At 34.0% G+C, this 83,334-nt stretch carries 47 protein-coding genes and 1 pseudogene; 42 read left to right on the top strand and 6 right to left on the bottom strand.

What is annotated here, in order from left to right; genetic code table 11:
- The 7 genes from P8H68_RS04705 to P8H68_RS04675 form a co-directional block, all read left to right on the top strand.
- Window positions 1-565: T9SS type A sorting domain-containing protein (locus tag P8H68_RS04705; RefSeq protein WP_300322227.1), on the top strand; the 565-nt coding region annotated here is incomplete at its 5' end.
- 61 nt (window positions 566-626) lie between these two features.
- Entirely contained in the window at window positions 627-1,892 is a 1,266-nt protein-coding gene (locus P8H68_RS04700) for a family 16 glycosylhydrolase (RefSeq protein WP_300322225.1), read from the top strand.
- Window positions 1,893-2,076: 184 nt separating this feature from the next.
- A complete protein-coding gene (locus tag P8H68_RS04695) occupies window positions 2,077-3,060 on the top strand; it encodes a T9SS type A sorting domain-containing protein (protein ID WP_300322223.1) in 984 nt (327 codons plus the stop codon).
- 351 nt (window positions 3,061-3,411) lie between these two features.
- The gene (locus tag P8H68_RS04690; protein ID WP_300322221.1) at window positions 3,412-6,408 is read left to right on the top strand and encodes a glycoside hydrolase family 2 TIM barrel-domain containing protein; all 2,997 of its coding nucleotides are present in this window, start codon (window positions 3,412-3,414) and stop codon (window positions 6,406-6,408) included.
- A gap of 297 nt (window positions 6,409-6,705) precedes the next feature.
- On the top strand, window positions 6,706-7,782 hold the full coding sequence (locus P8H68_RS04685) for a glycoside hydrolase family protein (RefSeq protein WP_300322219.1): 1,077 nt from the start codon (window positions 6,706-6,708) through the stop codon (window positions 7,780-7,782).
- 53 nt (window positions 7,783-7,835) lie between these two features.
- Complete coding sequence (locus P8H68_RS04680) at window positions 7,836-9,431, top strand: T9SS type A sorting domain-containing protein (protein WP_300322217.1); 1,596 nt, start codon at window positions 7,836-7,838, stop codon at window positions 9,429-9,431.
- Between the two features lie 639 nt (window positions 9,432-10,070).
- A complete protein-coding gene (locus P8H68_RS04675; RefSeq protein ID WP_300322216.1) occupies window positions 10,071-12,731 on the top strand; it encodes a T9SS type A sorting domain-containing protein in 2,661 nt (886 codons plus the stop codon).
- A gap of 203 nt (window positions 12,732-12,934) precedes the next feature.
- Here the strand turns inward: P8H68_RS04675 and P8H68_RS04670 are convergent, their stop codons facing one another.
- The 6 genes and pseudogenes from P8H68_RS04670 to rhaD form a co-directional block, all read right to left on the bottom strand.
- Entirely contained in the window at window positions 12,935-13,108 is a 174-nt protein-coding gene (locus P8H68_RS04670) for a hypothetical protein (protein ID WP_300322214.1), read from the bottom strand.
- A gap of 5 nt (window positions 13,109-13,113) precedes the next feature.
- Window positions 13,114-13,239, bottom strand: a complete 126-nt coding sequence (locus P8H68_RS04665; RefSeq protein WP_300322212.1) for a hypothetical protein — start codon at window positions 13,237-13,239, stop codon at window positions 13,114-13,116.
- Between the two features lie 396 nt (window positions 13,240-13,635).
- Window positions 13,636-13,764, bottom strand: a pseudogene (locus P8H68_RS04660) (fructose-bisphosphatase class I); the annotation flags it as partial.
- 166 nt (window positions 13,765-13,930) lie between these two features.
- Complete coding sequence (locus P8H68_RS04655) at window positions 13,931-15,247, bottom strand: FGGY family carbohydrate kinase (protein WP_300322211.1); 1,317 nt, start codon at window positions 15,245-15,247, stop codon at window positions 13,931-13,933.
- 130 nt (window positions 15,248-15,377) lie between these two features.
- Window positions 15,378-17,165: an L-fucose isomerase gene (locus P8H68_RS04650; RefSeq protein ID WP_300322209.1), complete on the bottom strand. Its 1,788-nt coding sequence runs from the start codon at window positions 17,163-17,165 to the stop codon at window positions 15,378-15,380.
- Between the two features lie 20 nt (window positions 17,166-17,185).
- Window positions 17,186-17,980 carry a rhamnulose-1-phosphate aldolase gene (gene rhaD, locus P8H68_RS04645; protein WP_300322207.1) on the bottom strand — a complete coding sequence of 265 codons (795 nt, stop codon included), beginning with the start codon at window positions 17,978-17,980 and terminating at the stop codon, window positions 17,186-17,188.
- 101 nt (window positions 17,981-18,081) lie between these two features.
- On the opposite strand from rhaD, the gene P8H68_RS04640 reads away from it, so the two are divergent.
- The 35 genes from P8H68_RS04640 (at window position 18,082) to P8H68_RS04470 (ending at window position 83,189) form a co-directional block, all read left to right on the top strand.
- Window positions 18,082-18,978, top strand: a complete 897-nt coding sequence (locus tag P8H68_RS04640; RefSeq protein ID WP_300322205.1) for an AraC family transcriptional regulator — start codon at window positions 18,082-18,084, stop codon at window positions 18,976-18,978.
- A gap of 468 nt (window positions 18,979-19,446) precedes the next feature.
- Complete coding sequence (gene aldA / locus P8H68_RS04635; RefSeq protein ID WP_300322203.1) at window positions 19,447-20,886, top strand: aldehyde dehydrogenase; 1,440 nt, start codon at window positions 19,447-19,449, stop codon at window positions 20,884-20,886.
- A gap of 108 nt (window positions 20,887-20,994) precedes the next feature.
- Entirely contained in the window at window positions 20,995-22,293 is a 1,299-nt protein-coding gene (gene fucP / locus P8H68_RS04630) for an L-fucose:H+ symporter permease (RefSeq protein WP_300322201.1), read from the top strand.
- 769 nt (window positions 22,294-23,062) lie between these two features.
- Complete coding sequence (locus P8H68_RS04625) at window positions 23,063-24,088, top strand: HEPN domain-containing protein (RefSeq protein WP_300322199.1); 1,026 nt, start codon at window positions 23,063-23,065, stop codon at window positions 24,086-24,088.
- A 524-nt stretch (window positions 24,089-24,612) separates the two neighbouring features.
- Entirely contained in the window at window positions 24,613-25,788 is a 1,176-nt protein-coding gene (locus P8H68_RS04620; protein WP_300322197.1) for a Gfo/Idh/MocA family oxidoreductase, read from the top strand.
- Between the two features lie 75 nt (window positions 25,789-25,863).
- Window positions 25,864-27,786: a right-handed parallel beta-helix repeat-containing protein gene (locus tag P8H68_RS04615; RefSeq protein WP_300322195.1), complete on the top strand. Its 1,923-nt coding sequence runs from the start codon at window positions 25,864-25,866 to the stop codon at window positions 27,784-27,786.
- Window positions 27,787-28,114: 328 nt separating this feature from the next.
- Window positions 28,115-32,206, top strand: a complete 4,092-nt coding sequence (locus P8H68_RS04610; protein WP_300322193.1) for a two-component regulator propeller domain-containing protein — start codon at window positions 28,115-28,117, stop codon at window positions 32,204-32,206.
- A gap of 155 nt (window positions 32,207-32,361) precedes the next feature.
- Window positions 32,362-35,451: a TonB-dependent receptor gene (locus tag P8H68_RS04605; RefSeq protein ID WP_300322191.1), complete on the top strand. Its 3,090-nt coding sequence runs from the start codon at window positions 32,362-32,364 to the stop codon at window positions 35,449-35,451.
- Window positions 35,452-35,461: 10 nt separating this feature from the next.
- Entirely contained in the window at window positions 35,462-37,075 is a 1,614-nt protein-coding gene (locus P8H68_RS04600; protein ID WP_300322189.1) for a RagB/SusD family nutrient uptake outer membrane protein, read from the top strand.
- A 290-nt stretch (window positions 37,076-37,365) separates the two neighbouring features.
- Window positions 37,366-39,648, top strand: a complete 2,283-nt coding sequence (locus P8H68_RS04595; protein WP_300322187.1) for an alpha-L-rhamnosidase C-terminal domain-containing protein — start codon at window positions 37,366-37,368, stop codon at window positions 39,646-39,648.
- A 76-nt stretch (window positions 39,649-39,724) separates the two neighbouring features.
- Entirely contained in the window at window positions 39,725-40,186 is a 462-nt protein-coding gene (locus P8H68_RS04590) for a (2Fe-2S)-binding protein (RefSeq protein ID WP_300322185.1), read from the top strand.
- Between the two features lie 13 nt (window positions 40,187-40,199).
- A complete protein-coding gene (locus P8H68_RS04585) occupies window positions 40,200-42,350 on the top strand; it encodes a molybdopterin cofactor-binding domain-containing protein (protein ID WP_300322183.1) in 2,151 nt (716 codons plus the stop codon).
- Between the two features lie 150 nt (window positions 42,351-42,500).
- A complete protein-coding gene (locus tag P8H68_RS04580) occupies window positions 42,501-43,448 on the top strand; it encodes a DUF6807 family protein (RefSeq protein WP_300322181.1) in 948 nt (315 codons plus the stop codon).
- 1 nt (window position 43,449) lies between these two features.
- Entirely contained in the window at window positions 43,450-45,474 is a 2,025-nt protein-coding gene (locus tag P8H68_RS04575) for a T9SS type A sorting domain-containing protein (protein ID WP_300322179.1), read from the top strand.
- Between the two features lie 123 nt (window positions 45,475-45,597).
- The gene (locus tag P8H68_RS04570; protein WP_300322177.1) at window positions 45,598-48,885 is read left to right on the top strand and encodes a glycosyl hydrolase; all 3,288 of its coding nucleotides are present in this window, start codon (window positions 45,598-45,600) and stop codon (window positions 48,883-48,885) included.
- A 6-nt stretch (window positions 48,886-48,891) separates the two neighbouring features.
- Window positions 48,892-50,322 (top strand): sulfatase-like hydrolase/transferase, encoded by a 1,431-nt coding sequence (locus tag P8H68_RS04565; protein WP_300322175.1) that lies wholly within the window; start codon window positions 48,892-48,894, stop codon window positions 50,320-50,322.
- A 291-nt stretch (window positions 50,323-50,613) separates the two neighbouring features.
- Entirely contained in the window at window positions 50,614-52,161 is a 1,548-nt protein-coding gene (locus tag P8H68_RS04560) for a sulfatase (protein WP_300322173.1), read from the top strand.
- Between the two features lie 141 nt (window positions 52,162-52,302).
- Window positions 52,303-54,204: a glycosyl hydrolase family 28-related protein gene (locus tag P8H68_RS04555; RefSeq protein WP_300322171.1), complete on the top strand. Its 1,902-nt coding sequence runs from the start codon at window positions 52,303-52,305 to the stop codon at window positions 54,202-54,204.
- A gap of 340 nt (window positions 54,205-54,544) precedes the next feature.
- Window positions 54,545-56,038 (top strand): sulfatase-like hydrolase/transferase, encoded by a 1,494-nt coding sequence (locus tag P8H68_RS04550; RefSeq protein ID WP_300322169.1) that lies wholly within the window; start codon window positions 54,545-54,547, stop codon window positions 56,036-56,038.
- Window positions 56,039-56,099: 61 nt separating this feature from the next.
- Window positions 56,100-57,650, top strand: a complete 1,551-nt coding sequence (locus tag P8H68_RS04545; protein WP_300322167.1) for a sulfatase-like hydrolase/transferase — start codon at window positions 56,100-56,102, stop codon at window positions 57,648-57,650.
- Between the two features lie 39 nt (window positions 57,651-57,689).
- The gene (locus tag P8H68_RS04540) at window positions 57,690-59,147 is read left to right on the top strand and encodes a glycosyl hydrolase family 28 protein (protein WP_300322165.1); all 1,458 of its coding nucleotides are present in this window, start codon (window positions 57,690-57,692) and stop codon (window positions 59,145-59,147) included.
- Window positions 59,148-59,220: 73 nt separating this feature from the next.
- Window positions 59,221-60,732 (top strand): sulfatase, encoded by a 1,512-nt coding sequence (locus tag P8H68_RS04535; protein ID WP_300322163.1) that lies wholly within the window; start codon window positions 59,221-59,223, stop codon window positions 60,730-60,732.
- Between the two features lie 113 nt (window positions 60,733-60,845).
- The gene (locus P8H68_RS04530) at window positions 60,846-62,654 is read left to right on the top strand and encodes a sulfatase-like hydrolase/transferase (RefSeq protein WP_300322161.1); all 1,809 of its coding nucleotides are present in this window, start codon (window positions 60,846-60,848) and stop codon (window positions 62,652-62,654) included.
- Window positions 62,655-62,794: 140 nt separating this feature from the next.
- Window positions 62,795-64,597, top strand: coding sequence for a sulfatase-like hydrolase/transferase (locus P8H68_RS04525; RefSeq protein WP_300322159.1), 1,803 nt, complete (start codon window positions 62,795-62,797; stop codon window positions 64,595-64,597).
- A gap of 95 nt (window positions 64,598-64,692) precedes the next feature.
- Window positions 64,693-66,645, top strand: coding sequence for a T9SS type A sorting domain-containing protein (locus P8H68_RS04520; RefSeq protein ID WP_300322157.1), 1,953 nt, complete (start codon window positions 64,693-64,695; stop codon window positions 66,643-66,645).
- Between the two features lie 315 nt (window positions 66,646-66,960).
- Complete coding sequence (locus tag P8H68_RS04515; protein ID WP_300322155.1) at window positions 66,961-69,003, top strand: T9SS type A sorting domain-containing protein; 2,043 nt, start codon at window positions 66,961-66,963, stop codon at window positions 69,001-69,003.
- Window positions 69,004-69,251: 248 nt separating this feature from the next.
- A complete protein-coding gene (gene uxaC / locus P8H68_RS04510; protein WP_300322153.1) occupies window positions 69,252-70,664 on the top strand; it encodes a glucuronate isomerase in 1,413 nt (470 codons plus the stop codon).
- A gap of 190 nt (window positions 70,665-70,854) precedes the next feature.
- On the top strand, window positions 70,855-72,777 hold the full coding sequence (locus tag P8H68_RS04505) for a right-handed parallel beta-helix repeat-containing protein (protein WP_300322151.1): 1,923 nt from the start codon (window positions 70,855-70,857) through the stop codon (window positions 72,775-72,777).
- Between the two features lie 68 nt (window positions 72,778-72,845).
- The gene (locus P8H68_RS04500) at window positions 72,846-74,324 is read left to right on the top strand and encodes a sulfatase (protein WP_300322149.1); all 1,479 of its coding nucleotides are present in this window, start codon (window positions 72,846-72,848) and stop codon (window positions 74,322-74,324) included.
- Between the two features lie 125 nt (window positions 74,325-74,449).
- The gene (locus tag P8H68_RS04495; RefSeq protein WP_300322147.1) at window positions 74,450-75,853 is read left to right on the top strand and encodes a sulfatase-like hydrolase/transferase; all 1,404 of its coding nucleotides are present in this window, start codon (window positions 74,450-74,452) and stop codon (window positions 75,851-75,853) included.
- A gap of 193 nt (window positions 75,854-76,046) precedes the next feature.
- Window positions 76,047-76,826 (top strand): hypothetical protein, encoded by a 780-nt coding sequence (locus P8H68_RS04490; protein WP_300322145.1) that lies wholly within the window; start codon window positions 76,047-76,049, stop codon window positions 76,824-76,826.
- Between the two features lie 92 nt (window positions 76,827-76,918).
- Window positions 76,919-78,511: a sulfatase gene (locus P8H68_RS04485; protein ID WP_300322143.1), complete on the top strand. Its 1,593-nt coding sequence runs from the start codon at window positions 76,919-76,921 to the stop codon at window positions 78,509-78,511.
- A 62-nt stretch (window positions 78,512-78,573) separates the two neighbouring features.
- A complete protein-coding gene (gene mgrA, locus P8H68_RS04480) occupies window positions 78,574-79,554 on the top strand; it encodes an L-glyceraldehyde 3-phosphate reductase (protein ID WP_300322142.1) in 981 nt (326 codons plus the stop codon).
- Window positions 79,555-79,761: 207 nt separating this feature from the next.
- Window positions 79,762-81,570: a glycosyl hydrolase family 28-related protein gene (locus tag P8H68_RS04475; RefSeq protein WP_300322140.1), complete on the top strand. Its 1,809-nt coding sequence runs from the start codon at window positions 79,762-79,764 to the stop codon at window positions 81,568-81,570.
- Window positions 81,571-81,680: 110 nt separating this feature from the next.
- Window positions 81,681-83,189: a sulfatase-like hydrolase/transferase gene (locus tag P8H68_RS04470; RefSeq protein ID WP_300322138.1), complete on the top strand. Its 1,509-nt coding sequence runs from the start codon at window positions 81,681-81,683 to the stop codon at window positions 83,187-83,189.
- The last annotated feature ends 145 nt before the right edge of the window (window positions 83,190-83,334 follow it).

Genomic DNA, 83,334 nt, shown 5'->3' with positions numbered 1-83,334 from the left:
TCCTGTTGATGCTAGTAATTTTACCTCTGCAGATGGGGTTTTTGAAAATGACACAACTTATTTAGTTGTTCTTAGAAAAACATCAGGTCATGTTTTAGTTGGTATTTATAAAGAAGGAGATGCAGTACCCTCAAGTTATTTTTCAGAGGATGCAAATTGGATATCAAGAACAAATTCAACTACTTCAGTCGATATAGATACTTTTGTTTTTCACTGTACGTCGGGTAATGTATATATAGATGAGTTTATTATGGGAGATACATTTAATGATGTGGTAACTGCATCTGGGGTGCTAGGGCTTTCTTCAAAAGAGTATATACAAGATTTTCAAATGTATCCAAATCCAGCAACAGATATAGTGACAATCAACACATCAAAAATTTCATCAAAAAACCTAACTATCAAAATCTGTGATTTAAGAGGTAAAAATATTTATACGAAAAGAGTTGAGGATAGAAATGATGATGTTGTAAGTCTAGCAGTGTCTTCTTTTTCAAAAGGGGTATATATTGTGCAAATAGAAGGAGAGAATGTTATTCAAACTAGTAAGTTATTAGTAAAATAAAATTGTTTTATAAAAAAACTATTACACAAAATATTTCTTAATAAAAACTAAAAATTTAAAAATGAATTATAAATTTCTATTACTAATATCCATCACTTCAGTCGTGTTATCAAATGGGTATTCTCAAGTGAAAAAAGTAGGTGATTCTATTGATCTTTCCAATTGGAAACTAGTATGGAATGATGAATTTGACTATGATGATGATGAATTAGATGCTAATTGGGTTTCTCAAAATGGTCCGAGTTGGCATATTGCATCTAGTAGGTGGAGAGAAAATGCAGTTGTAAAAGATGATGTTTTAGCTTTAGTGAATAGAAAAGAAGAACGTGGCGGGCAATCTTGGACATCAGGAAATATTTGGACAAAAAAGAAATTCAAATACGGTTATTTTGAATGTCGTTATAAATATGCAGCTGCTAGCGCAACAAATAATTCTTTTTGGTTGATGACTCAAGGTGTAGATCCTAAAGTAGGTAAACGTTTTGAAATAGATATAAATGAAGGACATTTTCCAAATGAAGTCAATACCAATATCCATAACTGGGGAGATGTAGTCGTTGGTGCAGATGGGAAAAAAAAACATGATTCATTTAGTAAAAGTTTTTCTTATGGAATCGAACCTTATTACTCGTTACCACTTGAGATTCCAATTAATACACGTAAACTACGTTTAAAATCAAAGAACAAGAGTCATTTTCATCTTCGTGAATTTAGGGTTTATAATGATACAAATGGAAATTACCCAGATCCACTTTCAAGTACAGCCGATAAAGACGTTCCTGGTTTGATTAATTACGTTAGAAATAAAGATGTGTCAATAACTTCGAGTGGTAATTATAATAATTCTACGAGACCTCAGTATGTTGCTGATGGATCTATAAATTCTAGTTGGATTACCCAAAAGAGTGGTGAAAAATGGATTGAGTTTGAATGGGATGATGAGATTACGGTAGGTTGTATTCAATTTGTGAATGGTTGGAAATCAAAAGGGCATTGGAATGATTTAATGACTGATTATATTGTTCAATACTTTGATGGGGTAAGTTGGGTTGATATTTCTACTATGAATGTAGAAGAAGATACTAATTTTTCAGAAGATTATCATACTTATGGATTAGAGTGGGATGAGAATCAAATTACATTCTTTTTTGATGGAAAAGTAATTAGAACAACTAAAAATGAATTTAGTTTTAGTGAAAGTCCAATTTGGTTGAGTTTGGCAATTATTTCTTGGTCGGGTGATATTACAGAAGAAATAGATGGTACAAGTATGAAAGTAGATTATGTTCGCTATTACAAACCTAGAAAGAATAATATTATTAATTGAAAAAGATGGTAACTGTAAAATTCCTTAATTTTCAGTAGTCATTTGATTTTAAAAGGTTTATTGTTTTCTGTAAGTTGAATAATTGGCTTTTGAAATTCTATGAAAAATAATTCATCTTTTTTAAATTGTTGGGATAAGACAGTTTAGCAAATATTAAAATTAAAAATTATTAAGATCAAAAATTATGAAACAGACATTGCTATTATTCTTTATGATAATTTCTAAATTTTCAAATGCACAACCACCTTACTATGGAACTATTTTTATAGACCCGGACATTATTACTTCTTCAGATCCTTCTTCAATTCAAAGCACTACCTATAGTGGTCAGGGTATGGTTGAAATGTTTGACCGAAGAGTTAATAACTGGGTAACTGTTAATGCATATTTATTTGATGTAATTTGGGATGATGGTCTTACAAGCATAGCTCAAATAAATCCCGAATTTGGCTCAGTTGCAAATGCAACAATTGAAGCTGAAAAGTATGCATTTCTTATAGGTCAACTACCAAAAATACTAAGAGAAAATGTTAATGAAATATGGGTTCATCAAGGTGTTGAGCTCTTTGGTGGTGCAAGTAACGCTATTTTAATTCATACAGGTCAAACTATTAATTATGAGAATAGTGGAATCCTCGAAGAAACATTAGTACATGAGGCAAGCCATACTTCTCTTGATGCTATATATAGTGCTTCAGAAGGTTGGTTAAGTGCTCAAAATGAAGATGATAAATTTATCTCTACTTATGCACTAGATAATCCGACAAGAGAAGATATTGCTGAAAGTTTTTTATCATGGTTGATGGTACGATATCGCCAAAATAATATATCAACATTAGACTTTAACAATATAACTCAAACCATACCAAACAGATTGAACTATTTTGACTTGCAAAATTTCGATTTATCTCCTTTTCAAAGTGCAGTTCTAAGCAGAGATAATGTTGAGTTAGAAAAGATGATAATTTATCCAAATCCAGCATCTGAAATAATAGAAATTAAACTAAATGACTTAAGAGAAGAAGACATAAAAATTTATACTGTTTTAGGTCAAGATTTAACCCATTTTACTTCTTACAATAGTAATAGATTGAATATATCTAAATTACCTAAAGGACATTACATTCTAAAAGTTAAAACTTTTTCTAAAAAAGTATATAAAAATTAGCAGTTTTGGTGCTGAAACTAAAGTATAATCATAAAATAAAGTTCTTGTTAAACTGAAAAATTAGTGTTTGTAATTCGCTGTTTTTTATATGTAATACCGTTATTGTATAAAATGTTATAACAAATCTTAATGATATTTATTGTGAGTACACTCACAAATACATCTTTTTACTTGCTTAAGTAGTAAATGATGAGAATAAAAACACTTATGGTATAATTTGGAAGTTTTAAGTCTATTTTTTTTAGTATAAATATTAATATGCCTTAAAAGAAATAAAGTTTAATTGTAAAACTTAAGTGTTAATAATAAGACAATTTTTTTTCATCCTATTATCAAACTAAAATATAATTAATGAAATATATATATATAATTATTACTTGTTTATCCATGATGGCTTGTGATTTTGAAAAAAAATCTATGGAGCTATTAGGTGAAGAAAACATTCTATTAAAAAATAATTGGAAGTTTAATGTCTTAAAAGGTGATGGTTCAAATTACTTAAATGTGCATAAAGAAATAAGTGATGTAATTATTGATAACAGTAATAAGGAGAAAGTAATAATAAACGGAAAATGGAGTACAAGCGTTGAAAAAAGAGATGGTGTCCAATATTTTGGGGATGATTATTTGGTTTTTCCAAAAGATAAGGATACGACTTCTTTTGTTCGATTTAAACCAGGTATAGAAACTTTAGGGTACCGTGAAGTGTTTGTATACTATCCTTTTGGAATGTATTCTCAGGTATCAGTATGTGTAAAGCATTCGAAAGGAATTGATTATAGAACACTAAATCAAAGAGTGAAAAGTGGAGAGTGGTTGAGTTTAGGTATTTTTAAATTTGATAATATTTCAGATTCATATATAGAAATAAAATCTAATTTAGGCGTTGTAGTTGATGCAGTTATGTTACGTCCAATCATAATTTCAGAAAACGAAGAGCTAGCTAGAAAACAGGTTTATTTGAAAGATTTTAATGATTCAAGCTGGGAGAACATTCAGGTACCTGGACATTGGGGAATGATTAATAAATATAGTAATTATACAGGTAAAGGTTGGTATAGGAATACCTTTAACGTACCTCTTGATTGGAAAAAGGATTCAAAAGAAAAATTCAGTCTTAAATTCGATGGTGTTTATCACATTGCAAGAGTATTCCTTAACGGTGAATACATTGGAATGAATAGAGGAGGTTTTGTCCCTTTTGAGTTTGATGTAACTAAAAAGATTAATTTTAATGAAGAAAATACTTTAGCTATCGAAGTTGATAATAATATTCAGGTGGGAGCTACTTGGAATTGGGGAGGTATTATCAGAGATGTGAATTTAGTTAGAAATAATGATATTCGAATTATTAATCAGTATATACATGCTGAGCCAAATTTAGATTCTGGGGATGCTAGTATTACGTTAAAAATTATATTGGAAAACAAATCCGATAAATCTAGATTAGTAAATATCTCTTCTGAAGTAATTGATTACACAAGTTTATTATCACTTAGTAAACAGGTGGTGATTGAGCCTTATTCTAATAAAGTGGTTAATTTACAAGCAAAATTAGCGTCAAAAAATGTTAAATTATGGCATTTTGATACACCAAATTTATATAAAATAGAAACAAGTATTTATCATGATGATAATCTATTACATAAATTGACTGATCAATTTGGAATTCGAAAAGTTGAGGTCAATAAATCCCAATTATTACTGAATGGTGAGCCTGTTAGGTTGGCTGGATTAAATAGAGTAAGTGATCATCGGTATTGGGGTACTTCAGAACCAATTGATTTAATAATCAAGGATGTTGAATTAATGAAGAATGCTGGTGTCAATTTTACAAGAATAATGCATGGAACACAGAACAAAAAGCTAATTGAAGAGTGTGACAAAAAAGGAATATTAATATTTGAAGAGATAAATGTTAGAGACCTAGAAAATCCTGAATTTACCGCGCCAGATTATCCATTAGTTAAAGAATGGCTACGTAAGATGATTAAACGTGATCATAATCATCCCTCTATAGTCGGTTGGAGTGTTGGAAATGAGTTAAGTAATCATTTCGAGTATACTAAAGATATAATTAGTTATGTGAAAGAAGAATTAGACCCTCATCGTTTAGTTACTTGTGTAAGCAACACTGGTCATTTAAAAAATGTTAATGCAGAGAATGATCCAATTACATTTTGTGATATTATAATGCAAAATTGCTATCATAAAACACCTGAAATGATGATAGAAAAGATCAGTAAACGTTGGCCAAATAAACCTATTTTTTTTTCTGAGTTTGGTATAAAAAAGTTTAATTCTACTTCTTTAGATGAGGATCTTCCAGAGTTAAATGAGTGGTATAATTTTATTAGAGAGAAGAATTCACATGTAATCGGGGCTTCTTTGTGGACATTTAATGATTATCGCAGTGCTTACATTGAAACTAATGCTGAAGAAAATCGTACATGGGGTATTGTAAATACATGGCGACAAAAAAGACGGTTGTATAGTCGTATGCAAAAAGAAAATAGTCCAATTAAAGAATTGGTGATTAATGAACTGGATACAGTTTCAAACTCTGCGATAATAAATATTGTAACAAAACGATTAACTGATTATCCAGCATATAAATTGAGTAAACATAATTTAAGATGGAAGCTTTATAACAAAAATGAAGAAACTATAGAAAAAGGAAGATTGGAATTGCCAACATTATTTCCTGGTGATAAATGGTCGGGAAGTTTACTAGGAAAAATGACATTTGAAAATGTTTCGTTTATAGAGGTTAAGATCTTTTCCCCAGGTGGGTATGTTAGAGCGTCTAACATAATTTATTTAAAAAAACCTAAGTCCCCTAGGATAAAAGAAATAATATCTGGAGATAACAAGGTAAGAGTTCATTTTGATAAAGTATATGACGCTGAAGAGTATTTTGTAAGATGTTTTTATAATAGTGTTAAATTATTTGACTCCAAAAAAACAATTATGGATTACATTGACATAGGAAATTTAGAAAATTATAAAAAATACAAGTTTCAAGTTTTGTCCAGTAATAAAAGTGGAGAAAGTATTCCTTCTGAGGAGATGTCAGCAATTCCTAGTGGTCAAAATTTACCTCCAGTTATTTGGGAGTCATTTATCGATAAAAAGAAACTTGTAATTGGCTATTCTTCCGAAACTAATGACAATTATTATATAGTTAAATATGGTGAAAGTAAAGAAAAATTAGATAAAGTATTTAAATCAAATGTAAAAGGAATGATGACAATTGATTTAGAAAATTTTTCAACTTGTTTTTTTAAAATGAAAGCTGTAAAAGGTGAATTAGAAACGGGATGGTCTGAAGTGATAGATTTAAAATAAATTTATTTTAAATGGAAAAAACAATAATAACTCATCACATGATAAATTGTTTTGGTATCATAATAATTCTGGTGCCCTTAGATTTGGTAAATGGAAATTATATAAGTATAAAATAATCTTAGACTTTTTAATCTTGATGTAGATATAGCTGAGAAAAAAGATTTGGCAAAAATACATCCTGAAATTAAGGAGAAACTATTAACAGATTTTAACGCTTTCAAAAATAAAATGCCTCCTGTTTTAAATCAAGATGCAAGAAATAAACGAGCTAAAAATTAAAATTAAATCATTTTTAACATGAAAAAAAATATATTTTTTATTGGAATTATAGTATTGATAATCTTTGCTTGTTCAAATTATAAGGATAGTAACAGTTATGTCTTTAACTTAGATAAAGTTCCACTTAATGCTAAGTTTATTGATAATGATTGGTATATATGGGGAGGTAGTGTCGTTGAAAAAGATGGTAAATATCATATGTTCTATAGTAGATGGCCAAAAAAATTCCATTTTAATGCTTGGTTAACTTATTCAGAAGTTGCTCATGCGGTCTCGGATTCACCTTTTGGACCTTTTAGACATAAAGACATAGCATTACCATCTCGAGATCCTAAATTATGGGATGGGTATAACACACATAACCCAACTGTTAAAGAGTTTGATGGGAAGTATTATATTTATTATACAGGGAACACAGGAAATCGAAAAGTAAAAGAAAAAAGTTACAATTGGGAGCATAGAAATAATCAAAGAATTGGTGTTGCTGTAGCAAATCATCCGAATGGTCCTTGGAAAAGGTTTGACCAACCGCTTATAGATGTATCGAATGATTCAACCGCACATGATGCATTAATGTTGGCTAATCCTTCAGTGACAAGACATCCTGATGGGAGGTATGTATTAGTTTATAAATGCGTTGGTAAAAAAAGAAAACTACCTAATGGTGGTCCGGTTGTTCATATGGTAGCATTTTCTGACTCTCCAACTGGTCCCTTTACTAAACATCCGGACCCTATCTTTACTGCAAAGGGTAATGAATTTCCTGCTGAAGATCCGTATATATGGACACAGGATGGTAAAATGTTTGCTATAGTAAAAGACTTTAAGGGAACATTTACAAAAAAGGGACAATCGTTAGCTTTATTCGAGTCTAAAAATGGTATAGAATGGGATCTTAGTCAAAATCCATTGGTATCAACTGTAAAAATTGAATGGGAGAATAGAACGCAAAAAGTAAAACATCTTGAAAGACCTCAACTTTTTTTTAAAAATGGTAAGCCATATTCTTTGATGTGTGCTTCAGATACCTTAGATGTTAATGGTGTTTTGCAATCTTTTAATGTACAAATACCTGTGTCCTTTGAAAAAAAATAGAGGCGCTTTTATTAAGATAATTTTAATTTTTTATGAGAATTAATATGTATAAAATGAATATAGAAAATATTAAAAAACTAATTTGTAATCCGTTATTTTTAAGTCTGTATTTCTTTGTGATTATTAATGGATATAGTCAAGTTCCTGCTAATTATGTTTTAATGTATGAAGAGGAGTTTAATAATAATATTTTAAATGAAAATGAATGGTATTACAGAGATCAAGACGAATTAGTTCATGGTGGTTATAATCAAATGGAAAATGTTTCTGTTGAAACTACTGATGGTATAGGGTATTTAAAAATACAATATAATCAATGGGATGTCAATGAAGACGGAGTTGATGATATTGTTGGTGGAGGGATTATGACCAAAAAAGCGTTTGGTTATGGTTACTATGAGGCGAAAATTAAATTTTATGATGATTCTAAAGGGTTTCATCAATCTTTTTGGTCTCTAGGTTTAGGAACATGGCTTAGTTACTCTGATAAATATACTTATAATGAAGATGGAAAGAATGATTTGGTCCCTCGGGTTAATTCAACACTGGAAATTGACGGGATTGAATTAGACTCTGATCATAATACAGCTGGATCAAATTTTCATTGGCATCGACCTGTACTAGATACTCCTATTGGTAGCCATGGTAGCTATGACTTTAGTTATTTAGATACGTCTTCGTGGATTGTAGTATCTTACGAATGGAAACCTGGTACTATTATTTATTATATTAATGGTATTGAACGTCATCGTTTTAATTATAACGATGACCGTTATGCTCCACAAGAAGTATGGTTAACAGGTTTAGCTAATAATACTAGTTATTTTGGAGGTGGTGGTATTCCTTTACCTGGAGCGAATATGAAAGTTGATTATTTTAGGTACTATAATAGACCTGTAAATACAAATTTAATAGGTAATAATAGCTTTGAATTGAATAATGCTAATAGTAGATTCCCTTATAATTGGGTTGAAGATGATGGTGTTTATGACAATTCTTATTTTGATCCTAGTAAAGTTGTTTATGATGAAACTGCATATCAAGGTAATGGATATCTTATGCATGAAAGTCAAACCTCTTCAAACGGTATAACAACAAAGAGTATTTTAGAAGGGATTCCCAATGGAAAATACAAATTAAGTGCTTGGGTTCAAAGTTCAGGAGGGTTACAAACTGCTAAAATGGATGTTTTTTCCCCTGGAGGTATTGGAATGAGTATTGAGATTCCAAATACTAATGTGTGGACACAAATTATAATTGATGATATTCTAATTGTTTCAAACAAAGCTGAAATACACTTTACTTCGAATGGTAGCAATGGACAATGGGTAAAGATTGATAATGTGAGTTTTGTTGAATCAGCTGCTCTTAATACTCAAGATTTTGATAGGGTCATTAATAGTTTTAAGCTTTATCCTAATCCTGTAAAAGATGTTTTAAATTTTGAAATTTCTCTAAACAATAAAGAAAAAATAGATGTTTCCATATTTAGTATTGAAGGAAATTGTGTTTTAAAAAAAATGATAAATGGGGATTTAGGTGTTAATTTGTTAGGCATTAATACGGACAATTTTTCTCCTGGAGTATATATTATAAGAATAAAATTCAAATCAGAATCAATATCCCGTAAAATAATAATCAAACCCTAATAAGTGTAATAATTTATATATTATTAGGTTTTAGATATTTGGTATTAATTGTTTTCTGAAACTAATTGTTCAAAAAAGGTAAAAATGTAAGCTAGTTGTGTAGTTAGTTACATTGATAAATAATTTAAATATACTAGGTGTCAACTTACTGTTGAATTTTGTAAAATATAACTTAAATAATATTCAATGAATAAAATACTGACAATTTCACTATTCGCAAGCATCCCCCTTCCCGCCGGTGGCATCGGCTTTTTATACTTTTAGCAAAATAGCATTTAAAAAAACACACCAAACAAAAATGATAATCCGGCTTTCTAAAAGGCATACTAGTTTGTTTGGCTTTGATTTTTTTAAAATGAAGTGAAAGCTCTAAAACCATAAAAAGCATGGTATTTTCTTTTTTGAAAAAAATAAAAAACAAAAAAATATTCTCTCAATAATATGATAGAACACAGGAAGTAATCACCACATTTTTTTACAATGTAAAATATAATAAAATCACCTAAATAGTGTCGTTTACAATTGTTTTTCATCCATAAACGATACCTTTTGTATTAATATAACCAGTTGAAGTAGCTGTAAAGTACAGAACTTCATGAAAATAACTCTTTAATTTGAATTTTAACTGCCCACTTTATTATGAAAAATAACCACCTCTTTTTAGTAATTTTAGCAATATTTATATCTTTTTATTATTTAAACAAAATCGATATAGATAACTTAGATAATAATTACCCAATCACTAATCATGATCATGAGGAAGAAAATCCTGATAAGGATGCAGAATGGACTCCCGAACAAGCAAGTAGACATCAAAGAATTTTAGAGAAACTATCTGTAAAATCCAAAAACTTCAAAAAAGCTCAAAAACTCAATAGAGATAACTCTAACTATACTTATGCCAATGGAACTTTAAATGGGGATTGGATTCATAGAGGTCCGAAAAATATGCCAGGAGCATTTAAATTTGCTGAAATGCTAGATAATACAGATGTTATTTATGGTGTTACGCACAATCATTATGCAGGAGAATACAATTCTAAATCCTATATTTTTAAAGGAACTGTATATAATCCCACGACAGGAACTGGAGGTGATGATTTTGTGTTATTGACAGCAAACTGGCCTAATCGATATAAGAACCTTCATGCTCTTGATGTCAATGGAACAATTCGTTTGGTTGCTCACATAGAAAATGGTCCTTTATACTATTCAGATGATGATGGAAGCACATGGACACTCTCTTCTGGCTTGCCTTCCTCAAATACTAGTACAATAATGAATAGACAAGATAGTAACAGTCTTTATGCTACAGACGGAATAGCTGTTTATAAGTCTATTGATTATGGTGTTAGTTTTACAGAAATTCAAAACTTCGGGAGTTCGGAAAATTCTTCGTTGTACACACCTAGACACACCAACCAACCTAATGCTAATGTAGTTTATTTAGCTAGAAATGGATCTTTTTATACGTTTAATGGTACAACATTCACTTTAACTGGAACATATAGTACAACGCATGGCAATAAAGCCTTTAGTATTGGAGGAGATTCAAGAAAACTATACGTAACCGAAAATAGTAAATATTGGGTGTCTAGTGATCAAGGAAATAGTTGGACTGAAAAATTTCCACACGGAAATTATTACGGAAAGATAGATGGTAAAATGTCTGCAGGAAGATTCCTGGCTGTTAATCCAGAAAATGAAGAAATCGTTTTAGGAGGCTATGCCATTCCAATTGTTTCAATTGATGGTCTTGATAATGTAATAACTGATCATTCTGGTTGGTGGGGTTATCAAAACGGAACAAGTTTGTCCGCAGATGATTATTATAATAGAATTCGCTTTAATTATCATCCAGACTTCCAATCTTCTCATTTTTTTTATAACAGTAGCGGAAATCTTTTATCAGTTAGATGCTCAGATGGAGGACTATTTGTATCTTATAAAGAATGGTTTGATTTCCCTAATCAAGGTGATGGTCCCGATAATTCTGGAAATGCAAATGCACATTATATTAATATCAATGTCCTTAATACTATAAATCCTTTAATTTATAGAGGGAATTTGTTCACAGGAATTAATAATCCTAATCACATTATATACAGTACACAAGACCAGGGTTCAGGATCTGTTATCCTAGAAACAGAAGGAGATGGTTTACTTGACTTTTATCAGAGTATAGGTGGTGATGGCCCGCCTTTAGATAGTTATGATGGAGAATCTGTTTGGAGATGGCAAAGACAAGGTTCTATTGTGTATGCTCCTGTCTCTATGTATGATGGAAGTACATTAAGAACAGCTGCTCAGATAAAAAACAAATCAAATTCTAGCCCTACTGTTAATTTTACTCAATCTACAAATATGGGATGGGTACAAACAGTAATAGACCACAATCAACCAGATAAAAATGTTTGGATCTTATCTAAAAACTTAAACAGAGCTTCATGGGATGGAACTTCTATAACTGGACATACCATTAATGTTGGTACAAATCAAGTAGCTGCTCTCGCTCAAGGTTGGTCAAATCCAGATAAATTATTTATGCTGCAAGATGGTAAAATATTCATATCTAATGATAGAGGAGATAATTTTGGGACTGGAATATCTACTCCTTTTAGCATGGTTTCAAATTATGGTGGAATGGGCGATATTGGAAGTGGAGTTGTTTTGCCAAATGATGATGATTGGGTTTTGTTTTGTGGTCCAAGTACTAATAATGTTGGGTCTATATTATCTAAAGATGGAGGAACTTCTTGGGTAGATGTAACAGGGGATTTTCCTGCGGATAGTGACGCCCAGACTGGAGGAATGATTGTTACTCCTGACAGTAAGTTTGTTTTTTCAGGAACGGATATTGGCCCTTATGTATTTGATGTAGCAGCAGAAACATGGTATTCAATAGCAGACGGAATTGGTTTCTTTAACGCCATGGATGTTGATTACATTTCTTCTATAAATACTGTTCGTTTTGGATCTTGGGGTTCAGGTATATTAGACTTTAAAATAGAAGATACCCACCTTTCTACAAGCCCAGATGTTATTGATGATACTATGATAACAATCTTTCCAAACCCAGCGGAAGATTACTTATATATTAAATCTAATATTCCTGGTGTTCAAAATGTAAAAATAACTCTTTTTAATATAAATGGAAAAGAAGTATATAACAATGAAAACACTTTAACCCAAAGTACAAAACATGGAATAAACATATCTAATTTATCTCCTGGGGTGTATACTGCAAAAATTGTTCTTAACAGGAATCATATAATTACAAAGAAAATACTTAAAAAATAAACTTCTTTTAGTTGTTTTTTTTAAAATTGAAGGAATAACTATTGACAACAAAGTGTATAATTTATTAAGTCATTGGCTTGTGATTATTTACCAACTTGTTTATAGAATCACTCGTAACAATCATATACAAACACGTTGAGTATTAAGTTAAACTGGAGAAAACAGAAAAGAGATTCTAAATAATTAGGATCTCTTTTCTTTGTTTAGTTTTTAAATTTCTTCACTATGTATTTCATCAAGCAAGAAACTACAAAACTAACTACAACACCAATAATTGCCGTCACAACCGTAAAGGCAATATCATGAAGGCTAATATTGAATACTGCAGCGAATATGATACCTCCTAAGATTTCAGATTTTAAGTGAAGATTTTCCATTTTTTTTAGATTTTATTTGACACAACTTCTTGGCTAACTACCGTAGTTATAGTTTCTGAAATTGCTAAATAAATAGCCGCACTAATAATGGCAGCACTTGCAGTCGCCAATGCAATTCCTATATTTCTCAATCTTCTAAAAATCGTGGTGTAGTACTGGAAATCCTTTCTTGTAGTTTCATAATAAATATATTTTTAGTTTTTTTATTGTCCTAGCATTAGCAGTCGAGCGTCGATACTTTGAAGTTGTTGTAAAAACAAAATCTGTTTGAACGAAGTGAGTTATTTTGTTTTAGACTTCAAGAAGTAATCAGACCGTCGAAAATGCGAGACTTGATCTTTTGTTATAAGCCTGTGCTGAACTCGTTTCAGTATTTTGTATCAAGACAAAATGAAAAGAACAACATAAAGAGTTAAAAATACCAGCACATTACAGCTTGCTCTATTCGTACCTCATTCCACAACTCCAAAGAGATTTCATTCTCCGTCTTTATTTTTAGGTCGCTGAGCCTGTCGAAGTGCAGAACCTCCAAACAAATCAATAAGTCCTGCTTTATTCACTTCATGATTTACCATTTTTGCAGCTAATCTCAAAGCATTTAATAAACTCGATAATTCACCACTTGAGTATGGGAATGAAGACTGGTTTTCTATAATAAATTCACCTAAAGTTGAAGTATTATGTTATTCATTTTAATAAGTATTAAGTTGGATTGACTATTGTTTGAATAGTCTAAGGAAAAAAGGTTCTATATTAAATTCACATTAATAAAAAATAATTTATCAATGTGAATTTTATGAGACGGGAAAATAATTAACCCATTTATTTCTTGAAATATTTCTTCATTAACAATGCTGCTCCAAGAGCACTTTCATTTTTACAATCGGAAATTTTTATTGTAATATTTTCTTTAAGCAATGTTAGGAAGTTAATAAACATTTCATTTTTATTAAACCCTCCAGAAATGAATACATTTGAAAAAGTAGCATTTTCATCAGAAATCAAATCTAAACCAGCAACGACCTTTTTTGAAATTTCATAAACTAATTGATAATATGCAGTTTCATAAGAAAGGAATTTTTGTAAATATTCATTATGTGCTTCAAAATCTGTATCAATGCCTTCTGAAAGAAAAACTTGAGCATTTTGATCTATCATCTCTAAGCATAAAGTCTTATTTAACTCTAAATCTAGATGTCTGTCAATACTAACGTTAAAATAATCACTTAGACTCTTTAAGTATACCTCATGAATTCTACCTAAAAACTGCATAGAAGATTTCACTTGTTGTTTTTCAGGAGTCATAAAACATAAACAATTATGTTTTAGTTGATGCTGTGTTAATGTTTCTTTGCTAAAAGGGTTCATCGCAATAATCCAAGTTCCAGTAGAAAGCAACACAAAATCTTTGTTTTTTTCTTGTTCTAGAATTGGTATTATAGAAGATGAGCTGTCGTGAAGACCAGTTCCAATGGCTATCTCTTCTCCGTTTACGTCAACAATTGTTGCCTCATTCCCTTTGCATGGTTCAGGTAAATTAATATTCTCTTCACTCAACCATTTATGGTATTGCATTGTATCAAAATCCCAGGTAGCTGTATGTGCTCCTACAGAAGTAAAATCTGCAGTTATTTTATTTGAAAACAAATAACTTAAGTACTGCGGGTAATGAAGTATGGAAGCAACTTGTTTCCATAATTTAGGCTTACTCTTTTTGATAGAGAGCATCTGTAATCCTGTATTTAACATCCCGTAAGCTGGAGAAGCCGTTTTTCTAGAAAACTCATCTACTCCTTCGTTTGAATTATAGAGACCATCGAATTCCTTTAAATCTAATGGTTTCAAGTAATTGTACAAAGGCATTATTCTTTCTCCTTCTTTATTCAAATAGACTAAAGAGGCCCCATGAGTAGAAAAATTGATTGCTTTAATTCTAAACTTACCTATAGTTTGAATCTCTTCAATTTGATTTTTTATCCAGTTCTCAATAGAATTTATATCATCACATGGAAATCCATCTTCATCTGTTATTTCTTTAAACTGAATAGAGTTTTGAGAAACCACATTAAAACCTTCATCAAATAAAAATATTTTTTTATTCGTTTTTCCTATATCTATAACTGCGATTACATTTATCATAGTTTTGTATTGGTTTTTCATTGAGAGACACTTCTTTTAACTAATGCTAGTTAAAAGAAGTATATACTCAATATTAAAAAATGATAGTAATTAATTTGCTAGGTCAAAATTTAACCAAGCACAATTATTTTTATTCTTTGAAACCGTATAACGGTCCGTAAGTTTTACAAGCTCTATAATCAGCTCCTTCAAGGCTTTCACCAAAAGCAGACCAAGCACTAGGTCTAAATACATCTTCCTCGGCAACATTATGCATGTTTACTGGAATACGTAATTGAGCAGCTAAAGAAATTAAATCTGCACCAATATGACCATGAGAAATAGCACCGTGATTAGCACCCCATTTCGCCATTACTGTATATGTGTCTTTAAAGCATCCTGATCCTGTAAGTCTTGGAACAAACCAAGTTGTTGGCCAAGTTGGATTCGTTCTCTCATCTAATACTGTATGAATATCTTCAGGTAATTCTACACTCCACCCTTCAACAATTTGAAGTACTGGGCCGATACCTTTAACTAAATTTAAGCGACACATTGTAAGTGGCATAGTTCCTTTAGTTTTAAACTGAGAAGAGAAACCTCCTCCTCTAAAGTATTCGCCTATGGCAGCTGGCCATTTTGTGTTGTCTAAACATTTTTGAGCTTCTTCTTCAGATATATCCCAGAAAGGTTTCATTGTTGGATTACCATCTGCATCAGATTGTTGAGCTGTTGCATCTAAACTAGTAGAACCAGAATTGATCAAATGAATGATTCCATTTTCTGCAATTCCTGATAATTTTTTACCTGTTACTCTTTCAACAGAATCTGGACTCCAATATGTACGTACATCTGAGAACAACTGTGCTTTACCAGTTAATAAATGTCCGAACAACATAGAAATTGCATTCAAACAATCGTTTTCTGTTGCAAACATGTATGCCTGACGAATTCCATTCCAGTCAAATGATGAGTTTAAGATAGATTCAGTATAATCTGCATTTGGTTGGTAGTCTGTCCATTGACGTTGTCCTTGGAAACCTCCCATAATTGCATTTCTACCTTTTGCCTCTTCACCGAATCCCATTTCTTTTAGCTTAGGGTTTCCGATCATTAAATCTCTACAGATCAAAGTCATTTTCACAACTTTTTCCCATTCTGCTTCTTTTACTTCAGCAGATTTTTGAGCCTCAGGACTGTTATAGTCTTTCCCTTCGATACAGTTTTCTTTCGTCCAAGCTAATGCTTTTACATATTCTTCTTTATCGTAAATTCCTTCATCGATACGTCTTAATATTTCAACAGACTCTACAAATTCAGCTCTTACACCTAAAAAGTCTTGTAAAAAGTTTACATCAACCATAGAACCTGCGATTCCCATTGAGCTATATCCGATAGAAAGGTAAGATTTACCATTCATTTGAGCTACAGCTAATGCCGATTTTGTAAAACGTAATAATTTTTCTTCAACATCTGCAGGTATAGATAAATCTCCCGCATCTTGAACTTCTTTACCATAGATACCAAATGCTGGCAATCCTTTTTGAGAATATCCTGCAAGCGCAGCAGCTAAATATACAGCTCCTGGTCGCTCAGTTCCATTGAATCCCCAAACTGCTTTAGGAATTGTTGGATCTGTATCCATAACTTCAGTACCGTAACACCAACATGGAGTAACTGTTAAAGAAACTTCAACACCTTCTCTTTTGAATTTATCAGCACAAGCAGCAGCATCTGCTACTCCTCCAATAGTTGTATCAGCAATAACACATTCCACTTTTTCTCCACTAGGGAAGCGTAAAGTTTCTTCAATTAATTTTGCTGCGGCTTTCGCCATATCCATACATTGCTCTTCCAATGATTCTCTTACTCCAGCTTCACGACCATCGATCACTGGGCGAATTCCTACTTTCGGTAATCTACCTATAAGTCTATTCATGATGATTTATTTTTTTTGGTTTATGTAAATTGCTCTAGCTCTACCAATTGTTCGTTAGACAAACCAGCTGGTTTAAAACCTGCTGCCCAACACATCATTAGTAACTTGGCACCTTTATTTGCTACATCTAAGAAATCCCATGCTTTTTCAACATCAGGAGCCGTTGCAGTTGCACCGTGCTTTTCCCATAATGATACGTTTCTGGTCTTGAAAGCTTCAATAGTTACTTTTGCTAAATCAGCAGTACTAGATAAAGCGTATGGAGTACAGTGAATTCCTTTAGGTACAAATACTTTTACCTCAGGACACATCATCCAAATTTGTCTATTTAATTCTTCTTCGTTATCAAACAATTCGTGATGACTCATGCAAATCAATTCTAGTGGATGTGTATGAACGACCGCTAAATTCTCTGGATGATGAATTGAATTAAATAAATGAATACTAGCATGTGAAATTAACTCACAAGTAGGTCCAAAGTTTTCACGCTTTCCACCCCATACAATTGAGTACGCAGTAGCAGCTTCGTTTATGTAAAGAATACAAGAAACTCCTTCTAAGTTATCTACTAAATCTCTTAAATAGCATCCTGTACCTGTTATGTATATAATAAACCCACCTGCTTCTTTTGGAAAGTCAAAAGGAATCTCTTCACCAATACCTTCAACATCTTCTTTTTTGAAAAACGATGTTAAATTCATTGAAATGTTACCTGCATTTCTTTCGGCCCATTCTCTTTGCCATAAGTATCCAGCTACTTTAGATACTTTTTCTAATTCTGTTTGTACCTCTAATGGAAGTTTTAAAGTTTTCATATATCTTGTATAAAATTGATAGTACAAATTTACACTCGTTTTGTGTATTTATAAATATTTAAAATTTGTATTTTTGTATCTAATTTAAACATCCTTGAAAAATGAAATTTGTAAAAGACATTGAACTAGGAGATCCTTCTTCAAATAAACAGAACTTTGTAGATATAAAATTAAAGTTACTTTGTTGTAGATATTGGTTGATAGATATATGGGATTGTCATGATATGGTTTTTCCATTTTGGAGGATATACTGGAATAGAAATGAAGGGGGGCAGTTGATTCATCAAGATAATGTTTTTGATATGGATCCTAATTGCATATATATAATTCCACCTTTTACCTCTTTTTCTTCCCGCTTCAAAAAAAATCACATTTATAGTAAAGGTATACATGTATCAGGTAAACATCTTACAGGAAACTTAAATGAAGATGAGGTTGAATCCCAACTAATTCATTTTTTTACCCACTTTAAACTAGGAGTCCCTTTCGATAATGTGTATCCAGGAATTCTAAAGGTTGAATTAACAGAATATTTAAAAGAAAGGTTGATATATCTCACAGGGATACTAAAAATAGAAAACAAAGATTTTAAATTGACCTTTAACTTAAAGCTTCAAGCTTTCATTAAAGAAGCATTGACAAATATTGGTCCTGAATTATGGAAAGCTATAAATATCGACGAAAGAGTTTTAAAAGTAATTCGATTTATAGAAGCGAATATAAATGAAAAACTTAGCAATACAGATCTTGCAGATATTATCAACATGGCTCCAAATTCATTTGCTAGGTTGTTTAAAGAGGAGATGAATACTACTTTACATAACTTCATTCAAATGAGAAAAATTGCAAAATCATGTGAGTTATTCGAGCATACAAATAAAACTATTGAAGAAGTTGCTGAAGATTTAGGGTTCTCTGATAGATATCATTTTTCTAGAGTATTTAAATCAGTAACTGGCCTTACCCCTGCCTATTACAAGTCAGGAAGATATACATAAATCAACTTTAAAACACAGGATGTTTAAATTGTATATAAAATACAATCTTAGGGTTGAAAGTATTCTTTCGATAAACTAAGATAGTATTCTTTGAGACATCCTGTTTTCTTACATTGTTAACCTCTTTGGCGCTTGCGAAATCCCTTTATATATTAGGGTTTTAAAACTCATGTGTTTGCTGGCTGATTGGGTTGGTTTAGTGTTTACATAGATGTGTCTTCCAAATTCAAAAGAAAATTGTACAAGTTAATATGTATAGAGCGTTGATGTAAAAGAATAAATGTTTATATTGTACATGTCATTGATTGATATGGATAAAAATATAAGCCTAGTTATCTCTTAATTTTGTCATGCAATGTTACACTAAGAGAAGTTGTTTTTAAAATAATTTTTTTTCTTTTATTACCGGGTATCATAGAAGCCTATTCAATAGTAATTCATTAATCACAAATAACAACAAGACTTATCATGAAAGAATTCAATCAATATATAAACGGAAGGTTTGTAAAATCTACTTCTACTGAAGTAACAAAAGTAATTAACCCTTGTACTGAAGAAGTTTTATCATTAATACCAAAAGGATCTGTCGTTGATGCAAATAATGCGTTAGATGCAGCTCAAGCTTCACAGAAAGGTTGGAGATCTCTTCCTGCAATTGAAAGAGCTAACTATTTAAACAAGATGGCAAGTATAATTCGTGAGAATAGAGTTTTTCTTGCTGAAACATTAGCTGATGAACAAGCTAAAGTAATTGGATTAGCTCAAGTTGAAATTGATGTTACTGCTGATTATTTTGATTATAACGCTGGATGGGCAAGAAGAATTGAAGGAGAAATTATTCAAAGCGATCGTCAAAAAGAACATATCTTTTTACACAAATCACCGATTGGTGTTGCTGTAGGTATATTACCTTGGAATTTCCCGTTTTTTGTAATGGCACGTAAAGTAGCTCCTTCTTTAGTTACTGGAAATACATGTGTTATTAAGCCAAGTTGTGTTGCACCTAATACAGTAATGGAATTTGTTAAATTAATTGAAAATATAGAATTACCTGCAGGAGTTTTGAACTTTGTCTTAGGTTCTGGTCCCGTAGTTGGAAATGCACTTACTAAAAGTCCAATTACAGGTATTGTAAGTTTGACAGGAAGTGTTTTCGCTGGGCAAAAAATTATGGAAGCTGCTTCTCAAAATATTACAAAGGTTTCTTTGGAATTAGGAGGAAAAGCACCTGCTATTGTTTGTGCTGATGCTAATTTAGATTTAGCTGTTAATGCAATTGTATCATCTAAAGTAATCTTTAGTGGACAAGTTTGTAACTGCGCTGAACGTGTGTATGTTGAAGAGTCTATTCATGATGAATTTATGGAGAGAGTTGCTAAGAAAATGTCTGAAGTTAAAGTTGAAGACGCTTTTTCTGGTAATAATCCAGATATGAGTAGTATGGTTTCTAAAGACCAAATGGAAAAAGTTGCTGAAATGGTTGAATTTGCTAAAAAAGAGGGTGCCGAAGTTGTTGTTGGTGGAACTCGTTCTAGCCAGTTTGATAAAGGATTCTTTTATCAGCCAACATTATTGACAAATGTAAAACAAAACATGCAAATTATTCAGGAAGAGGTTTTTGGACCAGTTTTACCTGTAATGAAGTTTAATACATTAGATGAAGCAATTGCTTTAGCTAATGATTCAGAGTTTGGATTGACATCTTCTATCTTCTCTGAGAACTTTAATAAAGTAATGCATGCTTCTCAAGAATTAGACTTTGGAGAAACATATATCAATAGAGAGCATTTTGAAGCAATTCAAGGTTTCCATGCGGGATGGAAAAAATCTGGATTAGGTGGTGCTGATGGTAAACATGGTATGCAAGAATATTTGCAAACTAAAGTAGTATACGCGCAGTATAAATAGAATTTTTCTAGAATAAACATATGGCACTGTTGGTTTTAGATTTCATAATCTAAATTCAACAGTGCTTTTTTTATATCAAACAGTTTCAAACCAATAACAAACTTGACTATGTCAAACACTCAAAAAATTCCTGTAGTATCCAAAGAGGTACTTTTACCATTTATTATCATAACATCTTTATTTGCACTTTGGGGATTTGCAAATGATATTACAAACCCAATGGTTGCCGCTTTTGGTGCCGTAATGGAGATCTCTACTGCAAAAGCAGCTTTGGTGCAGCTTGCTTTTTATGGGGGCTATGCCACCATGGCAATTCCTGCCGCTTTATTTGTAAGAAAATACAGTTATAAGCAAGGGATTTTATTAGGATTGACATTATATTCTATTGGAGCATTATTATTCTACCCTGCAGCAGAATTCGAAATTTTCGGGTTCTTTTTAGGGTCTTTGTACATTTTAACTTTTGGGTTAGCCTTTTTAGAAACTACGGCAAATCCATTTATTCTTTCGATGGGAGATCCACGTACTGCTACTCAAAGATTAAATTTAGCACAAGCTTTTAATCCAATTGGTTCTCTTTTTGGAATGTTCGTAGCATCAAAGTTTATTCTTGTAGCCTTAGATTCTGATGTAAGAGATGAAGCAGGTGAAATTATTTTTGGGACACTTGATGAAGCTCAAAAAGCTGTTATTAGAACTCATGATCTTGGAATTATTAGAAATCCTTATGTAATACTTGGTTTTGTCGTTATTGCAATGTTGGTACTTATCGCATTTACAAAAATGCCTAAAAGAGCCGATAACGTTAGTTATTCAAGTGCAGCAGATTCTTTTAAGAGATTGTTTGCTAATGGAAAATATAAAGAAGGTGTTTTGGCTCAAATGTTTTATGTAGCTGCACAGATAATGTGTTGGACTTTTATTATTCAATATGCTGGTAACCTTGGTATTTCTAAAGCAACTGCTCAAAATTATAATATCGTTGCAATGGGTATATTTTTATCTAGCCGTTTTGTTAGTACAATTTTAATGAAATATGTAAATGCCAAAAAATTATTAATGTTTTTTGCATTGGGGGCTATGGTAACTATTGCTGGTGTAATTTTAATAGAAGGAGTTTTAGGTCTTTATTTATTAGTTGCAACTTCAGCATTTATGTCTTTAATGTTCCCAACAATTTATGGAATTGCATTAAATGGTTTAAGTGAAGAAGATTCTGCTTTAGGAGCTGCAGGACTAGTTATGGCAATTGTAGGAGGTGCACTAATGCCTATCTTACAAGGTTTACTTATAGATATGGATCATATAGGACCATTTACCGGAGTTAATTTTTCTTTTATTCTTCCTTTTATTTGTTTTTGTTTTATTGCATTGTATGGATATAGAACCTTGAAGGTTTACAAATAAGAAATCCTACCCTTGAAATTTTAAAACCTTCACATATACCTAAGATTAATCGACTCAAATATTATTTTAAAAAGAACATTAATATATTATGACTTCAGAAAAACTATTAATTGAACTACTAGAAGAATCAGCATTGTTAAATATAAGGGAAAAGGTTATTTCTTTAGCCAAGTCTTATACGGAAAATCAACCTAAACTATCAAGATTAGAGGCGTATGAAGTTGCCTTTACGAAACTTCAATAGTACATTCTATTTAAGAATAGGGTATGTTTTTAGATTTTGTTCATGACCGCTGGAATGACTAATTATGTGTCATGATATGTACCGTTATTTAGTTTTATACATAGAGTGTTAAGTCGTAAATTTGTATTATCGGATTGAAAGTTAAAACGTACTAAATAATAACAAAAGGTAGGTCAACAAATCGGTCAACACAATTTACAAGATATTAGAAAGCAATTGATTTTACTGGGTTTGTAGACTTTTTTTCAAGTCCCGTCCAGACCGCGTTTAAAACCTCTTCTTTTTGAAGAGGTTTTTTTGTGCCTAAATTTTTGGGGCGAGAAGTGTATCCTCAGACATGTTTCTGTAAGAAGCTTGTAGTCGAAGGAGTCCGTTCTAGACCGCGTTAAAATTCATAAAGCCTTATAAACACTATGTTTGTAAGGTTTTTTGTTTTTAAGTGGTGTTTAGGGGGATGATTAATTTTGTTTGTTTAGTGTCTTTTTTAATTGCTAACTTTCCTAAATCATAATAAAGATAATTAGATTGGAAGATAAATTATTTATTACACCTGTTTATGGCGTTAATTTGAATGAGGATTCGTTAAAGGATTTGAAAATTGGCTTAGTGACTTTTACCACGTTTAAACGATTTCGCAAAACTAGGCTAAAATTTGGATTGGAGTATACTATCGGTAGCTTGGAACATTTAAATTCATCAACTAGCTTTTTTAAAAATATCATTACCAACTTCAAAGTAATTGCAATAGTTAGATATTCTGACTCTAGTGATGTTGAATGGGCACGAAATGAAATTAATAAATCAATAAGTATTCTTTGTGCTTCATATATGTCTTTCAGTATTCGAAAAATAGGACAAAAAATATTAACATACGATAGAAGTGAGTTACAAAAGGGCATAAGTCTTGGTCTAAAAAGTGCTTTGCCAAGTTTTATGGGAGCTAGAGTTAATTCTGTTAAACTTGAATTGAACGATACTTGGAGTAAGTTCCATCGTAAATATTGGTTTATTCCTTTTTTGCGAAGGATTCTCAATAAAAAGGGTAAAAATTCTAAATGGGAAAAGATGATTATTGAAGCGGTAAAAATAATTGGACAAGCCCAAAGTTCTGAGAGAGTTGAGGATGCTTTTTTAAAAAACATTGTTGCTCTTGAGATGCTATTAGTAGAAAATAAGGCGGATATGAAAAAGTGTCAGGTAGTTGTAAAAAGGTTAGGTTTTTTATTAGATTGGACAGAAAATTGGTCTCAAAATAGGTATAAAGAGAAGATTGTTAAATTGTATACAATAAGAAATAATTACATGCATGAGGGAAAAGCCCAAGATATAACTTTAGAGCAACTTGTTATTCTGGAGAATATTTTGTTCAATGTTTTGTATAACATTGTTAATTGTATTGATGTGTTTAATTCCAAAGGGAAATTGGTAGAATATTCAGATAATTATGAACATGAAAAAAAACTAAAGATAGTATCAAATAAATATCAATTGAAAAAGTTAAGATTTTTCGAAACTCAAAGAGAAACTAAATTAAACACCTTAAAATTATAGCTGTTTGCTTTTTTTAGTATTTGTTAATCAAATCAAAAGCCACTCAAATTGAGTGGCTTTCATTTTTTTGCTATGAAAAAGATGCGGAATTCTGCTCTTCTTATGTAGCTAATATAATCCGTTTTAAACATATCTTTTAATATTAGTTGTTTAGTTAAAGGGTAAGCTTCTGCAACATCGTACAATATTTCTTCAGGTATATGTAATGGGTTGTTTTTTAAAAACGTCTCTATATCTAAATGTGGTTCTATTTTTATTAGAAATATTTTTTCCAGCCTTTCTTTTTTTACATAAACGTTTAAGTTGTGCTGGTTGGTTTGTATAAGTTAATATTATTCAGGTGTTTGTGGCTGTGTTGTTTATTTCTCATGTAATCAGTTGTTTATGTTCTTGAGTACAATTTTAGAACATTAGAGTACATGCTTTTTTTTTTTACCATATACTTTTAGTAGTTGTAATTAATATTTCAGAATTTTTTAATAAAAACTCGAAAGAACGTTACGTAACTAAAAATTATTTAGGTTTTGAAAAGACGATCATTTATTAAAAAAACGGGGATAGCAACGGCTGGTATGATGGGGGCTTCATACACCTATGGAAGCTTATTGTCTAAACCGAATGTTTTAAATACCATTAATCTTGGAGTCATTGGAACTGGTAATCGTGGAAGCGGACTCACGTCAGTTCTTAATTCTATAGAGAACCTTAATGTAATTGCCTCCTGTGATATTCTCCCTTTTAGGTTAGAGAATGGTTTGTCAAAGGCCAATTCAAAACCTGTTGGTTATTCTGATTATAGAGGTCTACTTGATAATACTGCTGTTGATGCGGTTATCGTTGCAACACCGTTTAGTACGCATGCATCGATTGCTCTGGATGCTCTGGATGCTGGTAAACATGTGTACTGTGAAAAAACACTGGCCAAAGGTTATAAAGGTATTCGATCATTAGTAGAAAAATCGAATCAGTCAAACAATATATTTCAAACGGGGCATCAATACCACAGTTCTAGGTTATATGCACACGTGGTAGAATTGATAAAACAAGGTAAAATCGGAAAGATTTGTGCCTTTGAGTGTCAATGGAACCGGCATGCCAATTGGAGACGAACAGTGCCCGAGTCTAAGTATGAAAAAGCTATTAATTGGAGAATGTATCGTGAGTTTTCCGGTGGCTTAACAGCTGAATTAAGTTCGCATCAAATCGATTTTGTGAATTGGGTTTTAGATGAAGTACCCAATCAAGTGATGGGAGTTGGCGGGATTGACTATTGGAAGGATGGAAGAGAAACCTTTGATAACACTCACTTGACCTACACTTATCCAAGTGGGGTGATCGCAAAATTTTCCTGTTTAACTAGCAATGCTAGCGATGGTTATGAAATAAAAGTTATGGGGGATAAAGGGACGATTGTTATTGATACAAAGCAAGCTTGGTTTTATCCAGAGGGTCAAAAAAATAAAGTAATTAAAGATGTCGATGGAGTAAGTGGAGCCACAGCACAATGGGATAAAAATAAAGGATATGCCATCAACGTTGAGCATTTGGATCCGAGTAAACAAGCACTTATTGATTTTGGAGATGCTATCATCAACAATACGCAACCAAAATCAAATGTACTAACCGGAGCTAATACGGCTACCTGTGTACAAATGGGACTGGATGCCATGTATACCAACTCCATTGTTCGTTGGCCATAGAGTTTTAATAGGCCTCCCAGAAGAATCAATTAAAGAAAGATAAATAATTAGAATACGTAAATACAATATATTTTTATGAATAATTTTAAACAAAAATCGAATATACTCCATAGCATAGTTTTATTGTCCTTTGTACTACTTTTTACATTTCAAGGATATGCAAATGATGTTGTTATAAATGCCAAAGATTATGGTTTAGAAGCAAGCAAGGATGCCGTTCCGGCATTACGAAGAGCATTGGAAGCATGTGTCGAAAAACGAGCTTCAAAGCTTATTATTCCCAAAGGAGTATACAATTGTTACCCCGGTAAAGCAACAGAAAAATACCTAAGAGTAAGCAATAACGATAATGGTATGAAGCGTATTCTGTTTCCTTTGGAGGATATGAAGGATTTTGAAATTGATGGCCAGGGATCTCAATTCATTATGCATGGACATATTGTGCCTATTGATGTAGGTAATTGTAGAAATATTAAACTTACTAATTTTAGCATAGACTGGAGTAAGCCTTTCTTTTTCCAAGCAGAGGTAGTGGCACTTAATCAAGAAAATAATTCATTTGATTTAAAGGTATATGAAGAGTGCGATTACGAAATAGTAGCAAATGAGTTGTTGTTTGTAGAAAAAGCAAAAAAGGCAATAAGACCATGGAAACAATGGGCTGTTCCGTTGGAAGATGATTATGGTTGGGAACAAACAATAGATTGGAATATATGGTACGATTCTAAAACCAAAGCACCTGCATTTAACCATGCAGCCAGTATATTAAGAAGTTATAATGAGAAGAAAAAAGTTCGTTACCAAGCCGAGGAACTAGAGCCTGGTTTAGTGCGGTTTTTTGATGCTACAAATGTTTTGCCAAAAGTTGGTTGGGTATTGGTTGTTAAAGGCCGAAAAGAAGTGAGCCGTCTTTCTCCGGCCATTCATTTAATTCGTAATAAAAATACAGTAATCGAAAATGTAAACTTGCATCATTCTTCAGGTATGGGGTTGATAGGTGAGCGTTGTGAAAACGTTACGCTAAATAATTTTAATGTACTACTACCTTCTAATTCAAAACGTATAGTAAGTACTACAGCAGATGCTACTCATTTTGTGAATTGTAAAGGATTGTTAGATTATAACAACTGTACCTTTGAGAACATGTTAGATGATGCGGGTAATTTTCATGGAGTTTATACTAGGGTTGATGGTTTAGTTGATGATTATACTATTGGTGTACGTCGTATGCATGGTCAACAGTTAGGTTTTCAGTTCGCAGAGGCTGGTGATTCTATCCGATTAAGTGATAGCAAACCAATGAAACCTTATGCTACTTTAAAAGTTGTTGAAGTAAAAGAGTATAATGAAGAGTATATGACACTTCGTTTCAGCGATAAAGTAAGTGAAATATTACATTCAAGTAGTGTTGCCGACAATGTGAGTTGGCAGGCAGATGTATCTTTAAAGAATTCTGTAGTCAGGAGAAATAGAGCACGCTCAATCCTTATATCAACACAAGGTGATGTGTTAATAGAGAACAATACTTTTAGTACTTGTACCGGTGTTAGTATTTTGTTTGAAGGAGATGCTACGTATTGGCATGAGTCTGGACCTGTAGAGAATGTTATTATTCGAAATAACCATTTTAGTGATTTTGGTTTGGCAGATGGTAATTCTGAAATTCTTCGTTTTACACCGCGTGTTGCTTTTGATGGCGCACCGAATCATTATTATCATAAGAATGTGATTTTTGAGAATAATACTTGTGAAATATCAAGTAGAGCCTTGGTTTATGCAAATTCAGTGGAAAATCTACTCATTAAAGGGAATACGATGTTGCCGAGTAAAAACTATCCTTTGTCTACCGATAAGAGTCCAGTTTTTGAATTTGAAAATTCAAAAGATGTAAAACTAGTTGGTAATAAATACTTGTTGGAAAAGACGGCAACTGTGAAAACAGATAAGTGTAGTAATGTCCGAACGAAAAGAAATAAAGGAATTCAAAAAGTAAAATAGAATTCAATATTGAATCAAATTGTGCTTTCTAATTATAAAAAATAAAGTTCTCATAGTAGTTGATTTTCTTGATGAAGATTACGTACTAAAGAATTTTTATAGGTTGCAAATCTTGATAATTAGTGTTCTTAATAAAAATTAACTATGGTACTTTAGATTTTCGAATTTAGGATGGTTTTTAGTCTGATTCTTTTGAGAATAATGGATTGTTCTTAATGAAAATTTAAGAAATTAAAGTGGATAAAGACTTGTTGGTTAGTTTGTTTTCTAATCCGTATATTGTCTGTATGAATCCATATGAGTTAACTATTAATTATTTCAATTTTTAATGAGAAAACAATTCCTCCTAAATATCATTATATTAAATTGCTTTTTTGTACAAATAACCTCTTTTGCTTTTACGGGTAGTGGAGAAATAAAGTTCCAAAATATTTCTGTTAAAGAGGGCTTATCTCATATTGGTGTAACAAGTGTTTATCAGGATTCCGAAGGCTTTATTTGGGCTTCTACCTTTGATGGTTTAAATAGATTTGATGGGAAGAGTTTTAAGGTTTTTAGAAATTCTTTGTCTGATTCAACGAGTATTATTAACAGCCGTGTACAGACTATTCAAGAACATTCAAGTGGGCGGTTGTATATAGGGACTGATGCTGGTATTTGTGTTTACAATAGACAACTTCAAAGGTTTGAAAGAACCGGAAATAAAACTCTTGATGATCTTAATACGCGAATATCAAGGATTTCTGAGGATTCCGAAAATAGACTTTGGATACTTACGGAATCAGGAAAAGCTTTTGTTTATAATTTAAAAAATAATGTTTGTAGCGAGATTAGTTTTGAACAAAAAAAGACTTCCAATTTAAGTTATATTATTAATTTCTGTGAGGATAAATATGGGAATTTCTGGGTCCTAACAGGCGGAGGACTTATTAATTGTGATTTCAATTTAAGGATAAATCAAATTTTTAAACGGGAAGTTCTGGGAACGAAATGGTTGTCAATATGTAAAACCGATAAAAATGGATATTTATATTTGGCAGGCTCGGATGGAATTAAAAAGTTTAAAATTAAAACAGGGGAAAGCATTTCTCTCGAAAAGGAATCGGAATACTTAGGAGGACAAAATATTCGTCGACTTTTGATCGATACAAAAATGAATATTTGGGCAGCGATTCCTGGCGAAGGAATAAATATAATTCGTCATTTCAATGAAAATCAAACGGAAATCATTAAGCTTTCTAATGATTTGAATGATAACACGTCTTTATGCAGTAACTCTGTTTCCAGCATGTTTGAAGATAAAGAGGGGAATATATGGATTGGTACTATTGATAATGGTATAAGTGTATTTAAAAGTCAATCCAATAGAGTTTTTGCATATAGCCGAAAGAACGGGTTGCCGGAAGATTATATACCTTCTATAGTACTTTATGATGAAACGAAAATTATTTGCGGTACTCGAAAAAGAGGAGTTTTCGCATTTAATTATAAAAAAAACTTGGTAGAACCCCTTTGGTTTACGTTAAATAAAAACGATGTTACCGTTATTGAATGCATGTATAAAGATTCCCGGGAAAATCTTTGGATCGGTAGGGGAAGCGGGTTGTATAGACTTAAACATGGTGAGAAATTTTTGAAGCCAGTTGTAGAATTTAATAAAACGATCAGAGCTCCTAAAGTTATATATGATATAAAAGAAGATGATTTTGGATTTATTTGGATCGGATGTAGAAGAGGATTATTTCGTATAGAGGTTGACGAAGAAAACAAAATTGTAAAAAGTTTAAAATTCAATTTTTCTCAACATGAAGACTTTGTCATCAGAAGAGTATATAATGATCCAATAGATAATTCTTTGTGGATTGGAACTTGGTACAATGGGTTATTGAAAATTGAAACAAACAATAATAAAAAACAACTACTTAATTTAAAATATGAACAATTTGCCAATAATGAACAAAGTAACTATACTCTAGGAAGTAATTTTGTAAGTGGAATATTTAGAGATTCCAAAAATAGGCTTTGGGTTGCTACAGAGGGTGGTGGTATAAGTGAGTTGGTAAAGAAGGGTGATAAAATAGTCATTATAAATTACGGTGAACGGGAGGGTTTGTCTAATAATGTTTGTAAAGGAATTGCGGAAAGCAAAAATGGAAATTTATATATAGCCACAAATAATAAACTAAACGAATTCAATACAGAGAATCTTTCATTCAATTCTATTACTGAAGAAGATGGATTATTGTCACATTTCTTCACGAGCGACGCGGTAACATTACCAGATGGAAGATTGGTGTTTGCAGGGAATAAAGGTCTTACTTTTTTAAATTCTGATTTGAAAAATGAAGAGTTAGATTTAGCTCAGATTCACTTTGGTGACTTTTTATTGTTTGGAGATGTTGTGAAGCCAGAATCAATGGTTAATAATAGAAATTTGCTGCAACAGGGCCTTGATTATACGAAGCAAATTGAATTAGAACATAACGAAAACGTTTTTGCTATTGATCTAATAACAACTAACTATAAGAATGCTCAAAGTGGAAAATTAAAGTATCGTTTGATAGGTTTTGATGAAAAATGGAGAACGGTAAATGGTTCCAGTTTTACAGCAGAATACGTCAAAGTACCACCAGGTAAATATGTTTTTGAATTCACAGCGGCTGTATCTAAAGATAACTGGATTGAACCCTCAAAAACATTTAACATAAAAATAAGTCCACCTATATGGTTGACGTTTTGGGCTAAATTATTTTACTTACTACTTTTCTCAGCGGTTCTTATTTTAGTGTACCGTTATCTTTGGAAAATTGAACGTTTAAAAACGAGCATACAGATTGAAAAATTTGAAAAACAGAAAGTATATGAGCTTACTGAGGAGAAAATAAAGTTTTTCACCAATATTGCGCATGATTTTAAAACACCACTTTCTTTAATCAACGGGCCTCTTGACAATCTGCTTGCAAAACATACCGTAAACGATAATACTAGGTTTAATCTTTTGCGAATGAAAAACCAAGTAAGCTACCTATTACTTTTATTAGACCAACTAATTGAATTTAGGAGAATCAAAAATGATAAATTAAATCTTAGCTGTTATGAAATAAATATTTTGGATTTTATCTGGAATATTAAGATCGGCTTTGATGACTTGTCCGTTAAGAAACAGATTAAATTTAATTTTGAAAAAAATACGGATAAAATATTGATGTGGATTGATCCTAGAAAATTTGAAAAAATTATCTACAATTTACTTTCAAATGCCTTCAAGCATGCTCCCGAAAATGGATTCGTTTCCATCAAAATAGAAAAACAAGAAGAGCGGGTTAGAATTAGTGTTTCCGATTCTGGACTTGGAGTTGCTGAGGATGAAATTAATCAAGTGTTTGATAGATTTTATAAAGGGAAATCAACTAATATCCAAGGAGCAGGTATTGGCTTGTCCATAGTGAAATCTATTGTAGAGGCACATAAAGGGAGCATAAAAGTATTTAATAGTCCAGAAGGAGGGGCCGTTTTTGAGATAGAATTATTGCTTGGTAAGGAACATATTTCTACAGATATGTTAGGTACGAAAAACAATAAACAAGAGCCATCATTGATCTATCAAAATTTGAATAACACCTTAGAATATTCGATAGATGCGCGTCCTACTTCCCGTGATCATATTATTTATATTGTTGAAGATGTTGCAGAAATGAGAGATTTTATAGGTGAATTATTCTCATCTGAATACAAGGTTTATAAGTTTAAGAATGGACAACTGGCATTAAATAATATAAAAACAATTGTCCCTGACTTAATTATTAGTGATTTGAATATGCCGGTAATGGATGGGATAGAACTTTGTAAATATGTTAAATCAAATAAATTAACGGCGCATATCCCTTTTATTTTATTAACCTCAAAATCAGAGGTGAAAAATAAAATAGTAGGTTTTGATATAGGTGCGATAGATTATATTACGAAGCCTTTTTCTAATGAGTTTTTAAAAGCGCGCGTGTCAAATATTATTTCCGAGGTGCAATCAATAAAATCTAGGTATGCTGACAGTCTCAAAGAAGACGAGTATGTAAAACCGGTAAACAGTAAGGAAAGAGAATTTTTATATTCTTTTCTTCAGGTGTTACAGCAGCAGTATGGTAATCCAGACCTGAATATTAATATTATATCTTCCAATTTAAATGTAAGTAAGACAAAATTATTAGTCACGATAAAAAATCTTACCGGAAAAACTCCAATTGAAATAATTCGTAACTATAGAATAAAAAAATCTGTGATAATGCTAAAAAGTAGTGATGATGCTATTAGCAATATAATGCAGGATTGTGGATTCAAAAGTCGTGCTTATTTTTATAAATGTTTTAAAGAGAAGTACCATATGACTCCTAAAGAGTTTCGTGAGTCTTTAAGCAAAAAATAAACATCACTAAATCCACTTGATATTGTTGTAATTGATTGTTTATTAGCCTTATATAGTCTTGAGAACAAATTCAGCGCAAAAAAGAACAATCTTATTTTCTTGTTTTTACTTACTTCGTTATTCATAATTAACTAACTGAACTTAAAAAAAAATTTATGATTAAAATTAAGGAAATAACGCTATTGTTATGTCTTATGCTATTTTCTGGTATAACCTATGCTCAGAACAAAGTAGTTACCGGTAAAGTAATTTCTGAAGGGATTGGCTTGCCTGGTGCGACAGTAGTAGTTAAGGGAACAAGTAAAGGATCGATCACCAATTTTGATGGTGAATTTTCCATAGCAAATGTAAAAATAGGGGCAACGATAGTAATAAGTTATATCGGCTATTTAACTGAAGAAGTTGTATTCAAGGATGAATCAACGATAACGGTTAATTTAATCGAAGATTTCGCCAAATTAGAAGAGGTTGTTGTTGTTGGTTATGGTACTCAAGAAGCACGTAAGGTTTCGGGAGCAATTAGTTCCGTGAGTGCCGAGGATATTGCTAGTATCAATACACCAACATTAGAAACAGCCTTACAGGGTAGAAGTACTGGTTTACAAATATCTTCCGTAAGTGGAGAACCTGGTGCGGAAACTAGAATTAGAATTAGAGGTAATAATTCAATTTCTGGTAATAATGAACCGTTAATCGTTTTAGATGGTTTTCCTTTAGATAATAGTTCTATTCCAGGCGGAGGACTTGATGCTTCGAACTCTGGTCCCTTGTCATTTATAAATATGGATGATGTTGAGAGTGTGGAAGTGTTAAAAGATGCTTCGGCAACTTCGATTTATGGTTCTCGTGGAGCAAATGGAGTTATATTAATTACGACTAAAAAAGGAGGTCAAGGGAAACCAGTTGTAAATATATCGGTTGAAACTTTTGTGACTAATGCAGCGGATTATCCAGATATGATGTCATCTCCTGACTATGCTGAATGGGGAAATGAAACAGGAAGATTTGATCCTCCTCAAGATACAAATCAACCAACTACAGTTTGGATTGATAAAGTTCTTCAATCTTCATTTGGGCAGAATGTAAACCTTTCGGTTGCAGGTGGAAGTAGCGACAATAAGTACCGAATTTCGGGTTCTTATTCAGATTATGGTGGTGTAATTATTGGTACTGGTTTTGAACGTGCAACGGTAAGAGCGAATTTAAATAATAAAATAAATGACAAATTAACGCTGACTACAAATCTTAACTATTCAGTTACAGATACAAAAAGAGCGGCTGGTTCCAATGGAACAGCTGTTAGTGCAGGTGGTATTATTTTCAATGCTTTAAGAGCCTCTCCTTTGATTGATGAGGATGAAATTGGTGATGATGAATTTCCAGTTGACGGTATTGATGTCCCAACGAACCCATTGAAACAGATTACGGGTGATATTGACAATGAAAATAGTAAGGTGATTTTGGCGAATTTTACTGCAAATTATAAGTTTAATAATGATTTAAATTTAACTGTTCAGGCAGGAACTAATTCAAAAACCGGTATCCGAGAGAGATTCTTAAGTTCTGAAACACCAGCGGGTTTTAGAGTAAATGGACAGGGTAGATTGTATAATTCGTCAAATACTACCAATTTGATAGAATCATATTTAACCTACAAAAAAAGATTAGGTAGACATAACATTAATACTGTATTGGGGACCTCTTATCAGAAAACAATCACTAAATTAAGCAATTTAACTGCTGTCGATTTTCCTTTTGAAGGACTGGGAGTTTATGGACTTTCGTTTGCCAATCAAGTATTAGTAAACTCATATACTAGAACGGATAGAGAGATACAATCGGCATTTTTTAGAGCAAATTATGATTATAAATCAAAATATCTTGTTTCTTTTTCTGGTAGGTTAGATGGCTCAAGTGTTTTTACAGAGTCAAATAAATATGCTTTTTTCCCTTCAGTATCAGCTGCATGGAGAGTGAGTGCTGAGGAGTTCATGCAAGGTGTTAAGGCAATCTCAAGTTTAAAGATTAGAGGGGGGTATGGAGAAACGGGTAGTCAGGCTATTCAGCCATATCAATCTATTGCTCAATATTCAGTAGCAAACTATGTAAACGGTGATTTAGAGGCTTCAGGTGCACGACCAACAGTAATGGGGAACTCAGATTTAAAATGGGAAACTACAGAACAATTCAATGCAGGACTGGATCTAGGATTATTTAAGAATAGAATTGAGTTGTCTGTTGATTATTATGATAAAAAAACTAGGGATTTATTATTACCATTTCAATTGCCAGGGTCAGCAGGATATCAAAGTATTATAATTAATAGAGGTAGTGTTGGTAATAAAGGTATTGAAGTAAGTTTGTCAGGAATGCCTGTCAGAGGTAAAACTTTTAGATGGAAGACGAATTTAAATTATTCTGCCAATAGGTCAAAGGTTTTGGACTTAGGAGGACTAGATTTTGTGCCAGGACCAATCTTGGATAATAACTTCCTAAATGAACCTATTTCAGGGCAGTTTTTAAATAACCCTTTAAGTGTATTTTATGGATATGAATTGGATGGTTTAATACAGGCTGAAGATTTTGATCAAGATGGGAATCCTACTTTTGCCACACTTTCAGGGGTAGAAACTCTAGGGTCAACTAAATATAAAGATCAGTTAACTGTAGATACTGATGGAGATGGTATCCCTGATGCTGGAGATGGTTTGATTACAGCTGATGATAGGGTGATTATTGGTGATCCAAATCCTGACTTTCACTTTGGATTCAATAATGATTTTGTATATAAAAACTTTACACTGAATGTATTTATTCAAGGTGCATATGGTAACGAATTGTTCAATGCAGGTAATATTTATATTGGAAAAGGATATAATCGATGGAATAATACTGCTGAATGGTACGCAAACCGTTGGACACCTGAAAACCCACATAACGATGTTAGATATCCATCTACTATAGGGAATTCCACGATTAAAGCAACAGAGGCAGTAATAGAAGATGGTTCCTATGTAAGATTGAAGAACGTATCATTGAGATACAATGTTCCATTAAAAGAAGTAGAAAGGATTCGTTCCTTAACGGTGTATTTTACTGCAACTAATTTGCTAACATTTACCAATTATAGCGGAGCAGACCCAGAAGTGAATCTTTTTGGGAATAGTGATGATGCAATTGGAGTTGATTTTTTTGCGTACCCACAAACGACAACAATGACATTTGGAGTTAAATTAGGATTATAAAATGACAACTATGAAACGAACAAATGAAATATTGGTACACAAGACAATGATTAAAAACAGTAATCCTTACATGGCATTATTGAATATAAAAAATAATAATAGTATGAAAAAACTAAGCGTTAAATTACTAACATTAATACTTGCTTTAGGGATTTTTTCCTGTTCTGATCTTAAAGAGGAACCTTATTCCACTGTAACAACTGCAAGTTTTTTTAAAACTTCAGAAGATGCTGAAATAGCAATTAATGGTATTTATCATGGAGTACATACCATAGGTTTTTACAGGCAGCAAGGAGTATTTACAATAATGATGCCTGGAATGTTTACAGTTTCTAGGTCTGCTACTGTGAGAAACCGTATGACTTATAATTTTGATGCATCTGATGCTCAAATAAATCAAACTTGGCGAAGCCATTTTGATATCATTAATAGATGTAATATGGCAATTAAATACCTCCCAGGTGTTGATCTTTCAGATGAGCAAAAGAATGCTTACATAGCAGAAGCACGTTGGATGAGAGCCTATTTGTATTTTAATTTAGTGAGACTTTATGGAGATGTGCCAAAGAGATTTACACCGACGGAAGTAGAAGAACAAGCCTATTTGGCAAGAAGTCCTATGTTAGAAATTTATGATGAAATTATTATTCCTGACTTAGAGTTTGCAGCGCAGAATTTGCCTATTCAAGGTATTGATGGTCGTGTTGCTAGAGGAGCGGCTCCGTTCCTATTGGGTAAGGTGTATTTAACAATGGCAGGGAAACCTTTAGAAGATGCTTCAAAACTAGCACTGGCTAAGACCAACCTTGAAGAGGTAATTAATAACCAAGGGGAATATGGATATAGTTTGATGCCAAGGTATATTGATGTGTTTTCTATTTCAGAAGACCGTACTCAATTTGATGGAAGTAAGGAATTAAACGCAGAGTTGATATTTTCTGTTCAGCAGTCACAATCGATACCGGTTCACGGAAATGCTATGTCTTATAGCTATGGCGCACTTCAGTCAAAATGGACAAGTTTTAATGCTGGAGGGCAGTATCTTATTGGATTCATGGAAGAATTGTATAATGCTTATGATGTTGCTGATGAACGAAAAGACGTGAATTTGGCAATTGAATATGAGCATAGATCGAATGGAAGAATATTAAGATTTGGTGTAAATCCTCCCTACCATTTAAAAGAAAGGGGTATGGTGCAAAATAAATATATCGATCCTGATCAAAACCAATGTTGTAACGGAGATCCGGATTTTATTATTTATCGTTTGGCAGATGCTTACTTAATGTTAGCAGAAGTAGAAAATGAATTAAATGGTCCAAGTGCTGTCGTGTATGATAATTTAGATGTGATTCTTGCTAGAGCAAATGCTCCGCTTATAGATAGAGCAGCGGCTTGGACAACCGAAACATTGCGTGATGAAATTTGGATGGAAAGAGTAAAGGAGTTGAATTTTGAATTCCATGATATTTTTGATTTGAGAAGATTAGGAAAAGTTAAGGATGTATTTGAATTTAACATTAATGCGCAAGAGGGAACTTATGATCCAAGTTATGAGTTGTATCCAATTCCAACTCAGGAAATTGATAGAAATGAGAATTCTAGTCAAAATCCAGGGTGGTAAATCGATAAGATAAGTAAAAAGAATTCATAATTAATGAAGATTTAGTTTGTTGAAATCGTGGGGGATGTTTTATATGTTCCCCACATTGTGTATAGATTTCATCTGTAGCTATTGAATAGTACAAGTTCACACCAGTTTTATCTGGGTTACCTATACTTTTATTTGGTCTGCAATTAAAAGCTATGAATAAATTACTTGTAGATAATTCTGAGAATAATGAGTTTGGGTAGGCATGAATTAAAAACAAATTCCGCCATCTAGAGAGTAAACTATATAGGAAAAATAATATCATGAAAAAATTTGGAATCATCTTTACTATTTGCATAAGCATGACAGCTTTTGCACAGAGTACCAATTGGAAGGCACAATGGATAAAGGCTTTTGAACAACAAAACGAAACAAATAACTGGACGGCTTACAATAAAACTTTTCTGGTTGAAAATTTGCCAGAGAGTGCTATAACTAGAATTGCCTGTGATTCAAAATATTGGATGTGGATCAATGGAGAATTAGCTGTTTTTGAAGGACAATTAAAGCGTGGTCCCAATCCCAATGATACATATTATGATGAGGTAGATATTGCACCATTCTTGAAAAAAGGAAAAAACAGTATTTCTGTGCTTGTTTGGTATTTTGGTAAAGATGGATTTTCACATAACAGTAGTGGAAAAGCAGCATTGGTTTTGGATTGCCAAACTTCGGAATTTGAACTTTTCACAAATGGATCTTGGAAAGCAGCTATACGCCATGAATTTGGAACAGCTGGATTTCCATTGCCTAACTTCAGACTTCCGGAATCGAGTATTCGATATGATGCACGTGTAGGTAATTTTGATTTCACTAAAGCTAATTTTAAAACAAATAAATGGAGAGGAATAGTGCCTTTAGGAAAACCAGGGGTTGCACCATGGAATAACTTGGTAAAACGACCAATTCCTCAATGGAAAGATTTTGGTATGAAATCGTACGAAAATAAAATGGCATTCCCATTTACAAGTGAAGGAGATACAATTGTATGTAAACTGCCTTATAATGCTCAAATAACACCATTTTTTAAAGTTGAGGCTAATGGAGGTGAAGAAATACAAGTGTTAACAGATCACTACAAAGGAGGTGGGCCCGTAAATGTACGTGGTGAGTATATAGCAAGAAAAGGAGTTCAGGAATACGAAAACCTTGGGTGGATGAACGGTCAAGAAGTACATTATATCATTCCGAAAGGAGTAATAGTTCTGGATTTACAATACCGAGAAACTGGCTATGATACAGAGTTTACAGGACATTTTGCTTGCGATGATGATTTTTACGAAAAACTCTGGAAAAAAGCAGAAAGGACTTTATACGTAACCATGCGAGATACCTATATGGATTGTCCTGATCGAGAACGTTCACAGTGGTGGGGAGATATGGTAAATGAAAGTGGAGAAGCATTTTATGCACTCGATCCTGAAAGTCGTTTTTTAACGCAAAAAGGTATTTTGGAATTGATCAATTGGCAAAGAGAAGACGGGACAATTTTTTCACCAATTCCTGCGGGAAATTGGGGTCGTGAATTACCGGGACAAATGTTAGCTAGCGTTGGGTATTATGGTTTTTGGAACTATTATTTAAATACGGGTGATAAAGAGACGATTGCAAAAGTTTATGATGGCGTGAAAGCATATTTAGATGTTTGGAAACTCGACGAAAATGGTGTGTTGGTAAAACGTATGACTGAGAAAGAAAGCAAAGGTTGGTATTGGGGAGACTGGGGTACTAATGTCGATAAAGATTTGTTGATGAATGAGTGGTATTATCTTGCTCTAAAAGGATATAAAAATATGTCGGAAGTATTAGGGAAAGATATAGAAGCGACTTGGGCCTCGGATCAAATGGTTGATTTCAAAAAAGCATTTAACAAAACGTTTTGGATAGGAAAGCAATACCGTTCTTACCATTATAAAGATGATATTGACGACCGTGGACAGGCACTTGCTGTAGTGGCAGGTTTGGCAGATGCTGATAAGTTTAAAGCTATTTACAAAACCTTGAAGACTCAGGAATATGCGAGTCCTTATATGGAAAAATATGTATGTGAAGCCCTGTTTTTGATGGGGAAATCAGAATATGGTTTGCAACGTTTGAAAAAACGTTTTCAGCCAATGGTAGACAGCCAAGATCACACAACTCTTTTTGAAGGTTGGGGAATTGGAAAAAGTGGCTACGGTGGTGGTTCTACAAACCATGCCTGGAGTGGAGGTGGTTTGACCATATTGGCACAATATGTTTGTGGATTGTACCCATTGGAATCCGGCTGGAAAAGTTTTATGGTGAAACCAGATTTAGCTGGTTTAGAATTTGCCAAAACAGGGAATGAAACGCTTGCAGGAAAAGTTGCTGTGCAAGTGAAGAAAGTGAAAAGAGGAATGGATATTGAATTATCTGTTCCTACTGGAAGTGAAGCCGTGGTTTATATTCCTACAAGAAATAAAACGGTTACAATCAATGGGGAGAAGGTGAGTTCAAAAGAGAAAGATGGAAACCATAGGCTATATCGTGTCAAAGGTGGGGAATATAAAATTAGTGCGAAATAATTTTCAAAGCTCTAAATAAATGGACCTATTTAAATAGTCGAAAATTTAGTTTATGAGTTGAATAAAATCAGTAACAATGGCAGTATTTAATTTAAAAGTCAATGCAAAGTCTTATAAAATAGATGTGGACGAAACAACTCCATTGCTTTGGGTATTGAGAGATACACTTGGTTTGATGGGGACTAAATTTGGTTGCGGTATAGGTCAATGTGGCGCGTGTACTATTCATTTTAATGGGGTCGCAATTAGAAGTTGTTTGTTACCAATTAGTGCCATTGGAGAAAATGAAATTAAAACGATAGAAGGATTGTCTGAAAATAATTCGCACCCGTTGCAAAAAGCTTGGAAAGAGGTGGATGTTCCTCAATGTGGTTATTGTCAATCTGGTCAAATCATGACAGCTGCATCTTTTTTAAATCAAAATAATAAACCATCAACTGAGGAAATTAGAAATGCAATGCATGGAAATATTTGTAGATGTGCTGCATACAATAGAATTGAAGATGCGGTGGCAAAGGCGGCAGAAGAAATGAACTAATTTTAGATGTACTATGAAAGCAACAAATCAGACAGATTCAAGTAGGAGACAGTTTTTAAAATCTACCTTGTTTGCAAGTGGAGGTTTATTGTTTGGAATTAATTTTTTAAACGCCAAAAATCCTCTTACGATACTTTCAGAAGAGCAAGCACGTTCAGGTTTTCTTAATTTTAATGCCTTCATTAAAATTGCACAAGATGGTAAGGTAATAATTTATGCACCTAACCCTGAGATTGGTCAAGGTGTTAAAACATCTTTGCCCATGTTAATTGCAGAAGAGTTAGATGTAGCTTGGGAAAATGTAATTGTGGAGCAAGCTAAACTTGATATAAAAAAATATAAAAGACAAGGAGCCGGCGGAAGTAAATCAATTGAGTTTTCATGGTTGCCATTGAGAACATCAGGCGCTGCAGCCAAACAAATGCTTATCACTGCTGCAGCAAAGAGATGGAAAGTGTCTGTAAAGGATTGTCATGCGGAAAATGGGATTGTTTATAATAGGAGGGGTGATCAATTAGGTTATGGAGAGTTGGTAGAAGATGCGACAAAATTAAAAGTACCCACTAAAATAAAATTAAAAGATCCATCAGAGTTTAAAATTATTGGACAACATATTAAAAATGTAGACTTAGATAAAATTGTATCCGGAAAACCGTTGTTTGGGTTAGATTATAAAATTGAAGGAATGTTTATTGCTACTGTTATTAGACCACCTTCTTTTGGACAAAAAATTGTAAGTTTTAATGCAGATGAAGCAAAGAACTTATCTGGAGTTTTGAATGTAATTGAATTCAAAAATAAAATAGCCATTGTTGGAGTTAACACATGGACTGTTTTCAAAGCAAAGAAACTAATTGAGGTAAAATGGACTTCAAATGAAAAATTAGAAAGTACGACACAACAGGATAAAAAAATGCTGGATTTAGTAGAGAAAGAGAATCCTTCTCAGCTAAAAACTAGAAGAAAAGATGGGAATGTGAAAGCTGCGTTGGATGACGCTGATACAATAGTTTCTGCTGTATATGAAGCTCCCTTTTTACCGCATAACACTTTAGAACCTATGAATTTTTATGCCAATGTAACAAAGCATAAAGTTCATTTGGTAGGACCTATTCAAACCCCAACTGGGGCGGCAATGGCAGTTGCTCGTTTATTGGGACGAGATAGGGATGATATAGAGTTGGAAATGACTCGAATTGGTGGTGGCTTTGGTAGAAGGTTAAAAAATGATTTTGTGTTGGAAGCAGCAGAAATTTCTCACTTGGTAAAGAAGCCTATAAAAATGGTGAATTCAAGAGAAGACGATTTTGCAAACGGCTTCTACAGGCCTAAAGTTAAATATCAAATCAAGGCAGGTATTAAAAATGGTAAGGTTACTAGTTATTACCTAAAAGAAATAGCAGTTGGTGGGAATATCAATGATTCTAGGGCTAATTTTTTTCCAGCTGCCTCTATCGAAAACTATCAGATTGATATAGCTAGAATAAAAAGTAGGGTGACTACCATGGCATGGAGAGCACCTATATCCAATATTTTGGCTTTTGCAGAACAAAGTTTCATGGATGAATTGGCCGAAGAATTGCAACAAGATCCTGTTAGTTTACGATTAGAGTTATTGAAGAAAGCTGACACTTCTGATCGCAGAATGGCATACAGCCCTAAAAGAATGGAAGGTGTGATTAATTTGGTTACGGAAAAGGCAAATTGGGGTGAAGCTCCAAATGGAACCTATCAAGGTTTTAGCTCATATTTTAGTCATAATACGCATGTGGCTCTTATAGCTGAAGTTATCATTGAAAATCAATTGCCTATTGTGAAAAAAGTATATTGTGCGGTTGATTGTGGTGTTGTGGTAAATCCATTGGGAGCAGACAATCAATGTGTAGGTGGCGTGATAGATGGTATAGGCCATGCTATGTATGGAGATTTAGATTTAAAAAATGGGGCAGCTCAAAATTTAAATTTTGATTCGTATCGACTTATAAGAATGAATGAAACCCCAAGGCTAGAAACTTATTTTGTTAAAAGTGATATAGCTCCTACTGGTTTAGGAGAACCTACGTTACCGCCCGCAGGACCGGCTGTGGCAAATGCCATAAAAGCTGCCTTGGGAGTGAGACTTTACAAGCAACCCTTTATTAAAAATGGAAAATTAAATATTTAGAAAATAAGGTTTCGGAATTAATATAGCTCAAAAAACTAATTATCACTATTTCTAGAATTATTAAGGGAGATAAACAACTTAAAAATTCTCTATGTTCTAGCATAAACGAAAAAAAAGGAACATATAACTAGTGACAAGAAATAAGATTCAATGTATCGAATAATCATTTTTATTTATTTTATAAGTTTAGCAAACTTGATAAATGCTCAAAAAGTGGAGGTCAGAATCCATGAAGATGCGGTTTATTTTGTTGAGAATAAAGACAGCATCTTAGCATATCAGATTGCTGAAAAATCTCTTAATGGAGCTTTTAATAGAACTAATTATATCCATCCGATTTACGGGTTAGATGGACAAAAATTAACAGAAGACTTTCCTGCTGATCATCCACATCATCGAGGTGTTTTTTGGGCATGGCGTCAATTATATATTGGTGACAAACGTTTAGGGAATTCCTGGGAAATAAAAGATTTTTATTGGGAGATCTCCTCCGTAAAAGAGTTAAAAGTGCTAGGGAATGCAAAAATTATTCAATCAAAAGTTTTATGGAAAACTAATAAATGGCTGGACTCTGATGGAAAGAAAAAACCTGTAGTTAAGGAAATTACTACAATAAAAGTGTATCCAAGGGAAAATGATTACAGACAAATTGATATTCAAATATCATTACTCGCTCTTGAGAAAAATATGCGTATTGGAGGATCGGAAAACGATAAAGGCTATGGTGGTTTTTCTTGTAGGGTTCTTTTTCCTGAAGACATTCATTTTACAGGTTCAAAAGGAACTATTGAGCCAAATAAATTCCCGGTAAAATCTATTGGATGGATGGATTTTTCATGGGGTTATGGGAAGATAGGTCCTCAGGCTGGGTTAAGTATTCTATGTCACCCGGATAATCCTGGTGCTCAGGATTATTGGATTTTACGTGCCAAAGGTAGTATGCAAAATGCGGTCTATCCTTTTCCTGGAGCAACTTCAGTTCCTCTCTCCAATAAACAACCTACGATTCTTCGATATCGTTTGTTGGTACATCAAGGAAATAGTGAAACTATTGATATTAATAAGGTATATGCAGATTATATAAAAACTAATATTTAAAATGAAAAAAATCAAACTACTAATATTATTAAGTTTATTCAGTATTACAGAAAGTCAAGTGCATGCAACATTATTTAAAGCCGGAAGAAATATTACGCCAGAAGAGAATATTGAACCTAATTTGGATCAGCCAGTTGCAAATGATTATTATGTAAGTGATTATGGTGCTATGGGTGATGGTGTAACTGATGACTTGGATGCCATTCAAGAGGCCGTAAAAGATTTTGCTGCAGACCCTTTACCTGCGACTTTGCATTTTGAGGATAAAGTATACAGATGTTTAGGTGGCGGTAAACTATTAGAGTTTACAGGTGCAAAGGACAAAACTATTCTAGGAAATGGAGCAGAGATGCTTATTGAACCTCGAATTTTAGGTGTGCAAATTTTAGATTCTGATAATATTCTTATCAAAGATATAAAGTTTGATTATGATCCTTTAACTTGGACACAAGGAACCATTAAAAATATTGATGAAACGAATAAAAAATTTAGTCTTGAGATAGATACTGGATATCCTATTCCAACGGATAATTATAGAGATGTGGGACGCCCTCATCCATGGGGAATGATATGGGAAGCCTCAGGTTATAACATAAAAAATTCACTAGTATGGATTGATGCTAGTACAAAATTGACAAATAATACAGTCGAATTAACACTGAAGTCTAATAGTCATAGTGCATTAGATGATATGCAGTTGAATGATAGATTTACAATTGATGTTTACGGTGTCGGTGGGACTTTAAATAATATAAGGGGAAGTAAAAATATAACTTGTGAAAACCTTACTTTTTATTCAGCGCGCTCTTTGATGTTTGGAATCATTGAGAATAAAGGAGAGATACGAATGAATGGTGTGCAAATACGAAGAAGGCCAGGAACAGACCGCCTTATATCGGGTTATAGAGATGGATTTCACTGTAAGAAAAACAAACAAGGTCCTATCATCGAGAATTGTTATATAGATGGAATTTGTGATGATGCCATCAATCTTTCTGGGAGTTACTATTATGTTACCGGAAAAAGTTCCTCAACACAATTTCAAATGGATGATGCTTCCAGTTTTTCAGTGGGAGATACCCTTTTATTCGTTGATATGAAAAATGGTATAGATTTAGGCAAAACCATCGTAGCAGCTACTTCGGGTAATGATGTTACAACTGTAAGTGCAATTGAGGGAGTTGTTGCTGGAGCCGTTCTAGAAGAGAATACAACATTTGTGATGAATCTTAATAAATCCAACTCAGGATATATAATTCGTAACAATACATTTGGCGGGCAACGTCGTTATGCCATGTTAATTCGTTCACCGAACGGCTTGATAGAGAATAATATTGGGACAAATCTTGATGGAGGAATTATTCTTACAAATGAAGTTGGTACTTTCAATGAAGGGCCTTTCCCACGGAATATAATGATCCGTAACAATTCTTTTACTGAAATTAGAAGATGGCCACTTTATTTGAATTCATCATCTTTTAAAGATTTTCCAGAACCTTTACTTCAAGATATAACTTTTATCAACAATACTTTTGGGAATGATGGAGTAGGGATTGCTCCTATTTTCAGGGATGTAGATAATGTAGTGCTGAAAGGGAATAAATTCTATGGGGATGCGGCTGTCTCAGAGGGAATTCAAGTTATCAACAGTACTAACATTAAAATTGAATGCGATAATCAATATAATGAAACAAAAATTTCATCAATTGATACGGGTATAAATGCCGGTAAAAATGTGAGTACTTCTAACTTTTCTTTTGACTGTGATCCTCTTTCTATTGGAGAAGATCAATTAAAAAATAAAGATATGTTTCAAATAATACCGAATCCTGTAGAAGAGAAATTTGGTATTGAAACGGCAATTCAATCTTTTCAAATTGAAATAATGGATATCAATGGTAGACTCGTTAAAAGAATAAATAATCCTTCTGAAGTTATTGATGTATCAGATTTGTCAAGTGGAGTATATCTAATAAATTTAATAACCGAAGAGGGTGAATATCAAAGAAAGATTATTAAAAGTTAAAAGGAATCTAACCAAAAAGTAGTTTAAACTTAGATAAACATAACAAATAACAAAACAATGAAATATTTAAATAGTATTTTTTATTTCCTACTAATTATGCTTTCCTCTTGCGGATTGAATAACATGAAACATAGCGAATTGGAAGCAGGGTTTAAAAATCCTCCTGTTGAATCCCGGCCACATGTTTGGTGGCATTGGATAGACGGACATATTAGCAAAGAGGGGATTACCAAAGACTTGAAAGCGATGGTGGATCAAGGAATAGGAGGAGCAACGATTCTTACACTTGGTATCAATACCGACGAGTTTAAAGACAGAAAACCGGTTTATGATTATATGTCACCGGGATGGAAAGCTATGGTGAAACATGCTTTTTCTGAGGCTGAGAAATACGATTTGCGTCTTAGTATTCACAATTGTGATGGTTGGAGTCATTCCGGAGGACCATGGGTCAGTCCACAACAATCAATGAAAGAAATTACATTTTCAAAATCTTATGTAAAAGGTGGGCAAAGAGTTCAAAAAAGTTTGCAACAGCCCCCAGCCAATCTTAATTTTTATAAAGATGTTGCTGTGATGGCTTATCCGACAACTACAGCTACTAAAAATTCTATGTATGAGCAGCACTTTACAGTAAGTTCGACACATAAATCGGAAGGTCTCGAAAATGCAACGGATGCAAATGTAGTTTCTGCGGCAAAATTTTATCATGCTGCCGATTCAGATCAACCGGTAGCGCTACTAATTGAATTTGAAAAACCTTTTACGGCAACTGGAGTAGCAATAACAGATGTTCTTACAAACCAAAACGAGCGTCCTGCAAAATACGTTTTGGAGTATTCTAAGGATGGTAGGAAGTTTATAAAAGTGCAGAACATGTCTGTAGCGGCACCGAAAGCGGTAAAAATGTTTGAAGCAATCACAGCCAAATATTTTAAGTTGGTTATGACAAAGCCAGGGAGACGTAAACCCGAAAATGATTATTTCAGCTTTCATGAGTTTGAATTAATGGGAGCGAACACAAATGCCTCTATCTTGAAAATGAATGATTTTCTAAAAAAATCATCTAATTTCATTCGTAGGGGACGTGATTATTTTTCTGAAACTCCATTAAAAGATAATTGGAGTATTCGTAAAAATTCATTGATTGATATCACTTCACACCTTTCTTCAGAGGGTGTCCTAGATTGGGAAGCTCCAGAAGGTGAATGGGAAATCATTCGTATAGGCTATACTACTACGGGTCGCACCACATATCCTGCAACAAAGGCCGGAAAAGGATTGGAATGTGATAAAATGAATGCCAAACATGTGACTGATTATTTTAAAGCAGGTCCTCAAACTTTGGCCGATGATAATCGTGCGTTTATAGACAAATCTTTTACACATTTTTTAACAGACAGCTGGGAAGCCTATGCTGCTAACTGGACTGAAGATTTTCCGGAAGAATTTAAAAAGCTTCGAGGATATGATATGACTCCGTATTTACCTGTTTTGTGTGATGAAGTGGTTGGGAGTATGGAAGAATCTGAACGCTTTCTATGGGATTTTAGACGTACGATTGCTGATCTATACAAAGAGAATTGCTATATGAAAATTCAAGAATTGTGTGAGGCCAATGGTTTAAACTATCAAGCAGAAGCTTCTGGTGCGCAGCAAAATATGATGGATCCAATTGCATACCCTTCTGTAGTAGACAAACCTATGACTGAATTTTGGGTGCGTCCCAATGCAGGTGATAATCCTGGGATGCGTCCCAATGGTGCTTTTATGGAGGCAATTGCATCTTCTCATTTGTATGACAAGAAGGTGGTAGCAGCTGAAGCCTTTACTTCCTCTCGAGGTGATTGGAGACATGCCCCCTATAATCTTAAAAAGGCAGGAGATCAGGCCTTTGCATTGGGGATAAATATGTTTTATTTTCACGATTATGCACATCAACCTGATGAGTCTTTACCCGGGTGGCAAATGGTTCCATGGGGAATTGCTATGAATCGTAAACTTACATGGTGGAATATGGCATCTCCATATTTTGATTACTTGGCGCGTTGTCAGTATCTATTGCAACAAGGAAATTTTGTAGGTGATATATTGGCATTTATCGGAGAAGGAGCAGATAATTCAGTTTATTTTGCATATCCACCTGGTTCTAAATGTTATGGCGATAGAGAGCTTAGTAGAAATTATAAAGAAGACTGGTATCGAAAATTGTCACCTCAAGGATATGCTTGGTCAGCTTGTAACACAGAAACCATTGTAAAGCGTTTGAAAGTAGAAGAGGGGCGTTTGGTATTGCCACATGGAGCGTCGTATGAAGTGCTTATGTTGCCTGAAAATATCGATTTTACTCCAGAACTGCTTGCAGCAATTAAGCAACTGGTTATTGATGGTGCTACTTTGTATGCACCCAAACCTCAAAAATCACCTTCGTTGGTGAATTACCCAGACACCGATAAAGAGGTTCAGAAGTTAGCGGATGATATTTGGGGAGTAACTAAGGAGGATAGAATAGAAAATTCGCTTGGTAAAGGGATAGTATATTGGGGAATCCCTATGGAGGAAGTATTGAGAAATAAAAAAATACATCCTGATTTTGATTGGTTTTCTGATGTTAAAGAAGAACCTGATGTAATGTATCTGCATCGAAAGCTTGAAGGTCAGGATTTGTATTTTGTTTCGAATCAGTCTGATAAGGAGGTAGCTATTAAAGGAAGATTTAGGATTGATGGTAAAACACCAGAATTATGGAATCCAGAAACAGGTGAGATTCAAAACTGCGACAACTATAATATTCAAGGGAATAGTGTACAAACTAATTTTACATTAGAGCCTTATGGTGCAACCTTTGTTGTCTTTAGAAATAGTACTTCCACCAAAATAATGACACCTACTGTTCGTAAAACGGATGTTGAAACAAAATTGATTGGTGGAGACTGGAAGGTTAGTTTTCCTCAAGGATGGGGGGCGCCAGAACAAATAATTTTCGAAAACTTATCGTCATTGCACACACATATGGATAAAGGGATAAAATATTTTTCAGGGACTGCGACCTACCAAAAAGATATAGAAATATCCGATGATTTTATTGAAAACGGAGCAAGTTATATCCTTGAGTTAGAAAAGGTATGTGAACTTGCTGAAATTTATGTGAATAACGAAAAGGCTGGAATTGTATGGAAACCACCCTATAAAACGGATATCACTAAATTATTAAAAACAGGTAAAAACACACTTAAAATAAGAGTTGCCAATCATTGGGTCAATAGACTTATAGGTGATGAGCTAGGAAAAGAGGAAGACCGCTATCTTGAACCTATTACGAGGAGACACTACGATGAGAAAAGTGAGCAGGTGCTCCTGCCTTCTGGTTTGATTGGTGAGGTGAACATAATTAAAACAATTTTAAATTAAGAATAGATGACAAAGATTAAGAATAGTACAGCAGTTCTGTTTTTTATACTGATAGTATCGGCCTGTGGAAAAGCACAACAACCGAATGTACTTTTAATTATAGCAGATGATTTGGGGTATAACGATTTGGGCTGTTATGGCGTAAAGGATTTTGAGACACCAAATATTGACCGTATTGCGGCTAGAGGTATACGTTTTACAGATGGTTATGTCACTGCACCACAATGTGGCCCTTCACGTGCAGGGTTGATTACAGGGTTAAGTCAGGCTCGATTTGGAGTAATGGATAATCACCAAGATAATGGTTTGCCATCTTCTGAGGTAGTTAAAATATTGCCTGAACAGATGAAGGAACAAGGCTATGTAACTGGTATGGTTGGGAAATGGCATATCGGTTTTCATGATATTCAGAAAGATCGATCCAAGAGTCATACTAGAAAAGGTAATGCCCCTTGGGAGCGCGGGTTTGATTATGCCTTTAAAATTTTTGCAGGGAGTTCACAGTATTTTCCTTATGCAACTCCAGATTTTCGTTCAAAAATTGGATGGATCAAGCACCTGCAAGAAAAAAAAGAAGGCAGTGCAGAAGCAGTTTATCTTTCGGATTTACCAAAAGACACGTATACGACGGATATTTTTACCGATCGTGGTATCGATTTTGTCAAGCGACATAAAAAGGAGCCATGGTTTTTGTATCTTTCCTATACTGCACCGCATGGTCCTATGCAACCCAAACCTGAAAAACTTAAAAAATACAAGCATATTAAAAATGGGGTACGTCGAAAATTTGTAGCAATGATGGAATCTCTTGACGAAGGGATCGGTAGAATGCTAAATACGCTGGAAGAGACTGGGCAATTGGAAAACACAGTGGTTTGGTTTCTTAGTGATAATGGAGGGGTAGCGGTCAATTCTAAAAATTGGAATGGTTCGCGTTGTGATCCGTTTTCAGGTGCTAAAGGAGATGTTTATGAAGGTGGAATTCGTGTGCCGTTTATGGTTTCTTGGCCAGGAAAATTACCTGAAGGAAAAGTAGTGTCGGATCCAATTACTTCTCTGGATTTATTGCCAACCTGTTTGGCAGTGGCTGGAAAAGAAAAGGTTGCGGATATTCATGAAGGTCGTAACTTGTTGCCTTGGTTATCCGGGGATGTTTCTTACCCATCTAAAGATTTGTTCTGGTCTTGGCGTGGAGATTACCATGCAGTCCGAATGGATAACCTAAAAGAAATACGAAATGGTAGACCGACTATGGCTGTTGATGGAACCGAACTTCCGAAACATAATTTTGTTGATTTAAAGGTCAATCCTACTGAACTAGCCGGAGAACATGCTTTACAGAACAAGAAGAAAGAAAAAAAGCTTGCCAAACGACTAGATTCTTGGTTAGATGACTTGAAGAAGGATGCAAAAAAATTAACTCCATCTGAAAAATAAGAATGACACCACAATAATTCCAAATTAATTGTTTTGCAATCAAATAGATGATCAGCTAAAATTAACATCTTCTACAATATTCATAGTTGAATAGTAGAAGATGTTTTTTTTGGGTAAATAAATTTTTTTAGTTGAATGGAACTCTGTTTTATTGTTTTGTAGTATTATGTGTAAAAAAGTACAACATTGTTTTTTTTGAGAACAGGCTTTTTTATTCTAGTTCATAGATTTAACTTTTCACAATCACATTTCAGAATCATAAAATAAAAGGAACTTTATAATTATATTAGAATGAACATTTTAAAATTTATTAAAATAACAATATTTTTTCTGTTGATAGCAAATGTATTTACGGCCAGTGCTTTTGAGAAAAGTGAGCTCCTAAATTCAAAAACAGATTTAAAAGAAAAAAAACCTAATTTTTTAATTATTAGTGTAGATGATGTCAGTTGGTTTGAGCACAGTGTTTACGGAACTTCCAATGTGCCAACTCCAAATGTTGATCGAATAGCAAGAGAGGGGATTATATTTAACAATGGTTATGTAAGTGCGCCTTCTTGTGCTCCTGCTCGTGCATCTATGCTGTCTGGTAAGCATTTTTGGGAGTTAGAACAAGGAGCTTTTATGCAAGCTTTCTTTCCACAAAAGTTTGTCACTTATCCTCAGGTTCTAAATGCAAATGGTTATGAAACATGTTCTGTTGGAAAAAACTGGGGTCCGGGAATTTCACCTAGTCAAGTTGGGCATAACTCGCGTACCGTTGCTGGTGATAATTACAACCGTTTTATGCGAGAAGACGCCAAAGAAACGAAATATTTGTACCCTAGAGATTATGTTGCAGGATTAAAGAGTTTTCTTTCTGAACGCAGTGCTGACAAGCCTTTTTGTATTTGGGCAGGTATCTTTGAACCTCACGGTTCTTGGATGAAAACGAATGAGGCTATTACAAAGACAAAATCTGAATTCGGAATCGACGTTAGGAAGTTAAAATCGGACTACTATAACGCTAAAGGAAACTCTACCAAGCCAAGTAAACAAAAACTTGGTTTTTTTTATGAAATGCTTCATTATGATAGAACTGTTAAAATGATGCTTGATGCCATGGAAGAGAAAGGATTTCTAGACAATACGATGGTCATTTTTATAGGAGATAATGGAACTTTTATCCGTGGAGATAATCCGAGTGGTTTTGCACTTAACAAAGTAGGGGCAAATCAGACCCCAAGAGGAAAGGCTTCTGGTTATGATGCAGGGGTTCATGTTCCTTTCTTTTTAATGTGGAAGAACCGAACTTCAGGAGGTAGAGTTGTAGATGATTTCGTATCAGCTGTCGATATTGGCCCTACTATACTTGATGCCGCAGGACTTGCTATTCCAAAAGAGATGAGCGGTAAAAGTATGATGAAAATAATCGATTCAAAAGCATCGGGTCAAATTGATGCAAGTCGCGATATTATGATGACCGGTATGGAACACCATTCTGTAAATGAGCTATTACCAGCCTGCCGAAATATTCGTGACAAACGATTCGAGTATATCATTCATTTTGAAAATGATGGTGAGGAGTTTTATGATCTTGAAAAAGATCCTTGGGAGACAAATAATTTAATTAACAATCCAAAATATCAATCAGATATTACCCGTCTTAAGACAAAAATGAAGAAGATAGGGGTTGAACAAGGAGATCCTCGTTTTACTGGAGATATGGCTTTATTCAACCACACACATGAATATTGTGATGAGTACAAAAATGCCAAATCAAGTAAAAAATGGCAAAAGAGTTTTGCTCGTTCCTATGCCGAAGGTTTAAAGGCAGTAGGTTTGCCTCCAGTGCCATAAAATTAGGTAGGTGTATTGCTTTTTTTAGTGAAATCAACAGGTTGAAATAGTAAAAAGTAATTTGAGATAAATAGATTTTAAGTAAGAATAATCAGTGGTGCCGTGGATCGGTACATATGATAATAAATTAAAGAAACAGAAATGAAACGAAGAGACTTTATTCATAAAACGACTTTGATGACAGGTTTTTTAACTGTTACACCCCATCTTTTCCATGCTGGAAATGATTCTCTAAAGAACAACAATGCTGATTATGTTGGTGATCTAGAAAAATTTGTGCTACCGAGTGATGCCTCAAAAATATTTAAGGTAGATGATTATGGGGCCAAAGGAGATGGGCGAACAGATGACACTCCTGCAATTCAAAGAACTATGAATGCAGCTATAAAAAAGCCAGGGAGTGTGGTGTTGTTCTCAGCCAAAACATATAGGTTGACTCATAAAACGAAAAAATTTGCTTTACGTCTAAATAATGGAGAGAATATGATTATCCATGGAAATGGAGCTACATTGCTAATTTCTCCCGATACGCTTGCGTTGGATATTAATAATTGTAAAAATGTAATGGTTCGTGGGTTTATTATAGATTATAGTCCATTGCCATTTATGCAAGGAACGGTGTATGATGTAAATGCTCAAGAAGGTACTTTCACGATGGAAGTACATAAAGGATATCCTATTCCTTCGGACGCTCCATTCAATTCAAAACTTTTTGGAGGACCTCAGATGATAGATGGTAAAGTAAAAATGAACAATGGTAAAAATGCGTTGGGAAGAGGCTGGGGTGTAATTATGGAACCCAAACGTAGAAGGTTCAAGCGAGATGTGATGAACGCATGCCGTATTCGGGATTATGATATCCTGAAATCTAAAGCGGGGAAACGAAGAGTAAAACTTAAATTACACGAACTTTCAGCAAAAAATATAGCTGATATTGAAATAGGGGATAGATTTGTCCTGCCTTTGGGGATGCATGCTGGTGGTGTAATGCATATTACGGGTGGTATGGAGAACACCCTTGAGGATATAACTGTTTATTCTTGCCCGAGTTTAACTTTCGGAGCAAAACAAACAGAACGTGCTGTTTTTAGAGGGATTCGTGTGATTTTTAAACCAGATAGTGACAGGTTGATTACTTCCTGTGCAGATGGTTTCCATTTTAGACAAAATAGACGAGGTTCTATTATTGAAGATTCTTTGATTGAAGGCCAAATTGACGACAGTATTAACATTTACTGTAGTGCAAATAGTATTAAGAAAGTGATTTCTCCAAAAAAATATGTACTCAATAACGGAACTTTGATTCAAAAAGGGGATGTTCTAGAGGCATTTGAACCTTTAAAAGGGAATAGTTTAGGAAGAGTTAAAGTAGTCTCAATAAGCATAGCAAAAAGAGATTATACTGTGGAACTAGATCAACCGATCAAAGGGCTAACGGCTTCTAATAATCGTAAAAAAGGTCAGGTTTTTTATAATCGAACTGCATCAGGAGCTGGTTATATTATTAGAAATAATACATTTCGTTACCATCGTAGATACGCGATGTTTCTTAAACCTGCAAATGGACTTGTTGAAGGAAATAAAATTTATGGTCTAAATGGTGAAGGAATTGTGGTTGCCAATGGTGTTGCCAATGGGAACCTTCCTCGCTCAGCGGAAGGCCCTTATCCAGAAAATGTAATCATAAGGAATAATTATATTAAGGATATTGAAAATACCGGGATTGAAATCAGAAATCGTGTTTTTCCAAGAAAGACAGGCGATGGTCGTGTTGTAGATGGTGTAATTATAGAAAATAATACGATAGAAGAATGGAACGGAACTGCAATATGGATGGGGGCAGTTAAAAATGCTGTTCTTACAAATAACAAAATTGGTCCTGTTAAAATAGGTAAGGAAGGCATTCCGGTAAAAATGGAAAATTGTGGTGATATTTCTATCAAAGGACTTATGATTAATGGAGAAAATATTCATTCTACAGATACTAGTGCTATTGTGATAGATAATAAAAGTGATAGCGAGACTATTCAGTTTGAAGGTTAAAGTTCGTCGGTTCGAAATTATTCAGTCTAATTGATCAATAAAAAAAACAATTGAATTTTAAGCGCTATATCGAATCTTGTAAAGGTTATTTATAAGAATTGATATAGCGTTTTCTTGTATCGTTTAATAAGGAATTACTTTGCATGTTTTATTTTTTTAGGTGTGATTTCTGTGGTTTAAATACTTTTTAGGGTTGTTTTCTAATGAGTTGTGTAAAAAAGCACAAAAGTAATTTTTTAGAGAACAGTCTTCCCTACTCAAGTTTCTAGATTTAGACTTTATAACTAGCAATATTTGTTTTTATACCGAAATGTTAGTGAATATAAAGATGAATTTTATGATGAAACGCATACTACAAAACCTGTTTTTTTTAGTCGGGATAATTACGGCTGGAGTTGCCCAAGAAAGAAAGGCTGACGCCCCTAATGTGATTGTTATTCTTATGGATGATATGGGTTATGCTGATCTCGGAATTTATGGTCAAGAAAAAGATACAAATACACCCTACCTTGATCAGCTTGCTCTTGATGGAGTTTTGTGTACTGCAGGGTATATTACAGCCCCACAGTGTGCTCCTTCTCGTGTGGGATTGCTTACCGGAAAACATCAGCAACGAGCTGGATTTGATGCAATACCCGATCTTCCTATGGGATTGGATCAGGTAACTATTGCAGAGCGAATGAAAGAAGCGGGTTATGTAACTGGAATGGTTGGTAAATGGCATTTGTGTCCGGGTCATTGGTCAATTCCATGGGCATATGAAAATGAGCTAGATGAGCATATTTCAAAAGAATATCCGCGTTTTCCAGGTCAGGAGTTCCTACTAACGGATGATGGGCCAGTTGAAGAAAAATTACGTGACTATTATCCAAGTCAACAAGGGTTTGATGAATATTTTTACGGAAGGTCTCAGCAGTATTGGAGGAATTTTTCTTTAACCGGAAAAACACTTGGTACACCAATAAAATGGGAACGAGAAGAAGGCTTTCGTACGGATATTAAAACTGAAGCGGCTTTATCGTTTATTGAGCGAAATAAAACGAATCCTTTTTTCCTTTATTTGGCATACTATGCACCCCATACTCCGTTAGAATCTACACCGGAATACCTTGAACGTTTTCCTGAGGAAATGGTAGAGCGTCGTCGTTACGGTCTTTCGATGATTTCTGCGGTTGATGATGGAGTTGGGAAAATTCGAAAATTACTTCAGGAAAATGGAATTGATGAGAATACGATCATCTTTTTTCTAAGCGATAATGGTGCACCATTGGATATGACAATGGCTGATGAACCTTTTAATAAGAGATTTGCTGTATGGGACGGATCAAAGAATACACCATGGATAGGGGAGAAAGGTATGCTTTCTGAAGGCGGTATTCGAGTGCCATTTGTGGTTAGTTGGCCTGGTACTTTCAAAGGAGGCCAAGTGTGTAATCAACCCGTTTCGGCATTGGATATTATGCCAACGGCGTTAGCTGCAGCAGGGCAAAATATTCCTGAAGAACTAGATGGGGTAGATTTGATTCCTTCGTTCAGTAAAAAAGCAAATACACTACAGAATCGTGATTTGTTTTGGCGCTTTTGGGGACAGGGTGCAATGCGTCGTGATAATTGGAAATATGTTCATTTGAGTGATGGTCGTAATGCACTGTTTGATTTAAGTACGGATGCGCATGAGGCAAAAAACTTGATTGACAAATATCCTGAAAAGGCAGCCCAGCTTCAAATCGCATTAAAGGAATGGAGCAATGAATTAACGCCGCGAGGTCTAAATGCCACACCTTTGATTGAGAAGGAACAAACCTGGTACAATTTCTATCAACTTTTGGAATAAATCGAAAAGATTTAATCGCTAAGAGTTGGAAATAAAATTTAAAGAATTAAAAATTAAAGAAATGTTTAAATGTGAAAATTTAAGTAAGTACCTGAAGGCAATTGGTTTTATCTGTATATTTTTATTGGCAATAAATACGTATGCTCAACAGCAAAAAGATCAACCGAATATCGTTGTTATATATACTGATGACTGGGGATATAGTGATTTAGGAGTTCATGATATTATGAGTGATATTAAAACCCCAAATATTGATGCACTTGCTAGGGACGGGGTTTTATTTACAGATGGCTATGTCACCGCACCTCAATGTGCGCCGTCTAGAGCCGGATTTTTAACTTGTAAATACCAACAAAGTTTCGGTTTTGATGCGATTCCTTCTTTGCCATTAATAAAGGAAGAGAAAACAATTGCTAATCATTTGCAGGGTTTTGGGTATAGAACAGGAATGGTTGGAAAATGGCATCTAGGTGTACATGCTTTGGGAGTCGAATGGGCTCAAGAAAATTATCCTGAAGCTATACAAAAGAAAGGAAGAAGAGAGATGGTCAATTTGGATCTTATTCCTGAAAAGGTAAAGGAACCATTTGCGCCAGCTAACCGCGGCTTCGATGAATACTATTGGGGACGTAGTAGAGATTATATCATCAATTTCCCACCTTATCAAGACACCGAATTTGGAGAAGAAATTAGTTTAAAGGGAGATCGAGTAGATCAAAAAACAAAAGCGAGTCTTTCTTTTATTCAAAGAAATGCTAATAAAGAGAAACCATTTTTTTTATATACAGCATATTATGCTCCTCATAACCCTGTAACACCTAGTAAGTTTTATTTGAATCAAATTCCACCAATGGAATCTGAACAAAGGCGAAAAGGTTTGGCACTTATGTTGGCAGTTGATACTGGTGTTGGAAAAATAATCAAAAAATTAAAAGAACTAGATGTCTATGAAAATACAATAATTGTATTTGCTAGTGACAATGGAGCTCCATTAGCACAATTCCTTGACACTCCAAATGGTAAAATTTCAGAGTCTTATGTTGATGAAGATCACCCAAAATACACAAGTGATATGCATCTGAGATGGAATGGCTCTGACAACAAACCTTTAAATGGTGATAAGGGACTGCTTTCAGAAGGAGGTATACGTGTTCCTATGATTGTTTCTTGGCCTAAAGAAATAAAGTCTGGTCAAGTTTGTGATAAACCTGTAAATACACTCGACTTGGCGAAAACGTTTTTGAGTGCGGCTGGAGATGTAAGCAGTTTGCCAAATCTAAATGGTGTTGATCTTTTGCCTTATCTAAATGGTCAGGATAATACAGGTTTGTTAGAAAGGCCTTTGTACTGGAGGTTTTATACTCAATCAGCCATCCGAAAAGGGAATTGGAAATTACTTAGGGTTTCAGATAAAATGGAGTTTTTATTTGACTTAAAAGAGGACAAAGAAGAAAAAAACAATCTAATAGAAAAATATCCTAATGAAGCCAATGAACTTAGAAAAGCTCTTAAAACATGGGCTAAAAAAGAAACTTCCGCGAGGGTTTTACCAAAAGGGAAACTCCTTCCACCAGAAACGATGAAGTATCATCTTTATTTCCCTCAGAGTTGATTTGAAGCCAATTGTAATGAATTAAAATAAATTAAATAAATGAACTTTTTAAAAGTATTTCATATTTTTCTTTTCCATCTGTTTTCCATCTATATGGCAAATGCGAATACTTACCCAATCCAGGATTATGGAGCAAAAGGGGACGGTATTACGGATAATACCCAAATTATTCAGGATGTAATAAATAAATGCTCTGAGAGTGGTGGAGGAAAGGTAATATTTGATTCAGGAGTGTATATGTCAGGAAGGATTGACCTCAAAAGCAATATTACCATTGAACTTAGACAAAATGCGGTTTGGAAAGGTATTGCAGATACATCTGCTGCTGTATATGCCGACGTAAAGGAAGAATTTATTTTTGAAAGTAACAGAGCTTTTATCTTTGCCAAAGGTCAGGAAAATATTAAAATAACTGGAGTTGGTACTATACATGGTAACGGGCAAAATCATGATGTATTTGTTCCAGGAGTGGGAGTTTTAAGGAGGAATAGACCCTATGGTATTTATTTCTGGAATTGTAAAAATATTGTAGTAGAGGGAATAAAAATCCAAAACACAGCATTTTGGGCTCAAAGATATTTTGAATGCGATAATTTGACCATCAGAAATATTCAGGTATATAACCACTCGAATATGAACAACGATGGTTTGGATATTGTGGATTGTCATAGAGTCATGATCTCTAATTGTTTGATTGATTCCGAGGATGATGCACTTTGCTTTAAGTCCGAATCTGATTATGGTGTTGAAGATGTAGTTGTGTCAAACTGTATTTTTAGTTCTCATGCCAGCGCTATAAAATTTGGAACCGCATCAAGTGGCTATTTTAATCGAATTAATATTTCCAATTGCATTATAAAACCTTCCTTAGAAAGAACAACCCATCATCCATATCAATTGACAAATGGGGTAAGAGGAATTCTTTTACTCGCTACTGATGGAGCAACATTAGAGAACATAACAATTTCTAATATTATCATGGACGGAGTGCTATCTCCAATTACTGCTAGAATCGGTGACAGAAATCGTGTTTGGAGACCTGAGATTGAAGGGAATAGAAAAACCATTAAAAAGCCAATATTTAGAGGCGTTGAAATCTCTGATATTAAAGCTGTAAATGTGGGATCTGTTGGGAGTTCAATTATTGGTCAATCGGATAATTATATTTCAAATTTTACTTTACGAGATATAGAGATTTATCTAAGAGAAGAAGGTTCTGATGGGGATGAAATTGAAATTAAAGCTAGCCAGAAACACGGTTTCCTTTCAAAAGCAAAAAATTTACCAGCCTATGGACTTTATGTGAAACATGCTAATAATATGGATATCCGAAATTTTAAAGTACATAGTACTAGAAAAGATATTCCTGAGTTTTGCTTGTGTTTTGATAAGGTCAATGGCGCTTATATAGAAGGGACAAAATTCTTTCACCCTACGATCAAACCAAAAAGACTCGTGCAAATTGTCAATTCTTTGGATATAGATTTTAAACAATAAGTCTTTCGGAAATCTCATAAAATGATCAATGCATCTAAATAACATCAACATATTATAATTTTATTTTAAACATATGAAACAATTACTAATCTTCCCTTTTTTTATTGTCCTAAGCACATTAGGCACTTCTTGTACGAATCCAGAAGTTAAACAACCCAATATCCTTTGGATAATCGCTGAGGATCTCAATCCGGTGCTTGGTTGTTATCAGGACGAAATTAACTCGGGTTTTACACCAGCAGTGGATGGGTTGGCATCGGAAGGTGTGCTTTTTAAAAGAGCATATGCTACTGCTCCCGTATGTTCTGCCAGTCGATCTGCATTTATTACGGGTGTTATGCAAACAACCTTGGGGACACATAACCATCGTTCCAGTCGTACAACAGATAACGTAGTGGTACCTGAAGAGCTAAGAATTTATTTACCAGAAGGCGTAAAAACGATTCCTGAGTTAATGAAAGAGCAGGGGTATTTTACCTTTAGTAATAATAAAGATGATTATAATTTCCACTATAACCGACATGATTTATATGATGTAGGAACAAGGAAAAATTATAAAGTAGGTATGAATGGATGGCAAGGTAATATGCCCTCCTCTTTACTTTCATGGACAAAAAATGTGTGGAATTCTAGGCCGGACAAAAAGATGCCATGGTTTGGTCAGATTGAACTGTGGGGAGGGAAAAAAGATTCAAAACATGTTCGTGAGGGTCAAAAATTAGAAGATTATGACGTAGAATTACCTCCTTATTTTCCAGATATCCCATCACAACGACAAGCATGGACGGAACATTATAATGCTGCACGTGGATCGGATACACAGGTAGAAGCTATATTAAAGCAGTTGGAAGCCGATGGCGAGTTAGAAAATACGATTGTTTTTTTCTTTTCGGATCATGGAAGTCCATCCTCATTGCGCCACAAACAATTCTGTTATGAAGGAGGGATGCAGGTGCCACTAATTATTGCAGGTGCTCATAAAGCCATTAAACCAGGAAGCAGTGTGAATAATTTAGTTTCATTGTTGGATGTTAGTGCAACAACACTGGCTTTGGCTGGAGGTTCTATACCAGATCATTTTGATGGCCAAGATTTATTTTCTGATGATTATCAAACTGTTGATTATGTTATTGGAGCCCGAGATAGATGTGATTATACGATAGACCATATTCGAACTGTAAGAACGGATCAGTACCGATATATTCAAAATTATTTTCCGGAGAGAACAATGATGCAGCCTAGCTACCGTGACAACAAACCTATTGTGTTGGATTTTAAGAAAGCGCGTGAAGATGACTTACTTACCCCTTATCAAGAAGAACATTGGTTTGGAAAACGTCCAGAAGAGGAACTTTATGATGTAGCCAAAGATCCGCATCAGATGCATAATCTAGCTCTAGAATCTCAGTTCAAGTCAGAACTTAAAAAACACCGTAAAATATTGAATGATTGGATTGAACGTACGGATGATAAAGGAATGTATCCAGAAGATAAAAACCAGTTAAGAGCTACCTACGAATTATGGAAAGATCGTGAGCGATTTAAAAATGCTGATGTGAATCCTGAATATGATGAGTTTAAATAGTAAAATAAAGAACAATCAGTATTGGGTAAAATTCTAAAAACTCAAATCTCGGGATATAATTTATAGACTCAATTAAATTGATAATTAATACGAATCAACAAAACCAAACAAACATGAAGACATTAAATTTTTTTAAAAGCAGTATAAAGGTTATTGCCTTTGTCAGTTTAACTATTTTGCAAATGAATGCCTTTGCTCAGGGCCAAACGGATGAACCAAATATCATTGTTATTTATACAGATGATTGGGGGTATAGTGATATAGAAAACCATAATATTAAGGATGATATTATAACTCCAAAAATTAAAGAACTTGCAGAAAGTGGGGTGTTAATGACTAATGGGTATGTTACGTCACCTCAATGTGCTCCGTCAAGAGCTGGGTTTTTAACTTGTAAATATCAACAACGTTTTAATTTTGATGCGATTCCTTCTTTACCACTAAGGGTTGAGGAGAAAACGATTGCCGATTATTTGAAAAGTTTTGGATATAAAACGGGTATGGTTGGGAAATGGCACCTTGATGTAGACCCTTTCAGTGCTGACTGGGCTCATGAATTTGCACCTCATGCCGTATACCCTCAAGGGGGGACAGAGAAAGTTGATATGGACTTAGTGTCAGCTGATCTAAAAGAGCCATATAACCCAGGTAACCGTGGATTTGACGAGTATTATTGGGGAACTAGAAACAATTATTTAGTGAATTTCCCTCCCTATGAAAACACTGTTTCAGGAGAGGAGATCAGTGTTGGTGGAAGTCGCGTAGATCAAAAGACAAATGCTAGTTTAGATTTTATAGAAAGAAATGCAAATCAAGATGAACCATTTTTTCTTTACACAGCATACTATGCTCCTCATTCACCATTAAATCCATCTAATAAATATTTAAACCAAATTCCTGCCTCAATTGAATCAGATGTAAGAAGAAAAGGACTTGCTCTTATGTTAGCGGTTGATACCGGGGTTGGACAAATAATTGATAAATTGAAAGAACTGGATATTTATGAGAATACCATCGTGATTTTTGCCAGTGACAATGGAGCTCCTATTACTCAGTATATTTACGACAGCAATGATATTAGAGTTGGACGTTCGTATGTAGATGAAGATCATCCAGATTTTGAAGAAGGTATGCGTCTTGTATGGAATGGTTCTGACAATGCACCTTTAACCGGAGATAAGGGAATGCTTTCTGAAGGAGGTATTCGCGTTCCAATGATGATATCTTGGCCGCAAAAAATAAACGGCAATCAAACATTTACAAGAAATGTCTATACGCTTGATTTAGTGAAAACTTTCTTGACGGCTGCAGGTGATGTTAGCGCATTACCAGAACTTGATGGACTTGATCTTCTTCCCTTCTTAACTGGTGAGGAAAATTCTTCAGTCTTGGCAAAGCGTTCTATTTTTTGGAGATTTTATACGCAAACAGCAATACGAAAAGGAAGATGGAAATTACTTAGAGTTTCTGATGAAACAGAGTACCTTTTTGATTTGAATACAGATAAAGAGGAGAAAATCAATTTAATTGAGCAATACCCACAAAGAGCCATCAATCTTAGAGAAGAATTAGCTGACTGGGCTGCTACAACAAGCTTCCCAAACCTGCCAACTGAACCAAGAACAGGTGCGGAAAGCATGAAATACGAGCTTTATTTCGGAGGGCAGGATATCATGGTTAACGTAATGAGTGAATTGGCCGTGCAAGAAAATTCATTGAAGGCATATAGAGATGGAGATGTACTTCATGTAATTTCAGATAAAACGACTACCAATATTACCGTATTGGATTCTTTTGGAGCTGTTGTTCTTGAAATAACGGATGGACAAACTTCTGCGAATATATCAGGATTGCCTGTAGGTGTTTATACAGTATATGTAACAGAAGATAATGAGGTTAATTATACTAAGGTGTTGCTTTAATAAGATAAACTAAGAATGTCTTTTATATCAATTGAAAATTACTGATTTTTTTTAAAAAACAAACCCCTGTCGCGATTCAGATGGGGGTATTGACAAGTTATAGAATCTAAACGATTGAATATTAACCTAATAAATAGGAAATGAAAATGACGAGATTGAAGTTTTTTAAAAGTTGTATAAAAGTTATTGCCTTTGTCAGCGTTATTCTTACACATGTGGAGTCCTTGGCGCAAGCACAATCGGACGAACCTAATATCATTGTGATTTACACCGATGATTGGGGATATAGCGATGTAAGTATCCATGATATTTTGGATGATGTGGCTACTCCAAATATTGATGCGCTTGCTCAAAGCGGTGTGTTGTTTTCAGACGGTTATGTAACCTCTCCTCAATGTGCTCCTTCAAGAGCTGGGTTTTTAACTTGTAAATATCAACAAAGTTATGGTTTTGACGCCATTCCTTCTTTACCATTGAATGATGAAGAGAAAACTATAGCTGATCATTTGAAAAGTTTTGGCTATAAAACGGGAATGGTTGGAAAATGGCATCTTGATATAGATCCTTGGAGCGTTGAATGGGCAGAGGAAAATTATCCTGATGCTATTTATAAAGACGGAAATAGAGATAAAGTAGATGTAGATGCCATTCCATTAAATTTACAAGAACCCTATTTTCCTGGTAATCGCGGGTTTGATGAATACTATTGGGGAACAAGAAATAGTTATTTAGTTAACTTTCCTCCACATGAAGATTCGGAATCTGGTGAAACTATTTCTGTAGGTGGTGACCGTGTTGACCAAAAAACAGATGCGAGTATCGATTTTATTGAAAGAAATGCGAATAAAGACGCGCCTTTCTTTTTATATACCGCCTATTATGCTCCTCATACTCCCCTAACTCCAACTGATAAATATTTGGATCAAATTCCAGACATGGATTCAGAAGTAAGACGTAAGGGACTTGCTCTTATGTTAGCTGTTGATGAAGGTGTTGGACAAATAGTTCAAAAATTAAAAGACTTGAATATTTATGACAATACGATTGTAATATTTGCGAGTGACAATGGTGCTGTAATCACTCAGTATCTTGATGCCCCAGGTGGTGGTAGAGCTGCATATTCATATGTTGATGAGAATCACCCTCTATATACCGATGGGATGAATATTACTTGGGACGGTTCGGATAACAAACCATTAAACGGAGACAAAGGTATGGTTTCGGAAGGAGGTATTCGAGTTCCTATGGTGATGTCATGGCCAGGTAAAATTAACGCTGGTCAAACGAGTAACAAACCTGTCAATACACTTGACTTGGCTAAAACACTGTTGAATGCCGGGGGAGATGTTAGTACATTGCCAGAACTGGAGGGAGTTGATCTTCTTCCTTATTTAAATGGAGAAGATGATGATGATTTGTTAGTAAGACCCTTGTTTTGGAGATTTTATACGCAAACAGCCATCCGAAAAGGAAAGTGGAAATTACTAAGAGTTTCGGATGAAATGGAGTTCCTTTTTGACTTGAACGAAGACAAAGAAGAAAAGAACAATCTTATTGAACAATATCCAGAAACTGCGGAGAGCCTTAGAGATGAATTGATAGTTTGGGTGGGCACTCTTTCTCCAACAGGTCTACCTGATGGTCCTCTCACCGGTGCAGAAACGATGAAGTATGAATTGTATTTCAACGATGACTCCCTTAGTGTATTCAATGACCTGGACAAAGTGAATAATATGTTTAAGGTGTATCGCGATGGAGATTTACTATATATAATATCCCAAAAAAATATTACCAACGTTTCTTTGATTGATTCTTTCGGAAGAGTTGTGAAGGAAATACCTGACGGGCAAACCAAAATAAATATATCTGGATTAGCAAAAGGTGTTTATATAGTAATTGCTAAAAATCAAAACAAGATGCAGGCGATTCAGGTTGTACTATAGTCACATAATAGATAAAATTCCTTTTGAAGCATCCTTGAGTTTTTAACAGGTTCTTTTTTGTGGAACCGTCGGTTAACGCTTTTAAAATTAAATAAATGAGAACAATTATAAATCTTATTAGAATCTCAATGATTCTATTTGTATTTTTTCCAATGACAGTTTCAGTTGTTTTCGCCGCTGATTATTATGTCAAGGATTATGGAGCCGTTGGAGATGGTACAACAGACGATTTACCTGCGTTAATGGAAGTTATTGAAGACTTTATTAATGACAATTCTCCCTCTACCTTGTATTTTGAATCAAATAAAGTATACCGTTGTATTCCTACTGAGGAGCACATACTTTTCAGAATGAATAATAAGCAAAACAAAACAATTGTAGGTAACGGTTCAGAGATTTTAGGAGATGTAGATTTATTAGGATTCGAATTAAGAAATAGTGATAATATTGAAGTAAGTGGACTTACTTTTGATTATAATACACTAAGCTGGACACAAGGAAAAGTGACTGCTGTTGATCCAATCGAGGGGAGTTTTGTTATGGAGATAGAGGCAGGATATCCTATGCCGGTTGGTTATACAACCCCACCACCAACGAATCCATGGGGTATGATATGGGGACCTACTGGTTATGAGATAAAAGACGAAATTGTATGGACGGACCAACGCATTCTTCTTGGGGGAAGGAGTGTTAAAGTTATCGTTCGAGAAAATAATAAGACAAAGTTGGATAACATGGAGATAAATGACCGTTTTACAATGGATATTGTTGCCAAAATAAAGTCATTCAATCATATCATCAGTAGTAAAAATATCACCTTTAGAAATTGCACCTATTATTCGGGGCGAGCACAGGTGTTTGTAGGTAGGACAAACACAGGGAAATTACACCTAGATGGTGTGGAGATTAGAAGAAGACCAGGTACTACCAGATTGCTTTCCGCTTATAGAGGAGGACTTATATGGTTTAATAACCGAATGGGGCCTATCATTGAAAATTGCTACGTAGAAGGCATTTGCGATGATGGGATCAATATGTATTCCTACTATGCTTATGTAAATGAAAAATCTGGTGATGACCAATTTACACTCCATAGAACAGATAATATGCAAGTGGGAGATACATTGGTTTTTGTGAATATGAATGAAGGTAAGGAACTTGGTAGAACTAATATTGCAACTTTAAATGATGATGTTGTAACAACTACAAGCGATATATTGAATGTAGTGGCAGGTGAGACGGACGCTAAAACAACAACTTACGTGATGAACTTGAATATTTCAAATTCAATGTATGAAATACGTAATAATACCTTTAGAGATCATAGGCGTTTTGCCATTCTCTGCCGAACAAGAGATGGTGTTATTGAAAATAACAATGGTGATAATACAGGAGGTGGTTTGGTTATAATGAATGAGATTAATTCTTTTGATGAGGGACCATTTCCAGGGAATATAGTTGCTAAAAATAATTCTTTCACAAATATTAGAAGGTGGCCATTGCGAATTCATGCAGCAACCTGGGCATCCACACCTGATAAATTGGTGAGTGATATTCGACTGATTAATAATACCTTTAGTTCAAGTACCGAAGGGGAACATGTTGCTAGTATCGAAAATGCTCGTAACATAGAGTTAATCAGTAATACATTTTTGGATTTTGAAAATGACGGTATAGAACTGATAAATTGCGATAATATTATTTTTGATTGTGAAAACACCTTAAATAATACAACTATTGCATCTGTAAATGACTTAACGATAGGTAAGATGGATGCATCCGATGTTATATTTGATTGTAGCCTATCTGTAGAAGTCGATGAAAAGAAGAACCAACTTTTTAAATTTTGGAAAGAAGGTGGTTTTTTAAGAGTGTCAACGGATATTAAAAATTATGAAGGTCATTTGTATGATATACATGGGCGAAAGTTGAATAATACCTTATTTAATAATAAAAATCTACTTGATATTTCAAGTATCAATCCAGGCGTTTATATAGTATATATATCAAGTAGTGGGTATAAACAAACTTCTAAAATCATCTTATAGTATTTTGGATTGTATTAAGGTACTGGTTTCTTAATCAAAAGCCCCATGAAAAAAAATAGAAATTTTCTTTCACGGGGCTTTTTTAGCTCTTTACGGTTGAGTTGGTAAAGGGGCTTTGGTTTGGATTATGTTATTTGGTGTTTTCTTATGAAACTTTTCTAGGTTTTATAGGGTACATGGCAGTTGTTGTTGATATGCATTGAAAAACAGACATATGATCAACTAAAAGTACAAAGATGGTTTTTTTGAGTACAATAATTTTTTACTGAATGCTATAGTTTTATAGTTAACTACAAACTTATAAACTATAAACCAATGAAAAATTATTTAATTAACAGAAGAAAAACAATTGCAAACTATCTGAAAATCATGATGATTCTATTCGTGTTTTTTCCAATGACAACTTCGGTGGTATATTCCCAATTAGAAGTCTATGTTCAAGATTATGGAGCTACAGGAGATGGTACGACCAATGATCTGTCTGCAATAGAGCAAGCCATGGATGTTTTTCTGGCAGATCCAGAAGCACAAGCGACCTTGTATTTTGAACCAGAAAGTGTGTATCGTTGCATTAATAATACGGATTTAGATAAAACACTGTTCAATCTATCGAATCAAAAGAATAAAAAAATTCTTGGTAGAGGAGCAACAATAATCGGGGACGAGAATATTTTAGGCTCACGTTTAAGTGGTTGTGAAAATATTATCATTAACGGGCTGACTTTTGATTACCAAACTACGAGTTGGACACAAGGAAGAATTACTTCGGTAGATACTTCTGAGGGGAGTTTTATTATGGATATTGACCAAGGGTTTCCTTTGCCTTTGCCATATACAACACCTCCAGCAACAAATCCTTGGGGAATGTTATGGGGGCCTACGGGAGATGAGATTAAGAAAGAATTGATATGGACAGATCAGCGTGAGCTTTTAGGAGGCAGTAGTGTAAAGATCACTGTGAGAAATAATAGTAAAATCCATTTGGAAGCGATGGAAATAAACGACCGATTTACCATGGATATTGTCGCTAAAACAACTGCTTTCAACCATATCATCAGCAGTGCAAAAATTGTCTATAAGAATTGTAATTACTATTCTGCTAGAGCCCAGGTGTTTATGGGGAGATTGAATACAGGAAGCTTACGTTTGGATGGTGTAAATATAAGAAGAAAGCCAAATTCAGGTCGATTGATTTCCGGTTATAGAGGAGGTTTTATCTGGTTGAATAACCGAGTAGGACCCATTATTGAAAATTGTCTTGTAGAAGGAATTTGTGATGATGGTGTGAATATGTATTCCTACTATGCCTATGTAGACGATATGCAAGGGAACGATAGTTTTACGCTTAACAGAACTTCAAATATGCAAGTAGGTGACACGCTAGTTTTCATGAATATGAAAGTAGGTAAAGAGCTTGGTAGAACGCGGATCAAAACAATAGATTTAGATAATAATTACGTAACTACAGAGGATGGAGTTGTCGATGTGACAACTTGTGCTAATGGGAATTGTTCGGATAAAAATGACGAGGAGAAAACCTATGTAATGAATTTAAATATTTCAAATTCAGGATTCAGAATTCGTAATAATATATTCAGGAATCATAGACGTTATGCTATTTTATGTCGTAATAGAGATGGTATTATTGAAAATAATACAATTAATAATACTTCAGCGGGTGTCGTTATTACAAATGAAGTGCATGCGTTTCAAGAAGGACCGATTCCTGGTAATATAACCGTAAGGGATAATTTAATCACCAATATTAGAAAATGGCCTTTAAGAATTACGGCCGAGTCCTATGCTAATATACCTGATAAATTGGTAGATGATATTAGAATTGAAAATAACACCTTTAGGTCTTATGCAGATGAATTTGTAGCTAGTATTCGTAACACTAAAAATGTAAAACTTACCGGGAACTTTTTTTATGAAAATTCAGAGGATGAGAGTAAGAAAGGGATACAAGTAATAAATTCAGAAAATATTATTTTCAATTGTGGGAATCAATTAAACAATTCAGATATAACTATTGTTAACGATGACTTTACTATAGTCAATACTGAAGAATCTGAAATAATATTTGACTGTAGTGGTTCTTCAACTCAAGGGAAATCGCTTAGTATAAAAGAGACAGTAAGTCAAGGACTCAGATTGGTGAGAAAAGGAGACCTATTAAAAATATTCAGCGACATTGAAATCAATGAAGTTCACTTATATGACCTATACGGTCGTAAAGTGGATAATGCATTTATAAAGAATGAAAGTGCATTGAATGTGTCAGGAATAGTTCCTGGTATTTATATTATTAATATGTATGGAGATGGACTTCAACTGGTCAAGAAAATTATTCTTTAGAAATAATATTAGGTAGGAAAGACATCAATAAATGATGTAGACAGGACAAATAAAAAACAAAAATCCCAATCAAATTTTTAGCGGAATTTGATTGGGATGCTTTGTGAAATAGTATCCCTAAATAAAATGCTTGATGATGTTTGAAGGGGTGTCCATATTGCATAATTAGTGTTTTTTGGAAAAAGCTCAAACAGCGTGTCTAACTCAAATTATAGGTAGACAATTTACCGGAATTAATAAAAGCAAAAATGAAGATTAAAGAATTTAACAATGAAAATTTCTGTTTAGACAGTAAAACAGCAGAAATACTTTACAATGATTATGCAGCTAATTTACCAATTATTGATTATCACTGTCATTTGGATCCTAAACAGATAGCAGAGAATAAAAATTTCAAATCAATAACAGAGGTTTGGCTTTATGGTGATCATTATAAATGGAGAGCCATGCGAACAAACGGTATAGATGAGAAATTTTGTACCGGAAAAAACACCAATGATTGGGAGAAATTTGAAAAATGGGCTGAAACTGTTCCTGCAACCGTTCGAAATCCTTTGTATCACTGGACTCATATGGAACTAAAATCCGCTTTCAATATCACAGATTTGTTAAATAAAGAATCAGCTAAAGAGATTTATCATAAATGCAACCTCAAACTGAGTTCCACGGAATTCAAACCCCAAGATATTTTAAAACATTATAATGTAGAGCTCTTTTGTACAACCGATGACCCTATAGATGATTTAAAATACCACAAGCAGTTAGGAGAAGAGAACAATGAAATAAAAATGTTTCCTACTTGGAGGGCCGATAAAGTACTGGTTATTGACGATTCAATAAATTTTTTAAATTATATTTTAAAACTATCCGAGGTGAGTGATATAGAAATAAATTCTTATCAAACACTCTTACAGGCCTTGCAAAAAAGACACGACTATTTTTCGGAATTAGGGTGCAAACTCTCTGACCATGGTATTGAAGAGTTTTATGCAGATGAGTATACCGAAATTGAAATAAATCTCATTTTCAGGAAAAGTCTGCAAGGAATTCAAATCAGCTCTAAAGAAGCCTTAAAATACAAATCAGCAATTTTACATGATTTGGCAATTATGGATTGGGAAAAAAAATGGACACAACAATTTCATTATGGAGCCCTAAGAAATAATAACGCACGTTTATTGACAACTTTAGGCTCTGATACCGGTTTTGATTCTATAGGAGATTTAGCTGTGGCACAAAACATGTCAAAATTTTTCAATAAACTGGACGCAAAGAATCAACTTACAAAGACTATCATTTACAATCTGAATCCTAGAGATAATGAATTGGTAGCTACGATGATTGGAAATTTTCAGGATGGAACAATTAGTGGAAAAATGCAATTTGGTTCAGGATGGTGGTTTCTGGATCAAAAAGAGGGTATGGAAAAGCAAATAAATAGTCTTTCTTCATTAGGCCTACTTAGCAGGTTTATAGGAATGCTTACGGATTCTAGGAGTCTATTGTCTTATCCAAGACATGATTATTTTAGAAGAATATTATGTAATCTTTTAGCGGAAGATATCAATAAAGGGTTGATTCCAAATGATCAAAAATTAATTGGGGGTATGATAGAAGATATCTGTTATAATAACGCTAAAAACTTTTTGCAATTAGCTTAGATGCTAATTTAAGAAATGAATTTATGGTATAGTTCTTTTTCCCACACGTTTAGCGTCTTGTTCGGATTTATTTTGTTGGATTTTAGGATTATGTGTAAAAAAGTACAAGAAGAACTTATTAGAGAACATTGTTTTTGAGTCCCAGTTGATACCTTTAAACTTTATAAGCTAAACATTTTAAGATTACAAGATGATTCAAAGAAAAACATATATTTTAGTTATGATTTTTATCATAACAATTACATTTCAAAGTTGTGCACCAACGGATTCAAGTCTGGTTATAGACGCTTCTAATTATGGACTAAAAGATGGAGAGGATATTACGGTAGCGATTTCAAATGCACTAAAGGATTGTAAAAAAAAGAAGGCTTTTAAACTTGTAATTCCAAAAGGAACATATCACTTATACCCTGAAAAAGCTCAAGAAAAATATTTACATATTACCAACAATGATGATGGTCTTAAGAGAATTGCTTTTCCTATTGAAGGGTTTAAAGATTTTGAAATTGATGCACAGGGTAGTTCTTTTATTTGCCATGATTATATAGTGCCGTTTCATTTAGAAAACTCAAGTGATGTTACCTTGAAAAACTTTTCAATTGACTGGGCAATGCCATTTTATTTTCAGGCTGAAGTTGTAGCAGTTCACCCAGAAAAAAATGCTTTTGATCTAAAAGTGTTTCAAGAGTGTATTTATGAAATTCAAGGAAGTCAATTGATCTTTACAAATAAAAAAATGGTTGATAATGCTTGGATGAAAATGGCTCCACCATCGCAAAATGATGTGAGATGGACACAGGATATCAATTGGAATATATGGTTTGATAAAGAAACAAAAGCGCCTATGTTTAATGTGGAAAATCCAGCGCGTTTGTATTCTTGGAACAAGAAATTGAATAAACAAGCAACTGCAGAAGAGATTGAAGATAATATGGTACGTTTGTACGATGCCAGTAGCATGCTTCCAGAGGTAGGATGGACACTAATTATCAAGGGAAATAAAGAAGATAATCGTTTGGCTCCTGCTATAAATATCGATGATTGTAAAGATACTTATATTGATAATGTTAATGTGCATCATTCCTCTGGGATTGCTCTTATAGCTCAAAAGTCCGAAAATATAACATTGCAAAAGTATAATGTTATGTTACCAGAGAATTCTGGACGTTTGGTAAGTACAACTGCAGATGCAACTCACTTTAATGCCTGTAAAGGACTTATAAAAATGGATGATTGCATTTTTGAAAATATGCTTGATGATGCCACTAATGTCCATGGTTCATATGCTGAGGTGAAAGAATTTGTTGATGCGTATACCTTAGGTATGGCGAGAGGACATTCGCAACAGCAAGGTATGATATTCGCTAGCAAAGGAGAAAAAGTGGTCTTGGTAAATAGGAGTAATATAATGCCAATTGATACCCTTACGGTAAAGTCAGTTAAAGAAATAAATTCTACCTATTTTGAGCTTACATTTAATGAAAAGATACCAAATGTAGATCCATTGTCCATTGTAGCTGACAATGCAGACTGGCAAGCGGATGTTGTTATAACGAATTGTATTGTTAGAAATAATAGAGCAAGAAGTATATTGCTAAAGACGTCAGGTGAACACCTTGTAGAAAACAATCATTTTTATAATTGTACGTATACAGGGGTGTTAGTTTCAGGCGCAAATGTTGGCTTTTGGTACGAAAGTGGTCCCGTTACTAATTTAACTATTAGGAATAATGTATTTGAAAATATGGGGCTTGGGGCAGGAAATGCACCTGTGTTGACCATCAATGTGAATCCTGATGTGCAAGTGGAACCACCTTTTTATATCCATAAGAATATTGTGTTTTCTGATAACTTGATAAAAACTTTTAGTAGAAAGGTGATCAGTGCGGCATCTGTTGAAAATTTGAAAATTTCAAATAATACAATTGTCAGAAGTGAGAGTTACCCAGTAGTTACGAATGAAAAGGGACCCGCTTTTACTTTTTCTAAAAGCAAAAATGTCACTGTCGAGGGAAATAAATACAATTGGGGTAATACAACAAAAGTGAATGCTACGGCTTCTGAAAATGTGATTAGTAAAAACAATTTAAATATTGAAGATCTAACTTATTAATAGCGTCAAAGACTCTTTAAGTTACTATTCAATTGAAATAAAATAATTTTTTAAATATGAAAAACAAAATGAAAATTTGGCTACTTGTACTTTTTATAATTTCAGTTACGCTGACAAGTTATAATCAAGTTTCTAAAAAAAAGAAACCAACCAATGTTATATTCATTTTAACAGATCAATGGCGCGGTTCTGCCTTGGGATATGCAGGCAATGATGTGGTTCAAACACCACAATTAGATAAGTTCTCTAAAGAAGCAGTTAATTTTAAAAATGCAGTTTCTGTATTACCTGTTTGTACACCTTATCGAGCTTCTTTGATGACAGGTCGTTATCCTACATCAACAGGAATGTCTATTAATGATCTTTATTTGCCTTCTGAAGAGTATTGTATGGCAGAGATTTTTAGCGAAGCAGGGTATAACACGGCCTATTTAGGTAAATGGCATTTAGATGGTCATGGTAGAAAAAACTTTGTTGCTCCAGAGCGAAGACAAGGTTGGGAGTTTTGGAAGGGAGCGGAATGTGACCATAACTATGCAAAAGAACATTATTATGATAATGAGGATAGAACACGTCGTTTTTGGGAAGGCTATTCTACATATTCTATCGCTGATGAAGCAAATCGTTATATGCAAGAACAAGTGAGCGAGGAAGAAGCATTTTGCATGTTTGTATCTCTGTCAACTCCACATTTTCCGCATGATTCGGCGCCTGATAAATATAAAAAAATGTACCCAAGAGAGAAATTAACGCTTCCGGACAATGTGCCAGATGATATGAAAGAGTGGGCTTATAAAGAGTTACAAGGGTATTATGCCCATTGTTCTGCAACTGACAAGGCCATTGGAGATATTATCAATAAAGCAAAAGAATTGGGTATTTATGACAATTCAATCTTTGTATTTACTTCTGATCATGGGGAAATGATGGGAGCCCATGGGTACAGGCCATGGATAAAACATTTACCCTATTCGGAAGCATCGAATATTCCTTTTCTAATCTCTTATCCAGGAATGGAGAAGGCTAAAGGAAAAACAGCAGAAGCAGCCATTACTACACCGGATATTTTACCTTCATTACTTTCGTTATGTGATATTGATATTCCAGAAAGTATCGAAGGATATGACCTGTCTGATATAATGAAAGATCCTTCTAAGGATATTGAAAGAGCAGCCTTGTACATGAATCCTACCCCATTTGGGATAGCATTTCCTATTGATGAGTACAGGGCTATCAGAACGGCAAGTTATACCTATGTAAAAACGCCAAAAGGACCAAGTATGCTATTTGATAACCGAAAGGATCCAACACAGATCCATAACCTGGTGAATCAAAAAAGCTTGCGTAAAGTGCAGTCTAGATTGGATAAAGCAATGACAAAAGAATTGATACGAATTGGAGATGAGACCATAAAACCAAGAGATCATTACCTAAAAAAGTTTGGATATTATGGCAAGGAACAATTTAGAACAGATTATCATATTGCCAATGCAAGAGATGTAAAGGTTGTAATTACACCAAATGGATCATTTCCTATTGAGGAGTAAAAAGTTAATCAACAATATAAGCTGTATTATAAAATATTAATTTGAGTTTGATATTCGGATAAGAGGTTATGGGGTTGAAAAATGTCAAAGGAATGAAATTGTTTATATCGTTTTAAAAGAATAATATGAAGATTAAAAAGATTCTGTTATTCGCTATTTGTATACTTTTTGTAACTGCAGTTTTTGCTCAGAGTGAAGAACGTCCAAATATCATTTTTATCCATGTAGATCAAATGCATTGGCAGGCAGTTTCAGCATATGGGAATAAATATGTTAAAACACCAGGTATCGATAAAATGGTCAAAGATGGCTACTCTTTCCGAACACATTATTCGGCCAATCCAGTGTGTTCTCCTGCAAGAGCAAGTTGGTTCACGGGAAGAGTAACCAGTGAACACGGCTTAGCGATCAATGGCCATAGACTGCCTTCTGACTTACCTGATTTGGGTTCGTGGTTAAAGGATAATGGGGATTACGTTACCGCTGCTGCTGGAAAATGGCATGTCACAGGACGTGATCAAAGTGATGGATTTAAACTTATTTCAACATATGGTGAAAGTAAAGGAGAATTGTTTGACGCGCAAACAGCAAGAGCTTGTGTAGGATTTTTAGAAAATTATGCAGGCGATAAACCCTTTTTTCTAACTGCAGGTTTTGTGAATCCGCATGATTGCTGCTATACTAGTGGAGCTCAAGGAGGGGAAGCTAAATTTGAATTTGCTAATCAGATAAAACGAGATTTGCCTCCTTTGCCTGAAAATTTTTGGTCTTACAAAGGTAAAAGTAGAAATGAAAAAGCAAATAAAGAAAAGGAAGACTATTTCAAGTTCTATATTTATATGTATTATAAATATATGGAGATGGTGGATGCTGAGGTTGGTAGGTTGTATGATGCACTGATGAGTTCAAAATTCAAGGATAACACCATGGTGATTTTTTCTTCAGATCATGGTGATGGACTTGGTTTTCATGGATGGAGCAGTAAAAGTAAAATGGAGGATGAAGCTTGGAGAGTTCCGCTTATCATCGTTCCTCCAGGGAAAATGCAAAATGAATCTGAAGACTGGGATCATCCGAGTATCGGGGTGGATTTAACGGCAACAATTTGCGATTACGCAAAGGTTCCATTATTGCCCAAAATGACTATTGGGAAAAGCTTAAAGCCTATAGTAGAAGGACAAGAAGTTGATGATTGGCATACGTATATCGTAGGGGAGAGTTGGCAAGGAAATGGAGGCGCAAAAGTTGGAATCCGAGATAAACAATATAAAAGTATTATTTATGTTAGTGGCAAAGTTTTAGTTTATGATATGATAAACGATCCTCTTGAAACGAAAGATTTGGCTAATTATAAAACAGGGGAAAAGGTTTTGAAAAGGCATAAGAAATATCTTAAGGATTATTTAGACAAGATAACAATTTATACACCCTCTGAAGAAAAATCGAATTCTACTAAAAAACCTAAAAAAACAAAAAAAGTGTTCAAGACAATCAATGAATTCTACAATCAAGTCAAAACTGAATGGTAGTTTACTTTCAATAAACGACAAGTTTCAAAGACGAATTTATATCATTCAAAATATTATTTTCAATGATGAGAATCATTTGAAATGCTAAAGGTCTTCAATTTTTTGAACTTTAAGAAACCCATAAAAACCGATGAAAAAAAATTATACAAAAGCAGTGTTCACGGGATTGCTATTATTAGCCTTTATAACGAATATGAATGCCCAAGAGTATAAAAGAAACGCTAAGGATAATAGGTATACTTCACCGGCAGCGATTGAGCCCATAACCGGTTATTTACCTAGCTTTTCACCTGTAATGGAGGGGGGGATGAAAGATTCTTTTTATGCAAGATATGAGTTAGTCAGACACTATGGACAAACCTTTGGTGCAAAAAGTAAAAATAAGAAGCAATCGAATGAAAAAGGCGTTTCTATTAATGAAATTTCAGGTTCTCTTAAGCTACAGGTTTTTGAAGATAAATTTAGTGCTACAGAAATGAGAAATGCAAAAGATGAGCTGCATGGTATAGTCAAGCTTAAATTAAACAATAAAGCTGAGTCTCTTCTTGTTGAAAATTGGGAGATGGAATCTTTTGTTAAAGGAGTCCCAGAAACACGATTCATTGAGAATGGAAGTTGGGAAAACGATTTGCTAATAGTAAAATCAAAAAACACTAAAAAAAAGCAGCACACCGAAAACAGGTTGATTGCGAATTGGTCTTTATTATCAATACTTTCTTCCGGGAAGCTTAGAACATCGGATGCATTTGTGTTTGATATGTTGGAAAACTCAATTTGTTTTCCGAATCAGAGGATTATGTACGAAGGTGTTATTGAAGTACCAATTTCAGGTGGGACAATGAAATTAGACAGTTATGCTCAAATAGGTTGGGGAAGAGTACCTACTCATTATCTTGTTGATAGTGATGGTCGTGTGCAATTAATCACAGGTGAAACCGTGAGTTGGGCACTTAAAGAGTTAATAAATAGTTAGAAGTTCAAAAACCCCAAACGGTAATATATAAGCCTTATTCATTTCCTATTAAATGTTTAAAAAGCTTTTTTGAGATAACTAAACTTAATAAAATGAACAGATTTTTATTTGTACTGTTTTGTGTATGCCAATTACTGATGCAAGCCTGCACTCATAAGGAAAGCAATAAAAGGCCAAATATCATTTTTGCTATATCAGATGATCAATCTTTTGCGCATACCAGTTTTGCCGGATGCAAATTTATCCAAACTCCTGCTTTTGATCGAATTGCGAATGAAGGTGTCTATTTTACAAATTGTATAGCTGGCTCTCCGGGCTGTGCACCTTCTCGCAGTAGTATTGTAACAGGAAGACAACATTGGCAAAATGAACAGTCAGGTCAGCATGCAAGTTCATGGTTGAAAAAATATGTACCGTTTATTGAGGTACTTGAAAAAAATGGATATGCAACAGGAAGAACAGGTAAAGGTATTTCTCCTTTTCGATACGCACGTTCTAAGTCCGATTCCTTATGGAGAAAGACAGATGCTGCTGGTATAGAGCACAGTCGTATCGTTTACCATTCAGGAACAACCGATGATAATAGGCCAGCAAAAGGTATTAGTGATATCAATTACTTTGAGAATTATAAGTTTTTTATGGACAGTGTACGAGGAGACAAACCGTTTTTTTTCTGGTTTGGAGCAAAGGAACCACATCGTGCATTTGAAAAAGATTCGTGGCGTAGAAATGATAAAAATTTGAAAGATGCAAAGGTCCCTGGTTTTTTACCAGATCATAAAATAACAAGGGGTGACGTTTTGGATTATGCCGTTGAGATTGAATGGTTTGATTTGCATTTGAAACGAATGCTAATGGACCTTGAAGAAAGAGGAGAATTAGAGAATACCATTGTTATCGTAACATCAGATAATGGTATGGCTTTTCCAAGAGCAAAAGCCAATGGATATGAATATGGTATTCATGTACCATTTGCCGTTCGTTTTCCAAAATGCTTTGAATCGGGGAAAAGAATCAATACCCCTGTTGGATTTGCGGATATTGCTCCTACAATTCTAGAACTTACAGGAATTGAGGCTGATGGAATGCAGCCCATTTCTGGAAAAAGTTTCTTAGCTCTTTTAAACGGAGAAGAAGATAAAAAAAGAAAATACGCATTTTCAGGACGTGAACGTCATTCAAGTTCTAGATATAAAAATAGGGGCTATCCGCAACGCATGGTTCGTAGTAAAGAATATTTGTTGATTTGGAATATGAAACCAGAACGTTGGCCTGCCGGTGATCCTCAGCGAATAGTTGCAGGAACAAAAGATCAATTATGGCCTATGTATGGGGTGGATACAGAAGGAAAACATCATTCGGAATGGGCATTTACAGATATTGATGCTTCTCCTTCAAAATCATTTATTGTTGAGAATAAAGATATTGAAGAATACGAACCCTATTTCCATTGGACAATGGGCAAAAGGCCGGAATATGAGCTGTTCAATATTGAAAAGGATCCCTTTTGTCTAAATAACCTAATTGGGGAACAAGAGTTTGAAAGTACAAAACAAAAGTTAAGGAATGCGCTTGAAAAGGAGTTGATTCGTACAGAAGATCCAAGAATCTCTGGACCGGATAAGGAGATTTTTGATTCTTATTTGCGCTACAGTAGGATGCGGGAATTTCCGAAATCGAAGTAAACTACTTTTCTTGAGTTTATAAATAATATTTAAAAATAATTGAATAATAAAAAAGTAAAAATATGTACAAGCCAGATGAAAAAAGATACGATTCGATGAAATACAATCACTGTGGGAAATGGGGATTAAAGCTTCCAGCTGTATCGTTGGGTCTGTGGCACAACTTTGGAGGTGTCGATAATTTTGAAAACGGACGAGCTTTATTGCATAAAGCCTTTGATTTGGGAATTACCCATTTTGATTTAGCAAACAATTATGGACCGCCTCCAGGATCCGCCGAAGAAAATCTTGGAAGAATACTAAAACAAGACTTTTCGGCACATCGTGATGAATTGATCATTTCTTCAAAAGCCGGATATACCATGTGGCCAGGACCTTATGGTGATTGGGGAAGTAGAAAATATATGCGATCTAGTCTAGACCAAAGTTTGAAACGAATGGATTTGGAATATGTGGATATTTTTTATTCGCACAGGCCTGATCCTAATACACCTCTTGAGGAAACAATGATGGCACTGGACCATGCGGTTCGTTCTGGGAAAGCCTTATATGCAGGGATTTCAAATTATCCAGCGGATAAGGCGAAGGAAGCTTCTCGTATTTTAAAAGAATTAGGAACACCTTGTATCATCCATCAACCAAAGTATTCGATGTTTGTGCGTTGGATTGAAGATGAGTTACTAGATGTATTGGAAGAGGAAGGTATGGGATGTATTACGTTTTCACCACTAGCACAAGGTTTACTTACAAATAAATACCTGAAGGGAATTCCAGAGGGGTCTCGAGCAACACGCGAAGGGTTTTTAAAATCAGAACATGTGGAAACAGCTCATAAGAGAATTGTAGGTTTGAATAAGATTGCTGAAGAAAGAGGACAGTCTCTTGCGCAGATGGCATTGGCTTGGGTACTTCGTGATAAAAGGGTTACCTCAGTGTTGATTGGAGCCAGCTCGGTTGGTCAATTAGACGACAATGTAGAGATGCTAAATAATATTGAATTTTCTGATGAAGAATTGGCAAATATTGAGAAGGTATTGAAATAGTGGATTCCGGCAATGCCTTCGGTAGATAAAATCAAATTATTAGATATTGAAGGCATACGGAAAATTCAGTTTAATTGTAATGAAGAAGCAATTCAATAAGTTTTAAGTGAAATACTAAATATTATAGCAAACGTATTATTGAGGAAGCCCTTGAACTGTGACCTGATAGAAGAGTTGTGGATTGAAATTAAATAAATGTATTAGATTATGAAAATAAAATTTAAACTACTGCTAACTTCGATTGCTTTAATTTACACATCATTTGTTTTTGCAGGTGGAAACTTTTATGTAAAAGATTTTGGTGCCGCAGGAGATGGTGTAACTGACGATGGCCCTGCAATCCGTAAAGCAATTTCTAAAGCCATAAAGGCTGGTGAAGGATCTACGGTAATTTTTGAACCTAAAAAATACAGACTTGCAAAATATACCGGAAACAACAGCCAATTCTACTTTTCTAATATTTCAGGTTTAACGCTAGAAGGTAATGGAGCAGAGCTTATTAATAATCCTTATAATGGGACATTCGCTGTTGTAGAATCAAAGGATATAATAATTAGAGGTTTTAAAATTGACTATTACCCTTATCCTTTTACACAAGGTAAATTTCTAGTAGTTAATAAAAAGGAAGGTACGGTTCTGGTAAAAATCCAAGAGGGCTATGAAAACCCTTTTGATGTTAAATGGGATAAACAACTTAACAATGGAGTTTCCAAAGGGAAAAGGTCATTTTTTGTCATTGAACCAGATAAAAGATCAATGAAGAAAAGTGGAAATAACCACTATACCTTTCTTAATATGAAAAACAGGGGAAAAGACTTAATTCAATTTTCTGTTCCTTTAAAAGATATTGTTCATTTAAAAGCAAACGATCGCCTTGTAACTTCCTTTTATGCAGGGAATGGTAAATCTAATAATGTCATACAAAGAAGTGAGAATATACTTTTTGAGAAGGTCATTATTTATACCTCAAGAGAAGGTATGAACTATTCTATTTCGGATAATATCGGAAGAGTACATATTAAAGATTCTAAAATAACATATAAGGAAGGGACTACTCATTTGATTACTAGCCATAAAGATGGTTTTCATTGTAAGCACAATACTCTAGGACCTATTATAGAAGGAGGGCTTTTTGAAGGAATGATGGATGATGCTATAAATATTTCAGTAACACCTTATTGGATCATTAAATCTTTAGGCAAGAATAAATATAAAATTGCTTGTAGATCTTCACGTTACCCGAGAGTAGGTAATGAGTTAATGACTTATACACCAAAAGCAGGCAATATAAGCAGGGGGTTGAAAGTTCTTTCTATAAAAAAAACAAGCGATAAAAATATAAGAATTGTTAAACTAAATAAAGAAATACCTAATTTGGTTTTATTTGAAGGAACTGACTATAGACCCATAGGGACAGAAAAAATGGATAAAACCGGATTATATAATCTGGATGCCTGTGGTAAAGATTATATCATTAGAAACAATAGGTTTGGAGATCAAAGACGTCATGGAGTTTTGGCAAGAGCTCCAGGAGGTATCATTGAAGAAAACACCTTCAATGGGTTGGGAGGTAATGGTGTAGTACTATATAATCTTGCTGGTGCTTTCTACGAAGGACCAATTCCATCGAATATTACCATAAGAAACAATACATTTATTAAGACCAATCTAGCTCCTATAGAAATACTAGCTAACGGCAAAGGGGCCTATGTAAAGGATATAACAATAGATAATAATGTTTTCAAAGATTGGTATGATTCTCCAAATAAAACGAATAAAGAGATCGCTGCCATTATGATGAGAAAAATTGATGGAGCTAAAGTTATCAATAATACTATTTATAAAGCTTCTAGGATGGATATTAGATTTGATTCTCAGGTCTATGGTGTGAAGGTTTCTGGAAAGAATATTGAAATAAAAGCAAATAATATACTATATAAAGAGTCCTCAGCTATAAATGCGGTCAATGTAAAAAATGCCCATATTACAAATAATCAGTTTGAGGAAATAAAATAATTTTTAAAGTCTGAAAAACAACTCGAATAACAGATTTTAAATTAGTATTAAATGCACTATGGTGTATTGAAATACTTAATGAGAATACAAATTAAAATAATTATAAGAACATGAAAAAAATAACAATTTTACTCGCATTCCTCTTGATAGGAATAAATTTGGGTGCTCAAAACTCTAAGCCTAACATCATCGTGATCCTTTTGGATGATCTTGGTTTTGCAGACCTAGGTTTTCAAAATCAATCTCAAGATGTCAGAACTCCGCATATTGATCAATTAGCCAGTGAGAGTGTTATCTGTGAGAATGGCTATGTTTCTGCTCCACAATGTGGGCCTTCTAGGGCTGGACTTATGACTGGGATTCATCAACAGCGATTCGGATATGATCACAATTATCCCGCGAGTTTAAGTGAAAAAGGATTGATTCCGATAGATAATGAATATGCTTATGTCCCACCGACAACATCCATGATACCAGAATATTTAAGTAAAGCTGGCTACAAGTCTACAGTGATTGGTAAGTGGCATTTAGGTCATGCATACAATCAACGACCTATCCAAAAAGGATTTACCGATTTCTTTGGTTTTCTTGGTGGTGGTAGCAGTTATTTTCCTTTGAAAGATGGGAGTTTTGCTCATATGTATGATGGCAATGATAAGGTAGCTCCTAAAGGGGAGTATTTGACTGATTTGTTAACGGATGCTGCCGTAGATTTCGTCCATGAAAATAAAGAAAATCCATTTTTTATGTTCTTAAGTTACAACGCTCCACATAGTCCTATGCATGCAACAAAAAAATATCTAGATCGATTCCCTGATGTGAAAAATAAAAAGAGAAGAACTTTTTTAGCCATGATGTCTGCGGTAGATGAAGGCATAGGGAATCTTACAAAAAGACTGAAAGAGTTAGATTTAGAAGAGAATACAATCATCTTTTTCTTAAGTGATAATGGAGGACCTACTAAAATAAATAGTTCTTTAAATGATCCGTATTATGGAGTTAAAGGAGACTTGTTTGAAGGAGGTATACATGTACCTTATCTTATCAAATGGCCAGCAAAATTAAAACCTATGAAGTACAAACCTTTAGTTTCTTCATTAGATATTGCAGCAACAAGTATCGCTGTTGCAGGTTTGGATCCTGTGGATGAGTTGGATGGAGTGAATCTATTGGAGCAAATTAACGCAACAAAAAATGATCAATTTGATGATCGAACATTGTTTTGGAGATTTGGTCCTTCTTATGCCTCTCGTAAAGGAGATATAAAACTGATACATCCTTTTGGTGAAGCATATTATACATTTAACCTAACGAAGAATGTGAAAGAATTAATGGATAACAGAACCAACGATAAAGTAAAAAGTATGGTTGTTGATTTGAATGAATGGAAGAAAGGTCTTGTAAAGCCTGGCTGGAATTCTTTTCCTGGTGGCTGTAATGTAAGAATGGTAGAATGGGAACAGCCCGTGATAAAGCGAAAAATAGAAAAAACATCTGGAGCAACAGCGAAAGAACTATATTTGAAACACTTTAATTTGAGAAATAGAGACATACTTAGAGTTCCAAGAAAAGGGAAGGGAGAATTAGATATGTCACAATTTAAGTCTGAGAATAATTAAAGATACCCGTAGTGCATTAATAAAAAAGTTGTGCAATGCCCATAATAGGCTTAAATTGAAGTTACCAGACTCACAATTTATATGCACAACTTAGAAGCAAATTACCATAAAATTTTAGAAGTTTTGACGATTTTAGAATTAAAGT

The sequence above is a fragment of the Flavicella sp. genome (assembly GCF_029238425.1).
In the GTDB taxonomy this organism is placed as follows: Bacteria; Bacteroidota; Bacteroidia; order Flavobacteriales; family Flavobacteriaceae; genus Flavicella.
This window is presented reverse-complemented; position numbering and strand designations above follow the sequence as displayed.

Excerpts from the sequence above, each read along its gene's own strand:
- P8H68_RS04600 (WP_300322189.1), top strand. The coding sequence starts at position 35,462 with ATGAAACGAACAAATGAAATATTGGTACACAAGACAATGATTAAAAAC.
- P8H68_RS04650 (WP_300322209.1), bottom strand. The coding sequence starts at position 17,165 with ATGAATAGACTTATAGGTAGATTACCGAAAGTAGGAATTCGCCCAGTG.
- P8H68_RS04495 (WP_300322147.1), top strand. The coding sequence starts at position 74,450 with ATGAAGATTAAAAAGATTCTGTTATTCGCTATTTGTATACTTTTTGTA.
- P8H68_RS04575 (WP_300322179.1), top strand. The coding sequence starts at position 43,450 with ATGAAAAAAATCAAACTACTAATATTATTAAGTTTATTCAGTATTACA.
- aldA (WP_300322203.1), top strand. The coding sequence starts at position 19,447 with ATGAAAGAATTCAATCAATATATAAACGGAAGGTTTGTAAAATCTACT.
- P8H68_RS04515 (WP_300322155.1), top strand. The coding sequence starts at position 66,961 with ATGAAAAATTATTTAATTAACAGAAGAAAAACAATTGCAAACTATCTG.
- P8H68_RS04505 (WP_300322151.1), top strand. The coding sequence starts at position 70,855 with ATGATTCAAAGAAAAACATATATTTTAGTTATGATTTTTATCATAACA.
- P8H68_RS04475 (WP_300322140.1), top strand. The coding sequence starts at position 79,762 with ATGAAAATAAAATTTAAACTACTGCTAACTTCGATTGCTTTAATTTAC.
- P8H68_RS04590 (WP_300322185.1), top strand. The coding sequence starts at position 39,725 with ATGGCAGTATTTAATTTAAAAGTCAATGCAAAGTCTTATAAAATAGAT.
- P8H68_RS04685 (WP_300322219.1), top strand. The coding sequence starts at position 6,706 with ATGAAAAAAAATATATTTTTTATTGGAATTATAGTATTGATAATCTTT.
- P8H68_RS04535 (WP_300322163.1), top strand. The coding sequence starts at position 59,221 with ATGAAACAATTACTAATCTTCCCTTTTTTTATTGTCCTAAGCACATTA.
- P8H68_RS04595 (WP_300322187.1), top strand. The coding sequence starts at position 37,366 with ATGAAAAAATTTGGAATCATCTTTACTATTTGCATAAGCATGACAGCT.
- P8H68_RS04555 (WP_300322171.1), top strand. The coding sequence starts at position 52,303 with ATGAAACGAAGAGACTTTATTCATAAAACGACTTTGATGACAGGTTTT.
- P8H68_RS04525 (WP_300322159.1), top strand. The coding sequence starts at position 62,795 with ATGAAAATGACGAGATTGAAGTTTTTTAAAAGTTGTATAAAAGTTATT.
- P8H68_RS04700 (WP_300322225.1), top strand. The coding sequence starts at position 627 with ATGAATTATAAATTTCTATTACTAATATCCATCACTTCAGTCGTGTTA.
- P8H68_RS04655 (WP_300322211.1), bottom strand. The coding sequence starts at position 15,247 with ATGATAAATGTAATCGCAGTTATAGATATAGGAAAAACGAATAAAAAA.
- P8H68_RS04560 (WP_300322173.1), top strand. The coding sequence starts at position 50,614 with ATGAACATTTTAAAATTTATTAAAATAACAATATTTTTTCTGTTGATA.
- P8H68_RS04690 (WP_300322221.1), top strand. The coding sequence starts at position 3,412 with ATGAAATATATATATATAATTATTACTTGTTTATCCATGATGGCTTGT.
- P8H68_RS04680 (WP_300322217.1), top strand. The coding sequence starts at position 7,836 with ATGAATATAGAAAATATTAAAAAACTAATTTGTAATCCGTTATTTTTA.
- uxaC (WP_300322153.1), top strand. The coding sequence starts at position 69,252 with ATGAAGATTAAAGAATTTAACAATGAAAATTTCTGTTTAGACAGTAAA.
- P8H68_RS04640 (WP_300322205.1), top strand. The coding sequence starts at position 18,082 with ATGAAATTTGTAAAAGACATTGAACTAGGAGATCCTTCTTCAAATAAA.
- P8H68_RS04540 (WP_300322165.1), top strand. The coding sequence starts at position 57,690 with ATGAACTTTTTAAAAGTATTTCATATTTTTCTTTTCCATCTGTTTTCC.
- P8H68_RS04545 (WP_300322167.1), top strand. The coding sequence starts at position 56,100 with ATGTTTAAATGTGAAAATTTAAGTAAGTACCTGAAGGCAATTGGTTTT.
- P8H68_RS04615 (WP_300322195.1), top strand. The coding sequence starts at position 25,864 with ATGAATAATTTTAAACAAAAATCGAATATACTCCATAGCATAGTTTTA.
- P8H68_RS04485 (WP_300322143.1), top strand. The coding sequence starts at position 76,919 with ATGAACAGATTTTTATTTGTACTGTTTTGTGTATGCCAATTACTGATG.
- P8H68_RS04520 (WP_300322157.1), top strand. The coding sequence starts at position 64,693 with ATGAGAACAATTATAAATCTTATTAGAATCTCAATGATTCTATTTGTA.
- mgrA (WP_300322142.1), top strand. The coding sequence starts at position 78,574 with ATGTACAAGCCAGATGAAAAAAGATACGATTCGATGAAATACAATCAC.
- P8H68_RS04490 (WP_300322145.1), top strand. The coding sequence starts at position 76,047 with ATGAATGCCCAAGAGTATAAAAGAAACGCTAAGGATAATAGGTATACT.
- P8H68_RS04550 (WP_300322169.1), top strand. The coding sequence starts at position 54,545 with ATGAAACGCATACTACAAAACCTGTTTTTTTTAGTCGGGATAATTACG.
- rhaD (WP_300322207.1), bottom strand. The coding sequence starts at position 17,980 with ATGAAAACTTTAAAACTTCCATTAGAGGTACAAACAGAATTAGAAAAA.
- P8H68_RS04565 (WP_300322175.1), top strand. The coding sequence starts at position 48,892 with ATGACAAAGATTAAGAATAGTACAGCAGTTCTGTTTTTTATACTGATA.
- P8H68_RS04675 (WP_300322216.1), top strand. The coding sequence starts at position 10,071 with ATGAAAAATAACCACCTCTTTTTAGTAATTTTAGCAATATTTATATCT.
- P8H68_RS04570 (WP_300322177.1), top strand. The coding sequence starts at position 45,598 with ATGAAACATAGCGAATTGGAAGCAGGGTTTAAAAATCCTCCTGTTGAA.
- P8H68_RS04530 (WP_300322161.1), top strand. The coding sequence starts at position 60,846 with ATGAAGACATTAAATTTTTTTAAAAGCAGTATAAAGGTTATTGCCTTT.
- P8H68_RS04610 (WP_300322193.1), top strand. The coding sequence starts at position 28,115 with ATGAGAAAACAATTCCTCCTAAATATCATTATATTAAATTGCTTTTTT.
- P8H68_RS04585 (WP_300322183.1), top strand. The coding sequence starts at position 40,200 with ATGAAAGCAACAAATCAGACAGATTCAAGTAGGAGACAGTTTTTAAAA.
- fucP (WP_300322201.1), top strand. The coding sequence starts at position 20,995 with ATGTCAAACACTCAAAAAATTCCTGTAGTATCCAAAGAGGTACTTTTA.
- P8H68_RS04670 (WP_300322214.1), bottom strand. The coding sequence starts at position 13,108 with ATGGAAAATCTTCACTTAAAATCTGAAATCTTAGGAGGTATCATATTC.
- P8H68_RS04470 (WP_300322138.1), top strand. The coding sequence starts at position 81,681 with ATGAAAAAAATAACAATTTTACTCGCATTCCTCTTGATAGGAATAAAT.
- P8H68_RS04580 (WP_300322181.1), top strand. The coding sequence starts at position 42,501 with ATGTATCGAATAATCATTTTTATTTATTTTATAAGTTTAGCAAACTTG.
- P8H68_RS04605 (WP_300322191.1), top strand. The coding sequence starts at position 32,362 with ATGATTAAAATTAAGGAAATAACGCTATTGTTATGTCTTATGCTATTT.
- P8H68_RS04695 (WP_300322223.1), top strand. The coding sequence starts at position 2,077 with ATGAAACAGACATTGCTATTATTCTTTATGATAATTTCTAAATTTTCA.
- P8H68_RS04500 (WP_300322149.1), top strand. The coding sequence starts at position 72,846 with ATGAAAATTTGGCTACTTGTACTTTTTATAATTTCAGTTACGCTGACA.